The sequence below is a fragment of the Ruegeria sp. SAZD011 genome (genome assembly GCF_059612545.1).
The window spans coordinates 1-110,991 of record NZ_JBXWQU010000016.1 but is presented as its reverse complement, the minus strand read 5'-3'; the positions used below and the strand labels follow the sequence as shown (position 1 = coordinate 110,991).

Sequence of the window (110,991 nt, the reverse complement as noted above, 5' to 3'; positions counted from 1 at the left end):
ACATCCGGCGAGACGCGCATCTGCGCCAGACCCGCGCTGCCCGCGCTGCGGAACAGGCGATAGCCCAGCCACAGAAGATAGGCGGCGCCGACCCACTTGAGCACCGAAAACAGCGTGGCCGAGGCCAGCACCAATGCGCCAAGCCCGGCGAGAGAGGCGCTCATCGCGATGAGATCTCCCAGAGCCACTCCCGTCGCCGACGCCACGGCCACACCACGCCCCTTGGACAGGGCATAGCTCAAGACCAGCAGCACTGTGGGGCCGGGGATCAGCAGAAGGGCAGTCGAAGCGGCAACAAAGGCAAGCCAGAGATCGAGGGGCATTGGGGTCTCCGCGGGGGAAGGGCAGGCGGCAGTCAGCCTGCTTATCCGTTCACGGTCAAGCGTTCGTTTGTGCTCACAACACCCGGCCCGCGACAGCGTCGAGTTTTGCCAGCAGGGCCGGATCACGCACCTCGGGTGCGGTCAGGATGGCATGCTCCAGTGCCCGGTCGCAGCCATGCGGACAGGGCGCGCGCTCGGCGCCCAGGAGAGCGGGCAGGCCCTTGACCATGGCGCGCGCCTTGTCGGCATTGCCCATTAGGGTGGCGATGATCTGGGTCACGTCCACCTCGCCATGATCGGGGTGCCAGCTGTCATAATCGGTGACCATTGCGACGGAGGCATAACAAAGCTCGGCCTCTCGGGCGAGCTTCGCCTCGGGCATGTTGGTCATGCCGATCACATCGGCCCCCCAGTGCTCGCGGTACATCTTCGATTCCGCGAGAGTCGAGAATTGCGGCCCCTCCATCGCCAGATAGGTGCCGCCGCGATGCACGGTGACGCCGGCGGCACGGGCAGAGGTCTCGCATGCATCCGACAGGCGCGGGCAGGTGGGGTGGGCAACGCTGACATGGGCGACGCAGCCGGTGCCAAAGAAGCTCTTCTCGCGCGCAAAAGTGCGGTCGATGAACTGGTCGACAATCACGAAATGCCCCGGCGCCATCGCCTCGCGGAACGATCCGCAGGCGGAAACCGAGATCACATCGGTGACACCCAGCCGTTTCAGCGCATCGATGTTGGCGCGATAGGGAACCTCGGTCGGGGAATGCACATGGCCACGCCCGTGCCGGGGCAGAAAGGCCATGTCGACGCCACCCAGCCGCCCGGTCAGGATCTGGTCCGAAGGCGCCCCCCATGGGGTGTCGACAGTGACCCATTCCGCCGCGTCCAGCCCGTCGATGTCATAGATGCCCGAGCCGCCGATCACGGCGATCTTGGTGTTGCGCATGTTGATGGCCTTTTCCTGTTGCGGGCGTTTCGCGTCCGAGTTGTGCGGATTCCGGCGCGCATTTCAAGGGCGTGGCTCATTCTTGCCTCGGGCTTCTGCCGCCGATAAGTCCGCGCGTCCCCGACTGTACCAGAAAATCCTGCCAGGCTGCCTCGAACTGGCCAAGCGGCCAGTCGCGGTCCTGCGCCCGTCCGTGGCGATCTCGGAAAGTGAAGCGAAAGCGGTTTCCCTGCCGCATCGCAGTAATCAATGTCTCTGCGCCGTTGTCCGAGAAGTTACACCCCAGCCCGGTCAGGCAGCCGGGCCAATTGCTGTGCCAGATCCGCCCCTGTTCACCCTCGATCCGAAGGCCGCCGGGGGCGAAAAGCGAGCCGGGCTCGATTCCGATCTCGACCGCAAAGCCCTCGACCTCAGGCGTGACAAAGAGATATTGCGCGGCAAATTCGGGATGTGGCGAGAACACGTCCACATGCCGCAGATAGCAGCGTTTCACCAATTGCCCTTGCTCGAACCGCTCGTCGCACATGGAATCCCAGATACCGATCAACTTGTGATGGGTAACCCGCCAGTTGCCGGCGGTATCGTTGCCCTGCATGTCCTGGGCATGGGCGGGCTGGGCGATCAGGGCGGAAAGCAGCAAGGGGATCAAGAAGCGCATGCAAGACAGGTGAGCAGCGGTCGGGCCGCGTGCAAGTCACGTTGCCGCGAGCGAAAGTCATGCATGCGACGCATAGCCGCTACCCTTGCTGCGCCATGGCCGGATGGGTCCCGATTCGTTAGAAAGCCCGGAACGCGAACTCCCCATCAGGACCTGACCCATGCCCCGTGCCTTCCTGGCAAGTGTTGCCAATCGTCTCGCCATTCCCGACCTGCGCTGGATGCCGGACGAGCCACTGACTGTCTCGCGGCTCAGGATCGAGCTGTTGTCGGGACTGACCGTGGCGCTGGCGCTGGTGCCCGAGGCGGTGGCCTTTGCCTTTGTCGCCGGGGTGCACCCGTTGGTGGGGCTTTATGCCGCCTTTCTGGTCGGGCTGATCACCGCGCTGATCGGCGGGCGGCCGGGCATGATCTCGGGCGCGACCGGGGCGCTGGCGGTGGTGATGGTGGCGCTGGTGGCGCAGCATGGGGTGGAATACCTGTTTGCGACCGTGGTGCTGATGGGGCTGTTACAGCTGGTTGCCGGGGTCATGCAATGGGGCAAGTTCATCCGGCTGGTGCCGCATCCGGTCATGCTGGGCTTTGTCAACGGGCTGGCCATTGTGATCTTTTTGGCCCAGATGGGTCAGTTCAAGGTGCCGGGCAGCATGGAAAACACCGGTCACGGGCTTGGCGGCGGCGAATGGCTGTCCGGCGGTCCGCTGATGTTGATGCTGGCGCTGGTGGCGCTGACCATGGTGGTGATCTGGATCATGCCGCGGGTGACGCGGGTTATCCCTGCGCCGCTGGCGGGCATCGCCGTGGTCGCGGCGCTGGTGATCGGCGCCGGGCTGGACGTGCCGCGCGTCGGCGACATGGCCTCGATCGAGGGCGGGTTGCCGCAGTTCCACATCCCGATGGTGCCGCTGAATTGGGAAACGCTGGAAATCATCCTGCCCTATTCCGTCATCCTCGCGGCGATCGGGTTGATCGAGTCACTGCTGACCCTGAACCTGGTGGGCGACATCACCGGCAAGCGCGGTGGGGCCAGCCAGGAATGCATCGCCCAGGGCGCGGCCAATGTGGTGACCGGCTTCTTTGGCGGCATGGGCGGCTGCGCGATGATCGGCCAGTCGATGATCAACGTGAAATCCGGCGGCCGGACCCGGGTGGCGGGTATCGCGGCGGCGCTGTTCCTGTTGCTCTTCATCCTGGTGGGCGCGCCGCTGATCGAGCAGATCCCGCTGGCCGCGCTCGTCGGCGTGATGTTCATGGTGGTGATCGGGACCTTTGCCTGGAACTCGCTGATGATCCTGCGCAAGGTGCCGCTGACCGATGCCTTTGTAACCGTTCTGGTCACCGTGGTGACCGTGATGGAGGACCTCGCGGTTGCCGTTGTGGTGGGGGTCATCGTCTCGGCGCTGGCCTATGCCTGGAACAACGCCAAGCGCATCCATGCGGTGACGCGCGAGTCGCATACCGCAAAGGGCGCCAAGGTCTATGAGATTCAGGGGCCGCTGTTCTTTGGTTCGACCGACGGGTTCGTGGAACTGTTCGAGGTCGAACAGGACCCCGACACCGTGATCGTCGATTTCAAGGAGAGCCGGGTTGTCGATCAGTCGGCGTTGCAGGCGATCGAGGCGGTGGCGTTGAAATACGAGGCGGCGGGCAAGCAGGTGATGCTGCGGCATCTGAGCCGCGACTGCCACCAGTTGTTGAACAAGGCCGGGCATCTGATGGTCGACAGCGACGATGACCCCGATTACGGGCTGGCGGTGGATTACTCGGTCCGGACCGGCATCCTGGGTGGTCACTGACCCTTTGCCAAGCGGGGCGCGCCTGAAGGCGCGCGCTTTCTTGTTGCCGCACCTTTCGGTGCGGGATGCGAGGCGCTGCCTCGCGCTCCGGGATATTTGGGGCAAGAGGAAAGAGGGATCAGGGGGCGAGGGCGGCGAGAGCGGCAAGATCGCCTGAGAGCAGCGCCGGTTCGGCGCGGGCGATGAGATCGGGCGGCCAGTCCCACCAGGCGAGAGATTGCAGCCGGGCAATGGTGTCGGGATCAAAACGGAAGCGGATCACCTGGCCGGGATTGCCGGTCACCACCGCGTAAGCGGGCACCGTGCCACGCACCACCGCGCCGGCGCCGATGATAGCGCCGTTGCCGATCCGCGCGCCGGGCAGGATCATCGCCCCATATCCGATCCAGACATCGTGGCCGACCACCGTATCGCGGCGGTCCGGCTGGTAGGAGGCCATTTGCGCCGGGTCGAAGACCGGGAAGGGAAAGCAGGTGATCCCGTTCTGGGCGTGATTGGACGAGGCGGTGATGAAGCGGACCCCGTGAGCGATCTGGCAGAAGCGGCCTAGTGTCAGCGTTTCGGCCGAAGTGGGAAACAGATAGGGTGCCAGCCGCGCCGCCCAATCCTTCGGCGGATCGAAGTCCGAGGCATAGCTGTGGTCCCCGGCCCGAAACCGGGGGTTCTCGATCACCCGGTTCAGAAACACCGTACCGGCATGATCCGTCCCGTCCGGCAAGGTGACCGGATAGCGGCGGCTTGCATCGGGCAGCGGCATCAGTCGTCGGGCCGGGCGAGTGAAAAGAGGTCGCGCACCACCGAATAGTCGCGGTAGCCAAGCCGGGCGAGCGGCTGATAGGTGGTAATGTCGAAAATACCGTCCTTCAGGCAATCGTCTCGCAGATGGATGCCGGTCACCTCGCCAAAGACCACCCGGTTTGAGACGCCGGGAAGGGTGACGATCCGGGTCAGCTTGCATTCCAGAGCTGCGGGGGCGCCAGCGACGCGGGCGCAGGCGATGGTATCGCATTCGACGGGTGTCAGCCCGGCATGGGCGAATTCATCCACATCGCGCGGGAGACTCGCCGATGTCGCGTTCATCGCGTCGCGCATCGCGTATTCGACGATGTTGACGCAGAAGACACCCGTCGCCTCGATATTGGCGACGGTGTCCTTGGTGTTGTCCTGGTCGGGCTTGCTGCCCGTGGTCGAGAACATCACCTGAGGCGGGACATAGGCGGCACCATTGAAGAAGCTGTAGGGGGCAAGGTTGTTGGTGCCATCCGCAGCACGGGTGGATATCCAACCGATGGGGCGCGGCGTGATGATGGCGTTGAACGGGTTGTGCGGCAGGCCGTGCCCGTCTTCAGGTCGATAGAACATGTGTCTTTGATCTCCAATCATTTGCCCTAGGGGTAACGAAGTGATAGGGCGATTTCCACCCGAAGGGAGAGGCAGGAAGACAGGTGATCGAGGTCAAACCGGAAACACCGGACGATTGGTGGGAGGTCGAGGCGCTTTATGACCTGTGTTTTGCACCGGGCCGAACGGCGCTGTCCTCGTACCGGCTGCGCGATGATGTACCGCCAGTGGCCGGCCTGTCACTGGTTGCGCGCGACAGCGATGGCACACTGGCCGGGGCGATCAGGTTCTGGCCGGTGCATGTGGGCGATTGCGACGCGCTGCTCTTGGGCCCCGTGGCCGTCCACCCCACCCACCAGGGCGAGGGACTGGGTGGGTTCCTGATCCAGGAAGGGCTGGAGGCCGGCCGTGAAAGCGGTTGGGCGCGGGTGATGCTGGTGGGAGATGCACCCTATTACAGCCGCTTCGGATTTGCCCGGCTGGATGGGGTCGAGATGCCGCCGCCCACCAACCCCGACCGGGTGCTGGGGTTGGATCTGGTGCCCGGCGCTTGGGCCGGAGTTTCAGGCCGGGTCACCCGCTGGACCCGTTGAAATCGCACGATGCGATGCCGATCTTTGACTAACAGAGGAGGCATGCGCCATGCAGGATATCGTGATCGTTGCCCCGGTGGATGCCGAGGCCGAGCTGGAGGCGCTGGCGAGACGCTATCGTGCGGCGGGCGGCACCGGGATCCGGTTGCTGAACGCGCTGGGCGGGCAGGCAGAAGGGCTGCTTGACCGGCTGCCGCATCAGGTGCGCACCGGTCTGACCGAGGCGACCGAGCGCGCGCTGGTGCTGGCGATGCGTGCCGCACAAGGCTCGCGCGTGGCGGTGCCGGGACAGAGCGCGCGAACCAACATGATCTGGACCACAGCCATGGGCGCCGCCGGTGGCATGGGCGGTTTGCCGTCGGCGCTGGTCGAATTGCCCGCGACCACCACGGTTCTGTTGCGCGCGATACAGGATGTGGCCGCCGAACACGGGTTCGATCCCGCCGCCGAGAACGTGCAGTTCGACTGTATCCGGGTCTTTGCCGCCGCAGGCCCGTTGTCGACGGATGACGGCGCCGATCTGGGTTTTGTCTCGCTGCGGCTGACGCTGACCGGTGGAGCCTTGCACAAGATGATCTCGGCCGTGGCACCGCGACTTGCGACAGCATTGGGGCAAAAGTTGGCGGCGCAATCGGTGCCGGTGCTGGGTGCGGTTGCCGGGGCATCGGTGAACTATATCTATACCCGCTATTACCAGCAGATCGCGCATGTGCATTTCGGGCTCAGGCGGTTGGCGGTGGATGCGGATATTCCCCATGCCGAACTGGTTGCGCGCCTGTCGGACAAGATGGCGCTGGGCGACCGGATGTAACCGCAGTTTCACAATTCCGCCGTTAATTGGTTTCAACCCGCGCGACCACGCGGACAGGACGGAGCGCGATGAACGCAAAGCTCGACAAGGCGGTGACGATGCAAAGGGCGCAGGCGCTGACCCGGCTGCAATATGGCGCGCTCTGCTACCGGTTCGACGGGGACACGCCTCTGGTGCTGCTGATCACCTCGCGTGGGACGGGGCGCTGGATTCTGCCCAAGGGCTGGCCGATACCCGGCCTGGACGGAGCCGCCACCGCCGCACGCGAGGCGTGGGAGGAGGCGGGCGTCGTGGGGCGTGTCTCTCCGGTCCCGCTGGGGGCTTACCACTATGTCAAGCTGCTCGATAAACGGCGCGAGGTTCCCTGCAAGGTCGAGGTATATCCGCTCTGCGTTGCGCGTCTGGAAGATGAATACCCCGAAACGGGCCAGCGGCAGCGGGTCTGGTTTACCGCGACCGAGGCAGCCCGGAAGGTTGATGAACCGGAGCTGAAACAGCTGCTCGGGACACTCGATCCCATGGCGCTGCGGCGGTTGTGCCCGACGGCCACAGGGCCGCACTCCACTTGATCTTGCGGGATATGTGGATATCTACTGGGCGGACCGCAACGGAATGGCCAGATGATTCAGTATTCTCTGAAATGCAGCGCCGGGCACAGCTTTGACAGCTGGTTCCAATCGGCTGCCGCCTTTGAAAAACTGGCGGCGACCGGAATGGTCGCCTGCTCGGTCTGTGGCGGGACAGAGGTCGAAAAGGCGATCATGAGCCCCCGTGTCACCTCGGTCCGGTCCAACAAGGACGCCCGCCCGCTGACCGCGCCTGCAACACCCGCCGAACAGGCACTGGCCGAGATCCGGCGCAAGATCGAGGCGAATTCCGACTATGTGGGCAGGGATTTCGCAACCGAGGCGCGCCGCATGCATCTGGGTGAGGCGCCGGAACGGGCGATCTATGGCGAGGCCAAGATGGAAGAGGCCAAGGCCCTGCTTGAGGACGGTATTCCCGTCGCGCCGCTGCCATTCCTGCCGAACCGAAAGGCGAATTGACATGCATGTACTGATCACCGGCGGCAACCGCGGGATCGGGCGGGAGCTGGCCGCACAGTATCGCAAGGCGGGCCATGGCGTCACCGCCACCGCGCGCGATGACAGCTGCGATATCGCGCTTGATGTGACCGACCCGGTCCAGCACCGCGCCATGGCCGAGGTGCTGGCGGGGCGCCCCATTGATCTGTTGATCTGCAATGCAGGCGTCTATCTGGACAAGGGGCTGTCGCTGGAGGGCTACACCGCGCAGGTCTGGACCGACAGCTTTGCCGCCAATGTCACCGGCGTCTTTCTGACCGTTCAGGCCCTGCTCCCCAATATCAGGGCCGCCGGCGGCAAGATTGCAATCATCTCTTCGCAGATGGCCTCGCACACGCGCGCGCCGGGCGGCAGCTATGCCTATCGCGCGTCCAAGGCGGCTGTGCTGAACCTGGGCCGCAACCTGGCTGCCGATCTGGCACCCGAGGGCATCGCCGTGGGCGTCTATCATCCGGGCTGGGTGCGTACCGACATGGGCGGTCAGGGCGGCGATATCGACGTTACCGAGGCGGCGGGCGGCCTGATCGAGCGCTTTGCCACGCTATCGCCCGAGACGACGGGATGTTTCGAAACCTGGGACGGGCGCGCGCACCCTTATTGAGACGCGACCGCGGCCGCCGGCAGTTCGAATACCTCGCCTGGTGCAATGAAAATCCGCAGCGTATCGCCGGAGGTTTCCGAACTGACGGGAGAGGGCGAGCTGCTGGAAACCGGTTTGCCATCCTCGAAATAGATGTTGCGCACCGTCCCGCCGGGCAGGATGACAGCCAATGTGGCGGTACCATCCTCCTTGCGGCGCAGCTCTGCCGGGCAATCGGAAAGGGCCTGACCACCCGTCGCGCAGGGGACCGTTCCCAACGCGTTTTGTCCGTCGGTTCCGGATACGGTGGCGGCAAACGCCACAGGCGAAGACAGGATAAGGCTGACAGCGAGAATGGTGGCGCGCATGGTCGTTCCTTGCTGGCTAAAGGCTATGCAACGCTCGCATTCCGGCCCGAATCTGTAAAGCCCGTAGGCCGCCTTGCGGCCCTGCGTCAAATCGGTGCGGCCCCATTGCCCTCTTGCTCTTGTACCCCCCCTCGCATAAGAGGCTCGGGACATTTTTCCACAGGCGCGGAGACCTAGCCCCCATGCCAACGCTCGTGATGAAATTCGGCGGCACTTCGGTCGCCAATCTCGACCGTATCCGCCGCGCGGCCAAGCGCGTGGGCGTCGAAGTGGCCAAGGGCTATGACGTGATCGTCATCGTCTCGGCCATGGCCGGCAAGACCAATGAACTGGTGGGCTGGGTCAACGAGACCTCGCCGCTGTTCGATGCGCGGGAATATGATGCGGTCGTTTCCTCGGGCGAGAATATCACCGCCGGCCTGATGGCGCTGACGCTGCAAGAAATGGATATCCCCGCGCGCAGCTGGCAGGGCTGGCAGGTGCCGCTGATGACCAACAGCGCCCACAGCCAGGCCCGGATCGAAGATATCCCACCGCACAATATCAACCAGAAATTCGCCGAAGGCATGAAGGTCGCGGTGGTCGCCGGGTTCCAGGGCGTCAGCCCCGAGGGCCGCATCACCACGCTGGGCCGGGGCGGGTCGGACACCACCGCCGTTGCCTTTGCCGCCGCCTTCGAGGCCGAGCGCTGCGACATCTATACCGATGTGGACGGTGTCTATACCACCGATCCGCGCATCTGCACCAAGGCGCGCAAGCTGGAAAGGATCTCGTTCGAGGAAATGCTCGAACTGGCCTCGCTGGGGGCCAAGGTGCTGCAAACCCGCTCGGTCGAACTGGCCATGCGGTACAAGGTCAAACTGCGTGTCCTCTCCAGTTTCGAGGAACAATCCGACACCGCCGGTACGCTGGTTGTCGATGAGGAGGAAATCATGGAATCCAATGTAGTCTCCGGCGTCGCCTATTCCCGCGACGAGGCCAAGATGACCGTTGTCTCGGTCCAGGACCGTCCCGGCGTTGCGGCCACCATCTTCAATGCGCTCAGCGAGGGCGGCGTGAACGTGGACATGATCGTGCAGAACGTGTCCGAGGAAGGCATCACCGACATGACCTTCTCGTGCCCGACCGACCAGGTGGCGCGCGCCGAAAAGGCGATGAACGCGGTCAAGGACGCGGGCGAGCTGGAATTCGAGGACCTGCTGGTCGATTATGACGTCTGCAAGGTGTCGGTCGTCGGCATCGGCATGCGCAGCCAGTCTGGCGTGGCCGCCAAGATGTTCAAGATACTCTCGGATGAGGGGATCAACATCAAGGTAATTACAACCTCTGAGATCAAGATTTCCGTGCTGATCGACCGGAAATACATGGAACTTGCCGTGCAGGCGCTGCATGATGCGTTTGAACTGGACAAGGCGGCCTGATCCAAACGGGGCCGGGCGCGCCTGATCCTGCAACGGCGCGAGGGCCCATGGCGGACGGAACCGAAAGCGAATCCCGCAAGCTGCTGGGGCGGCTGCGCGAGGCGATGGCGACGGACGAGGCCGGTCAGGCCCGTCTGGACCGGATCACGCATCTGATCGCCGACAGCATGGGGACCGAGGTCTGCTCGATCTACCTGTTCCGAGATGTCGACACGCTGGAACTGTGCGCCACCGAGGGGTTGAAGCCCGAGTCGGTGCACCAGACCCGGATGCGGCTGGGCGAGGGGCTGGTTGGCCGCGTCGCCAAGTCCGGCAAGGTGGTCAACACGCCCGATGCGCCCTCGGCCAAGGGGTTCCGCTACATGCCCGAGACAGGGGAGGAACGCTATTCCTCCTTCCTGGGCATCCCCGTGCAGCGGCTTGGCGAAAAGCTGGGCGTTCTGGTGGTGCAGTCGCGCGACGCGCGCGAGTTTTCCGCCGACGAGGTCTATGCGCTGGAAGTGGTGGCCATGGTGCTGGCCGAGATGGCCGAACTGGGCGCCTTTGTCGGCGAGGGCGCCGCGCTGTCGCCGCTGCATCAGAAATCGGCCATGTTCCGGGGCGGCACCGGGCAGGAAGGCGCGGCCGAGGGCCATGTCTGGCTGCACGAGCCACGCGTGGTGATCACCAACCCGATCGCCGACGATCCCCATCGCGAGATGGAGCGCCTGAACGAGGCTGTGGACGAGTTGCGCGTCGGCGTCGACAAGATGCTGGAGATGTCGCAGAACGGCGACAAGGAACAGTTGCAGGTTCTCGAGGCCTACAGGATGTTCGCCAATTCCAAGGGCTGGATGCGCCGGATGGAAGAGGATATCTCCCGGGGCCTCAGCGCCGAGGCGGCGGTGGAAAAGGAACAGTCTCTGGCCCGCGCCCGCATGGGGCAGGTACAGGATTCCTATCTGCGCGAGCGTCTGGCCGACCTCGATGACCTGTCGAACCGCCTGCTGCGCATCCTGACCGGCCAGGGCAAGCAGACGGGCGCCGAACTGCCGCCCGATCCGATCCTGGTGGCACGCAATATCGGGCCGGGCGACCTGCTGGAATATGGCCGCTCGCTCAAGGGGATCGTGCTGGAGGAAGGTTCGGTCGGCAGTCATGCGGCCATCGTAGCCCGGGCACTGGCGATACCGCTGGTCGTGCATGCCGAGCGGATCACGACCGAGGCACTGAACGGCGACCAGATCCTGGTCGATGGCGATCAGGGGGTGGTGCATCTGCGCCCCGAGGAGAGTGTGGTCAGTGCCTTTCGCGACAAGATCGCGATGCAGGCGGATGCACAGGCGCGCTATGCCTCGATCCGGGAAACCCCCGCCATCACGAAGGACGGCCAGCGTATCAATCTGGTGATGAATGCGGGCCTGATGGCGGACCTGCCCTCGCTCGAAAGTTCGGGTGCCGAAGGGGTGGGGTTGTTTCGGACCGAGCTGCAATTCTTGGTACGCAACCAGATGCCGAAACGATCGGAACTGGTGGCGCTCTACTCGCGCGTTCTGGACGCGGCTAAGGGCAAGCGGGTCGTGTTCCGCACCCTCGATATCGGGTCGGACAAGGTGCTGCCCTATATGAAGCCCACGGACGAGCCGAACCCGGCGCTGGGCTGGCGCGCGATCCGGGTGGGGCTGGACAAGCCCGGGGTGATGCGGATGCAGTTGCAGGCGCTGATCCGGGCCGCCAACGGACGCGCGCTGACCATCATGTTCCCCTTTGTCGCCCAGGCCGAGGAATATCACGCCGCTCGCGCCGAGGTGGACAAGACCATCGCCCGCGAAAAGGTTCTGGGCCATCCGCTGCCCGAGACGCTGGAAATCGGCGCCATGCTCGAGACACCGTCGCTGGCCTTTGCGCCGCAGAAGTTCTTTGACGATGTCGGATTTCTCTCGATCGGTGGCAACGATCTGAAACAGTTCTTCTTTGCCGCCGACCGCGAGAACGAACGCGTGCGCCGGCGTTATGACACGCTCAACAGCAGTTTTCTCAGCCTGATCGAGCGGATTGTCGAACGGTGCGGCATCTCTGGGACGCCGCTCAGCTTTTGCGGTGAGGATGCCGGACGACCGATCGAGGCGATCTGTCTGGCGGCCATGGGTATCCGCACCCTGTCGATGCGCCCTGCTTCAATTGGGCCCGTCAAGAGCTTGCTTTTGCGCACGGATCTGGGTGAGCTGCGCAAGATCATCACGGATGCCCGCCACCGTGGTGTTCAATCCGTGCGTCCTGCGGTGATGGACTGGCTTAGCCAGAATCCTTGATCTTCCCCGATACCGGATCTGTGGCAGGGCCGGTACGGGCCCGGTGCCATTTGTCTGTTGTTTTCAGCAAATCTTTGCTGGCCCTGGGCCGGATAGAGTAGCGGTTTGGGTCAACTGAGAGCGAGCACTGTGGATAAATTTACCAGCGTTTCGCCGTAATTAATTGATGTTTCTTGATCGGTTTTATCTTATATCGTGAAGATATTGCCGCAGAATATGCTATTTTTGATGCTAGGCGTATTGTTCGTCATTTTCATCCACAACTGCTGTTGCAGACAGGAAATCCGCTGTACGACATGCTCTGACGTACCTCCGCAGGTCGTTTTCTGGCAGCAAGCCCGGTTCACCTCACTTTTGGTGGCGCGGGTATCGGGTGCAATGCGATTTTTCCATTGTATCCGAGCGTAGTGGTCTCAAATACTGACCCACTACATAAGTATTCATGTCTAACTATCGATAATAAAGTTGATTTTCGGTATCACCCACAGAGTTCTCCACAGCCGGAAGCAGAAGTTTAATGGGCCTGAAAAGCCTGTTTTCATAGAGGTTATTTCGTCTGATGGTGAGCAATCGTGTCACAGATATCCACAATCGCTTCTCGTCGTGCTCGTCGCCGCTTGCTGAGGGTGGGCTGGATCAGGGCCGCTACAGAAAACTGTTTTATGTCAGGATGGGCTTGATATTTTGCAGGGTATCCGTAAAGAGGACGGCAAATTGTTAGCGTTAACATTTGTGATGTCCCGGCCCGGAGCCCGGCGTGGATACGCAAAAGAGCCGTTGCAAAGGAGACAGCATGGTATCCCGTGTCATTCCGGTCAGTGCCTTCGATCTGGTTCTGTTCGGGGCTACCGGCGATCTTGCCCGCCGCAAGATCTTGCCAGCGCTCTTTCATCGCTACGAAGTGGGACAGATGCCCGAGGAGGCGCGGATCATCGGTTCGGCCCGCACCGAGCTGACGACCGAGGCCTTTCGCGCCGAGGTGCGTCAGGCGATCGAGGAATTTACCCCGGACACCCCGACCCGAACCGAGGTGCTCGGACGGTTCCTGCAAAAGCTCGACTATGTGGCGGTGGATGCGCTCGGCGAGGATGGCTGGCCGGCGCTTGCAGCCATGCTGCGCGCGGATGCGGTGCGGGCCTTCTACCTTTCGGTCGCGCCGTCCCTGTTTGCCGGCATAGCGCGGCAACTTGAGAGCCATGGCATGGCAACACCCGAGGCGCGGATCGTGGTCGAAAAGCCCTTTGGCCGCGATCTCGAAACCGCGCGCGCCCTGAATGCCGGTCTGAGGGTCTGTTTCGAGGAACACCAGATCTATCGGATCGACCACTATCTGGGCAAGGAAACGGTGCAGAACCTGATGGCGCTGCGCTTTGCCAACTCGCTGTTCGAACCCCTCTGGAACGCGACCCATATCGACCATGTGCAGATCACGGTGGCCGAAAGCATCGGCGTCGAGGGGCGAGAGGCCTATTACGACCAGTCCGGCGCCATGCGGGACATGGTTCAGAACCATCTGGTGCAGCTCCTTTGTCTGACCGCGATGGAGCCGCCGTCGAAATTCACCCCGAACGCGGTGCGGGACGAAAAGGTCAAGGTGATCGAGGCGCTTGACCCGGTTCCGCCCGGCGATATCGCCCGGGGGCAATACCGCGCCGACGAGGGCGGCGATGGCTATCTCGACCATGTGGGCGATCCCCAGAGCCGCACCGAGAGTTTCATTGCTCTCAGGGTTCATGTGGCCAACTGGCGTTGGGCCGGGGTGCCGTTCTATCTGCGCACCGGCAAGAAGCTGCGGGCGCGGGTGTCGGAAATCGTGGTGCAGTTCCGCGATCCGCCACATTCGATCTTTCCCAATGTGGGGCCGATCCACGGCAACAAGCTGATCATCCGGTTGCAACCGGATGAGGGCATCACTCTGCGCACCACGATCAAGGATCCGGGGCCGGGCGGCTTCCGGCTGGCCGAGGTGCCGCTGGACATGAGCTTTGCCGAGGCGCTGGGCGGCGATACGCGGCCACAGGACGCCTATGAGCGTTTGGTGATGGACGTGATCCGGGGTGACCAGACCCTGTTCATGCGGGGCGACGAGGCCGAGGCCGCCTGGGCCTGGGTGGATCCCATCATCGCCGAATGGGAAAGAAACCGCGACCGGCCCTATCCTTATGATCAGGGCAGTTCGGGTCCGGAAGAGGCGCTGATGCTGCTGCATCGAGACGGCCGCCGCTGGCGGCAGATCGGAGGATGACCATGGTACATGCGACCATAGCCGAGGTGACGGCCCGGATCGTGGCGCGCAGCGCCGCAACGCGCGGGCCCTATCTGGCCCGGATCGACGCGGCCCGCGACCAGGGCCCGGCGCGGGCGCATCTCAGCTGTTCGGGACAGGCGCATGCTTATGCCGGGGCGGGGGAGGATCAACAGGCGTTGGCCACCGGCTCGGCCGGGCATCTGGGCATCGTCACCAGCTATAACGACATGCTGTCGGCGCATCAGCCGTTCGAGCGCTATCCGGATGTGCTGCGCCAGGCCGCCCGCTCTGTCGGCGGCACTGCGCAGGTGGCAGGCGGGGTTCCGGCCATGTGCGACGGTGTCACCCAGGGCGCACCGGGAATGGAACTGTCGCTGTTCTCGCGAGACGTGATCGCCATGGCGGCGGGTGTTGCGCTTAGCCACAACACCTTTGACGCGGCGGTGTTTCTGGGCGTCTGCGACAAGATCGTGCCGGGGCTGGTGATCGCGGCGCAGAGCTTTGGCCACCTGCCGGCGGTCTTCGTGCCTGCGGGGCCGATGACCAGCGGTCTGCCCAATGATGAAAAGGCCAAGGTGCGGCAGCGCTTTGCAAAGGGTGAGGTGGGCCATGCCGAGCTGATGGCGGCCGAGATGGCGGCCTATCACGGGCCGGGCACCTGCACCTTTTACGGCACCGCCAACACCAACCAGATGCTGATGGAGTTCATGGGGTTGCACCTGCCGGGCGCCAGTTTCGTGCCGCCAAGCACCGGCCTGCGCGAGGCGCTGACCGCCGAGGCGGCGCGGCGGTCACTCAGCCTTTCGGCGTTGGGCAACACCTATACCCCGGTAGGGCATGTCTTGGATGAACGCGCCTATGTGAACGGCATTGTCGGGCTGATGGCGACCGGTGGCTCGACCAACCTGCTCATTCATCTGGTTGCCATGGCGCGGGCGGGGGGCATCCTGCTCGACTGGCAGGACTTTGCCGAGATCTCGGCCGTGGTGCCGCTGGTCGCGCGGGTCTATCCCAACGGGTTGGCCGACGTGAACCATTTCCACGCGGCGGGCGGGCTGGGCTATACCATCCGCACTCTGCTGGAGGCGGGGTTCCTGCATCCTGACACGCTGACCGTGGCGGGCCGGGGGCTCGAGCGCTATACACAAGAGCCCAAGCTGCGAGATGGGGTTCTGAGCTGGGAGGCCGGAACGCAAACGAGCCTGAACGACAAGATCCTGCGCCCGGCCTCGGACCCGTTTCAGGCGACCGGTGGGCTGTCGCGCCTTTCGGGATCGCTGGGCACGGCGGTGATGAAGGTCTCGGCCGTGGCGCCGGAACATCGGGTGGTCGAGGCGCCGGTGCGCGTCTTTCACGACCAGGACGAGGTCAAGGCCGCCTTCAAGGCCGGTCAGCTGACCGGCGACATGGTGGTGGTGGTCCGCTTTCAGGGGCCCAAGGCCAACGGCATGCCCGAGTTGCACTCGCTGACCCCGATCCTGTCGATCCTGCAAGGGCGCGGGCAAAAGGTGGCGCTGGTCACCGATGGGCGCATGTCGGGCGCTTCGGGCAAGGTTCCGGCCGCAATCCACGTGGTGCCCGAAGCGCTGGAGGGTGGTCCCATCGCGCGGCTGCGCGACGGCGACTTGTTGCGGGTCGATGCCGAGGCGGGCGTGCTCGATATCCTGACCGAGGCTGTACTGGCACGCGACCCGGTCACAGCGGACCTGTCCGGCAACCAGTTCGGCACCGGGCGCGACCTGTTTGCCGCCTTCCGTGCGGCGGTCGGTTCGGCAGATACTGGCGCCAGCGTATTTGGAGGATAGCGCATGACATCCCGAGAGACCCGCGCCATCTGCGAGATGGCGCCCATCGTGCCGGTTCTGGTGATCGACGATGCCGCCCATGCGCGCCCGCTCGCCGAGGCGTTGGTCGCCGGAGGTCTGCCCGCACTGGAAGTGACGCTGCGCACTCCGGCGGCGCTCGAGGCGATCCGCATCATGTCCCAGGTGCCCGGCGGTGTGGTCGGCGCCGGCACGCTGATTACCCCGGAAGACGTGCGCGCGGCCAAGGCCGCGGGCGCCCGGTTCGGCGTATCGCCCGGCGCGACCGACAGCCTGCTGGCCGCCTGCGAGGCGGAGGGCTTGCCGCTCTTGCCGGGTGCCGCCACCGCCAGCGAGGCGATGCGGCTGTTGGAACGGGGCTATGACATGCTCAAGTTCTTTCCGGCCGAGGCCTCGGGCGGGGCACCCGCGCTCAAGGCGATCGGGGCGCCCCTGCCGCAGATCGGGTTCTGCCCCACTGGCGGCGTGTCGCCGCAGAATGCCGGGAGCTATCTGAGCCTGCCCAACGTGGTCTGTGCCGGTGGCAGTTGGGTAGCACCCAAGGACCTCGTGGCGGCGGGTGACTGGGCCGGGATCGAGGCCCTGGCCCGCGCGGCGGCAGCGCTGCGCCGGGGATAGATGGGGCCGGGATTTTCCAGGGTCAGGTGATTTGCTTCAGGACGGCGGCAACGATCGCTTCGGGGCAATCCTCTTGAACCAGATGACCGGCATCGGGGATGGGAGTGCAGGCATCCCTTGAGATCAAAGCCGCCAGTTCCATGCCTTTGTCGCAGGGGATCCATGCGTCGCGCGCGCCCCACAGGACGGTGACAGGGCAATCCATCAGACGGTACAGCCCTTGAACCTCGTCGGTGTATTTCTGATCCATCTGGGCGATCTGGCGATAGAAGGCCGGTTGCCCGACCGGGCCGGTCCAGGGCGCTGCATAGATATCCATCGCCTCTGGCGACAGCGGCCTGTACGCGGCGGTCTGCAAATAGGCGCGCAGCAGCGCCTGATGCATATAGTCGGGCATTCCGGCAAAAGCGACCTGGTGCTGACGCACGTGCTGCACGAAGGGCGACCCCCAGGGGGCAAGTGCAACAGCGTCGAAGATCGTCAGCGACTTGAAGCGCAGACCATCGAGGAAGTAGCCACGCAATGCCGTTGCGCCGCCAAAATCGTGGGCCAGAACATCGGGGCGGTCCAGGTCCCATTCCCGGAACAGGCCGGCCAGGACCCTGTTTTGAACCGCCAGCGATACATCCTGCCCTTCACGCATCTCGGACTGACCATAACCGGCCAGATCAAAACAATAGACCGTCCTATGGTCCGTCAGGTAAGGCACGATCCTGCGCCAGACTTGCGAGGAAAACGGCGTGCCGTGGATGGCAACCAACGGAGGGCCGTTCCCGGTCTTTCCCCACCGAATAGCGGCACCTTCGATGATCGACATATGGGGAAGATCCAGCATGACCATATCTCACATTTACATTTAGCTAACTGACTATATGATTGGAAGCCATGGACAGGTCAATTCAAATCAAGGCCATGGCCAGCGGGCCGCGACTGAAGGTTTTGCAACTGCTGGCGGAACCGCAGCGGCATTTTGCGGATCAATGGTCGGCGGATCCGGCAGAGTTCGGGGTGTGTATGACGATGATCGCCAAGGCGCTCAACGTTGCGCAGCCAACGGCCAGCAGGCATCTGGACCTGCTGAAACAGGCAGGTTTCATAACGGTGCGGAGGCACCTGAAATGGTCCTATTGCAAGCGGGATGAGGCGGCGATCCGGGACTATCTGGATTGGCTCGCCGCAGAACTCGCACCAAGGCGCTAGAGCGGTGAGGACGTAAGTCGGGGGCTCTGTCCCCGTCGCGCGGGCGCGACTCCCCCGAGGTATTTTCGAACAGAAGAAATGCGAAGCGCGCAATCAGCCCAGAATGCGGGACATGAGGCGACGGTACCAGCCGGAGGTGCGCTGCGTCTCGTCGGTGCTGGGCCGTTGCTGGGCGGCGGCGCCGATCGGGTCCACCAACTCCTTGCCGCCCTCGAATTGCAGACGATAGAGATCGGCATAGATGCCGCCGCGCGCCAACAGGTCTTCGTGACTGCCCTCGTCCACAACTTCGCCACGCTCCATCACCACGATCTTGTCGGCATTGCGGATGGTAGAGAGACGGTGTGCGATAACGAGCGTGGTGCGCCCGCCCGAGAGCTTATCCAGCGCCGCCTGCACCACTTTCTCCGATTGCGCATCGAGCGCCGAGGTCGCCTCGTCCAGCAGCAGGATCGGCGTGTCGCGCAGCAGGGCGCGGGCGATCACCACCCGTTGCCGCTGCCCGCCGGACAAGGCCGAGCCGCGTGGCCCCACCAGCGTGTCGAGCCCGTGTTCCAGCTTGGGCAGGAAGTCCGAGACATGGGCGGCATCCAGCACCTCTTGCAGGCGCGCCTCGCTGACATCGGTGCGTCCCAGCAGGATGTTCTCGCGCAGGGTTTCGTCGAACAAGAGCGCCTCTTGCGTGACCACCGAAAAGAGGCCGCGCAGTTTTTCCAGCGACATGTCGCCAACCGCCACATCGCCCACGGTGACCCTGCCGGATTGCGGATCGACCAGCCGGGTGAGCAGGTTGAAGATGGTCGATTTGCCTGCCCCCGAGGCGCCCACCAATGCGGTGGTCTTGCCCGCTTCGGCGCTGAGTGACAGGTTGCGCAGCACCTGCGCATCACCATAGGAGAGCGACACATCCTGAAGCTGGATCGCGGGCAATCCCGAGGGCGGGGCCACCGGTTCTGGAGGCGACAGCAGCAGGATCGGCGTGTCGAGCAGGTCCTTGATCCGCTCCAGCGCCGCCGCCGCTGCCTGCCAGGTGCCCGAGATCGAAGCCAGCCGCCGCATCGGGTCAAAGCTGAGGCCGATGGCGGTGAAGAAGCTCATGAACTGGCCGACGCTCTTTTCGCCGGCGATGATCTCGGCCCCGCCATAAAGCAGCACGCCCATGAAACCCAGGCCCGCCATTACATCCACCAACCCGGTGATCGAGGCGGTGCCGAAAGACGCGCGCACCTCGGAGCGGACATAGGTCTTCATGTGGCCATCGAACCGGTCGAGCTGATAGCGCTCCAGCGCGTTCAGCTTGATCGGCACGATGCCGTGGAAAATCTCGTCCAGCCGGGTTGCCAGCGTCGCGCCCTGATCGCGGGCCAGCGCGGCCTTTTTGCGGACATAGCGCTGTGCCATGGCAATGGGCAGAAAGGCGATCGGAACGCCCACCAGCATGACCAGCGTCCAGATCAGATCGACATTGACCGCCACCCCGATCAGAACCACCAGCGAGACCAGATCCTTGCCTGCGCCGGTGATGATCACCTGCCAGACCTGGTTGACCGAACCCACATCCACCTGCACCCGCTGGATCAGGAAGCCGGGCGGATGGGTCTGGTGAAAAGCGGTATCCTGTTTGATCAGCCGTTTGAGCAGGTCGAACCGCAGATGTGCGGCAGTTTCCTGGGAAATACGCGCCAGCAGCACCTTTTGCCCGACGCTGGCCATGCCTCGTACCGAAAAGATCACCAGAAAGGCGAGGCTGACCCAGACCAGCGCATCTGCATTTCCGTTGACGAAAATCTCGTCGAACATCGGCTGCATCATGTAGCTGATGGCGCCGACCATCGAGCCTTCGAGCAGCATGAACAGAAAGGCGAGGCCCAGAAGGCCCATCCGGCTTTTCAGATAGTTCTGCCAGAGCCAGCCCACCAGCTCGCGCGACGACATCGGTTTTGCGCTCATGGTTGGGCCTTTGGTCGGGGGAGGGGGGACAGATCGCGTGTCATGGTCGGCCCATTTAAGCAGGAGACCGCCGTGGCGCAAGCATTGCGCCGCTTGACCCGGCGGCGCATCCGGGCAGGGTGTTGGTCAAAGAGGTTGATCCGGGAAAGGACTAAGGATGGTGGAGACAGGGTTCCAACCGGTTTCGGGATTCGATTTGCCAAGGTTCGCGGGTATCGCCAGTTTCATGCGTTTGCCGATGATCGGTCTGGACGATCCGCGCCTGCCACAGGTCGATATTGGCCTGATCGGCCTGCCCTGGGATGCCGGAACCACCAACCGCCCCGGCCCGCGCCACGGACCACGGCAGGTGCGTGACATGTCCACCATGATCCGCGCGCAACACGGGGTCAGCGGTGTGCGTCCGTTCGAAACGGTCAACTGTGCTGATCTGGGCGACGTGCCGCCCAACCCGGCTGACCTGTCGGATGCTATGGACCGGATTACCAAGGCGGTGACGCGCGTGCACAAGGCGGGTATCCTGCCTGTCTGTGTCGGCGGAGACCACCTGTGCACCCTGCCGGTCTTGCGGGCACTGGCGGCTGATGCCCCTCTGGGGCTGATCCATTTCGACAGCCACACTGACCTCTTTCATTCCTATTTCGGCGGCTCGATGTACACCCATGGCACACCGTTCCGCCGCGCTGTCGAAGAGGGGCTGCTGGACCCGGCCCGGATGATCCAGATCGGCATTCGCGGCACCGCCTACGATTCGGAGGATCGCGCGTTTGCCGCCGAGCAAGGCATACGAATCGTCACCATCGAGGAGCTTTTCGATCGCGGTCTCAAGGATGTGATGGCCGAGGCGCGGCAGATCGCCGGCACCGGTCCGACCTATGTCAGTTATGATATCGATTTCGTCGACCCGGCCTATGCCCCTGGGACCGGCACGCCAGAGGTTGGCGGGCCAAACGCCTTTCAGGCTTTGCAGGTTGTACGGGAACTCGCGGGTGTGAACATCGCGGGTGCCGATCTGGTCGAGGTGTCGCCGCCCTTTGATGGCAGCGGCGGAACCGCCTTCCTGGCGGCGTCGATCCTGTTCGAGATGCTCTGCGTAATCGCCCCGGCGCTGGCTGCGTCGCGCCGGGTGGATTGACGCCAAGCAACCGCTGGCTAGGGTGTGCCCAACGCAGATAAGAGGCATGGACATGACCGGCAATATCTCTCTTGCGCAGGGGCGCGAGTATCTGGCGATACCGGGGCCCTCGGTGATGCCCGATGCTGTGCTGCGCGCCATGCATCGCGCCGCGCCCAATATCTATGCCGGCGAGCTGGTCGAGATGATGCCGGGGCTGATGGCCGATCTGCGCCGGGTGGTGCGGACCGAACATCACGCGGCAATATACATCTGCAACGGCCATGGCGCGTGGGAGGCGGCTCTGTCCAACGTGATCGCGCCGGGCGAGGTGGTGCTGGTTCCTGCTTCGGGACGGTTTTCTCATGGCTGGGCCGAGATGGCCGAGGGGCTGGGCGCCGAATGCCAGATCATCGACTTTGGCAAATCCGGGCCTTGGGATCTGGGCCGGATCGCCGAGGCGCTGAAGGCCGATACCGCGCACCGGATCACGGCGGTGCTGGCGGTACACGTGGATACCTCGAGTTCGATCCGCAATGACATCGCCGGGCTGCGGGCGGTTCTGGACGAGGTGGGGCATCCGGCGCTTCTGATGGCCGATTGCATCGCGTCGCTGGGTTGCGACGTGTTCGAAATGGATGGCTGGGGTGTTGATGTGACCGTGACCGCCAGCCAGAAGGGTCTGATGGTGCCGCCGGGGCTTGGTTTTGTTTTCTTTGGCGAAAGGGCGGCCGAGAAACGGGCATCCATGCCGCGTGTATCGCGCTATTGGGACTGGGTGCCGCGCGCCAACCCAGCCGAATTCTACCAGCATTTTGGTGGTACTGCGCCGACCCATCACCTGTATGGGTTGCGCACGGCGCTCGACATGATCCACGCCGAGGGGATCGAACAGGTCTGGGCCCGTCATGCAGTGCTGGCGCGGGCTGTCTGGGCTGCCTGCACGGTTTGGGCTGAGGGCGGCGATCTGGTGATGAATGTTGCCGACCCGGCTTATCGCAGTCATGCGGTGACTGCCTTGAGACTGGACAGCGGCAAGGGCGCGGCGCTGCGGGAATGGACAGAGGTCAATCTTGGCCTGACGCTGGGCATCGGGTTGGGCATGGCCGCGCCGGGTGATCCGGGTTATGGCAAGTTCTTTCGCCTCGGCCATATGGGGCATTTGAACGGGCAGATGGTCATGGGGCTGTTGGGCGGGATCGAGGCCGGATTGCAGGCGTTGGACGTTCCGCGCGGCGCCGGAGCGCTGGAGGCGGCGGCTCAGGTCCTTGCCGGGGGCTAAGCGCGGTTCAGCGCATCCGTACGGCCAACCGTGTGATGCCATGGTGAACGAGCGCCGCCAGCAGCAATGCAGCGCCAAAGCCCCAGAGCGCCCAGACCAGTATCAGGATCCAGGTCAGGTTCACCCCGAGCATGACCAGGGCAGGGATTGTGTAGTCGGGCGCACGCCCGATGCCGCGTTCATCCATGATCCGCAGTTTAGGGCAAATTGCCTGAATGTCAGGTAAATCCGTTGCGATCAGCAGCGTGCCGCCGCCAAGGCGGCGGGCAGGGCGGAGGCAAACGCGTCCAGATCGGCCTTGGGTCCGCAACTGACCCGGATGCAGCGATTCTGCGGTTCGGCAAAGGGCATCCGCACAAATATGCCGGACGCGACCAGGTTATCCAGCACGCGTTTTGCAAAGATGCCATCTCTGCCGCAGTCGATGGTCACGAAATTGGTGGCCGACGGCAGCGGTATCAGTCCGTTTTCGCGCGCGATTTCACCAAGGCGCGTGCGGGCTGTCGCGATCTCTGCCTGTACATGCGCAAGCCATTCACCATCGGCCAGCGCCGCCAGCGCCCCGGCCTGGGCCGCGCGGTTCATGCCGAAATGGTTGCGCACCTTGTTGAAGGCGGCGATCAGCTCTGGCGCCCCCAGCGCATAGCCCACCCGCGCACCCGCCATGCCATAGGCCTTGGAGAATGTGCGCATGCGGATCAGGCGCGGATCATCGGCATCCACCTGAACGGCGGTGCCGCCGGGGGCGCATTCCACATAGGCCTCGTCCAGCACCAACAGCGTATCCCCGGGCAGCGCCTGCATCGCGGCCACGATATCGGCGCCCTTCAGCCAACTGCCCATCGGATTGTCGGGATTGGCGAGATAGACCAGCTTGGCCCCCACCTCGGCTGCCTTGGCAAAAAGCGCCTGCGGATCCTCGTGATCGCCCGCATAGGGCACCTTGTGCAGCACCCCGCCAAAGCCCGCCACGTGATAGTTGAAGGTGGGATAGGCGCCCTCGGACGTGACCACCGGATCGCCCGGACCCACCATCAGGCGCACCAGGTAGCCCAAAAGGCCGTCGATGCCTTCGCCCACCACGATATTGTCGGGCCGAACCCCGTGATGCACCGCAAGCGCCGCGCGCAGGTCGTGGTTTTCCGGGTCGCCATACATCCAGATCTCAGACGCTGCCCGCTGCATGGCTGCGATGGCGCGTGGGGAGGGGCCAAAGATATTCTCGTTCGCGCCCAGCCGGGAGGCAAAGGGCGCGCCGCGCTGACGCTCCTGCGTTTCGGGGCCGACAAAGGGCACCGTGGCGGGCAGCGATTGGGCAAGCGGGGTATAGCGTGGTCCGGTCATGCGCGCCACATAAGCGCAAGCCGTGGCGCCGGGCAAGACTTGCCTTTGCTGGTCCCGCCTCGCATGGTGCGCCCAAGTGCAAAGAGGTGCCCATGCGTTACGTTCTGATCCTGTTGCTTGCCGGTCTCGGCTATCTGCTGTTCTGGCCGGTCCCGGTGGCGCCAGTGGCTTATAACCCGCCGGAGAACCCCGGATTTACCGGTGATTTCGCCGAGAACCGGGTTCTGGACAAGGCCGAATTCGTGCCGCTCCCCGACGGTGAAATCGGGCCCGAGGATCTGGCCGTGATGCCGGACGGCACGGTCTACACGACCTCGCTTGCTGGCAATCTCTATCGCATCGACGGCGCGGTGCCGGAACTGGTCGACCGGCTGGGCGGGCGGCCGCTGGGCCTCAAGGCGGGACCCGATGGCGCGCTTTACATCGCGGACAGTTTCCGGGGCGTCCTGCGCTGGACAGCACCCGGCAAGGTCGAGACCGTGGTGGACCGGATCGACGGTGCACCGGTGATCTATGCCAACCAGCTGGATCTGGGTCGCGACGGAACCCTCTATTTCTCGAACTCCACCGACCGGTTCGATCCCAAGACCCTGGGCGGCACCAAGCCCACCTCGGTCATGACCGTCTGGGAACAGTCCGATACCGGCTATGTCGCCCGGCGCACGCCCGATGGCAGGGTCGAGAAGATCGCGACCGGTTTCGTCTATACCAATGGTGTCGCCCTTTCGCCGGACGAGGATTTCCTGCTGATCAACGAGACCGGGCGGGCGCGGGTGCACCGGCTGTGGCTCAAGGGCGAGAAGGCGGGCCAGACAGAGGTGTTCCTGGAAAACCTGCCGGGCTATCCCGACAATCTCGAGGCACAGGGCGACGGCACCTATTGGCTGGCCTTTGCCAGCCCGCGCGTGCCTGCCGAGGCGCTGATGCCTTACCCCCTCCTGCGCAAGGTGGTCTGGCGATTGGGGCCCAAGGTACGACCCGCGCCGATCCATCGCGGCATGCTGATCCAGTTCGACGGAGAGGGGCGCATCCTGCGTACGGTGCAGGACCCCGATGGCCGGTTGGGCATCACCACAGGAGGCAAGCAGGTGGGCGAGATGTTCTATGTCATGACGCTGGACAGCCCCGGTTATGCGCGCATGAAGGCCGCCGACCTGCCCTGATCTGCCCCGACGTCCCGCTGGCGCTTGGACACAAGAGCGGGCAGTCTGGCTCCAAACAGGAATGGAGGCCCCGATGGCGCGCGTATCTGTCGAATACAAGGACCATATCGCATTTGTCACCCTGACCCGCGGCGACAAGATGAATGCGCTGGATCAGGCGATGTTTCAGGCGATCATCGCGGCAGGGCAGGAGGTTGCGGCCTCGGACGCACGGGCGGTGGTGCTGTCGGGCGAAGGTAAAAGCTTCTGCGCGGGGCTTGATGTGGCGAATTTCGCGGCCTTTGCCGGACAAGACCCGGTCGAGATGCTGATGCCGCGCAGCCATGGCGACACCAATGCGTTCCAGGAGGTCGCGATGGTCTGGCGCCGGGTGCCGGTGCCGGTGATCGCGGCGCTGCATGGGGCGGTCTATGGCGGCGGGTTACAGATCGCGCTGGGGGCGGACATCCGCATTGCGGCACCGGATACGAAACTGTCCGTGCTGGAAATGAAATGGGGCCTGATCCCGGATATGGGCGGCATGGTTCTGTTGCCGCAACTGGTGCGCTCGGATGTGCTGCGTCTGCTGACATATACCGCGCGGCCCATCGGGGCCGCCAAAGCGGCCGAATGGGGGCTGGTGACAGAACTGGCCGATGATCCGGTGGCCGAGGCCACCGCGCTGGCGCAAGAGATCGCGGGCAAGAGCCCGTCAGCGATACGGTCCGCCAAGCGTCTGATCGAGCTTGCTGAATCGGAACAGCGAACCGATGTCTTGCTTGCGGAATCGCACGAACAGGCGCAGCTGATCGGCAAGCCGGATCAGATGGAAGTGATCGCGGCCCAGATGCAAGGGCGCGCACCAGTCTTCAAGTAGCGGGTTCAGACTTTCGCGAAAGTCTGAAGACAAATCCTTGTCGAGGATTTGTGCCAATTCCTTTCAGGAATTGACCTGCGTCTCGGCGTGCTTTCCATTTCTGCCTGCTGCACTCCCAAGAGGGGTCTCATCAGGTGCGACAAGACGAGGGCATCCGCCAATCTTCCCTCTCAACTTTCGACAATCTCTGCCAGAAAGGCCGAGAATTCCGAAAGGAACAAGTCCAGTGCGGGTGAGCCATCAATGAGGGCATGGTTGTTTCCCGGCAGGGTAACAAAGCGCGCGCCGGGGATCAGCGCCGCCATCCTGCGCCCCTCGGCCACAGGCACGCGTCGGTCGCCCTCGGAATGCAGAACCAGTGTTGGAGCCTGGATTCGGGATGCATAGTCTGAAACCTCGACCGAGGCGTTCATCGTATTGATCCGGGCCGCCACATCCGGCGAGCATGAGACCCGCTGCAACTCGTCAAAGCTGGATTTCTGCGCTTCGGTGGAATCCGGCATCATGCTTTCGGTGAACAGGTGCCGATACGCCGGGTTGGGCGATCCCCAGCCTTCGCGGATGAGAACGTTTGTCGCCTCGGACAGGGCCGATTGTTCGGGTGAATTGCGCATGAGCGCGCCTCGGAGATAGCCCGCGACCAGCACCAGGCCAGAGACTTTTTCCGGATTTTCAGCGGCATAGCGCACAGAGAATGCGCAGCCCTGCGAGATACCGAAGAGCACGAACCGGTTCAGGCCCGCCGCCTCGACGATGCTGCCGATGTCCGAGATCATCGCGTCCTCGGAAATCTCGGCCGGGTCCCGATCGGAAAGCCCGTTGCCGCGTTGGTCGAAGCGGACAAGATCGCATCTGTGCGACATCTGCTCCAGGAACGGCCCCCAGAGCGGGCTGCGCCATTCATAGTCAAGATGGTTGAGCCAGTTTGGCGCCTTGAGAACGCTTGGGCCCTTGCCGACCCGGGCCCAGGCGAGTTGCGTTCCATCCCCTGCGATGCAGAACGACACATGCTGGGCCTGTGAGTGGGCGGCATCGGGGCTCTCGTCCCGGCTGCGGTCCGGCACCCATTGCCAGACACGGATCGGGCGCGTGATGTTCTTGACCTTTTGCAGGCCGAGATCGGTGAAAGGCTCCGTTACCCGATCCTGCGTAATCTGGTGTACGATGTCCGAGATACATATCCCGCCAGGTTCCGAAATCGCCTCCAGCCGGGCCGCGACATTCACCCCGTCACCGAAGATGTCCCCGTCTTCCAGAAGGATATCGCCGATATTGATTCCGATGCGGTACTGGATGCGCTCCTTGCGCGGGGTGTCGGCCTCACGCTGCTGCATGGCCTGCTGGATCTCCAGCGCACAGCGCACGGCGGCCTGTGCGGTGTCAAAGCGCGTCAGCATGCCATCGCCCGTCGTCTTGACGATCTGGCCCCCCGCCTGCGCGATGGCGGGGTCGATCAACTCGCGACGATAGAGTTTCTGACGCCCCAGAACATCGCTTTCGTTGCGCTCCATCAGACGCGTGTAGCCTGCCATATCGGCGGCCAAAATGGCGCAAAGCCGGCGTTCCATGACCGGGTCCCCCGTCGCAATTCCTTCACCCGTCCCAGCGATGATACATGGAAAATGCGAAATCGCGCCCTGCTATTTCAGGAAGGCGCGCCGCGCGTCCCGGGCCATGCTGTAGCGCATTTCTAGGTCGGCGATCCTTGCCATGGCGGCCTTGCGGGCGTCCGGATCGGTCAACCCGGAATAGGCCGCCCGCGCTTCATCCAGTTGTTTTTTGATAACAAACTCCTCGGGCAGGACGCCCGCCTGCGCCATGATCCGGAACCCGGCGGCAACCGCCGGGTCGCCCGTCGCCTCGTGGGAGCGGTCGGGCAGGGGTTTGCCCTCGCCTTCGAGACCCGAGAGCTTGCCCTCGGCGCGGGCTTTGAGGATCTGGCGTTCGATCAGGGTACGCAGGCTGTTCAGCATGAGCGGAGCCTAGCAAAAACCCCCGCCGGTTGCGACATCGGCGGGGGCGTTTTCATGAGTATTTGGAGCGAAGTGAAAGGCTCAACCCAGTTCCGCCAGACGCGCCAACGCCTCGTCGATCCGGGCTTCTTCCTCTTCGCGGGCGGCGAGGTTCTCGCGGGCCTCTTCAACCACTTCGTCTGGCGCGGATGCCACGAATTTGGGGTTGTTCAGGCGCCCGCGCAGGCCGCCCAACTCCTTGGCGAGCTTGCCCTTGGCCTTTTCCAGACGCTCCTTCTCGGCGCTGATGTCGATGATCTCGGCGAGCGGCAGGCCAAAGGCCGCGCCAGGGGCCGCGATCGAGATGCAGCCCTTGGGCATCACATCCGCCTTGGTCAGGCTGTCGATGCGGGCCAGACGTTTGATCAGCGCTTCGTTCCGGTCCCAGGCGGCCTGACCGTGATCGTCGATTTCCGTCACTATCATGGGCACATAGAGGCCGGCAGGCACGCGCATCTGGGCGCGGGCGGACCGCGTGTTCTCGATCACCGAGATCACCCAGTTCATCTCGCGGTCAGCGGCGTTATCGACCAGATCCGCGGCCTTGTAGGTGGGCCAGTCGGCATGCACCAGCATCTTTGCCCGTTCGGCGGTCAGCCCCCAAAGCTCTTCGGTGATGAAGGGCATGATCGGGTGCAGCAGCACCAGGCACTGGTCCATCACCCAGCGCATGGTGGCGCGGGTCTCGGCCTGGGCCTCGGTATCCGCGCCCTGCAACAGGGGTTTGGAGAGTTCGACGTACCAGTCACAGACCTTGCCCCAGACAAAGGCATAAAGCGCGTTGGCCGCGTCGTTGAAGCGGTAGCTGTCCAGCGCCGCGTCCACCTCTTCGCGCACACGGGCGGTTTCGCCGATGATCCAGCGGTTGACGGCGGCCTTCGGCGCCAGCTCGGCGGCGTTCAGTTGCGGCACGGCGTCGGTAAAGACCTCGTTCATTTCGGCAAAGCGGATGGCGTTCCACAGCTTGGTGGTGAAGTTGCGATAGCCTGTGATCCGCTCTTTCGACAGTTTCAGGACCCCGCCGATGGCCGCCATCGACGCATTGGTGAACCGCAGCGCGTCGGCGCCGAATTCGTCGACGATCTCCAGCGGGTCGATGACGTTGCCGGTGGTCTTGGACATCTTCTTGCCCTTCTCGTCGCGGACGAGCTGGTGCAGATAGACGGTGTGGAACGGCACCTCGTTCACGACCGCAAGCTGCATCATCATCATCCGGGCGACCCAGAAGAACAGAATGTCGAACCCGGTGATCAGGACCGAGGTCGGGAAATACCGGCGCATCTCGTCGGTATCCTCGGGCCAGCCCAGCGTGCCGATGGGCCAGAGGCCGGAGGAGAACCAGGTGTCGAGCACGTCGGGGTCGCGCCAGACCGGATAGACCAATTTGGTCGGGTCCTGCGACATCTCGTATTCGGCCAGTCCAGCCGCCAGCGCATGCACGGCAGCGGCACGGTCTTCGACCTCGATCACGCGGGCATGGTTAAGCGGCGTGGGCAGCGGCGCCTCGGCATCGGCCACCTGCCGGATGACTGCCTCGAAATCGGGCGCGCAGAAATGATGCTCATCGCCCAGCAGCAGTTTCTGTTCCGACAGCAGGCGGCCCATCTCGACCAGGTCGAGCGCTCCATCATTCTCATCATCGGCGAAGCTTTCGCGGGACAGGTCGAAGCCATACCAGACCGGAATCTGATGCCCCCACCACAGCTGGCGCGAGATGCACCAGGGTTCGATGTTTTCCAGCCAGTGGTAATAGGTCTTTTCGCCGCTTTCCGGGATGATCTTGACCGTGCCGTCGCGCACCGCGTCCAGCGCGGGGCCGACGACCTTTTCGGCGTCGACGAACCACTGGTCGGTCAGCATCGGCTCGATCACCACCTTGGAGCGGTCGCCGAAGGGCTGCATTATGGGCTTGGCCTCGACCAGCGGCACGATGGTATCCGCCCCCTCGGCACCCGGTTTCAGCGCGGCGGTGCCCAGGCGCGGGTCCGATGCCACGGTCATCACGGCGAGACCCTCGGTGGTGATCTCTTCGACCACTTTCGCCCGCGCTTCGAACCGGTCGAGGCCGCGCAGGTGGTCGGGAACCAGGTTGATCACGTCGATCTCGTTCTCGGTGAATGCTCGCCCGCGCGCATAGTCCTGCGCCTTGCCCGCCTCTTCGGCGTAAGGCGCACCGTCGGCGCGCATCTGGCCGCGCGTGTCCATCAGGCGATAGAGCGGGATGCTGCCGCGCTTGGCCACCGCATAGTCGTTGAAATCATGCGCGCCGGTGATCTTGACCGCGCCCGAGCCGAAATCCTTGTCCGGGTACTCATCGGTGATGATCGGGATCTGGCGGCGATGCTCTTTGGGGCCGACCGGGATTTCGCAGAGCTTGCCCACGATGGGGGCATAGCGTTCGTCCGAAGGGTGCACGGCCACCGCGCCGTCGCCCAGCATGGTCTCGGGCCGGGTGGTGGCGATGGAGATATAGTCGCGCTCTTCCTCAAGCACGATGTTGCCGTCTTCGTCCTTCTCGACATAGGTATAGGTGGCGCCACCCGCGAGCGGGTATTTGAAGTGCCACATATGGCCCGCGACCTCGATATTCTCGACCTCGAGGTCCGAGATCGCGGTCTCGAAATGCGGATCCCAGTTGACCAGCCGCTTGCCACGATAGATCAGGCCCTTGTTGTACATGTCGACAAAGACCTTGATCACCGCATCATGAAAATTCGGCGAATTTTCGTGGCCGGTGCGCGGGTCGCCGGCGGCGCCCGCCATGGTGAAGGCATTGCGCGACCAGTCGCAGGAGGCGCCGAGGCGTTTCAACTGCTCGACGATGGTGCCGCCGTACTGGCCCTTCCACTCCCAGACCTTCTTGAGGAATTCCTCGCGGCCCAGTTCGCGGCGCGAGGGCTGCTGGGTGGCGGCCAGCATCTTTTCCACCTGCATCTGGGTGGCGATGCCCGCATGGTCCTGACCGGGTTGCCAGAGCGTGTCGAAACCGCGCATCCGGTGCCAGCGGGTCAGGATGTCCTGGAGCGTGTTGTTGAAGGCATGGCCCACATGCAGCGCGCCCGTCACGTTGGGCGGCGGGATCATGATGGTGAAGCTTTCGTCACGCGAACGGTTCGCGCCCGCCTTGAAGGCGCCGGCCTCTTCCCAGGCCTTGGTGATGCGGGCCTCGGCCTCGGCCGCGTCGAATGTCTTTTCCATCGCCATCGTGGGGATCCCTTCGGTCAATCGAGGGATCAATTACCCAAAGGCGAGGCGAAGGAAAAGGCGGCAGGCCATGTTTTCTTGTTGCTTCGGGCCGGATCGCGGGTGGAGGGGGCGGAAATGAGTATTTTTGACCAGAAAGAAGCGGCAAGTCTTTGTTAACCAGAATCGCCGCAGGCTGGGGATGCGGTACAGGCTGGAGAGCCGATGACCGTACCAGGAAGAAGCCGCCCCTGTCCCGCGGCAGGATTATCCCCTTGCGGACGGACGGCCACCGGATCGGGGCGCTTCGTTTCTGCTTCTTTCCGGTTTCAAATACGCATGACGCTACCGGAGGGGCCGCGATACGGGTGAAAAATATGTGGCGCGTACCGGTTTGCCCAAGCTGCGGCAACTGGGGCAATCGTTGCTGGACCATCCGGTGGCAGGACGCATTCAGCAGTCAAGCCTGTCGCGGAAATATGCCTCGACCCGTCGATAGGCCGGTTCGTGGAAATGCAGGGTCAGCAGGGAATGCTTGCTGCCAGGATATTCGATCGTATCAAGCCCCTCGCCAAATGCAGTCTCGAGGCTGCGCATCAGCCTTGCGGGGGCCATCTTGTCGTCGCGATAGCGCATGGCCAGGGCTGGCCCCCTGGCGGCCATGCCCGCGCGGGCACCGGAAATGTCGGCCTCGCTCATCGGCAGGGCGTCGCCCCCGAAAACGGGCAGGGCCGGCTGGCTGGCCACGGCACCCAGAACGGCGTCATCGGCCATCAGAGCCAGGGCGAAACTGCCGGTCAGGCACATGCCGATCACGCCGATGCCCGGCACGCCCTGCCGGTCGCGGATATGGCGGGCAAGGGCGCGCATCCACGTGGCAACCGGGCTTTGTCGGCCCCTGAGAAACATGTTGAACTCGCGACGGACACAGAACAGGCGCGCGGCGTTGGTTACAAGCGTGGTCTTGCCGAAGGTTCCGAAGAAATGTGGCAGGTAGACGGTGAACCCCGCCGCGATCAGGCGATCGGCCAGCGCCAGTGTCTCGGGGCCGATACCGGGCAGTTCCTGCAACAGCAGGATGGGCGGACCGGAGCCTTTGACCTGCACGCTGTGTCGGGCCTCGCGCCCGCTGTCCAACGGGGCGGCGAAGGTGAAACACTCATCCGGGTTCCAGCTGCACATGCACGCTTATAAGCCTTTTGCGTGCACAAATCCACGCGCTTGAGCGTGGTGCCACTGGTGTATGGCTCAGAGGCGCACTCTGCGGTATCGCCGGGCGACTGGACAAGCCGTGGGCACAGGCTAGTCTCGGATGAGGCAGATTGCGGGCGAAGGGGAAAGCAATGGAAAAATTCGGCAAAAGCCAGCCGGTTACGCGGATCGAGGACCAACGCTTTCTGACCGGCCAGGGCCGGTATGTCGACGACCTGGTTCCGGGTGATGCGCTGGTGGCGATGTTCTTTCGCTCGCCGGTGGCACATGGTGAAATCCTCGATCTGGACCTGGGCGCGTCGCGCGAGATGCCGGGCGTGCATCTGGTGCTGACACTGGACGATCTCGAAGCGGCAGGGGTAAAGGTGGGGCTGAGCGGCACCACCATGGCCAATCGCGATGGTAGTCAGGGGGCAGCGCCGGAACGGCCGATGCTGGCGCGCGACCATGTGCGCTTTGTGGGCGAGGCGGTGGCGATGGTGGTGGCCGAAACCGCTGATCAGGCCCGCGACGCGATCGAAGCGATGGGCATGGATATCCGCGACCTTCCGGTGATAACCGACGTGGGCCCGGGCGGCCCGGCGATCCACGCGGAGGCTCCCGAGAATCGTGCGTTTGATTGGGGGCTGGGCGATGAGGCCGCAACCGAGGCGGCCTTTGCCAGCGCCGCACATGTGGTCGGGTTGCAGGTCGACGACAACCGGGTCATCACCAACTCGATGGAGCCACGCGGCTGTTACGCCGAGATGGTCGAGGGGCGACTGCATTTCGCCTATGGCGGCCAGGGCGTTTGGGGGATGAAGGCGCAACTGGCAGAGAAACTGGGGATCGACCCCGAGGCGCTACGCGTCACTACCCCGGATGTGGGGGGCGGGTTCGGCATGAAGGCGATGCCATACCCCGAATATTTCACCGTCGCCCATGCGGCACGGTTGCTGAACCGACCGGTGCGCTGGATGTCGGACCGGACCGAGGCGATGCTGAGTGACAATCATGGTCGCGACCTGACCTCGCTGGCGGAACTGGCCTTTGACGCCGATCTGCGCATCACCGCCTACCGGGTGCGCACCCGCTGCAATCTGGGCGCCTATAACAGCCATTTCGGGCAGGCTATCCAGACCCAGCTGTTCTCGCGCGTTTTGACCGGGGTCTATGACATCCAGACCGCCTGGTTGCAGGTCGAGGGGTACTATACCAACACGACCCAGGTCGATGCCTATCGCGGGGCGGGCCGGCCCGAGGCGATCTATGTGCTGGAGCGGGTCATGGACCGGGCCGCGCGCGAGTTGGGGGTCACCCCCTGGGAGATCCGGCGCCGCAACTTCATCCGGCCTGAGGCGTTCCCCTACAAGACCGCGACGGGCGAAACCTATGACGTGGGCGATTTCGACCGCCTGCTGCGGCTCGCCGAGGCCGAGGCGCAGGACTTCAGCGTGCGCCGGGATAACGATGCTGTGCGCGGCCTGCTGCGCGGGATCGGAGTGTGTTACTATATCGAAAGCATTCTGGGCGATCCTTCCGAAGGGGCGGAGATCGCTTTCAACGAGGATGACACCGTGGACCTGATGGTCGGCACACAATCGAACGGACAGGGGCATGAAACCGTCTATGCCCGGTTTCTGGCCGACCAGACCGGCCTGCCGATGGACCGGATCCGGGTGGTGCAGGGTGACAGTGACCGCATTGCACAGGGCGGCGGCACGGGCGGATCGCGTTCGGTCACGGTTCAAACCAACGCGACCCTGGCAACGGTCGACACAATGGTGGCGGCCTTTACCCCCTATCTGGCCGACAAGATGGGGGTCGAAGAGAGCGCGGTGATATTTGACGATGAAACCTTTCGGGCGCCCGGCTCGAACCTGACGCCCTCGCTGCTGGAGGCCGCTGCCATGGCGCGGGCCGACGGGCGCAATGACCTTCTGCGCCATGCCGCGCGGGCCAAGCTGCCGGGTCGGTCCTATCCCAACGGCGCGCATCTTGCCGAGATCGTGATCGACCCCGAAACCGGCCACGCCCAAGTGGACCGCTACCGGGTCTGGGATGATTTTGGAAACCTGATCAATCCCTTGCTTGCCGAGGGACAGGTTCATGGCGGGGTGGCGCAGGGGATCGGCCAGGCGCTCTGCGAGCACGTGGTGCATGACGACGAGGGGCAGCTGCTCACGGCAACGTTCATGGACTATGCCTTGCCACGCGCAAGCGAGGTTCCCATCATCGGGTTTACCTCGGTGCCGGTGCCGTCGACAGCCAACCCGATGGGGATGAAAGGCTGTGGCGAGGCCGGTACGGTCGGCGCATTGGCCGCGATTGCGAACGCGGTGCAGGATGCGATCTGGGATCGGGGGGTGAGGCAGGCGGATATGCCCTTTACCCCTCTCAGGCTTTGGGAATTACTGAATGCTGAACCTGTCGCGGCTGAGTAGAAAGCTACTGGGATGGCTGGGGCGGCCGCTCAGCGCCGCCCATTCTGGCGAGGTGCGCCAGCGGGGACCGCAGACCCATGTGATCATCCTCGACGGGACCATGTCGACGCTGGAGCCGGGGCGCGAGACCCATGCGGGACAGACCTATCGGCTGATGTGCGAGATGGGGGCGCAGGTTTCGGTGTTTTACGAGGCCGGGGTGCAGTGGACCAGTTGGCGCACGACGCCCGACGTGATGATGGGCCGGGGGCTGAACCGCCAGATCCGGCGGGCCTATGGCTATCTCGCCTCGCGCTATCGACCGGGCGACCGGATCTTTCTGCTGGGATATTCACGCGGCGCCTATGCGGTGCGCAGCCTGGCCGGGGTGATCGACATGGTAGGGCTGTTGAAGGCCGAACATGCCACCGTCCGCAATATCCGGCAGGCCTATCGCCATTATGAATGCGACGTGCAGGGACCGCATGCGCAGGTGTTTCGCGGCCTCTACTGTCACCGGGACGTGATGATCGAAATGGTCGGGGTCTGGGACACGGTCAAGGCGCTGGGCCTGCGGCTGCCACTGCTGTGGCGCCTGTCGGAACAGCGGCACGCCTTTCACAGCCACCATCTGGGCCGCAGCGTGCGCCATGGCTATCACGCGCTGGCGCTGAACGAGACACGCGACGTGTTCGAGCCGATCCTGTGGGACTGCAAGCCCGAATTCCGTGGCCATGTGGAGCAGGTCTGGTTCCGTGGCACGCATGGCGATGTGGGCGGGCAGTTGGGCGGGGATGAGCGCGCCCGGCCGCTGGCCAATCTCTCGTTGGTCTGGATGCTGGAGCGGGCCGAGAACCTGGGCCTGCCGCTGCCCGAGGGCTGGCGCGCGCGCTTTCCCACCGATCCCAACGCGCCTTCGGTGGGCACCTGGAACGGCTGGGGCAAGATCTTTTTGCTGCGCTCGGCCCGCACCGTCGGCAAGGACCCCAGCGAGCGGTTGCATGAAAGCGTGACCGGCGACGCGCTGCCCACCGGTCTGCCGGCCCCCTACCTGCGCTCACGCAGCTACGGCTGAGCGGGCCGCTGCCAGATTGCGCGCCTGCGCCGCAAGACGATTTCTCGGCGGCGTGCCGCCGCCTCGGGCGGGTGATCGTTGTGAGGCCGCGCAATGCGTGCCGGTCGGCAACGGGTTGAGAGGTAGGATGCCTCCGGCGGGAGTATTTTCGGCGAAATGAATCGGCGGGGGTGCCGCTTCTTTCTGGTCACAAATGCTCGAATTCAACCGCGTGGGATATTCAGGACGATGCAGGTGGTCGAGCCAGTGGCATAGAGGCGGTCGTCCTCGACGCCCCTGATCTCGCCATGGGCGACGCCGGTGGAGCGGCCGACGTGATCGGCGATGCCTACGCATTCGACCTCGGTCCCGGTCGGGATCGAGCGGATGATGTTGATCTTGTATTCCAGCGTTGTATAGGCGGCGCCCTGCGGCACCATCGTCTGCACCGCGCAGGCCATGGCGCTGTCGAGCAGGGTGCCGTACCAGCCGCCATGCACGGCGCCAAGCGGGTTGCAGACATCGAAGGTCGGCGTGCCGCGAAAGGCGACGCGGCCTTCGGCGACCGCGTGCAGGTGATAGCCCATTGTGCGCGCGATGGGCGGGGCGGGCAGGCGGCCATCGAGGATGCCCTGCATGAAGTCGAGCCCGGAGATATTGGCCATGTCGGCCGGTCCCAGCAGCTCTTCGGGTCCGTTGGCGAAAGTCATGGCGCGTTCCTCCGGGTCAGGGTTGAAGGAACGCTAGCAGGGGCCGCGGGATGCTCAACCGTTACGCGACGTTCTGGAGCGACACCTTGGGGGTGACGCCAAGCGCGTGGCAGACATCGCGGGTCAGTTCGGGGCGGTTCAGCGTGTAGAAATGCAGCTTGTCGACGCCGCCCTCGATCAGCTCCGAGCAGAGCTCGGTGCAGATGGCGGTGGCCAGCAGATCCTCGCGCCCGTCGCGGGTGGCCTTGTCAAAGGCGTCCTCGACCCAGGCCGGGATATGAGTGCCGCAGCGGCGGGCGAAGTTGCGCGCGCCTTTCCAGTTCTCGATCGGCAGGATGCCCGGCGTGATCTGCTTGTCGATGCCGGCCTTGGCGCAGGCGTCGCGGAAGCGGAAGAAGGTGTCCGCCTCGAAGAAGAACTGGGTCAGCGCCTCATTCGCCCCTGCGTCCAGCTTGGCCTTCAACCAGTCAATGTCGGCCTGGGCGCTGGCGGCTTCGGGGTGGATGTCCGGGTAGGCGCCGACCCTGATGGCGAATTTGCCGGTTTCGGCCAGGGCCTGGATCAACTCCACCGAATTGGCAAAACCGCCGGGATGCGGGGTGAAGCGGCCCGCGCCCTGCGGCGGGTCGCCACGGAGGGCGACGATGTCGGTGACACCGGCCCGGGCAAAACTGTCGGCAATGGCCAGCGTTTCCTCGCGGCTTGCCTGCACGCAGGTCAGGTGGGCCGCCACGTTGAGGCCCGAGGATTTGTGCAGCGTGGCCACCGCGTCGCGGGTCAGCTCGCGGGTGGTGCCGCCGGCGCCATAGGTGACCGAGACGAAACGGGGGGCCAGCGGCGCCAGCACCTGCACCGTGTCCCAGAGCCGGAACGAGGCTTCGAGGTTTTTCGGCGGGAAGAATTCGAAGGAGATCTGGGGGGCGGTCATTTGGGCGGTCATCCTGCGCAAGGGGCGGTGTTTCGCCTCTTGTCGCACCTGCAGCATTGTGAGACAACTTCATAATACTCAAGAACAACATGAGCGACACTATAAGATGCATATCGAATTCCGGCATTTGCGGACCATCAAGGCGATCCATGAATGTGGCGGGCTGGCCCGTGCCGCCGATCAGCTGAACATCACCCAATCGGCGTTGAGCCATCAGATCAAGGGGCTGGAGGATCAGGCCGGGGTCGAGCTGTTCGTGCGGCGGTCGAAGCCGATGAAACTGTCGGCGGCGGGGATGCGCCTGCTGCGGCTGGCCGAGCAGATCCTGCCGCAGGTCGAGGCGATGCAGGCCGAGTTCTCGTCCTTGCGCGACGGGCGATCGGGGCGGATGCATATCGCCATCGAATGTCACGCCTGTTTCGAATGGCTGTTCCCGGTGCTGGAGGCGTTTCGCAAGAGCTGGCCGGACGTGGATGTGGATATCCGGCCCGGTCTGGCGTTTGATGCGCTGCCCGCGCTGCAAAAGGAAGAGGTCGATCTGGTCGTGTCCTCGGACCCCGAGGACATCCCCGGCGTCGAGTTCGTGGAACTCTTCGATTACAACGCGGTATTTGTCGCCGCCTCGACCCATCCGCTGGCGGAAAAGCCGTGGATCGAGGCCGAGGATTTCCGGGGAGAGACCTTGATCACCTATCCGGTGGAACGGTCGCGGCTGGATGTGTTCAGCCAGCTTTTGATCCCGGCCAAGGTGGAACCGGCGCAAGTGCGTCAGGCCGAATTGACGGCGGTGATCTTGCTGTTGGTGGCGTCGAACCGGGGGGTATCGGTGCTGCCCGATTGGGTGGTGCGCGAGGTGAAATACAGCTCGGACTACGTGACGCGGCCCTTGACCAAGACGGGGATCACCCGTCGGCTCTACGCGGCGGTTCGTAGCGAAGATCTGGAAAAACCGTTTGTACGTGAACTGGTCGGGCTCGCCCGGACCGAGGCGCGCAAATTGCAAAACCACTAGAGGGGCCTTGTCCAGGACAAGGCCCCGGTTGACGCGTTCAGTTCAGCACTTGCCAAAGCACTGATGCACGATCTGCATGCCCAGGGCCGAGATCGTGACGCAGACACCGGTCGGGATGCCGATGGTCGTGCAGATCTTCAGGCAGGCCTTTGCCGCGGTACCGTTCGGCACCGAAACCGGGATCGGAAAGCAGATCTTCTTGTCGATGATCGGCAGGTGCAGACAGACCTTGTGGTCTTCGACCGTGACCGAGATGCAGGTTTCGCCCAGCACCAGCGGCGAGGCGTGCAGCATGGCATCGGACGGTCCCATCGCCTTGAGGTTGATTGTGTCGTGATGGGCTTTGCCGGCGTCGATCAGGCCCTGAATATCTTCCTGGGAAAACTCGTGATAGGTGGTCATGTTCTTCCTCCTGTTCCGGGCGGAAAACGCAGGCGCCGCCGCCCTAATATGATTGAGCGTTAGACTTTCAAACTCGCTCAAATCTCGATGCGAGCAGGATCAGGCTGACAGGAAAAAGAGTTCGGGTATGTGATCGGCGTCACATCTTATGGTAGAGAATCGTTAGAATTTGCAATTTATGGATGCTGCGCTTCACAACTTTCGAACCGAAGAGCAAAGCGCAGCCAGGTCCAGATCAGATCAGCTTGACGATCTGCTTGCCTGTATTGCCGCCTCTGAGCATGGACATGAAGGCGGCAGGCGCGTTTTCCAGCCCTTCTGCCACGTCCTCGAGATAGCGGATCTCGCCGTTGGCCAGTTTTGGGGCTACCTCGGACAGGAAGGCCGGGTAGCGGTCGAAATGGTTCGAGATGATGAAGCCGTTCACGGAAAGGAACTTGACCAGGATAGAGCGCCAGATTGCCGGACCGGTCAGTCCGGGGTCCGTCGCGCCCGCACCCAGGCCCCCGGCATTGTACCAGCTGATCATGCCGCAGATCGGGATACGGCCAAAGTTGTTCATCAGCGGCAGCACCGCCTCCAGCACCTTGCCGCCGACATTCTCGAAATAGATGTCGACCCCGTCCGGGCATTCTGCGGCCAGCGCCCGGCGCAGGTCCGCCGCCGTCTCAAAGGCGCGGTGATCCAGGCAGGCGTCAAAGCCAAAGGTCTCGGTTGCGATGCGGCACTTGTCGGCTCCACCCGCGACGCCCACCGTGCGCAGCCCGGCCAGGCGCGCGACCTGACCCACCATCGAGCCCACCGGCCCGGTGGCCGCGGCCACCACCAGCGTTTCACCGGCCTTGGGTCGACCATGCTCCATCAACCCGAACCAGCCGGTAAACCCCGGCATGCCCAGCACGCCCAGCGCGGTGGTGATCGGCATCACCTTGGGGTCGATCTTGCGCAGCATCTTCGCGGGCTGCACGCCGTGTGTCGCCCAGCCGAACATGCCGAAGGCGAAATCGCCCGGCGCAAACCCCGGATCGTTCGAGGCGATCACCTCGCCCACGCCGCCGGCCTCCATCGTGCCACCGATGGGCACTGGCGCGGCATAGGATTTGGCATCGTCCATACGGCCCCGCATATAAGGGTCGAGCGACATGTAATGGACGCGTACCAGCACCTCGCCGGGGCCGGGGGTGGGAACGGGCGCTTCTTCATACGAGAAATTGGCGGCCTCGGGCGCGCCGGTCGGGCGGCTGGCGAGGGCGATGCGGTACATGCGGTCGGTCATGGGAGGGCTCCTTTGCTCGGAAACAGTCTAGAGTGCCGCTCGGGGGCTGCAAACCGTGCCGAGCCGATGACGCGGCGCTATGCACCGGTATGGCAACCGCCTTGCACAGAGAGCCCCTTGGCAAGTCGCGCCCGCGCGAGTATACGCGCGGCTTGACCGAACAGGAGCTCCCCGATGATTGGCAGTGCGAACCTCAACATCATGATCAAGGCCGCCCGCAAGGCAGGCCGGTCGCTGGTGAAGGATTTCCGCGAGGTCGAGAACCTGCAAGTGTCGATGAAGGGCGCGGGCGATTTTGTGTCCAAGGCCGATATAGCCGCCGAGGCGATCCTCAAGGAAGAGCTGCGCAATGCCCGCCCGACCTATGGCTGGGTGGCCGAAGAGGGCGGCTCGGAAGAGGGCGAGGACCCCACGCGCCGCTGGATCGTCGATCCGCTGGACGGCACTACCAACTTCCTGCACGGGCTGCCGCATTGGGCGATCTCCATCGCGCTCGAGCACAAGGGCAAGGTTGTCGCCGGTGTCATCTATGACGCCGCCAAGGACGAGATGTTCTTTGCCGAAAAGGGCGAAGGCGCCTGGATGAACGATCAGCGTATCCGGGTGTCGGGCCGCCACCGGATGATCGAGTCGATCTTTGCCACCGGCCTGCCCTTTGGCGGGCGCGCCGACCTGCCGCTGACGCTTCAGGATCTGGCGCGGCTGATGCCGGTCTGCGCCGGCGTACGGCGCTGGGGCTCGGCTGCGCTCGACATGGCTTATGTGGCGGCGGGCCGCTACGAAGGGTTCTGGGAGCGGCGCCTGAATGCCTGGGACATGGCTGCCGGGATCATCATCGTCAAGGAAGCGGGCGGCCTGGTCGAGGCGCTCGATCCCGAAAACTCGATCCTCGACAGCGGCGAGGTGATATGCGCCAACGGCGACATATTCGACCCGTTTGCCAAGGTGATCCGCGGCTAAGCCGCGACCTAGATTTTTCGTCGAAAAATCTTGAACCCGGCCAATGGCCGGGTTTTTGCGTTCGTGGCGCTCACCTGCGCGGTATCTTGGGGATCCGGCTGGGAGTCAGGCGGTATTTTTGCTCGGGATGCGGCGGATGCCCCGCGGTCCGGCGCCAGAAAGCCCGCCCGCCACGCCGGAGCCAGAGAGGCAGCGTCAGCACCAACCCCACTGCGAAACCGCCCGTATGCGCCCAATAGGCAACGCCACCGGTATCCGGGTCCGAACTGAACCCGCCCAGGAACTGGAACCCCAACCAGGCCCCCAGCATCACGAAGGCGGGGATCGTGAAAATGCGGAAATAGACGAACAGGATCAGCAGGATATCGACGCGCGCACGCGGAAACAGCAGCAGATAGCCCCCCATCACCCCGGCAATCGCGCCCGAGGCACCGATGGTTGGAACCAGAGACTCAGGGCCGCTCAGAACATGGATCAGCCCGGCCCCAATCCCTGCGGCAAGGTAGAACAAGGCAAAGCCCAGATGCCCCATCTCGTCTTCGAGGTTGTCGCCGAAGATCCACAGAAACAGCATGTTGCCACCCAGATGCATCCAGCCGCCATGCAGAAAGACCGAAGTGACCAGTGACGGCCACCCGTCCCCGTCCGAGATGCGGGCCGGGATGATCGCATAGTCATAGTAAAAGCGGCCGATCAGCCGGGGATCCTCCATGATGCCCAGAGTGGCGAGGAAAATCCCGATATTGGCCGCCAGCAGCAGGTAGACGACATAGGGCGTTCGGCCCGAGGGGTTGTGATCGCGGATCGGAAACATCCCGCGACGCTGCGGGCAAACGCGGCAGAGGTCAAGAGGCGCCGGGCGCGCCGCGTTAGCGGCGCCCCCGGCCCAACTGCCGCGGATCGCAAGATCCGGCGGCAGGCGGGAGCGCTCCCTGCCTTAGCCCATGCCACCCAGCAGCGCGGCATTGCCGCCCGCGGCGGTGGTGTCGACGCAGACATGGCGCTCGGCCAGTACACGTGCCCGGTCGGGCTGGCCGGGGATCAGCGGCAGGATCGGGCCGGGCCGGCGCGACAGGGCCAGTTCATAGGCGCGCGCCGTCTCCTCATCGCCCCACCACATCACGCCTGAAATCCCCTCAACCGTTTCCAGAGCTTCCGCCGCCAGTGAACCGGTGGCGCGGATCGCGGTGCCGCCCAACGCCTCGACCGCCTGTGCCTGTGCCGCAACCGCCGCTGCCGTCGGCCCAAGGCAGAGGAGCGGCGGGCGCGCCATCTCGCTCAACCGGTTCGACTCGCCGGTCGGGCCGGGCAGGCTTTGCGTTCGTACCGGCGCGGGCGTGCCGGTCGCGCGGGGCAGGGTGGCCATCGGCGTGGCCCAGTCTGCCGCCGCCTGCTGCCGGTCCGGCGCACAGAAGCGCGCCATGTAGTTCGGTCCGCCCGCCTTGGGTCCGGTGCCCGACAGGCCCTCGCCGCCAAAGGGCTGGCTGCCGACAATGGCGCCGATCTGGTTGCGGTTGACATAGATATTGCCCGCATGCACCGCCTCGGTCACATGCTGCACCCGGTCGTCGATCCGGGTTTGCAGGCCAAAGGTCAGACCATAGCCGGTGGCGTTGATCGCGCCGATCACCGCGTCCAGCTCATCCGAGCGGAAGGTGGCCACATGCAGCACCGGGCCGAATATCTCGCGCTCCAGCGCCTCGATGCCTGCGACCTTGATCAGGGTGGGGGCCACGAACGTGCCCTCGGGTGGCAGGGCCAGTTCCTTCAATACCCGTCCCTCGGCCCGCGCACGCGCCACATGGTCGGCGATGGTCTGGCGTGCGGCCTCGTCGATCACCGGGCCGCTGTCGGTGGACAGCGCCCAGGGGTTGCCCAGGCTCAGCGCATCCATCGCGTCCTTGAGCATGGTCAGCACGTCCTCGGCGATATCCTCTTGCAGGTAGAGACAGCGCAGCGCCGAACAGCGCTGGCCCGCCGATTGGAACGCGCTTTCGATCACCGCCTGCACCGCCTGTTCCGGCAGCGCGGTGGAATCGACGATCATCGCATTGAGCCCGCCGGTCTCCGCGATCAGCGGCGTGCCCGGGCGCATATGTGCGGCCATGGCGGCGCGGATCTTCTGCGCCGTCGCGGTCGAGCCTGTAAAGGCAACGCCTGAAACACGCGCATCCGAGGTCAGCGCCGCCCCCACCGCCGGGCCGCCCGGCAAGAGTTGCAGCGCGTCGCGCGGCACCCCGGCCTCGTGCAGCAACTGCACCGCGCGATGGGCGATCAGCGGCGTCTGCGGCGCGGGCTTGGCCAGCACCGCGTTGCCGGTGGCCAGCGCCGCCGCGATCTGGCCCGAGAAGATGGCCAGCGGAAAGTTCCACGGGCTGATGCAGGTGAAAATGCCCGCAGGCGCCGCATCGGGGATATTGGCGGCATAATAGCGCAGGAAATCCACCGCCTCGCGCAGCTCGGCCACCGCGTCCATCAGGGTCTTGCCCGCTTCGCGATGCAGCAGCGCAAACAGCTCGCCATAATGCGCCTCGTAAAGGTCGGCGGCGCGGTTCAGCGTGGCGGCGCGCTCGGCCGCCGGGGCCTGCCACGGCTGGGCGCTGGCCAATGCCAGTTCGACATCCGCCGCGCTGGCGGCGGCCACGCTGCCCGGAATATCATGCGGATCGGCGGGGTTGACCACGGCCTCCTCGGCCTCGGGCGAGGCCTCTTCGGTCAGCAGCGGCCCTGCCTGCCAGCGATGGGTGCGGAAGGGATCGCGCGCGGCGTCGATCGCATCCAGCGACGGCTGATGCCCCAGATCGAACCCTTTCGAGTTGGGGCGCTCGGGCGCGAACAACTCGGGCCCGTGCTTCAGCGGCTTGGCCGGTTTTTGCGCGGTCTCGAACGGGTCGGCTGCCACCACTTCGGGCGGGACGTTCTCGTCCACGATCTGGTTGACGAAAGAGCTGTTGGCGCCGTTCTCCAACAGGCGCCGCACCAGATAGGCCAAGAGATCGCGATGCGCCCCCACCGGCGCATAGATGCGGCAGCGGGTCTTGTTGGCGGTCAGCACAAGGTTATGCAGCGTCTCGCCCATGCCGTGCAGGCGCTGGAATTCATAGGGCTGGCCATCCCGCGCCATATGCAGGATCGCGGCGACCGTATGGGCGTTATGGGTGGCGAATTGCGGATAGATCCGGTCGGTCATGCCCAAGAGCTTGCGCGCATTGGCGATGTAAGAGACATCGGTCACCGCCTTTTGCGTAAAGACGGGGAAGCCATCGACCCCCGTAACCTGGGCGCGCTTCACCTCGGTGTCCCAATAGGCGCCCTTGACCAGCCGCACCATCAGCTTGCGGTCATGGCGCTGCGCCATTTCGTAGAGCGTGTCGATCACCAGCCCGGCGCGCGGCCCATAGGCCTGTACCACGATGCCGAACCCGTCCCAGCCCTTCAGCGCCGGTTCCGCCATCACCGCCTCGATCACCTGCAACGACAGCGCCAGCCGGTTGGCCTCTTCGGCGTCCACGTTCAGCCCCATGCCGGCAGCCTTGGCCAAAAGCGCCAGCGCCCGCAGGCGCGGCACCAACTCGTCCATCACGCGGGCCTCCTGCGCCAGCTCATAGCGCGGATGCAGGGCCGACAGCTTGACCGAGATGCCCGGATTGGCACGGATGTCACCATGGGTGCAGGCCTCGGCAATGGCGGCAATGGCGCGCGAATAGCTCAGGTGATAGCGCGCGGCGTCGGCCTCGGTGCGGGCGGCCTCGCCCAGCATGTCATAGGAATAGGTATAGCCCTTTGCCTCCATCCCCTGCGCTCGCTTCATCGCCGCCTGGATGTTCTCGCCCAGCACGAACTGGCGGCCCATCTCCTTCATCGCGCGGGAGACGGCGGTGCGGATCACCGGCTCGCCCAGCCGCTTGATGGCGCCACGCAGCGCGCCCACGGGGCTTGCCTTGCGCTCGTCCAGCACCTTGCCGGTCAGCATCAGCGCCCAGGTCGAGGCATTGACCAGCGAGGAGGAGGAATGCCCCAGATGCTTGCCCCAGTCCGACGGCGCGATCTTGTCCTCGATCAGCGCGTCGATCGTGTCGGCATCAGGCACGCGCAACAGCGCCTCGGCCAGACACATCAGCGCGATACCTTCGTCAGTGGACAGGCCATATTCGGCCAGGAACACCTCCATCATGCCGGGCGCGGTGCTGGAGCGGATATCGCGCACCAGCCCGGCGGCGGCGGCGCTGATTGCGGCGCGGTCGGCGGTGGATAGGGCGGCCTGCGCGACAAGTTGATCGAGCAAGGCGGATTGATCGGCATAGGTCTGGCTGTCGATATGGGTACGCAGGGCGTTGGTCATGGTGCCTCCGGTTCAGTTGGCGTATATTACTGGGAAACAACGGGTGCTTTCGCCTTATCATCGCCAAGCCGCAGGCAGATCGACCAAAAAAAGGGGATCTTATAGTGCAAATGAACCTTCCGGACCTGGATCGTTATGATCGGGCGATTCTGAACCATCTGGCGGCGGATGGGCGCATCTCGATTGCCGATCTCGCGCGGCGAATCGGCTTGTCGAAGACGCCCACCCAGGCGCGGCTGAAACGGCTCGAGACGACAGGGATCATCACCGGTTACCGGGCGCTGGTCGATCCCATCCGGCTGGGCCTCGATCACGTGGCCTTTGTCGAGGTGCGGCTCAGCGATACCCGCGAAAAGGCGCTGGCCGAGTTCAACGCCGCCGTGCGCCGCATCGGCGAGGTCGAGCAGGCTCATATGATCGCGTCGAATTTCGACTATCTGCTCAAGGTGCGGACCCATTCGATGACCGAATACCGCACCGTTCTGGCCGAGCGCATCTCGTCCCTGCCGCATGTCTCCAGCACCTCGACCTTTGTCGCGATGGAGGCGGTGAAGGAACCCGGAATGCTGGGCGCGCTCGAAAGCGTTACTTGACGCGAGGCCCGTTTGCGTCAGCATTGGCATATGAGACATATCGCCCTTGCCTGTTTCCTGCTCGTCCCCGGAGCCGCACTGGCGTCGGAATGCCCCGCCGCACCAGACAACTCCGAGCAAATCGCGCATCTGATCGAAGACATCCGCGTTGCGCCCAACGAAATGCATGCGCGCACCATCTCGAACCGGATGTGGGAGCTATGGGCCGACGCGCCGGACGAGGCCGCCCAAGCGATCCTCGACAACGGCATGTCGCGGCGCAGGGCCTGGGACCTGCTGGGGGCGCTGAACGAGTTCGATCGGCTGGTCGACTACTGCCCCGACTATGCCGAGGGCTATAATCAGCGTGCCTTTGTCCAATACCTGCGCCAGAACTATGCCGCCGCGCTGCCCGATCTCGACAAGGCGCTGGCGCTGTCTCCGAACCACGTGGCCGCGATGAGCGGCCGGGCGTTGACGCTGATGGGCCTGGGGCGCCTGGACGAGGCGCGCATGGCCCTGGCCGAAGCGCTCGAACTCAACCCATGGCTGCCAGAGCGTGGTCTTGTTGCACCCGGTGGCCCGCTGGAACCCAAGGGTCAGGACATCTGAGCACCGCGAATCTCCACTTTTTTCGCCAGTCGTGATCTGCGTCACATTGAGATTGCCCCGCTATCTGATTAGAGGAAGGAGGATCCGGTTGGGGCCGGTGGTTGATTTGAGTTCGTTACGAGTTGCAGGGCCTCGGCCTTGCTGTTTTTCCAGAGTTTGTTATCGAGTTCCACCTGGACCTGACGGCCGGCAGCAATGCCGGCCTCCCCTTCCGGATTCACGAGCTGCGGGCGTGGTGGAATGGTAGACACATGGCACTTAAAATGCCTGGGCCGTATAGGCCGTGCCGGTTCAAATCCGGCCGCCCGTACCATCAAATCATCTTCCCTCGCGGGGCAGGAATGGCGCACAATCCGGGCCTTGACGCCACCGGATGCATGTCATAGCTATCCCCTTGCTGAGCGGGCGTCGTATACTGGCTATTACCTCAGCCTTCCAAGCTGATGAAGCGGGTTCGATTCCCGCCGCCCGCTCCAATCCATCAGCCCCGACATAGCCGTCCGATTGCGTCATTTGGACCTTTTTACAGGGTCCGGGCGCGCAGATTGCTTGACCCTGCCGGGTCGCGCCGCCATGAAGCTGAACCTAGCCCGGGTTTCCGGGCGCATCCGGATCAATGGCAGGATATCGCAACGCATGGCTCGCAGACCCACCGCCCCCGTCGCCAGCGAAGAGCGCGCAGGTTCGAAGAAGGTTGGCGTTCTGTCCGCGCTCTGGCCGTTCATGAAGCCCTACAAGGTGCTGATGGCGGGCGCGCTGATGGCGCTGGTGCTGACGGCCAGCATGTCGCTGGCCCTGCCGCTGGCGGTGCGCCGGGTGGTCGATAATTTCCGCATCGAGAATGGCGACCTGCTGGATGTCTATTTCCTGGCCGCGCTGGGCATTGCCGGGGTGCTGGCGCTGGGCACCGGCATCCGTTACGCGCTGGTCACGCGGCTGGGCGAGCGCGTGGTGGCCGATATCCGCAAGGCGGTGTTCGACCGGGTGATCGGCATGAGCCCGGAATTCTTCGAACGCATCATGACCGGCGAGGTGCTTAGCCGGATCACCACCGACACCACCCTGATCCAGTCGGTGCTGGGCTCCTCGGCCTCAATCGCGCTGCGCAACATGCTGTTGTTCGCGGGCGGCCTGGTGCTGATGCTGCTGACCTCGGCCAAGCTGACGGGGCTGGTACTGCTGCTGGTGCCGGCGGTGCTGGTGCCGATCCTGGTGCTGGGCCGTCGCCTGCGCGCCATCAGCCGCGAGAACCAGGACTGGATCGCCGCCAGTTCCGGCAATGCGGGCGAGGCGCTGGGCGCGGTGCAGACGGTGCAATCCTATACCAACGAGACCGCAAGCCGCGCCGCGTTCGCCGAGGTGACCGAGACCGCCTATGATGTCTCGCGTCGCCGGATCGCGACACGGGCGGTGCTGACAGTGATCGTGATCTTTCTGGTGTTCTCGGGCATCGTGGGCGTTCTGTGGATGGGCGCCAACGACGTGCGTGCCGGTGTGATGACCGAGGGCACGCTGATTCAGTTCGTGATCTATTCGGTGATCATGGCCGGTGCGGTGGCTGCGCTCTCAGAGATCTGGAGCGAGTTGCAACGCGCCGCCGGTGCCACCGAGCGTCTGGTCGAGCTGCTGAACGCCGAAGATACGGTGAATGATCCTGTGGCTCCAGCGACGCTGAACACGCCGGTACGGGGCGAAATCACCTTTGACAACGTGACCTTCCGTTATCCGGCGCGGCCCGATCAGGTGGCGCTTGACGGCATGAGCCTGACCGTGCAGCCGGGTGAAACGGTGGCCTTTGTCGGCCCCTCGGGCGCCGGCAAGACCACGGTGATCCAGTTGATCCAGCGGTTCTATGACCCGCAATCGGGCCGGGTACTTCTGGACGGGCAGGACCTGACGACACTGGCGCGGCCCGCATTCCGCCGCCATATGGCGCTGGTGCCGCAGGATCCGATGATCTTTGCCGCCTCGGCGCGCGAGAACATCCGTTTTGGTCGCCCCTCCGCCAGCGATGCCGAGGTCGAGGACGCCGCCCGCGCAGCCGCCGCGCATGAGTTCATCGCTGCCCTGCCCGAAGGCTATGACAGTTTTGTGGGCGAACGCGGCGTGATGCTGTCGGGCGGCCAGAAACAGCGCATCGCCATCGCCCGCGCCATCCTGCGCGACGCGCCTGTGCTGCTCCTGGACGAGGCGACCTCGGCGCTGGATGCCGAAAGCGAGCGCGCGGTGCAGCAGGCGGTGGAACGGCTGAGCGCCGACCGCACCACGCTGATCGTGGCCCACCGGCTGGCCACCGTCAAAAAGGCCGATCGCATCGTGGTGCTGGAAGAAGGCCGCATCGTCGCCCAGGGCACTCATGACGAACTGGTGACTGGCGACGGGCTCTATGCCCGGTTGGCACGGCTTCAGTTCACCGATGGTTTGGCGGCGGAATAGTTCCGCTTGTCCCAACCTCTGCGCGGGCGCATCCTCGGGTCCAGATGGAACCGAATGAGAGCAGGCATGGGTTTGCGGCGGTTTGTTAAGGGCAGCGGCAAGAAGCTCTGAGGCAGCGGCGCGGAAGAACCGCAGGTCGCGGCGCTGCAAACGGAGATCGCGGAGCTGGGACTGGACGCCAGCGGTGTCGAGAGCTTCGAGACCAACCGTCCGATGCGCAGCCACCCCGACAGGATCTATCCGGGCGAGATGCTGCGTAGTCCGCAGGCCTGACATCAGAAGGCGACTTGTGAAACGAGGCGTCACGGTGCGTCGCCCCCATGGTTCCACCGTTCAAAGCGCCGGGGGCGCAACGTCACCTTTATTTCGCCGTTGCGTCACGGGCGCTTTCGCGGCGCCATCCGGTTAAGCGCCAGCTTGCGCCGGGATGCGTTTCTTCGCATCTTGGGATCAAGGATGGAATGGCTCGGGAAACGGGCCCTTGGGGAGGATTGCTCATGCCGTTTGCCGGGCTCGAAGACCGCGCACGTGTCGAAAACGAAATGCCGTGGGAGGCGCGGGACGTTCCCGCCACGCTGCACCAACTGCTGACGCGGACCGCGACACGGTTCCCGAACCACAACGCCATGAGCTATCAGCTGTTGTCGGGGCCGACCGACAAGGCCGAAACCCTGACCTGGTCGCAGCTTCTGTCCAAGGTCAACCAGGCCGCCAACCTGTTTCGCAGCCTTGGCATCGGCGAAAACGATGTGGTGGCCTATGTGCTGCCCAACACCAACGAGACGCTGATCACCATGCTGGCCGGTGCGGTGGCGGGCATCGTCAACCCGATCAACCCGCTGTTGGAGCCCGAGCAGATCGCGGCGATCCTGCGCGAAACCAACGCCAAGGTGGTGGTCACGCTGAAGCCTTTCCCCAAGACCGACATCGCGCAAAAGGTGGCCGAGGCGGTGCGCCACGCCCCGCATGTGACCACCGTGCTCGAGGTCGATCTGAACCGCTACCTGACACCGCCCAAATCCTGGATCGTGCCGCTGGTGCGGCCCAAGATGGCGGACAAGGAACATCTGGCCCACGCCGATTACCTCAGCTTCAACCGCGAAATGCGCAAGCATCCGACCGAGCTAACATTCGCGGATTCCGCTGGCGACCGGGTGGCCTGCTATTTCCACACCGGCGGCACCACCGGCATGCCCAAGGTGGCGCAGCACAAATATTCCGGCATGATCTATAACGGCTGGCTGGGGCATACGCTTCTCTTTACCGAAGAGGACACCATCATGTGTCCGCTGCCGTTGTTTCACGTTTTTGCCTGCCATGTCATCGTGATGGCGGCGGTGGCCTCGGGCGCGCATGTGGTGTTCCCGACCCCGGCCGGTTATCGCGGCGACGGCGTGTTCGACAATTTCTGGAAGCTGATCGAACGCTGGAAGGTCTCGTTCATCATCACCGTGCCGACAGCAATCTCGGCCAAGATGCAGCGCCCGGTCGATGCGGATATCTCCAGCGTCAAGACCGCGTTTTCCGGCTCGGCGCCGCTGCCGGTCGAACTGTTCCGCCGCTTCGAAGAAGCGACCGGAGTCACCATCATCGAAGGCTACGGCCTGACCGAGGCCACCTGTCTGGTGTCCTGTAACCCGGTGGATGGCGAGAAAAAGATCGGCTCGATCGGTATTCCCTTCCCCTACACGGACGTCAAGATCATCAAGGGCACGCCAGATGGTCCCGTCGAATGCGCGGTGGACGAGATCGGCGAGATCTGCATCTCGAACCCCGGCGTCTATGCGGGTCACACCTATACCGAAGAGGACAAGAACAAGGACCTCTACTATTTCGGCACCCATCTGCGCACCGGCGATCTGGGCCGTTTCGACAGCGATGGATATCTGTGGATTACCGGGCGGGCCAAGGATCTGATCATCCGTGGCGGTCACAATATCGACCCCGCCGAGATCGAAGAGGCGCTCTTGGGTCACCCGGCGGTGGCCTTTGCCGGGGCCATCGGCCAGCCCGACGCCCATGCCGGCGAGGTACCTTGCGCCTTTGTCGAACTGGTCGAGGGCGGCAAGGTGACCGAGGCCGAGTTGATGGAATATTGCAAGGTGCATGTGCATGAACGCGCCGCCCATCCAAAGCATATGACCATCCTGCCGGAACTGCCCAAGACCGCCGTGGGCAAGGTGTTCAAGCCCGATCTGCGCAAGAACGCGATCACGCGTGTCTATAACGGTGCCTTGACCGAGGCGGGTTCGGCCGCGCGGGTGGTGTCGGTGATCGATGACAAGAAACGCGGGCTGGTGGCGCAGCTTGCGGCACATGGCGCGACCGAGGGCGAGGTGGCCAAGGTGCTGGGCGCCTATACCCGGCCGTGGGAATGGGCAGAGTGAGTGGCGAGGGACAGCCGGTAGATTATGACCGGCTGCTCGATGCCGAAACGTGGGCCTTTGTCCAGCGTACGGCTGAGAGCTACCCCGAGGATGCGGTCTCGCTGAGCATCGAGGGTCAGCGTCAGGTCTATGACGCCATGTGCCGCGCCTTTCATGCGGGTCGTCCCGAGGGCGTGCAGGCCGAGGATCGTAATGCCAACGGCGTTCCGGTGCGGCTCTACTGGGCGGGACAGCCCACGCGCACCGTGGTCTATGCTCATGGAGGTGGCTTTGTGCTGGGCGGGCTCGACAGTCACGACGATGTCTGCGCCGAGATTTGCGCCCGCACCGGCTATCGCGTCGTGGCGGTCGATTACCGGCTCTGCCCCGAGCATCGCCACCCGGCGCAGCTGATGGACTGCCTGGCGGCGGTGGGATGGGCCGAGACCCAGTTCGGCGACCCGATCGTGCTGGCGGGCGACAGTGCCGGTGGCAACCTGATGGCCGCCGTTGCGCACCAGATACGTGGCCAGCGCCGCGAGATTTGGGGTCAGGTGCTGATTTACCCGCTGCTGTCGGCCCGGCCCGAGGCGCCCTCGTACCGCGAACATGCCGAGGCGCCGATGCTGAGCACGGCGGATGTGGCTTACTATCAGTCGGTGCGGTTCGACGGGCCGGTACCCGCGGGCGATCCCGGCTGGGCGCCGCTGTCGGACAGCGATTTCGCAGGCCTGCCACCCACTGTGGCGGTGACCGCCGGTTGCGATCCGCTGCGCGACGATGGCCGCGACTATTGCGCCGCCATCGCCGCCGCCGGAGGCCGCGCCGCCTGGATCAACGAAGAGGGGCTGGTGCATGGCTATCTGCGGGCGCGCTCCAGTGTCACCCGTGCCGCCGACAGTTTCGAGCGGATCACCCTGGCGATCGAGGCACTGGGGCAGGGGCTCTGGCCCTACGATTAAGGCGAACTAGGCCGCGTTTTGGCGCCCGAACCCTGTCTTGGTCATCAAGTTTGTGTGCGAGGGCAGATCTTTCGCCCCGCTGCACTGTGCCCATCGGATCAGGGCTGATACCTCCGGCGTATCTGCGCAAGGAGGATGAAATGACGCGAGAATACATTGTCGATGTCGCCGGTGTGCCTGAATCGCCCTCGCCGATCAGCAATGCGGTTGTTGTCGGAAACACGTGCTGGATCAGCGGTCAGCTGTCGGTTGGACCAACGGGTTACATTCCCGGAACCGCGCGTGAGGAGGCAGAGATCGCATTTGGTCACGTCTTTCGCATCGCAGAAGCCGCAGGGTTTTCCCCAACGGACATCGTCTATGTCGATCTGGCATTCGCCGACCTTGATGATCTTCCACAGGTGAACGCCCTTTACGCGACGCTGTTTGCCCCGGGCCATCGGCCAGCGCGGACGGTCTATCAGGCTGCAAGGTTGCCCTTTGGCGGCAAGGTCAAGGTGCAGGCAATCGCCGCCAGAGAGTAGCCCGGTAGGGGGCCAAACCGCCTGTTTGCCGGCGCGGGTGACCGGGTTTCAGGCCCGGCCACAAGCAACGGATCATTTCAGAAAGCGTGCGGCTTTCATCGTCTCGGCAATCGGCGCGCCCAAACGATCGAGGATGGTGGGCGCCAGTTGCAGCTGATCGATCACGGTATCGGCGTCGGGCCCTTCGGCATCGCCAAAGTAGTAGAGCGCGGTTTCCTGCTGCAACGGGTGGCGACCGCCGTGATGGCCACGCTCGTCCTGGCCATGATCGGCGGTGACGATCACGTCATAGCCCAGCTGCCGCCAGCGCAGGATGAAGGGGGCCAACATCTCGTCCATCACGAAACAGGCGTGATCCATCTCGGTACAGTCGTGAAAGAACCGGTGTCCCATGCTGTCCAGCGTGCAGGTGTGCAGGACGCCATAGTTCAGCCCGAAACGCAGGCACAGATTGGTGAGGGTCGCGAACAGGTCCACATCCGAGGGCGTCATCTGGTTGTCATGACCGTAACCGGTCATCGTATGGAACCGGCCATGGTTGATCGTGGCGCTGTCGGGCTCGTCATATTCGATGTCACGCACATAATCGAACGGGTGGCGGTTGAAGAATTGCGACCAGAAACTGTGGGTGACCGCGCCGGTCACACCGCCGCCCGCGCGGACCTGGCTGAAGATATCCTTGTGTTCCAGCCGGAACACGTTGCCGTTGCCGGTGCAGCCGTGTTCCTGCGGGCTGACCCCGGTATGGATAGAGGCATAGCAACTGGCCGAGATCGAGGGCAGCACGGCGCGCAGCTTCCACATCCGTGCCTCGCCACTGTCCACCCAGCCTTCGAGATTGCCGAACAACCGCCGGAAGTTCCGATAAGGGACACCATCGAGGATGATGAGAAGAAGCTTGCGGTCCATGTGCGATTCCCTTTCTGCGCTCCGGCCGTATCCAATGCTATCCCTCGCCCCGGATCCAGCCCTGTCTGGCCGCGACCGGAAACGGTGCATCGGCGTCACACTTGCGGGTTGTTTCCGGACGGATGGACATATCCGTTAGCTTGGTAACAAGTGCGTGATATCCGAACTTTGGGGTCTGTATTTTCTGTTGTGTTCTAAATGGGGGGCCAAGTGCCTGTCAGACATGCCGCGGCGATTTCAGCCGTTTGTTTCTCAATGGTTTTTTCCACAGCTTCCGGTCACGCGCAGAGTTGGGATGGTCGCCATGACATCGTGCCGGGGGCAGTGTCCACCGATGCGGATTATTCCGCACGGATGTTCGACCGTCAGGACGATGTGACCAACAAGACGGTGCTGGCGCTGCGCGCCCGGCAAAGCGGCGCGTTGCAGGATTACCGCCTGTATCTGGGCGGCCGTTTCCTGGGCAGCGTCATCCATGAAAGCACCAATACAGCGGGCAAGTTCCCGATCCTGTCGCGCCTGCCGCCCACCCATACGCTGGGCACCTCGGACACATATGGCGTGGTGAACGAGGCCTCGCTGAACGCGACGTTGGCCCTGCCCTGGGTCACCGCCTTTGTGCAGGGCGAGTATACCGAGGTCGAATATCCCGGACAGGACGCGACGCAGCTGCGCAAGTACTGGATCGCGCTGGGCGACCTGAACCAGAGCCCGTTCTATCTGGCAGTTGGGCGCAAGACGGTGAATTTCGGAAATTTCGCCAGCTATGCGCCGTTTACCCATACCCACAGCAGCCACTATTTCTGGGCGCAGAGCGACGATCCCCTGATCGAGCTGGGATATGTCACCGAGCGCACCGAACTGGCGCTGTCGCTGCTGCCGGCCCATCGCGGGTTGCGGGTGGTCAGCAGCCCCAAGAACAACGGCGACTACGAGAATTTCGCGGTCAATGCCTCGCACCGCGTCGATCTGGGCGGAGACATGTCGCTGAAACTGGGTGCGGGGTACCTGCGTGGCACGATCTATGACAGCACCATCGCGCATCACCCGCCCGGCACCGGCATCAACCGGAGCTGGAACGGCGCCTATAACGTGAATGCCACGCTGAGCGGCAGCAATTTCGACCTGATGGCGGAATTCACCCAGACCGAAGAGGTCTGGCCTGCCACAGGTCACAGTGTCAACGCCACCACGGTGCAGGGGCGCTATCGGGCGAGCCTGCTGGGCAAGCCGGTGACCTATTCCCTGGCCGCCAGTCGTGGCATCCAGGGCGCTAAGGGCACTGCCTGGCGGAAGATGGATCAGGTGATCCTGGGGATGGAGATGGTGTTGAACCCGCATATGTCGATCGGCGCGGAATACCTGTTCAACGACGGGTTCGTGCCGCTGATCATGCCCACCGTCACCGCGGTGAACGGGGTGCGCTCGCACACGGTCATCGGCGGGATCAAGCTGACCTTCTGAACCGCGCGTTCCCTCTCCGCCGCATGGGCGGAGAGGGAGAGGGTATCAGTTGCCGGCGCTTTCCATCTTGCGATGGGCGACCACTTCTTCCAGCCAGCCGAGGCGCATCTCGGGCACCGAGCTGAGCAAGAGGTCGGTATAGTCGTCGAACGGCGGGCTCAGCACCTGGCTCTTGGGTCCGTAGCGGACCACCCGGCCCTGATACATCACCGCGATGGAATCCGAGATCGCCCGCACCGTCGCCAGATCGTGGGTGATGAACAGATAGGCCACGTCCTCGATCTTTTGCAGGTCAAGCAGCAGTTTCAGGATGCCGTCGGCCACCAGCGGGTCGAGCGCGCTGGTCACCTCGTCACAGATGATCATTCTGGGCTTGGCCGCCAGCGAGCGGGCGATGCACACGCGCTGTTTCTGACCACCCGACAGCTCGGCCGGATAGCGGTCGATGAACTTCTCGCCCATCTCGATTTCGTCCAGCAGTTCGATGATGCGCTTGCGCTTTTCGGCGCCGCGCAGACCGAAGTAGAACTCCAGCGGCCGTCCGATGATGGTGCCCACGGTCTGGCGCGGGTTCATCGCGGTGTCGGCCATCTGATAGATCATCTGCAACTCGCGCAGGTCCTCGCGCGAACGCCCGGCCAGATCGCGGCTGAGCTTGCGTCCGGCGAAATTGATCTCGCCCTCGCGCGGGGGCAACAGGCCGGTGATCACCCGCGCAAGCGTCGACTTGCCCGAGCCGCTTTCCCCCACCACGGCCAGGGTCTGGCCCGGATGCAGGTCGACGGTGACGTCATGCAGCACGTCAAAGGCCAGCCCTTTGTAGCGGGCCGAGATACCCTTGACCGACAGCACCGGCTCGGGCGTCGGCTGTTTCTCCTCATGCTCGATCGAGCGGACCGACACCAGCGCCTGAGTATACTCTTGCTGCGGGCGGTTGATGATCTGGTCGGTCTCGCCGTACTCAACCATGTCGCCCATCCGCAGCACCATGATGTCGTCGCTGACCTGCGCCACCACCGCCAGATCGTGGGTGATGTAGAGCGCGGCGACGCCGGTATCCTGGATCGCCTCCTTGATCGCCATCAGCACGTCGATCTGGGTGGTGACGTCCAGCGCCGTGGTGGGCTCGTCGAACACCACCAGATCGGGCTCGGGGCACAATGCCAGCGCCGTCATGCAGCGCTGCAACTGCCCGCCCGAGACCTGGTGCGGATAGCGCTCGCCGATATTGTCGGGATCGGGCAGACCCAGTTTGGCGAACAGGGCGCGCGCCCGCGCCTCTGCCTCTTTCTTGGTGAACTTCTTCTGTTCCACCGCCGCCTCGATCACCTGTTCCATGATCTTCTTGGCCGGGTTGAACGAGGCCGCCGCCGACTGGCTGACATAGGTGACCTCGCCGCCGCGCAGGCCGCGCACATCCTTCATCGAAGTCTTGAGAATGTCGCGCCCGTTGACCCAGACCTCGCCGCCGGTGATTTTCACACCGCCGCGGCCATAGGCCATCGAGGCCAGACCGATGGTCGATTTACCAGCCCCGGATTCCCCGATCAGCCCCAGCACCTTGCCGCGCTCGAGGTCGAAATCGACCCCGTGCACGATTTCGATGTCATGCGGCTTTTCGCCCGGCGGATAGACGGTTGCGCCGATCTTGAGGCCACGGACCTTGAGAAGCGGTTCGCTCATCCCCGGCCTCCTTTCAGCGATGTGGTGCGGTTCAGCACCCAGTCGGCCACCAGGTTGACCGAGATGGCCAGGGTAGCGATGGCCACGGCCGGGTAAAGCGCCGCGCCGATGCCATAGACGATGCCATCCTTGTTTTCCTTCACGATGCCGCCCCAATCGGCCAGTGGCGGTTGCACGCCCAGACCCAGGAACGACAGGGTCGAGATGAAGAGCACCATGAAGATGAAGCGCAGGCCAAGCTCGGCCACCAGCGGTGACAGGGCGTTGGGCAGGATCTCGCGAAAGATGACCCAGACGCGGCCCTCGCCGCGCAGCTTGGCGGCCTCGACATAGTCCATCACGTTGATATCGACCGCCACGGCGCGGGCCAGGCGATAGACACGTGTGGCGTCGAGAAAGCCCATAACCAGGATCAGCACGGGAATGGTCACCGGCACCATGGCCAGCACCACCAGCGCGGTGATCAGCGAGGGGATCGACATGATCAGGTCCACCGTGCGCGACATCACCTGATCGGCCCAGCCGCCCAGCACGGCGGCCAGAAAGCCCAAGATCGACCCGGTGGTGAAGCTGAGGATGGTGGCCATGGTGGCGACAAAGATGGTGGTGCGCCCGCCATAGATCATCCGGCTCAGCAGGTCGCGCCCGATATTGTCGGTGCCCAGCAGGTATTCGCTGCTCGACGGCTCCCACACATCACCAACGACTTCGGCCATGCCATAGGGGGCCAGCAGCGGCGCAAAGATGGCCGCGATGAAATACATTGCCGTCAGGACCAGGCCGATGGCAGCGGAAATTGGAATGTTCTTCATTTCGGATGCCTCAGTCTGGGGTTGGCCAGAATGGCAACGATATCGGCGACCATGTTCAGCCCGATATAGATCGCGGCAAAGATGACCCCGCAGGCCAGCACCACCGGCACGTCACGCTTGGTCACGTGATCGACCAGATACTGCCCCATGCCGGGATAGACGAACACCACCTCGACCACCACGACGCCCACCACAAGATAGGCAAGGTTCAGCATCACCACGTTGACGATCGGCGCGATCGCGTTGGGAAAGGCGTGGCGATAGATGATCTTGAAGTTGGTCAGCCCCTTCAGCTCGGCCGTTTCGATATAGGCCGATTGCATCACGTTCAGGATCGCGGCGCGGGTCATCCGCATCATATGGGCCAGCACCACCATGGTCAGCACGATCACCGGCAGGGCGATGGCGTTCAGCTTCTGCCCCAGGCTCATGCTGTCATTGATCATCGCGAGCGGCGAGAACATGCCCAGTTTCACCGCGACGAAATAGACCAAAACGTAACCGATCAGGAATTCGGGGATGGAAATGGTGGTCAGCGTCACCGCCGAGATCACCTTGTCGGGCCAGCGGTTGCGATAGCGCACGGCCAGCAGACCCAGGAAAATCGCCAGCGGCACCGACACGATGGCGGCCCAGAAGGCGAGGAAAAGCGTATTGCCCAGACGACCGCCGACCGATTCAGCGATGTCGAGCTTGTTGGTCAGCGATTTGCCCAGATCGCCTTGCAGAATGCCGCCCAGCCATTCGAAGTAGCGCGTCAGCGCAGGACGGTCGAGGCCCATTTCCTCGCGCAGGTTCGCCAGGGACTCGGGGGTTGCGGACTGTCCCAGGACGGCTTGCGCGGCGTCTCCGGGAAGCGCTTCGGTCAGGCCGAATATCAGGGCTGAAGCGCCGAAGAGGAGCATGAGTCCCAGCGCGAGGCGCTGGGACACAAGTTTCACGATCGGGTGCATGCTGCCGGACCCGGATCAGGCGAACCACATTTTGCGGGTGACCTGACCGCTCATCAACTCGCCGTTGGGGTCGGTTTCCCAACCGGCCAGCGTGTTGCTGGTCGCGTCCACGAAGTCGTTGAACATCGGGCAGATCAGGCCGCCTTCGTCGCGCAGCATCATACCCATCTTGGAGTAGATCTCCTTGCGCTTGGCCGGATCCAGTTCGGCGCGGGCCTGCAGCAGCATCGCATCGAAATCGGCGTTCTTGAACTTGGTGTCGTTCCAGTCTGCCGTGGACAGGTACGCGGTCGAGTACATCTGATCCTGCACCGGACGCCCGCCCCAATACGAGGCGCAGAAGGGCTGAACGTTCCAGACCTCGGACCAGTAGCCATCGCCGGGCTCGCGCTTGATCTCCAGCGGGATACCAGCGGCGGCCGCGGTCTGCTGGAACAGCGCGGCGGCGTCGACGGCGCCGGGGAAGGCCACATCCGACACACGAAGTTCGATGGGCGAGCCGTCGTGACCGGATGCCTTGTAGTGCTCGGCCGCCTTCGCCAGGTCGAACTCACGCTGCGGGATCGAGCTGTCGAACAGCGGATAGGCCGCGTTGATCGGCATGTCGTTGCCCACAGAGCCATAGCCGCGCAGGATCTTTTCCACCATCTCTTCGCGGTTGATGGCATATTTCAGCGCCAGGCGCAGATCCTTGTTGTCGAACGGCGCCTTGTCCACGTGCATGATGAACACGTAGTGGCCACGGCCCGGGGTCGAATGCACGGTCAGGTTTGGCGCACGGCTCAAGAGGCCGGCGACTTTCGGTTCAACGCGGTTGATGATATGCACCTGGCCCGACTGAAGTGCTGCAGTCCGGGCGGTGGCATCGTTGATGACCAGGATTTCCACACCGTCGAAATAGCCGTCATCGCCCCAGTAGTTGGCGAATTTCGAATAGACGTGGCGCACGCCCGGTTCGTTGACTTCCATCTTGTAGGCGCCGGTCCCGATGCCCGCGCCCGGATCGTCCATGCCGCCATCGGGCTGGATAATCAGGTGATAGTCCGCCATCAGATAGGGAAGGTCGGCGTTGGCATCGCCCAGGGTAACCGAGAAATACTCGCCATCGGCCTTCATCGACTCGATGCCTTTCATGATGCCGAGGGCACCCGATTTCGAATCCTCGTTGGAATGGCGCTGCATGGTCTTCAGCACGTCTTCTGAGGTCAATGTCTTGCCGTTGTGGAATTCGACGCCTTGGCGGATCTTGAAGGTCCAGGTCTTGGCGTCTGCACTGGCCTCGACGCTTTCGGCCAGGCGGTTCTCGATGGTGCCGTCGGCGGCCACGTTCACCAGCGTGTCGCCGAACTGGTTGCCGTTGTGATAGGGAACCTGGCTGGCGTAGGTTGCCGGGTCGAGCGAGTTGGTCGACTCACCGCCGACCGAGCCAAGCTTGACCACGCCACCGCGCTTGGGCTCCGAGGCCCGTGCCGCCTGTGCAAAGATCGAGCTGGCCACGGCGGCCGACACGCCCAATGCGGCGGCCTTGCCCATGAACTCGCGGCGGGTCATCTTGCCGGCGGTGACCCGTCCGGCCATATGTTCGAGTTGTTCGTTCATCTAAATCTCCCCTGTTGAGTGGTCGCGCGTTTTTACAGCGCGGTTTTTGTTGACTGACGAATCAAGGTTTGCGTATTTCGCCCCTTCGGGCAAGCGGGAATGTCTGGCGGTGGTCTCTCCGACGGTCAGAGCATGTGGCGCGGGATGCGGCTGGTCCTGACGTTTTCGTGTATCTTCATGTCGTTTTCATAGGCCTCGACCGAGGCTTTGAGGTGGAAAAACCCTGCGTCGGCCCACATTTCGCACCGTGTTTCGGTGCGCAAAGAAAGATCGCCGCGCCCGGTTTCCGCCGTCCAGTGGCAGCTGCCCCGTGCCGAAAGCGGATCGTCGGGGTGAATCACCCAGTCCTCGCGCGCGATGGTGCCAGAGCGCGCGCCATGTTCCATGTCCTCGACCAACCCGGCGTCGTCGATAATGCTCAGCCGAACATGGCCGGTGGCCTTGTCGATCTCGGTGCGTCGAATGTTCGATTCCTCGCGGAGGGTGCGGATCTTCCGGGGCGGGTCTGCATCTTCGGGCGGAAAGGCCCATTCGTCCGTCTCGCCTGCCGGCCGCTGCGGCAGGTCGATGGCAGCCTCGTGCAGAGTCAGGCAGGTGCGCTCTGGCGAGGGCCAGATCATCGGCCAGTATGACGACGAGATTGCCACCCGGAGCCGGTGCCCGGCGGGCACGCGATATCCGATATGATCCAGGTCGAAGGCGATGTCATAGATCCGCCCCGGCTCCAATGCCTGCGGCGTCGCATGGCTGTCGCGATGGGTCAGGTTCAGCACGCCCCAGGTGATCCGGGCCGAGTTGCCATCGGGCAGCACATGGTTCAGCCGCACCGCGATCTGCGCCTGCGGCTTGTCGGCGCTCAGCCGCAGCCGGAGGCGAGGGGCGCCGACGATATCCATCTGCTGGGGCAGGGGGGCGCTGTCAAACGTGACCGACAGCGCATCGTCCAGCCGCTGGTCGCCCGGCAATTCCGGCCCGGCCCAGAACGACCCGTATTCGCCGCAATCCATGCCCGCGTGCAAAGGCGTGCTGACCTGCGCGGTCAGCGGTCCTTTGGGTCCCAGCCCGTCATCACTCAGATGCAGGGTTTCCATCGGGAGGTGGCGGGTCGAGCCCGTCTGTTCCGCGATCCAGCGACCGGGACGGAACAGGCTCTTGGTCTCGGGCGCGATGCCGTCCATCACATAGGCGCGATAATCAGGCTCATCCTCGACGCCGTTCTCTATGCCCTTCAGCCAGCGATCCCACCAGCGCAGCGCCTCTTGCAAGAACCCGATCCGGGGTCCGGGAATGGCGAAATGCGGGTATTTGTGAATCCATGGCCCGTTGATGCCCTTGACCACCGTTTGCAGGTTGTCGACCAGATGAGGCACCGTGTTCATGTAACTGTCGCCCCAGCCGCTGATGGCCAGCGTGGGCGTTTTGACCGCGCCGAAATCCTCGCAGATCGAGCCATGTTGCCAATACTCGTCGCGTGTCTGGTGCCGCAACCAGGTCTCGGGCAGGAAGGGTTGCGCCCGCAGGCGCTCCAGCCACATCTCGCGCCAGGCCTCGCCCACCAGCGCCGGATCGGGCGGGCGGGACGAGAAACACCACATCGTGGCCCCCCAGCCCAGGTTCTCGTTGAGCAGGCACCCGCCCTTGTAATGTATGTCGTCCGCATAGCGGTCGACGGTGGAACAGAGCGTGATGATCGCCTTCAACGGCTCGGGTTGCATCGCCGCCACCTGGAGCGAGTTGAACCCGCCCCAGCTGATCCCCATCATCCCAACGGCGCCGCTGCACCAAGGCTGCGCGGCCAGCCAGTGGATCACCTCGACGGCATCGTCCAGTTCCTGTTGGGTGTATTCATCCTCCATCAGCCCCTGGCTGTCGCCGTTACCGCGAATGTCGACGCGGATGCAGGCATAGCCGCGCTTGGCCATCCACGGATGGGTCAGCGCGTCGCGGGCGCAGGTGCCATCGCGCTTGCGATAGGGCAGGTATTCCAGGATCGCGGGCACCGGATCGTCACCCACATCGACCGGGCGCCAGACCCGGGCCGACAGACGGATGCCGTCGGACAGGGTGATGCCCATATCGGCCAGTTCTTCGATCTCGCGCAGGGTGTTCTTTTGCGTCATGCGCAACTCTCTCAGGCGGTCGCCCGAAGGCGGGGTTGGATTGCGACGTTTCAGGTGCGAAGCGCGACCAGAAGGTCCATTACATTTGTACCGGTGGGTCCGGTGACCAACAGCGCCCCGACCCGTTCCAGCCAGTTGCCGCTATCGGCTGCGGTGAGCGCCTCGGCAGCGCCCTTGCCCCAGGTTTGGCCGGTGACGATGGCGCCCGCCGCATCGGTGGGACCATCGGTGCCATCCGTGCCGCCGACCACCACCACCAGTCCGGGGTCACCCGCGATCTCTCGGGCCAGGGCCAGCGCCAGCGCCTGATTGCGACCACCCCGACCCGGATTCGGCGGCAGGACCACGGTCGGCTCTCCGCCAAGCATCAGCACACCCCGCGGCATCGCCCGCAGCCGCGCCCCGATGCGGGGCACCAGCGCCGCCAGATCGTCATGCAGGGTTTCCGCGTCGCCCAATACGTTCAGACCAAGCGCGCGCGCATGATCGCAGGCCGCCGCCCGTGCTACCGAATTCGAGGCGACGATGCGTGTGCTGGCGGCAAAACCGTACGCATCAGGCAGCGCCCCGATGCCCGAGCCGATCACCATCATGTCGTCGCCCGGCACATCCGAGATCGCCAGCACATCGGCGCGCTTGCCCTTGAAACCGGCCAGCAGTCCGCCGCCCTTGATCCGGGAAATCTGCCGCCTGCGGGCATTCATCGCGGTGATGTCCAGCCCTTCGGCCAGCATCGCGCGGTTGAGCGCCGCCAGATCGTCCAGCGTCTTGCCCGTCACCAGGTCCTCGGCCAGGGACGAGGCCCCGCCCGAGACCAGCAACAGCAGGTGACTGCCCTCGGTCATCGCCCCGACCGCCTGCAGCAAAGCGCGGCCCGCCATCAGGCTGCGGGCGTCGGGCACCGGATGCGCGGCCTCGATCAACTGGACAGAGGCGGTCAGTTCGGCGCCATGGCCGTCCTTGGTGATCACGAGACAGGGCAACGGTCCGAAGTGGTCAAGTGCGGCGCGCGCCATGCTGGCGGCGGCCTTGCCCACCGCAAGGATCCGGTCGGGGCGGGGCAGGTCGTCCAGCGCGGCGCGGGTGGCGGCATAGCCGCCAACCGCATCGACCCCGGCATGCCATATCGCCAATGCCTGCTCGCAGGCCCGTGTCATATGTCCATCCAGATGGTGACCGGCCCGTCATTCAGCAGTTCGACCTTCATGTCGGCGCCGAACCGGCCGGTTTCGACCGGCACCCCCTGCGCGGCCAGTTGCGCGGCAAAATACTCATAAAGCCGCTCGCCCTCGGCAGGAGGGGCGGCGCTGGAGAAACCCGGACGGTTGCCGCTGCGGGTATCGGCGGCCAGGGTGAACTGGCTGACCACCAGCGCCCCACCGCCGATATCCAGGACCGAGCGATTCATCTTGTCCGCCGCATCCTTGAAGATGCGGAGCTTGGCGATCTTGGCGGCCAGCTGGTCGGCTTGCGCCTCGCCATCGCCCGCCATGGCGCAGATCAGCACCAGCAGGCCGGGCCCGGTCTGACCAACCACCGCACCGTCGACAGTGACCGAGGCATGAGAGACTCTCTGGATCAGGGCACGCATCGCGGCCCCTTATCCGCGCCAGTCGACGATTTCGTCGACTGCGGCGCGTTCGGTGCGAAAGCTGTTGGCCGGATGTTCGGTATCGGCATAGCCAAAGGAGATGGCGCAGAGGATCAGCCGGTCCTCGGGGATGTCGAAGTAGCGATGCAGGAACGGCGCATAAGAGGCCACGGCGGCTTGCGGGATGGTCGCCACCCCCAGCGCTTGCGCGGCAAGGGTAAAGGCCGCGACAAAACCGCCACAATCCATCGCGCCATAGCCACCCAGCTCGGCCGGGCTGGAGATGATGGCGCAATGGGGTGCGTCAAACAGTGAGAAGTTCTTCATCATCTGTTCCGCCGACCCGGCCCGATCCCCTTTTTCGACGCCCACCGCCTCATAAAGTGCCCAGCCACAGGTGCGGCGGCGATCCTGATAGACGCCGGAATAACCGGAGGGAAAGGCAAGGTCGGGTCCGGGTGTGCCGGTCATGGCCTCGTTCAACAGCGCGGCACGAAAGGCATCGGTCTCGGTCCCGCTGGTCAGCGTCACCTGCCAGGGCTGCGCATTGCACCAGCTGGGTACACGGCAGGCGGCAGCGACGATCCGCTCGATATCGGCGCGCGGCACCGGATCGGCGCGAAAGGCACGGCAGGAGTGGCGCGCGCTGAGCAGCGCTTCAAGCTCGGTCAGGGTCATCGGACAGGTCTCCTCATGCCGGCACAATGGCCGGGAGCATTGGCGGACGCAAGCTGATCGGCGGGCAATTTGCGCCGGATCAAGGAGGCGCGACGGCGGCTGTGTCAGAATTGGGCCAAACCATCAAAGGAGGACCGACAATGGTTGAAAAATCAGATCACGCTGGCCTCTGGCCGTCGCTTTACGATCCATTCCGCAATTTCGGTGCGCGGCTGGCGGATTGGCTCAGCCCCGCGACAGAGGCCTCGGGCAATGACAATGCCTATGACATCGCCATGGAACTGCCGGGCGTGTCCGAGGACGATATCGAACTGTCTGTGGAGAACGGTGTCGTGACCATCCGGGGCGAGAAGCGCACCCATGAAGAGAAGAAGGGCGACACCTGGTATTTCTCGGAGCGGCAATACGGTGCGTTCCGACGCTCGTTCCGCCTTCCCGAGGATGCCGAAGGTGGCAAGGCCGAGGCAACGATGAAGGACGGGGTGCTGCATGTCCGCGTGCCCAAACGGGCCAAGGAGGCCCCGGCCGTGGCGCAGAAGATCGCGATCTCACGCGGTTGACCCTGTGGGTCCGGTCCGCGCGGTGCGCGCGGGCCGGACCTTGCGGTGCCGAAGATTTTTCGTCGAAAAATCTTCGGCCTCCTGCGGGGATGTTTTCGGTAAGTGGAATGAGGGGCGTTACTGGTTGAGAGCCATCACGTAGCCGACCGCCACCGCGATCAGAAGACCGAGCGTCACGGCAATGACGATCTTGATCGCCGACCAGGGGCGTTCGCCCTGCACACGCCCGGTGCGCCCGTTGACCACGAACCGATAGGTGGCGCCGCGGTACTTGTAGGCGGCGAGCCATACCGGCAGCAGGATATGCTTGAAAGTCACGTCCGACACCGTGGTGTCGATGGCATGGACGCGTTGCTGGTCGCCGCCGATATCGAAACGCACGTCGCGTTCGATGACGCGGGCCATATGCGCGCGCGCCTCTCCATGCGCCTCGGCGAGATCGACGGTATAGCCCTCGGCCCGGAACCCGGCCAGATATTCGGGTCGGTAGGGTTCGAGCGCGGCCAGATCCCAGGGTTCCAGCGCATCGGTGTGCGATTTCGGCAGCGAGCGCGAGGCGAGCACCAGTACATCGTCGAAAAACCGCGCCACCCGGCCCGATTTCGGTGACCAGCGGATCTTGGGCACCTGTTCGGTCACGGTCTTGCCGTCGCGCACCATGGTGCGGGTCTCGTAATAGACCGTGCCGCGCTCGCCCCGGTAGCTGGATTTGGTATCGGCGTCGAAGGTCCAGTAAGGCACATAGATGCCCTGCATCCGGCGCCCCTTGCGGGCATAGTCGCGCAACCCGTTCGGTGCGAACCAGAGACGGCCCAGCCAGTCGGTCATGGCTTGGTGGGCGCTGCGTTCATCCAGAGAGAAGGGCAGTACGCCGCGCGGTTTGATATGGCGATGGATGCCGGTATCGGTCACCACCGGTGTGGCGCAGAATGGGCATTCGGCGGCATGGGTGTCGGGATCGAACTCCACCTGCGCCGCGCAATTGGGGCAGGAGAGGACGCGGGTCTCCTCGATCTCGGCCTCGGGCAGGGCCTTTGCCATGGCGGCGTCGAAATCCAGCTCGCGCAGGCTGGCGCCCTTCCACGGGTTGCCGCGCATGGGTTCGGTATGGCCGCAATGGTCGCAGACCAGCGTACCCGCGCCCGGATTGAACCGGTAGTCGGCGCCACATTGTGCGCAGGGAAAGCGGTGTTCCTGCACCGGTGCCGGGGCGGCACCGGGCGGTAGCGGGGGGAGATCGGTCATGCCTCAGCCCTGTGGTCTGGTGATCCGGGTCAAGCTTCCGTCCTTTTTGACATATTGATGCCAGATCGCAACCAACGCATGTGCCAGCGCCACCAGCATCAGGGCGCTTCCCACCGCCTCGTGCAGCTCGCCCACGGTTTCGGAATGGGCGTTCCAGGCCACCGCGCCCAAGGCCGGCGTCAGCACCATCAGCAGATAGAGCAGGCGATGGCCCCAGGTGGCGGCCATCTCCATCAATGGCGTCGCGCCGGGCAGCGGGCCGGGGGCGCACTGCACGCGGCGTACCACGATACGGATCAGCACGAAGACAAAGACCGTGATGCCCAGCCAGACATGCGGCGTGTTGCCCTCGAACCCGGTGGCGCCAGACTTGATCCGGCTTTCCAGGGCGCGACCCATGTTCTCATGCGTGAGCCAGGCGGCAAGGATCAGGATCGCGATGACCCAGTGCAGCGCGATCTGAAGACGGGAATAGGCGGCGCGTGAGGTCATTTCAGAAGCTCCTCTGACAAGTCATGACCGGATGCAACGGACCAGCCGGTGCTTTCCGTCGCTTCACGCTCCGGGCGGTGGTGGCGGCGGCGGCAGAACAGTGAAAAGCTGAGCCAGTTCGCGTACATCCTCGGCCCGTTTCCATCCGTCCTGACCGGGTGTCCAGACATAGGTTTCACGGGTCAGAGTGCCTTCGGTTGCCATTCGGCCCATCTTGGCCTTGGAAAACGGGCCCGAGGTCTGTCCATCGACCGCGATGTGCCAGACATGTTCGACAGGCGGCGGCGGGGGGGCAGCGGGCGCGGCCGCAGCGGGGGCAGCGCCCCAGGGGCCGGGCTGGGCCATCTGCTGGGCCATGGCCATGCCCATGCCGGCGCCAAGGCCGGCGGCCATCCCACCACCGGCAGGGTTGGAGGCGGCGGCCGTCATCGCCTCGGCCGCCGAATACTGGGTGAACTTGCCCAGGTCGCCCGCCAGACCCATCGAGGTGCGCTTGTCGAGCGCGGCCTCGACCGCGGGTGGCAGGCTGATGTTCTCGATATAGAATTCGGGCATCTCCAGCCCGTATTCGGTCAGCGGCAGCGCCACCTGCGCCGCGATCAGCTTGCCCAGATCGGCGGTATTGGCGGCCATGTCCAGGACCGGAATGCCCGAAGCCGCGATCACCCGCGAAAACTCCTGGACGATGATGTTGCGGATCTGGAAGCTGATCTCGTCCATGGTGAATTCGCCGTCGGTGCCGACGATCTCGGAGAGGAAGCGCGCCGGGTCGGTGACCCGAGCCGAATAGGTGCCAAAGGCGCGAATACGGGTCGGTCCGAACTCCGGGTCGCGCAGCATGATCGGGTTCTTGGTACCCCATTTGAGGTCGTTGAACCGGGTCGTGTTGACGAAATAGATCTCGGATTTGAACGGCGATTTGAACCCGTGATCCCAATGGTTCAGCGTGGTCAGGATCGGCATGTTGTTGGTTTCGAGCATGTAGAGCCCGGGCGTGAACACATCCGCCAACTGCCCCTCGTGGACAAACACCGCCGCTTGCCCCTCGCGCACGGTCAACTTGGCGCCGTACTTGATCTCGTGGCCCTCGCGTTCGAACCGCCAGACCATCGTGTCGCGGGTGTCGTCGGTCCAGTGGATGACGTCGATGAACTGGCCGGACAGGAAATCGAATATACCCATGTCGAGTGGTCCTTTCTCAAGTGGGGGTCAGAGCGACAGCCCCAGTTTCTCTCGCGCGATGATGCGGATCACCGGGCGGGCTTCTTCGGCGCTCATGCCCGGCGTCAGGCGCGGATCATAGAGCATGGACAAGAGTTTCTCGTCCTGATCGGTGAGCAGGGCAAATTCGTCATCGTCGTTGAAGATCGACGGGCGTGCCGCCGGGCTGTCATTGGCCAGCCCCAGACCCTGGGCCATCTCCTCGTGCACGCAGCTGAGCCGCACCAGGTCGGGATGTTCGGCCCGGATCAGCGCCACCGCCCGCATATAGCCATAGGGCCGGTCGGGATCGGCGGCGGCAAAGACGAAACAATAGATGTCGCGCGGCAGGTTCACGAACAGGTCAAGCTGTTGGTCGCGAATGCCTGGCACCAGGTGCCGCAAGCGTTCCTGTACAAAGGGGCCGTCATCCAGCCCTGCCACGAAGACGTGGAAATTAGCGCCGCGCGTCACCGCCGAGACCGGGTGCCCGGTCAGACGACCCAGCCGGGCGGCGTAGTTCTCGACCGCGCCCTTGTCCTTGGCGCGCTGGTCGAGCGGTACCGAGGGGCCGAACTCGACCCCCACCTTCACCGGGCCGGGCCATCGGCTGAGAAAGCCTTGCGATCGGCCGCCGGTGGGCAGACCTGCGCCGCTGTCATATTCGTTGAAGAAGGCGATGTTGATGAAGTTGCGCTCCAGATCCTCGACATCATAGGGCGTGTCGGGGCCGCCCCCGTCGGTGCGCAACAGGCCGCGCGTCAGCAGGTCGTTCTGGACCGCCAAATAATAGCGGACCAGATCGGCGCTGGCGGCAGAGCGCGGCGTGACCTCGTCGCCCGCCGGAGCCAGCCCGGCGGGACGCGACGGCGGCACCGGCGAGCTTTTGGGCGGCATGTCGCAGCCTGCCAGCAGGGCGAGCGCCGCAAGAACGGCGGCGCAGGTTCTGGCTATCTGTCGGCGTCCTGTCACCCGTTCAACCCGGAACCGCGGTGCCGGCATTGTCGCCGGTGCCATCGGCACGGGCGCGGGCGGCGGCCAGCGTGTCGCGCAATTCGGCCTCCATCTTCTTGAGCTCTTCCTCGGCGGCGGCGCGCTTGGCCTTGCCCTCGTCTGCGATCTGAAGGCTTTCCTGAATGGTGCCTATCAGGTCGGCATTGGCCTTTTTCACGGCTTCGATGTCGAAAACACCGCGCTCCATCTCTTGCCGTATCAGCTTGTTGCTTTCGCGCAGGTTGGCGGCGTTCGAGGTCAGAAGCTCGTTGGTCAGGTCGTTGGCGTCGCGCACCGCGGCAGCGGCCTCGGCGCTGCGCTGGATGGTGACCGCCTGCGCCAGCTGAGTTTCCCAGAGCGGCACGGTATTGACCAGGGTCGAGTTGATCTTGGTCACCAGCGATTTGTCGTTTTCCTGCACCAGCCGGATCGAGGGCAGCGATTGCATCGTCACCTGGCGGGTCAGTTTCAGGTCATGCACCCGGCGTTCCAGATCGTCGCGGGCGGCGCGCAGGTCGCGCAGCTCCTGCGCCTTCATCACCTGTTCGCCTTCGGGGGCTGCATCGACAGCGGCGGCCAGAACCGGGATGTCCTGGCTGTCCAGTTCGGTCAGCTTTTCCTCGCCCGCCGCGATATAGAGCGCCAGTTCGTCGTAAAACCGCAGCGTCTTTTCATAGAGCAGGTCGAGCGACTTGATATCCTTCAGCAGCGTGTGTTCGTGGCCCAGCAGGTTGTCGGTGATCTTGTCGATCTGGGCCTGGACCTCTTCGAACCGGGCAGTGAACTTGGCAAAGGGGGCGGCACGGCCGATCAGCCTTTCCCACCAGCTGCGTTCGCGGCGCACGTCCAACTCGCTGACGGAAAATCCGCGAATGGTGGTGACGATGCTGCGCAGGCTGTCACCTGCCGGTCCCACATCCTTGTTGCGGACATCGGCCAGCATGGCCTGGCTGATCTCCTGCAACTCGGCCTGCGCGCCGGATCCGAAACGCACGATCGAATTGGTGTCGCCCATGTCGATCTCGCCCATGCGGCGCCGGATCTCGGTTCCGACCGGTTCGTCGGCTTCGGCCAGCGGTACAACTTCGGCGCGGGGTTCGGGCAGGGTGACGGCGGTCACTTCCTCGACCAGGCCAACCGCCTCGGCCGCTTTCTTCTGAATGCTGTCGGACATCGGGGTTCCTTTCGGGTTGGTCCGGTCAGTCGAGCCGGACGCCTTCGCGCTGCAAGCGGTCGCGCAGCACGTCGATTTCTACGGTCAGATCGCTGCGGTCATCCAGCAGCATCTTGCGGGTTCGGGCGGCAAAGTTCTGCTCCAGATCATCGAGCAGGGCCAGATAGTCGGCGCGCGCGCCGGCATCGCGGGTGCGGGCGTGGATATCGGCGAATTTCACCGTCGCGTCGCGGGCACCGCGCAGATAGACGGTCAGGTATTTGCGGGCGCCGGTCAGATCGCGCGGTTCCTCTTCGACGGTGCGAAAAAGTTCGCGTGCGGTGGCCTGAAACCTCTCGACCCGTGCGTCCAGTTGCCGATCACCGGCGCGACGGATCGCGTCGGACATCTCGTCCAGCACCCGCTCGGCCTCGCCCACGGCACGCGCGACCCGGTCCTGCTGAAAGGTGTCGACCCCCTCGATCCCCTTGTCGCGCATCGGATCGGCGCCAAAGGCCAGAAGATGCAACGCCGAGGTCGCGACCCCGAACAGCACACCTGCCAGGATCGACGCTTCGCCCGCCATCATCCCGGATTTATAGACAGCAAGTGCGGTGCCGAGACCGGTTAGCGCGGTGGCGAACAGCTTGCGCGGGATCGCCGGGCGGCGTGCGACCCGGCGCGCGTGATAGGCGGCCTCGGCCCTCAGACCTTCGCGCAAGAGCAGCGCCGCCCCGGTCCATAGACCGGCGGCGCCGAGCCCCAGAACCAGCCCGATGGCGCCATCGTTGAGCGAGGTAAAGACCAGCGGGATCGCCGGCACGAACAGGGCGTTGGCGCGGGCACCCGCCGGATCGACCCGGGCGCCGTCGAACTGGCCGCGCGGGGCCGGTTCGCTCGGTTGCTCTGCCTCGGGGCTGAATTTGCCGCCGTACCGTCGTGCCATCGGGTCAGAGCCCTCCCAGCCAGCCGGTACTCACCCCGAAGAGCAGCACCAACAGCGCGGCATAGGCCAGTTTCTGCACACCGGTCTGCGACAATGGTTTCCCCTCCGAGCGGCTATCGACGCGAATCTAGGCGATGCGGCGCGGGCTTGCTAGGGGGAAGGTTACGAACTGCGGCTCAGGAACGCGGTTTGCCGCCGCCCGGGCGCCGGGGCGGTTTGCCGCCCGGTTTTGCAGCAGGCCGGGCGCCGGGGCCCGCATTGCGCCGTCCTGTGCCGGGTTTGGCCGCCCCGGTCGCGCGCGGTTTGCCTGTCCCCTCGCCGCGGGGTTTGGGGAGGCCACTCGCGCGACCCTTTGCCGAAGAGCCTCCGCGAGAAGGCGCTTGCGTAGACGCTCCCGGCTTGCGCTGGCGTTGAGGTCGGGCCGGGCGTTCATCGGTTGGCTTGTCCTCGGCTTCCAGCCCCAACTGGTCGCGCAGCACCCGGCGGCGCACTTCCTCGACCTTGCCGGGCGCAAGGGTGCCCAGTTGGAACGGACCATAGGAGATCCGGATCAGCCGGTTCACCACAAGGCCGATATCCTCCATCGCGCGGCGGATCTCGCGGTTCTTGCCCTCGCGCAGGCCCACGGTCAGCCAGGCGTTGGCGCCCTGCTGGCGGTCCAGCGTCACGATCATCGGCTGGAACCGCTCGCCCTCGATCACCAGCCCCTGGCGCAGCGGCGCGAAATCCTCGTCCTTGGGCGTGCCCTTGATCCGCACCCGGTACTTGCGCAGCCAGCCGGTCGAGGGCAGTTCCAGCTGCCGCTTGATCGCGCCGTCATTGGTCAGCAGCAACAGCCCCTCGGAGTTGAGGTCGAGGCGGCCCACGCTCATCACTCTTGGCATCTCTTCGGGCAGGTCGTCGAAGATGGTCTTGCGGCCCTTTTCGTCGCGCGCCGTGGTCACCAGGCCGCTGGGTTTGTGATAGAGCCACAGCTGCGCCGGTTCGGCGGCGGCCAGCGGCGCGCCGTCGACCGTCACCCTGTCACGGTCGGTCACGTTCAGCGCCGGGCTGTCGATCACCTTGCCATTGACCGCGACGCGGCCGGCCTCGATCATGCGTTCGGCCTCGCGGCGCGAGGCGACGCCCGCGCGCGACAGGATCTTGGCGATGCGCTCGCCGGGGGGAGGGGTGTTGCTCATGCCCGCGCAATAGACCATTTGCCGCGCTTGCGGAAGATGGATGATCGGGGCAGGGTCGGGCATGGTTTTCAGATCGCATATGGATCAGGCGCTGGAGGAGGCGCGCGCGGCGGGCGCGCGTGGCGAGGTGCCAGTGGGCGCGGTGATCGTGGCCCCCGACGGGCGCGTGGTGGCCGCTGCGGGCAACCGCACGCGCGAGACCTGCGATCCCACCGCGCATGCCGAGATCGTGGCATTGCGCGCGGCCTGCGCCGCCGCCCGGTCCGAGCGGTTGGTGGGGCATGACCTCTATGTGACGCTGGAGCCGTGTGCCATGTGCGCGGCGGCGCTGGCTGCGGCGCGCATCCGGCGAGTGTATTATGGCGCGGCGGATCCGAAATCGGGCGGGGTGGCGCATGGGGCGCGGGTGTTCTCGCACCCCCAGGCCCATCACGCGCCCGAGGTCTATGACGGTATCGGCGGCGAGGCGGCGGCGGAACTGTTGCGCGGGTTTTTTGCTGAGCGGCGGGACAAGGGAGTGGAGTGAAATGGAATTCAGGTTTCGCGAGGGCGAAGAGGTGGTGGACCTGCCCGAGGGCACCGACGCGGGCGTCTATTTCATCGGTCGCATCCGCACCCCCTGGAGTGACCGCAAGGACTGTCCCCGGCAAGGGCGCGAGGACGGGCCAGAATGCCGGATCGAGCTGGATGCGCGCTGGGCGCCTGCGCTGCGCGGGATCGACGTGTATGAACGCCTCGACGTGCTCTACTGGCTGGACAAGAGCCGCCGCGACCTGGTCACCCAGAACCCCAAGAGCGATGGCAAGCTGTTCGGCACCTTCGCCCTGCGCTCGCCGCAGCGACCCAACCCGATCGGCCTGTCGCGGGTGCGGCTGGAACGGGTGGAGGGTACGACGCTGGTGGTGCTCGGCCTCGATTGCCTGGACGGCACGCCGCTGATCGACATCAAGCCCAACCGCTGTGAGTTCACGCCCAAGGCGGCGCCGAAAGAAACCGTACAGGGCTGAGCGCGCCGTCGTCAGCACATCTGTGGGCATCAAAGCTTGGTGAAATCCACATCTGACGCTAATCAAGATCAGGGCATGCGAAAGGCGACACGATGCGCAGAAGAGATATCCTGCGGGCAGGGGGCGCGTTTGGGTTGATGGGGATGGCGGGACAGGCAGGGGCGGCGGGGGCCGGGTTTCATGTGCCCCCCGAAGAGGCGCGGCATGACCGGACCTTCATGCAATGGCCGGTCAATCGCCGGGTGCATCCCGATCCGGTCTTTCTGGACATGGCGCAGCAGACCATTGCCGATATCGCCAATGCGATTGTGGCGTTCGAACCGGTCGTGATGCTGGCCGCCGCCGAGGATCACGCGGGCGCCCGCAGAAAGCTGTCGGGCAAGGTCGCGCTCTGGGACATCCCGACCGAGGATCTGTGGTGCCGGGATGCCGGGCCGCTGTTTGCGCTGGACGGGCGGGGCGGGCTGGCGGTCAGCCATATCCAGTTCAACGGCTGGGGCCGCAAGCAGGTGCATCGCCGCGACGCGCGTATCGCCGAGCAGGTGGCGCAACGCCTTGGCCTGCCGCTGCTGCCCGCCGGATTGCGGGGCGAGGCGGGCGGGGTCGAGCAGGACGGCCATGGTCTTCTCCTGGCGCATGAAAGCTCGTGGGTGAACGACAACCGCAATCCCGGCCTGTCGCGGGCCGAGATCGAGGCGCGGCTGTTGCGCGCCTATGGGGCGCAACGGATGATCTGGGCGCCGGGCGTCTTGGGCGAGGATATCACCGATTACCATATCGACAGCCTGGCCCGGTTCACCGGGCCGGGGCGGGTGCTGATCAACCTGCCCGACGATCCCGACATGGACGACCCGTTCCACCGGGCGGCGCTCGATACCCATGACGCGCTGGTGGCGGCAGGCCTGAAGGTCGAGGTCATTCCCGAACCTCACCGGCGGCGGGTCAAGAGCATCGACTTTGTCGCCTCTTACGCCAATTACTATGTCTGCAACGGCGCCGTGATCGCGGCCCAGTTCGGCGATGCCGAGACGGACCGCATCGCCGCACGGGCGCTGGCGCGGCACTATCCCGGGCGCGAGGTCGTCACGCTGAACGTCGATCCGCTGGGCGAGATGGGCGGCGGCATCCATTGCGCTACCCAGCAGATGCCTGCCACATGAGCTGGCTTTCGCGACATGCGGCCTCGATCGAGGCACTGGCGGCCATGGCCACCGCCGCACTGGCGTTGGCGGCGCTGATCGGGGTCAAGATCCAGCTTGACGAGGCCGACCGCCTGCAACGCCAGCAATCCGCGCGCGAGGCGTTCCGTGCCCATCTGGCACTGGCCGCGACGCTGCCCGATTTTGCTGCGCCCGCAGACGAGTGCGCGCTGCTCCATTCGGATCGGGGTGGCGCCTATTCCGCCTTTGTCGACCACCTTCTGTATTCTGCCGAACAGATGCTGAGCGTCAGTGAGGGCTGGGAGACGTCGTTCCTGGACCTCTTCGAACCACACCGGACCTATCTCTGCTCTGACGAGTCGCAGGGGGGCGAAACCGAGGAAACCGCCGCCCTGCTGGCACGGTTCCGGGCCTCGGCCTGCGCCGAAATACCTGCCTGCAATTGAGCCGGGTCAGCCCCTTACCACGATCCCGCGCGGGATATCGGCCAGAACCTGCCCGCCCTCGGGCGTGATCACGAAACTTTCCGTGATCGCCACGCCCCAGTCCGGGGTCCAGAGGCCGGGCATCAGGTGAAAGGTCATGTTCTCGGCCAGCGGCGTGGTATCGCCGGGCCGCAGGCTCATGGTGCGCTCGCCCCAGTCGGGCGGATAGGAAAGGCCGATGGGATAGCCGGTGCGGTTGCCTTTGACGTATCCCGCCCGCGCAAAGCTGTCGTAGACACAGGCCGCCACCTCCTCGCAGGTCACGCCGGGGCGGGCACGGGTCATGGTGTCGTCGATGGCGGTCAGGATCGCCTCTTCGGCGCGGCGGATATCGGCGGGCACCTCGCCCAGGTACAGCGTGCGGCTGGCCGGGCAGTGATAGCGATGATAGCAGCCCGAGATCTCGAAATAGGTGGCCTCGCCCCGTGTAAGTGGCCGATCGTTCCAGGTGATGTGCGAGGCCGAGGCCTCCAGCCCCGAAGGGGCGATGGGGGCAATCGCGGGATAGTCGCCTGCCAGCCCATCGGGGCCTGCGACGCCCGCCGCCTGTACCTCGGCCACCAGCTCGTGTTTCGGGCGGCCCTCGCGGAACCCGTCGCGCAGGATCGAATGCATATGCGCGGTCAGCACACCTGCCTTGCGCATCAGGTCCAGTTCGGCGGGGCTCTTGACCGCACGTTGCCAGTTCACCAGCCCGGTAGCATCCGACAGCGCATCGCGGCCAAAGGCGGCTTCGAGCACCGCGTGGGACTTGGCCGAGTAATAGTAATTGTCCATCTCGACCCCCAGCGCCCGGGTCCAGCCGCGCTCGCGCAGCAGGGTCACCAAGGCATCGACAGGATGGTGGTCGGGATGCTGAACATGTTCCTCGGGCCAGTCGAACAGGTCCTCGGGTGTCAGCCATGTGGTCTGCGCCGCCCCCGGCTTGTCCTGCGTCCGCCCCCACCAGAGAGGGCTGCCGCTGGCATGCAGGATGACCAGCTGCGGCACGTAAAAGCTCCAGCCGTCATACCCGGTAAGCCAGGCCATGTTCGACGGGTCGGCGACCAGAAGGGTCTCGACCCCAGCCGCCGCCATTGCGGCGCGGGTGCGGGACAGGCGGTCGGCGTATTCAGTGGTGGAAAAGTCGCTGGCTGGCATTGGCAGGGTCCTTCCTACAGAGGTTCCGGGCGCCCGGTCAGGCGATAGAGGACATGATCGCCCTCGAGCCCCTTGAGCGGGGTAGCGATGGAATCGGAATAGTCGAAATCATGCTGCGACCCGACCATGTTGCGGGTTGCGTCAGACAACAGGATGTCTCCCGCTCCGGCAAAAGAGGCGATGCGGGCGGCCTTGTTCACCACGGTGCCAAAGAAATCGCCTCGGTTTTCGACCACTTCGCCGGTATGCAGGCCGATGCGTAGGGCAAGGCGCGAGCCTTGCGTCCCGGCCCGAATGGCCGAGGCGGCGCGGACTGCGCCGGTGGCGGATTGAAAGGATGACATTGTGCCGTCGCCCAGCGATTTGACCAACGTCCCGCCATGCTCGGTCACGATTGCCTCGACCCGGCGGAAATGAGCGTCGATCAGGCGCACCCATTCCGCATCGCCCATGGCTGCGGCCAGGGCCGAACTGTCGACGATATCGGTGAACATGATGGTGGCAAGCCCGCCGGTGCCGAACCGGTGCGATCCGGCCTGGGCCGCCGCGATCAGGCGCTGAAAGGCGGTGTGTTCGATCCCCAGCTTGTCGCGGTTCGAGTCGGCCTGCGAGATATGGTGCTGCACCATCTTCCAGCTGCCGCGTTCCAGCACAAAGACAAAGGTCACCCGATGCGTGCCCCGGCTGCCGGTGCTGGAAAAGGTGTAGTTGCTCTGATAACTGGCCCAGCCGGTTTCGCCATGCTCATAGGCTTCGATCTCGATGTCCTCTTCGATGAAATCGGGGACCTCGGCCAGATGGTCCGCGATGCCGTCGCGCACCAGCTGCCCGCGCCAGAGCTCGCCAGCGGCGCTGCCGATATAGACCAGCGCGTCGGATTGCGACAGGTAATGTGGCAGGTCGGCCACCTTGTGGCTGCGGATCAGGGTGGTCCAGCGGCGGACGATGGCCTCGATCTCGGGCGAGCGCTGGATCATGTTCGCCACTCCAGCCGGTGGACCCGGTGCAGGCCGTCGAAACCTTTGAGCGGGATGTCTGTCGGCGGGTGAATGACCACGCCCTTCACCGCGCCGGTCAAGTCGCGGGTATCGCCGGAAATCACGATCTCGCCCGGCGCCGCGGCGGCGGCGATGCGGGCGGCCTTGTTGACCACGGTGCCAAAGAAATCCTCGCGGGTCTGGATCACCTCGCCGGTATGAATGCCGATCCGCAGGGCGATGGCGGGGCCGTCCGAGGCCTCGGTCGCGCGCAATATTGCCTGCGCGGCGCGCAACCCCTGTTCGGGTGAGGGAAAGCTCGACATGGTGCCATCGCCCAGCGATTTGACGAACTGTCCGCCCCGCGCCTCGATGATCTCGCGCAGCGTCTTGAAATGACGGGCCACCTCGGATGACCACAGCCGGTCGCCCATGGCCGAGGCCAGGCGCGAGGAATTGACGATGTCGGTGAACATGACCGAGGCGAAGCCCTCGCGCTGATCCAGCGAGAACCCCTGTTTCGCGGCGGCGACCAGATCGGCGATGGCCGTCTGTGCGGCACCGGTGAAATCCATGTTCGGGATTGGGACCGATCCATGGCGATGCACGATCTTCCACGCGCCGTCCTCGAGCGTGAAGATCAGGGTTGAACGGATCTGGAACACCCGGTCGGGCTGGGGGGCAAAAACCAGTTCATGACACATGCAAGCCCAGCCGGTTCCGTTGTGTTCGTAAGCTTCGGCAAAGGTCTCGTCATGTCTGATCAGATCGGGAATGTCCCCGAAGAAATCTCCGATCCCCTCGCGTACCGATGGGCCGGCCCAGTTCTCGTTCTCTCCGGTTCCGACAAAGCGCAGGTATTCGCGTTCGGTCAGCAGGTTGCGCAGATCGTTTGGCCGCCTGTTGGGAATCGCGTCGATCCAGCGCCGGGCAATGGCCAGCAGTTCGGGAGAGGCGACCACGCCACTCATCCGCGCCACTCCAGCCGGTGGATAACATGTTCGCCGTCAAGCCCGCGCAGCCCCACGGTTGCGGGATCGGCAAAGGCAAATCCGCCACTATCGCCGACCATCAGACGGGTGGCATCCGAGACCCGGATTTCCCCCGGCCCGGCAAGGGCGGCGATGCGGGCAGCCTTGTTGACCACGGTGCCGAAAACGTCGCTGTCGCCGGCGATCAGGTCTCCGGTATGCAGGCCGATGCGGATACGCAGCCGGGGTTCGCTCTCGGCCGCGTCCATTGCCGTTTGGGCGGCTGTGGCGGCCGACAGCGCGGCGCGGGCCGAGGGAAAGCTGGACATGGTGCCGTCGCCAAGCGACTTGATCAATGTCCCGCCCAGACCCTCGACCAGCTGCCTCATCTTGCCGATATGGGCCTTGACCGCTTTCGACCACGGCGCGTCGCCCAGGGCGACCGCGATGGCAGTGCTGTCGGCGATATCGGTGAACATGATCGTTGCCAGCCCGGTTCGGTCCGGTGTCTCGGTCCCGGACAGGGCGGCGTCCAACAGGTCGTCGAAGCGCGCAAGCTCTCGCCCCAGACCTTCGGTATTGGTTCGTGGGATCGAGTTATGGACATGCGCGATGCGCCACTGGCCCTGTTGCAGGTGAAAGATCAGGGTTGTGCGCACCTCGGCGGCGGTCCCATCGGGTGCCTCGGCCTCGTGCACCGTGATCGACCAGCCCGCCGGACCACAGGCAAAACCGTCGATCGAAGTGAAGCGCAGGCGCATCGGGGGATGCGCCTCGACGAACCGGCCAAAGGCATGCCGGAACTCTGGCCCCCGGCCGATTTCTTCGGGGGCGGTGCCGACGTAATACAACAGCGCGTCATCCGTCAGCAGGTTAACCATCGTGGCGCTATCACCGCCGGCATAGGCTTCGTGCCAGCGCCGTGCGATGGCGGCAATCTCGGGACTGGGCTGGATCGACACGCTCACTCCCGCCACTCCAGCCTGTGGGTCACATGCCGTCCGTCCAGTCCCTTCAGGGCGACTTCGACAGGCGGCGAGAACCGGAACCTCCGGGCGCCACCGACCATGATGCGGGTGGCGTCCGACAGACAGATTTCTCCGGGTGCGGTCAGTGCGGCGACCCGTGCGGCCTTGTTGACGACGGTTCCGAACATGTCGCCGTCCTGTTCGACCAGATCGCCCGTGTGCAGGCCGACCCGGATGCGCAACTGCGGCTCGTCCTCGCTGGCGGAGATGGTCCGTTGCAGCTCTGCGGCCGCCGTCAGCGCGCCCGAGGCCGAGGCGAAGGCCGACATGGTGCCGTCACCCAGCGTCTTGACCAGTGTGCCACCATGATCTGTCACGATGACTTCGACCTGTTTCAGGTGCCTGCTGACCGCGACCGACCAACTGGTGTCGCCCAGGGTTTCGGCCAGCACCGAACTGTCCGCGATGTCGGTGAACATGATCGTTGCAAGGCCTGTGCGCGTGAACTCGGCGGGGGTGGCAAGTGCGGCTTCAAGCAGGTCCTCGAAGCCGCGCGATTCGTATCCCAGCGCCTCCATGTTCGAGACCGGGTTCGAGTTGTGCACATGCACGATCCGCCAGACGCCCTGTTCCAGGTGCAGCACAAAGGTGGAGCGAAAGGTGATCTCCTTGCCGGTATCCAGCGAGACCCTTTCACCGAACCATTCGACCCAGCCCAGTTCACCGCATTCAAAACCGCGAAACTCGTCCCGGTCCCAGGCAAAGCTGGGGATGTCCTGCATATAGCGTGCCATGCCCCGGCGCAGCGTGTCGCCGCGCCAGATCTCCCCATGGGACGAACCAATGTAGCCCAGCGCCGGATCGTCCGAGAACAGGTTGGTCACGGTCACGTTGTCCCCCGACGCATAGGACCGCAGCCACCGGCGGACGATGGCGCCAAGCTCGGGCGAGGGGGTGATGGCGGCCATGGTGTCAGACGTCGATGGGTTGCATCACCTGTGGCTCGATTACGTCGACACCGGGCAGACCGTCGATCAGGGCCTGGGCCGACTGTTCCAGGATCGGGAAGGTGCGGTAGTGGCAGGGGATCACCGTCTTGAAGTCGAAATAGCGCTTGGCGGCATATGCCGCGCCCTGCATGTCCATGGTGAAATGGCCCCCGGCACTGAGAATGCCGATACCGGGTTTGTAATAATCCCCCATCCAGTCCATGTCGGCCATGATGCCGGTATCGCCCGACAGATAGACCACATGCCCCTCGGCGGCGATCATGTAGCCCACCTCGGACCCGCCGCTGCGCAGCCCCTCCGGCGTGGTGAAGGTCGAGCTGTGCGAGGCCGGCACCATCGATACCCGCACCCCGTTCAGGGTCACCGTGCCACCCTTGTTGAATCCCACGGTCTCGATCTCTTCGGCCTCGCTCCAATAGCCCATCAGATCGTATTGCCCCACCACCGGCACCTTGAGCAGACGTGCCAGCGGCAGCACATCGACCACATGGTCGAAATGGGTATGGGTCAGCAGGATATGGGTGGCGCCCATGACGGCGGCGTCATGCTGATCCTCGGACAGGGAGGGGTTGCCATTGAGCCAGGGATCGACCAGCAGCACGGCGTCGCCGCTCTCGATCCGGAAACTGCCATGTCCCAGCCAGATGATCTTCATGTGTCTTTCTCCCTGATATGTCTTGGTTTCACCCTAGCATCCGCTAAATGAAAATCCATGGATTGGTTGCGCGAAATCGACGGCTATTGCGAAAGGCTGGGGCCGGGATACTGGGCCGAGCCGGTGAACGCTGTGACCAACCTTGCCTTTGTGCTGGCGGCCGTACTGATGTGGTGGCGCACGCGGGGCGCGCGTGACCGGATCGAGGCGGCACTGATCGCTGTACTGGCGCTGATCGGGCTGGGCAGTTTCCTGTTCCACACTTATGCGCAGGTCTGGGCCGCACTGGCCGATACGCTGCCCATCGTGGCCTATGTGCTGATCTATATCTATGCGATCAACCGCGCCGGATGGGGCCTGCGCATGCCGCAGGCGCTGCTGCTGACGGGGGGCTTCTTTCCGTATGCCGCTGCCACGGTGCCGCTGTTCGGGTTGTTTCCGGGCCTCGGCGGGTCGGCGGCCTATGCGCCGATCCCGTTTCTGATCCTGGTCTATGCCGCCCTGTTGCACCGCCGGGCGCCCGCGCTGGCCCGCGGTCTGGCGCTGGGCGCGGGGATTCTTGTTCTTTCGATCACGTTTCGGGCGCTGGACGATCCGCTGTGTGGGGGCTGGCCTCTGGGTACCCATTTCCTCTGGCATCTGTTGAACGCGCTCATGCTGGGCTGGATGATCGAGGTCTATCATCGTCATCGGCGCGGGATCCGAGCCTGAGTTTCCGGGATTGACGGAACCGGTTTGGACCGCCGATATGGGCCGCTGAAACGGGGAGAGGCGGATATGGGCGATCTGACGGCAGATGTTCTGGTGGTCGGCGGCGGCACCGCGGGCTTTGGTGCGGCGGTGACAGCGGGACGGCTGGGGCTCGATGTGGTGCTGCTCGAGGCCGGGACCAAGGTGGGCGGGGTCATGGCGTTCTGTCCCGGCATGCCCTGGGGCGCGGCCTATCCGCAGGATGAGAGCATCGGCGGGCTGATGCAGGAACTGACCGACCGACTGATGGCGATGGACCCGCCGATGGCCGAGAAGCGGCCCTGCACGCTGGAAAACTTCGGCCCCGAGATCCAGTACGATCACGACGCCGCCACCACGATGATGTTCGAGATGCTGGAAGAGGCGGGCGTGCGGGTGTTCCTGGGCGCGGTGGCCATTGCACCAGTGATGGAGGGGGACCGCATCGCCGCGGTCGAGTTCTTTGACCGGCGCGGACCACAGCGGATTGCGGCGCGGATCGTGATCGACTGTTCCGGCGATGGCGACATCTCGGCCAAGGCGGGGGTGCCCTTCACGCTGGGCGACGGGCAGGGCAACATGATGGCGGTGACCCTGTCATTTTTCATGGAGGGCGCCGATTGGGACCGGGTATTTGCCGAGAACGATCCATATTTCCGCCGCTACGCCGCCAAGGGGATTGCCGAGGGGCGGCTGCATCCACATCTGGCGCAGCTCTACCTGATGAAGGGGTTCCATCGCGGCACGGTCTTCTGCAACTCGGTCGCCATTCGCGGGGTGGATGGCACCAACCCCGCCGATGTGACCCGCGCGACGCAAGAGGGGCGGCGGCGTTGCCTGCAACTGGCCCAGTTCCTGCGTTCGGATGTGCCGGGCTTCGAGGCCGCGCATATGTCGCAGCTGGGTCCGACCGTGGGTGTGCGCGAGACCCGCAAGCTGGAAGGGGTGTACAAGGTCACCGGCGCCGATCTGGCGGCGGGCACCAAGTTTGCCGACGGGATCGTCGCCTGTGACAATCCGATCGACGATGTGATGCGCACCTCGGATCAGATGACCCATGACGCCATGGTCGAGCGCGGCGACTATTACACCATCCCTTTCCGGTCGCTGTTGCCGAAAGCGGTTGTGAACCTGATGTTCGCGGGGCGCATCCTGTCGGCCGATCTGGTGGCCTTTGCCTCGGTCCGGGGGATGCCGCAATGCATGGCGATGGGACAGGCCACCGGAACGGCGGCGCATCTGGCGATCCGCGATGGCATTCCGGTTCAGCAGGTGGATCGTGCCGAGCTGGTGGTAATGCTGATCCGGCAAGGGGTTTCGCGCCTTGGGTGACCGCGCTGATATCAATAAGTGTTCATAAGCATTCTGAAATCTGTATTTTCCATCTTTGATTGGTCATAATGCTTTGCCATTCGTTCAATTGTTTGAACGATCAGTCATGGTGATTGAACGGGTGAACATTCACGCCGGGCGCGTTGTGATGCAGTTTCCTGACACACCCGCCAGTCAACTGGCCGGGCGATATCAGCCAACTGAAAGGAAACCAAACGATGCCTCGCATGATCACCTTCACCGCCGCCGCCCTGTCGGCCCTGCTCGCCTTTGGCCCGGCCATGGCCGCCGATGAAATCAACGTGGTGCCCGGCCTGACCGCCGCTGGCGCGCCGCTGGGCCTGCATGGTTCGGACCCGGTCGCACTGCTCGACAAGGGCAAGAACCGCGAAGGCAAGGCCGCGCATACCGCCGTGCATGACGGCGTGGCCTATTATTTTGCCTCCGAGAAGAACCTCAAGGCGTTCCAGGCCAACCCCGATCACTACTCCGTGCAGAACGGCGGCTTCTGCACCTTTGGCGTCTCGGTGGGCAAGAAATTCGACGGCGACCCGAACTATGCCGCCGTGGTCGACGGCAAGCTCTATGTCTTTCTGAACGAGGAAATCTACAAGATGTTCGAGCAGGACAAGGCTGGCACCATCGCCAAGGCGGCGGCCAACTGGACCAAGATCGAGCACAAGGCGGCCAAGGATCTCTGATCCCGCCCGCACCCCGGACCGGCCCGCGCGACCTCTCGCGCGGGCCGTTTCGTGTTCGGTCGCTTGACCTTTGCTGTGCGCGCCGGTCATCTGCGCGGACGCATTGGGAGTGAGTGATGACGGCGGCGGTTATGACCGACAAGGCGCGGCGCGCCGGGATCGCGGGCGCGATAGCCTGCACCACCATCTTTGCGCTGACCGTTGGCCTCAGCTTTCCGCTCTTGTCGCTGGTGCTGGAGGATCAGGGCACCAGCGAGGCCGCCATCGGGGTCAACGCGGCGATGACGCCGCTGGGGATCATGATCGCCTCGCCCTTTTACCCGCGCCTGATCGAGCGATTCGGAAGCTGGCAGGTGGCCGTCGGCTCGCTGCTGCTGTCGGCGCTCTTGATCGTGGCGCTGGGGCTGACCCGGTCCTTTGGCGCCTTTCTGGTGCTGCGGCTGGCGCTGGGCATGGCCGACGTAGGCATCTTCATCGTATCGGAGACCTGGATCAACCAGCTCGCCCGCCCCGAGACGCGCGGCCGGGTGGTGGGCATCTATGCCACCGCTCTGTCTGTGGGCTTTGGTGCGGGGCCGTTCACGCTGGCGCTGATCGGGTTCCAGGGGTTTGCGCCCTTTGCCGTCGGCGCGGCGTGCTGTGTCTTGGCCATCGGTGTGGTGCTGGCGGTGCGCGCCCATGCGCCGGATGTCTCGGACGAGGCGCCGGTGTCGCCGCTGGGGTTTCTGCGCCGGGCGCCGACCCTGCTGGCGGCGATCTGCGTCTATGCCTTCTGGGAGGGCGCGATGCTGTCGCTGTTCCCGGTCTTTGGCCTGGCGGCGGGGCTGACGGTGGCGGTAGCAACCTCAGCCCTGTCGGTGGCGTTCCTGGGCAACACGGTGTTGCAGATCCCCATCGGATGGCTGTCGGACCGGACCTCGCGTCGGCAGGTGATGGTGCTGTGTGCCGTTTTGACCGCGCTGGGCGCATTGCTGTTGCCCGGCCTGCCTGACCGGTTGCCGTTGTTTCTGGGCGTGCTCTTTGTCTTTGGCGCCACGGCTGGGGGCCTGTACACGATGGCGATGTCGGAACTGGGTGACCGGTTCAGTGGCAGCGACCTGGTGGCGGGAAATGCCGTCTTTGCCATCGCCTTTGGTATGGGTGGCATGATCGGCGGGCCGATCACCGGTGCGGCAATGCAACTGACCGGCAATGGCGGTTTTGCCGGGGTTCTGGCGCTGATTTTCGCGGCAATGGCGGCGCTGGCCTATCTGCGCAGGCGGCGCGGCTGACCATCGCCTTTCCGTTGCCCTTGCGACCGCGCCCATGGGGCGGTAAATGCGGGCCTGACGCAGATGAGGGAAACCGATGTCGATTGACCAAAGCACCGCCGCCAAAGTGGCCAAGCTGGCCCGGATCAAGGTGGACGAAGACGCGCTGCCGGCGCTCGCCGCCGAATTCAACACCATCCTCGGTTTCATCGAGCAACTGAACGAGGTGGATGTCGAGGGCGTCGAGCCGATGGTCTCGGTGACGCCGATGCGGCTGAAGCGCCGTGCCGACGGGGTGACCGATGGCAATCAGCAGGCCAAGGTCCTGTCCAACGCGCCCGACGCGCGCGAGGGGTTTTTCGCGGTTCCCAAGGTGGTGGAGTAAGACATGAGCGATCTGAACACGCTGACGCTGGCCCAGGCGCGCGATGCGCTGCGCAAGGGCGAGACCACCTCGTTCGCGCTGACCGAAGCCTGCCTTGCCGCCATCGAAGGGGCAGGGGCGCTGAACGCCTTTGTCCACAAGACCCCCGAGATCGCGCTGGAGCGTGCAATAGCCGCCGATGTGCGGTTGCAATCGGGCGATGCACCCAAGATGTGCGGCCTGCCGATCGGCATCAAGGACCTGTTCTGCACCAGGGGCGTGCCGTCTCAGGCGGCCAGCCGTATCCTTGAAGGGTTCAAGCCGGAATACGAATCCACCGTCAGCCAGCAACTGGCCGATGCGGGCGCCGTCATGCTGGGCAAGCTCAACATGGACGAGTTCGCCATGGGCTCGTCCAACGAGACCTCGTGCTATGGCAATGCGGTCAACCCCTGGCGGCGCGGCAATGACGACGCGGCGCTGACGCCGGGCGGCTCCTCCGGTGGCTCCGCCGCCGCCGTGGCCGCCGATCTGTGCCTGGCTGCGACCGGCACCGATACCGGCGGCTCGATCCGCCAGCCTGCCGCCTTTGTCGGCATCACCGGCATCAAGCCGACCTATGGGCGCTGCTCGCGCTGGGGCATCGTGGCCTTTGCCAGCTCGCTGGATCAGGCCGGGCCGATGACCAAGGACGTGCGCGACGCCGCCATCATGCTCGAGGCGATGTGCGGCCACGACCCCAAGGATTCGACCAGCGCCGATCTGGCGGTGCCCGATTTCGAGGCGATGCTGACCGGCGATATCCGCGGCAAGGTGATCGGCATCCCGCGCGAATACCGCATGGACGGCATGCCCGAAGAGATCGAGGCGCTGTGGCAGCAAGGCACCGAGATGCTGCGCGCCGCCGGGGCCGAGATCCGCGACATCTCGCTGCCGCATACCAAATACGCGCTGCCCACCTATTACGTGATCGCGCCTGCCGAGGCGTCGTCGAACCTCGCCCGCTATGACGGGGTCCGCTATGGCCACCGGGCCAAGCTGGCGCAGGGCGACGGCATCACCGAGATGTACGAGAAAACCCGCGCCGAAGGGTTCGGACACGAGGTGCAGCGCCGGGTCATGGTCGGCACCTATGTGCTGTCGGCGGGCTTTTACGACGCCTATTACAACCGCGCCCGCAAGGTGCGCAGCCTGATCAAGAAGGACTTCGAGGATGTGTTCGCTGCCGGGGTCGATGCGATCCTGACTCCCGCCACCCCTTCGGCGGCCTTTGGCCTGGGCGAGATGGCGGATGCCGATCCGGTGCAGATGTATCTCAACGACGTGTTCACCGTCACCGTGAACCTCGCTGGCCTGCCCGGCGTGTCGGTACCTGCCGGGCTTGACAAGCAGGGGCTGCCCTTGGGCCTGCAACTGATCGGCCGCCCGTGGGAGGAAGGCGATCTGCTGAATACGGCCTATGCGCTGGAACAGGCGGCGGGCTTTGTGGCCAAGCCCGCAAAATGGTGGTAAACCTGTCGGCAAAGCAAAAGAGCAGGACGGCAACAATGCGCGTATTCTATCTTGTCCCCGTGATCGGGGTGCTTGCGGCCTGTGATCCGGCAGTGCCGGATTCGGCGGCCGGGGTCGGTTTCAACACACCCGAATACCAGGCCCAGCGCGACGCGGTGCTTCAGGGTCAGACGGTGACCGGCGATCCGCTGATCCCGCCCTCGGCGGTGTCCAGCGAAGGTTTGCCGCCCGCCGGATCCCCGACGGTCGACCCAGCCACCGCGGTCCCGGTTCAGACCACCGCCCAGACCGCAGCCTATGTACCGCAATCTGGTGACACAGCGGACGATATCGCCCGTGAAACCGCGGCGGCGCTGGCCGCCGCCAATGGCAATTCCGGCGTCGCCCCGGTCGAGGCCAGCCCCTCGAACCCGGCGCCCGCACTCGTCAGCAATCCCGGTATCTCCGACGAGCAGGATTTCCAGGCCGTTGCCAGCCGCGAGTCGATTCAAAGCGATGCCGAACGCATCGCCCAGAATCGCGCCTCCTATCAGGTGGTCGCTCCCACGGCGCTGCCTCAGCGCGACGCGGATGGCACCCCAAATGTGGTGCAATACGCGCTGTCGACCAGCCACCCCAAAGGCACCCAGGTCTATAGCCGCGCCGGGTTCAACCTCGCCGCCAAGGCCGAGCGCAATTGCGCCGCCTTCCCCTCACCTGACCAGGCCCAGATCGAGTTCCTGTCCAACGGTGGCCCGCAGCGCGACCGCAAGGGGCTGGACCCGGATGGCGATGGTTATGCCTGTGGTTGGGATCCGGCGCCGTTCCGCCGCGCAGTACAGAACTAGGGCGGCGTGACTCCGCACTGGCACCCCTCTCCCAATTTCGGACCCCGCCGCGACGCGCTGACCCCGTCGCTGGTGGTGCTGCATTATACCGCCATGGACAGCGCCGAGGCGGCGCTTGAGCGGCTCTGCGACCCGGTGGCCGAGGTTTCGGCCCATTACCTGATCGGTGCCGATGGAAGGCTTTGGCAGATGGTGAACGAGGCCGACCGCGCCTGGCATGCAGGCGTAGGGGAATGGCAGGGGCTGGATGACATCAATTCACGCTCCATCGGGATCGAGCTCGACAACCGCGGCGATCACCCGTTCTCGGCGCCACAGATGGCCACGCTGGATGGCCTGCTGACGGATATCTTGCGCCGCTGGTCTATCCCACCCACAGGCGTGATCGGTCATTCCGACATGGCGCCCGGGCGCAAATGCGATCCCGGCCCGCGATTCGACTGGGCCCGCCTCGCCCGGCTTGGTCTCGCCGAGAGGTCGGGAAGCGAGACATGCGCAGACGACCCCACACCCGAGCACCTGCGCGCCGCTGCCTGTGCGGTAGGTTTCACCGCGCCTGCCGATGACGAGACGCTGCTGGCGGCCCTGCGGCTGCGCTACCGCCCCTGGGGCCGCGGCCCGCTCTGCGCCGCGGATCTGGCCGCCTTGCCCCTTCATTCCGCTGAAAATACTCCGGGGTGAATTGGCCGCAGGCCAAGAGGGGCAGCGCCCCTTTTCCGCCCGCCTCTTGACCTCTCCTCCGCCAGCGCCTAACTGCGATCTCGCGCGGAGGGCCGGATGGCCGCGTGGGGGGCGACTCCCGCGAGGAAAGTCCGGACTCCATGAAGCAGCGGTGCCGGGTAACGCCCGGGCGGGGAAACCCGACGGAAAGCGCCACAGAGAACAGTCCGCCGCGCAGGTCGCGGCAAGGGTGAAACGGTGGGGTAAGAGCCCACCGCGCCCCTGGCAACAGGGGCGGCACGGCAAGCCCCACCGGGAGCAATGCCAAATAGGACCCCCGCGCGGGACGCGTCGGTTTCGGCCGATACCTCCGCTAGGCCGCTTCAGCCGAGAGGGGTCGGGTTGGCAGCTAGAGGCGCCTGGCAACAGGCGCACCAGAGGAATGGTCATCGAAGGGGGCAACCCCGGAACAGAATCCGGCTTACAGGCCCTCCGCGCGCATTTTCTCGGGCTCGCCCTATTGACTCGGCCCACACGCCGGGTAAAAGCGCAGCCTCAGGACAGAATTCAACCGAAAGGCCCCTGCCTTTTCGGACGCAGGAGATAACCATGGCGAAGCCGACGACCATCAAGATCCGTCTGAACTCGACCGCGGGCACGGGCCACTTCTACGTGACCAAGAAGAACGCGCGTACGATGACCGAAAAAATGACCGTGCGTAAGTACGATCCGGTTGTGCGCAAGCATGTCGAGTACAAGGAAGGCAAGATCAAGTAATCTTGTTCTTTCTGAACGTTTGACGGGGCCGCTCCTTTCGGGGCGGCCCTGTTCGTTTTGACCGACGCATGGCGCACGGGCCGCTTGCCTTTGCGGGTCCGGCGGGGCTAGGCTTGCAGCGTCTGCCACCAACCCCATGACGGTCATGAAGAAAATCCTGCTGCCCGCCCTTGCCCTGATGTCCCTGTCCGCCTGCGCCAGCCTGTGGCACCGCGAGGGGGTCGGGTTTACCGGCATCGACGGCGAGCCCAAGACCTTTACCGCTGAAAAGGGCTCGGCCGATTACGTGGCCCGCCGCCTCAGCGTACCGGCGGAACTGGCTGGCAAGCCGGTTCAGCGCCTGCGCAGCGAGCAGGGCGATATCGCCAGCCTGGCAGGTGTCGCCATTGCCGCCGGAGGGCGCAGCCCAAAGACCGCCGTCGAGGTTGGAAGCGGAACGCTCGACCTGTTTCTCAGCACGGTCGAAGTGAACAATGTGCTCTTTGCGGTTCTGCGCACGCCTGAGGACGGGATCGACCGCCTGCCCGAGGGCGCGGATGCCGCCTTTGCCCAGTCGGTCCCGCGCCTGACGGGGTGTCTGGCCGGTGTGCAGGTCTATCAGGCCGGTTCCTCCAGGCGGACCACCGGGCTGGCAGTGCCGCTCGACTGCCGCTGAGCGCAACCGCGGGGCGCAACGAAAAAGGGCGGGGAAATCCCCGCCCTTCGCAGTTCCGGATGTTGCCTGCTTATTCGCGGTTGCCCAGCAGTTGCAGCAGGAACATGAACATGTTGATGAAGTCCAGATAGAGGCTCAGCGCGCCCATGATGGCGGCCTTGCCCAGCCATTCCTGATCGCCCGAATGGGCCATTTGCAGGTAGGTGGTCTTGATGTTCTGCGTGTCATAGGCGGTGAGGCCGGCAAAGATCAGCACGCCGATCACCGAGATCGCAAAGGTCATGGCCGAGGAGGCCACGAAGATGTTGATCACCGATGCCACGACCAGCCCGATCACCCCCATCAGCAGGAAGGTTCCCATGGCGCTGAGGTCCTTCTTGGTCGTGTAGCCGTAAAGCGACAGACCGGCAAAGGCGATGGCCGTGACCAGGAACACCTGAATGATCGACTGGCCGGTGAAGATCAGGAAGATCGAGCTGATCGACAGACCCATCACCAGGGCGAAGACGTAGAAGATGAGCTGTGCGGCGGCAGCCGACAACCGGTTCACGGCTGCGCCGAAGCCAAAGACAAAAGCCAGCGGGGCAAACATGATCACCCATTTCAGCGGCGAGGCGTAAAGCGAATAGCCGATCTGGGTCAGGTATTTATCGGCGCTCAGCTGGGCCACGGCCGCGCTGGGATCGGTGGTCACCGCCAGACCCGAAATCGCCCAGGCCGCGGCAAAGGTGATCAGCATGCCCACGGACATGGTGCCGTAGACTTTGTTCATATGGGCGCGCAGGCCCTCGTCGATCTGGGCAGCGCGCGAACCGGCAGTAGTGGACCGGATCGTGTCGAATTGAGCCATTTGAGTCTCCCTGAAATCAAACTCGGGCCGCAAGGGCTACCCTGCGGCATTCCCGTCAAATATCGGAGAGCGGACCCGTGAATTCAAGTATTTCCGAGTCGGATTTACGCTCAATCCACCCGAAAAAATGACCCGCGCGGGGCGGGCCAAGGCAGGGGAAGAGTTGAAACTGCTGTTCGGGCCTATTTCAGCCAGTGATGCGGGGCATCCCAGAACGGTCTCGCGGCCTCGGTCCGGGCCTCGGCGCGGGTGATCCCCATGTCTTCGAGCGCCCGGTCGTCGAGGTGCCGCAACTCCTGACGTTGGCGGCGCAGCGCCAGAAGGTCGTAGAATACGGCAAGCCGGGATCGGGGTGCGGGCCGGCAGGGGTGCGAGGCGGTGACAAAGGCCATGACGTGTCCTTTCTGATTTCGTGATGTGAGTTCGGGTGACAATCAATTTCCTTGATAGATATGGTGGGATATGCTTCATTATAGAAACGAATGTTTTTGAACTCACCCATCAAGGTTTGGAATGATACGCAACCTCGACATCACAACCCTGCGCAGTTTCGTGGCCGTGGCCGACAGTGGCGGCGTCACCCGGGCCGCAGGGTTCCTGCACCTGACGCAGTCGGCGGTCTCCATGCAGATAAAGCGGCTGGAGGAACTCTTGGATCTGCAACTTCTGGACCGCAGTGGGCGCGGCATTGCGCTGACCGCCTCGGGTGAGCAACTGCTGGCCTATGCCCGCCGTATGGTGGCGATGAATGACGAGGTGATCGCACGGCTGACCGATCAGGCATTCGAGGGCGAGGTGGTGCTGGGCGTGCCGCACGATATTGTCTATCCGGCGATCCCGCGCGTGCTCCAGCAGTTCAACGCCGCTTATCCGCGGGTGCGGGTGCAACTCTTGTCCTGCTATACCTCCTGGCTGAAAGAGCAGTACGAACGTGGCGAATGCGACGTGATCCTGACCACTGAACCGGGGGGTGGCGATCATTGCGAGACGATTGCGGAACTGCCCCTGCGCTGGATCGGCGCGGCGGGGGGCTCGGCCTGGCGGCAACGGCCGCTGAAACTGGCGCTGGGAAGGCGCTGTCTGTTCCGTGCCAGCGTGATCGCGGCGCTGGATGCGGCGAATATCCCCTGGGAACTGTCGGTCGAGACCGAGAACGACCGCACCATCGAGGCGACCGTGTCGGCCGATCTCGCGGTGCATGCGATGCTGGAAGGCACTGCCGCGCCGCATCTGGCGCAGATCGAGTCCGATGCGCTGCCGGTGCTGCCCTCGCACAAGATCAATCTTTACGGCGGCAAGGACGGCAAGGGACAGATCGTCGATGCCCTGGTGGACCTGGTTCGCCAGAACTTTGCCAAGATGGGCAATGGCCATCTGCGCGCGGTGAGTTGAACGAGCGCTGCCAAGCGGTGCGCCTGCGGCGCAAGACGATATCTCGTCGTCGTGCCTCCTCCTCGGCGCGTGTCGCGCCGCGACATGCCACCTCCAAGACAGTGTATGTGGCGGCGGTGGCGCCTCCGGCGGGAGTATTTGCGACCAGAAAGAAGCGACCGTCAGGGGGTGATGACGACCTTGCCGGTGGCGGTTCGGCTGCGCAGAAGCTCCAGCCCTTCGGCGGCGCGTTCGAGGGGCAGGACATGGCTGACATGCGGGTGCAGGCGCCCCTGCTGGTACCAGTCGAGCAGGGTCTGGAAACTGTCCCGGATCACCTCGGGGCGGAACTTCAGATAACCGCCGATGTAGAACCCGATCACGGTGAGATTCTTGACCAGCAGGTGATTGGCGGGGATTTGCGGCACCTCGCCGCCGGCAAAGCCGATGGGCAGCAGACGCGCCTCGGGATTGGCGGCGCGGAAAGCGGCTTTGAAAACATCGCCCCCGATCGCGTCATAGACGACATCGACGCCGCCCAGGTCCAGCAGGCGGGCGCGCAGATCCTCATCGGCGTCGATCAGGATATCGGCCCCGGCCTGGCGGGCGATCTCGAGCTTGTCTGCGCCACGGGCCTGCGCGATCACCCGCGCACCCATGAGTTTGCCGATCTCGACCGCAGTCAGGCCAACGCCGCCGGCGGCACCGGTGACCAGCAGCGTCTCGCCCGGTTGCAGGCGGGCGCGGTGATCGAGCGCCATATGGCTGGTGCCATAGGCGATCTGGAAGGCGGCGGCGTGTTCGAAACTCATGGCGTCAGGCAGGGGCAGGGCACGCTCCGCGTCGAAAACCCCGTGCTCGGCCAGTCCGCCCTGGCCTGCGTAAACCGCGATTCGGTCACCGATATTCAGGTGTGAAACACCGGCTCCGAGCGCGCTGATCGTGCCTGCAACCTCCATTCCCAGGGTGAATGGCGCGGGCGGGGTATCCTGATAGGTGCCCTTTTGCATCAGCAGATCCGCGAAATTCAGACCACAGGCGCGAATATCGATCCGGACCTGGCCCAGCCCCGGTTCGGGTACCGGTTGGTCGATCAGTTGCGCAGGGGTGCCGGCGCTTTGCACGGTGAATGAGCGCATTACCGCTTCCTCTTGATTTTCGGACATAAAGACTGACCGGGGCGCCGGTGTCAAACTGCGGTGGGACAGGCGAGGGCTTGGGCGTCGCATCGCGGTTCTGCGGGTTCCCTTGCGTTACCTTTCAGGAGTTGTATCGGTGGTTTTTCGCCACAACCTAGGGTGCAGGAGGGCGCCCTGCGTTCAACCAACTTGAATTTAGTTGCGAATTTCGGCATATTCCTAGCCGGTGCGGTTCGGGTCGCTCAACGATATTAGGGAAAAATTAAATGGCCGTGTCAGATGGTTGCGACAGGCCGTACCCTTTGTGCCGATGCCCGGGCGGTTGTCAGTGTAACAGAGGAGAAATCGAATGACCCATCCTGTCGACGTTCACGTGGGCAAGCGCGTGCGACACCGCCGCTGGCTGATCGGCATGACCCAGCAACAGCTGGCCGAGCAGGTCGGCATCAAGTTTCAGCAAATTCAGAAATACGAAACCGGTGCCAATCGCGTCAGCGCGTCCCGCCTGTGGGATATTGCCGAAGCGCTGGACGTTCCGGTCAGCTTCTTCTTCGAAGGCCTGGAGGAGGCCGACAAGGAGGTCGCCGAAAAGCCGAGCGTGCCCGCGGACCTGATGGGGGACAAAGAGGCGCTGGACCTTGTGCGCTCCTATTATGCCATCCCTGAAAACCAGCGTCGGCGCCTGTTCGAACTGGCCCGTGTGTTGAGCGACGTGGCCTGAGCCGCGCCAGCATATTGCAAATCGGAGCGGCGGGTGGCAATGCATCGTCATGAAACCTGCTGACTTCTCCGATCTAGAAATCGCCGAAAAACTGGCTGATGCCGCTCGTGCGGCGATCCTTCCCTATTTTCGTCGGGTTGACCTTGGCGCCGAAAACAAGCTGGATACCGGATTCGATCCGGTGACCGAGGCGGATCGTGCCGCAGAATTGGCAATGCGCGATATCCTTGCCCAGCTGCGTCCCGACGACGGTATCCATGGTGAGGAGTTCGATGCGGTCGAGGGACGATCGGGCCGCGTCTGGGTTCTGGACCCGATTGATGGCACGCGTGGCTTCATCTCGGGCACGCCGACCTGGGGGGTCTTGATCGCCCTGTCGGATGCGCGCGGCCCGTTTCTCGGCATCGTGGACCAGCCCTATATCCGCGAACGCTTTGTCGGAACGCCCGATGGCGCCTATGTGACCGGACCGCTGGGGCGGCAGGCATTGGCCACGCGGCAAAGCACCGATCTGTCCGACGCGGTCCTGTTCACCACCTTTCCCGAACTTGGCAGCACCGAAGAAGAGGCGGCGTTCCGTGCCGTGTCGAGCCGGGTCAAGCTGACCCGCTACGGCATGGATTGCTATGCCTATGCTTTGCTGGCGGCGGGACTGGTTGATCTGGTCATTGAGGCGGGGCTGAAGGCGGTGGATATCCAGGCGCCCATCGCCTTGATCGAGGCCGCAGGCGGCATCGTCACCGATTGGCGGGGTGGTCCCGCACATGCGGGCGGGCGGGCCCTTGCAGCAGCCAATCCGCAGCTGCACAGCGCCGCGCTGGAGTTCCTGAGCGGGGTCTGAGGGTCTTGCAACCGACCAGCGCCGGGCCTAGCATTCCTCCAGCCGGTTCTTTAGCCCGTTTTCCGCCGGCCTGACACACTTCCTATGAAGCGGGCCCGACAGGGGAAGTGTGCACCATGACCGAACATCTGATTCGAAATGCCGATACCATTCTGACAATGGATGCGGGCCGCCGTGAGCTGGTCGGCGAGGATATCCTGATCCGCGACGGGGTCGTGGCCGCGATCGGGCCGAACCTCGCCACGGTTGGCGAGGTGCACGAAGCACGCGGTTGCGTGGTGACACCCGGTCTGGTGAACACGCATCACCATCTGTACCAGAGCCTCACGCGTGCGGTGCCGGGCGGGCAGGACGCGCTGCTGTTTGGCTGGCTCAAGACGCTCTATCCGATCTGGGCGCGCTTCGGCCCCGAAGAAATGTTTGTCTCGGCCCAGATCGGGCTGGCCGAGCTGGCGCTGTCGGGCTGCACGCTCAGTTCCGATCACCTCTACCTTTACCCCAATGGCGCGCGGCTGGACGATACCATCGCCGCCGCGGCCGAGCTGGGCCTGCGCTTTCACCCCACAAGGGGTGCCATGAGCATCGGCGAAAGCGCAGGCGGCCTGCCGCCCGATACGTTGGTCGAGGGCGAGGCCGCGATCCTGGACGACATGATCCGGGTGGTCGATACCTTTCACGACGCGGGCGAGGGCAGCATGTGCCGCGTGGGCCTTGCCCCCTGTTCGCCCTTTTCGGTCAGCCGCGACCTGATGCGCGACGCCGCCCTGCTGGCGCGCGACAAGGGCGTGATGCTGCACACCCATCTGGCTGAAAATGACGAGGATATCGCCTATAGTCTGGCGCAGTTCGGCTGCCGTCCCGGTCAATATGCCGAGGATCTGGGCTGGACTGGACCGGATGTCTGGCACGCCCATTGCGTCAAGCTGGACGGGGCCGAGATCGACCTTTTCGCCCGCACGCGCACCGGCATCGCCCATTGCCCCTGTTCCAACTGCCGTCTTGGCAGCGGCATCGCCCCGGTCCGGGGAATGCGCGACGCGGGCGTGCCGGTGGGGCTGGGGGTCGATGGTTCGGCCAGCAACGATAGCGGCAACCTGATGGCAGAGGCGCGCCAGGCGATGCTGCTGCAACGGGTTGCGCGGGGCGCTGATGCCATGTCTGCCCGCGAGGCGCTCGAGATCGCCACCCGCGGCGGCGCCGATGTGCTGGGCCGCCCCGATTGCGGCCGGCTGGAGCTGGGCAAACGCGCCGATATCGCGATCTGGGATGTCTCGGGCATCGACTGTGCCGGCAGCTGGGACCCCGCCGCGCTGCTGCTGGCCGGACCTACCCGGGTCAGACACCTGTTTGTCGAAGGCCGCCAGATCGTGCGCGACGGCCAGATCACCACTATCGACCTGCCGCGCATGATCGAACGGCAAAACCGCCTTGCCCGCGCGCTGATGGGCTGAACCTCTTCATTTCGCAAAAAATACTCCCGCCGGAGGCAAAGATTTTTCGACGAAAAATCTTTCGCCCGCCGAGAGGGCGGTCAGACTCGTCTGCCGCCGATCCAGACCTCGGCGATAGCGCGGTCATCGCCCATCATGATGGTCGGGAACAGCGCTTCCCACAGGTCGTCCGCCACGGCGCTGCGCTGGGCGATGGCGGGGGTCGAGGCGAGGTCTAGCACCACCAGATCGGCCTCCATCCCGGCCGCGATATTGCCGATCTGGTGATCCATCCGCAGCGCCCGGGCCGAGCCTTGGGTGGCCAGCCAGATCAGTTGCGCAGCATGGAGCGGCACGCCGCGCAACTGGCCGATCTCATAGGCCGCCGCCATGGTGCGCAGCATCGAAAAGCTGGACCCGCCACCGGTATCGGTGGCCAGCCCGATCCGCTGCCCCTCAGCCATCAGCCCGGCCATGTCGAAAAGGCCCGAGCCGATGAAGGTGTTGGAGGTCGGGCAATGGATCAGCCCGGCGCCATGTTCGCGCAGCCGGTCACGCTCGCGCTTCTCCAGGTGGATGGCATGGCCATAGAGCCCGCGCCCGCCCAAGAGCCCGTGCTGCTCGTACGTGTCCAGATAGTCGCGCGCCTCGGGGTAGAGGCCCTTGACCCATTCTATTTCGTCGGTCTGCTCGCTCAGATGGGTCTGCATCAGGCAGTCGGGATGCTCGGCCCAGAGTTCACCCATCGCGTCGAGCTGTTCCGGTGTGGAAGTGGGCGAAAACCGGGGCGTGATCGCGTAGGAGATCCGATCGACCCCGTGCCACTTCTGCAAAAGTGCCCTGGACTGGTCATAGGCGCTCTGCGCCGTGTCGCGCAGGAATTCGGGCGCGTTGCGGTCCATGCAGGTCTTGCCAGCCACCACCCGCTGCCCGCGCGCCTGCGCCTCGGTAAAGAAGGCCTCCACGCTCTCGGGATGGATGGTGCAGAAACTGCACATGGTGGTGGTGCCATGCGCCGCCGTCAGGTCCAGATAGCGCGCGGCGATCTCGGAGGCATAGGCCGGATCGGCGAACTTGCGCTCCTCGGGAAAGGTATAGGTGTTGAGCCAGTCGATCAGGCGCTTGCCCCAACTCGCGATCATCGCGGTCTGGGGATAATGCACATGCGCATCCACGAATCCGGCCAGGACGACACGCGACCCGTGGTCGATCTCACTCGCCCCCGGTGCCGCTCTGCGCATCGCCTCCAGCGTGCCGACGGACGCGATATGCGAGCCGTCGATCAGAACCGCCTCGTCAACCCGCACCGCATCCGTGGGCGCGTCTTCGAACGGGGAGCGGGCAAAGGACAGGACTTGTCCCCTGAGGATCGTCTTGCCGGTCATGGTCCGCATCTCCTTCGCTCGGTACAAAACGGACGCTACCCTAGAACATTCGCGCCGCGGCGGTAAATTGTGGCATTGTCATTGTTTTCTGATAGCTGCTTCTTCAAATTTGCTGCCAATTGGCATAGGGCGTAGCCATGACACCAGGTATCGACACACCCGATCTTGAAAAGCCCCGTGAAGAGGATGCTTATGAGATCGACCTCGATCTCGTGGCCGAGATTCTCGATGCGGTCGAAGAAGAAAATCGAGATCGCCTGATCGAGTTGATGGAGCCGCTGCATGCGGCCGACATCGCCGACCTGCTCGAGCAGATCAATAGCTTCGACCGGGCTCAGCTGATCCGGCTCTACGACCGCGAATTCGATGGCGAGATCCTTTCGGAACTCGACGAGGGCATCCGCGAAGAAGTGGTTCGCCTGCTCAACCCCGACGTTCTGGCCGAGGCAGTGCGTGAGCTTGACAGCGACGATGTGGTCGACCTGCTCGAAGACCTCGAAGAAAGCGACCATGAAACCATCCTCGACGCGCTCGAGGATGCCGACCGGGTCGCGGTTGAACAGGCGCTGGCCTATCCCGAGGGCTCTGCCGGGCGTCTGATGCAGCGCGAGGTGGTGATGGCCCCCGAACATTGGTCGGTGGGCGAGGTCATCGACTTCATGCGGGGGTCGGACGACTTGCCAGACCAGTTCTATCACGTGGTCCTGGTCGACCCGCGCCTGCACCCGGTGGGCAATGTGACGCTGGGCCGGATCATGTCGGCCCGGCGCGAGGTGCCGCTGAGCACGTTGGCCGAAGAGACCTTCCAGATCATCCCCGCCGATCAGGACGAAGAGGATGTGGCCTATGCCTTCAACCAGTATCACCTGATCTCGGCCCCGGTGGTGGATGCCGAGGGGCGGTTGGTGGGTGTGATTACCATCGACGACGCCATGATCGTGCTGGACGAAGAGCACGAAGAGGACATCCTGCGTCTGGCCGGTGTCGGTGAAAGCAGCCTGTCGGATACCGTGCTGGAAACCACCAGACAGCGCCTGCCCTGGCTGGCGGTGAACCTGGCGACAGCCATCCTGGCCTCGCTGGTGATCTCGATCTTCGAAAGCACGATCGCCAACGTGGTGGCGCTGGCCGTGCTGATGCCGATCGTCGCTTCGATGGGCGGCAATGCCGGCACCCAGAGCCTGACGGTAGCGGTGCGCGCGCTGGCCACCCGCGACCTGACCGGGTCCAACCTGGGCCGGGTGCTGCGGCGCGAGGTTTTGGTGGGGCTGGTCAATGGCGCGGTCTTTGCGGTGGTCATGGGGATCGTGGGCCATGTCTGGTTTGGCCTGCCACTGCTGGGCCCGGTGATCGCTGCCGCAATGGTGGTCAATCTGGTCGTGGCCGGGCTTGCCGGGGCCGGGATTCCGGTGCTTCTTGAAAAGGTCGGGATCGACCCGGCGCTGGCCTCGGGCACCTTCGTGACCACGGTGACGGATGTTGTCGGGTTCTTTGCCTTTCTGGGGCTGGCTTCCGTCTTTCTGCTCTAGGAGGGGTCATGGACGACCTGACCGCGATCAAGGCCGCAGCGCGCAAGGCCGCCTTTGCCCGCCGCAAGGCGGCATTCGATAGCCGCCCGGCCGGGGCGGCGGGACGGCTTTCAGAGGTGCTGGCCGGCTATCGCGGCGTGCCGCTGTCGGGCTATATGCCGATCCGGACCGAGATCGACCCGCTGCCCGCCATGGCCGAGGCGGCGGCCCACGGTCCCGTGGGCGTTCCTGTCATTCAGGGCGCGGGCCTGCCCCTGCGCTTCTCCCGCTGGGATCCGGACGGTCTGCTGCGCGAGGGCCCGTTTGGCGCCATGGTGCCCGAGACCGACGACTGGATGGAGCCCGAAATCCTGATCGTGCCACTGGTCGCCTTTGACGGTCGGGGCGGGCGGCTGGGTTACGGCGGCGGCTTTTATGATCGTACGCTTCAGGGGCTGCGCGCCAAACGCGCCACGCTCGCCATCGGCTTCGCCTTCGACGCGCAAGAGGCCGAGGCGCTGCCGCTGGAACCCACCGACCAGCCGCTCGACATGGTGGTCACCGAAAGTCGTGTGCTGAGCTTCTGATTTTTTTGCGAGGCTCTGCCTCGCGCTCCGGAGTATTTCGGACCAGAAAGAAGCCCGGTCCGCGCCGCTCTTCATTTCGCTGCAAATACTCCGGGGGAGACGCCGCAGGCGTCGGGGGCAGCGCCCCCAGCATTTTCCGGCTTGCCCTGAACCGCACCGCCTCATAGGACCGGGGACATGAAGATACTTTTTCTTGGCGATGTGATGGGCCGCGCGGGCCGCAAGGCCGTATGCGAACACCTGCCGCGATTGCGGGCAGAGTGGAAGCTGGATTTCGTGGTGGTCAATGGCGAGAACGCCTCGAATGGCATGGGCTTGTCGGGCGAGCATGCCAAGGCGCTGCTCGATGCGGGCGCCGATTGCCTGACGCTGGGCGATCATGCCTTCGACCAGAAGGACATGCTGCAATATATCGAGACCGAACCGCGCATCATCCGACCGATCAACTATGCCAAGGGCGCGCCGGGGCGCGGTCATCGGCTGTTCACCGCGCCGGGCGGGCGCAAGGTGCTGGTGGCGCAGGTGCTGGGCCAGGTGTTCATGAAACGCCCCTATGACGATCCTTTCTCGGCCATCGAGCCGGTGCTGAAATCGCATCCGCGCGGCGGTCTGGCCGATGCGGTGATCGTCGACATGCATTGCGAGGCGACCTCGGAAAAGATGGCGATGGGCCATTACTGCGACGGGCGCGCCAGTCTGGTGGTGGGCACCCACACCCATGTGCCGACGGCTGATGCGATGGTGATGCCCGGTGGCACCGCCTATTTGAGCGATGCGGGCATGTGCGGCGACTATCATTCGGTGATCGGCATGGACAAGGCCGAACCTATGCGCCGGTTCATCACCGGTATGGCGAAGTCTCGGTTCACCCCGGCGCTGGGCGAGGCGACGGTCTCGGGCGTCTATGTCGAGACCGCACCGCAAGGGGGTGCCGCTACCCGCATCGCCATGGTGCGGGTTGGCGGGCAGTTGCAGCAATCGGGCCCGTGATCGTCCATCCCCGGGGGTGTACGCGCGGGCTTGCCCAAGGCTTGCCGATACGGGAAGATGCCAGCCGGCACTGTCGCCGGGCGCATTCGGGCAAGACTGACAAGAGATGCAATTCCTCCACCTGACCGATACCGCCGGCGCGCTGGTCACGCTGGCCATCGTGCTGACGATGTTCCTGCTGTTCCTGCGCGAGAGCTATCCGACCGAGGTCGTGGCCATTCTGGGGGTCTCGGCGATGCTGGTCACCGGCGTTCTGCCCTATGACGCGGCGCTGCCGGTGCTGGCCAACCCGGCCCCATGGACCATCGCGGCCATGTTCATCATCATGGGGGCGCTGGTCAGGACCGGCGCGTTGGATGCCTTTACCTCGATCGCACAGCGGCAGGCGCAGACCAATGCGCGCTTTGCCATCGGCATGTTGATGGCATTCGTGGTGATCGCCTCGGCCGTCGTGTCGAACACGCCGGTTGTGGTGGTGATGATCCCGGTCTTTGTGCAGATCGCGCGCACGCTGAATGTGGCGGCGTCGAAACTGCTCATTCCGCTCAGCTATGCGGCGATCCTGGGGGGGACGCTGACGCTGATCGGAACCTCGACCAACCTGCTGGTCGACGGGGTCGCGCGCGCCCAGGGCATGGCGGCGTTCAGCATCTTCGAAGTGACACCGCTGGGCATCGCGGTGGTGGCCTGGGGCATGATCTATCTGCGTTTCGTCGCCCCCCGCCTGCTGCCCGAACGTGACAGCATGGCGACCCTGCTCAGCGACCGGTCGAAGATGAAGTTCTTTACCGAGGCGGTGATTCCGCCTGAAAGCAACCTGATCGGGCGTGAGGTGACCGGAGTGCAGCTGTTCAAGCGGCCCGGCGTGCGGCTCATTGACGTGATCCGGGGCGACCTGTCGCTGCGCCGCAACCTCAAGGGGGTCGAGTTGCAGGTGGGCGACCGGGTTGTGTTGCGCACCCAGATGACCGAACTTCTGAGCCTGCAACGCAACAAGGAGCTGAAGCGGGTCGATCAGGTTTCGGCGGTCGAGACATCAACGGTCGAGGTGCTGATCACCCCCGGCTGCCGCATGGTCGGCCGTTCACTGGGCGATCTGCGCTTGCGGCGGCGATACGGGGTCTATGTGCTTGCCGTACACCGGCGCAACCAGAATATCGGCCGCCAATTGGATCAGCTGGTGGTGAAGGTGGGCGATACGCTGCTTTTGGAGGGGGCACCCGCCGATATTCAGCGGCTGGCCGCCGATATGGAGATGGTCGATGTCTCGCACCCGTCGGTGCGGGCCTATCGGCGCGGCCATGCGCCCATTGCCGTTGCGGCGCTGGTGGGGATCGTGGCGCTGGCCGGTTTCGGGGTGGCACCGATTCTCATGTTGTCGGTGCTGGCGGTGGCTCTGGTGCTGGGCAGTCGTTGCATCGATGCGGATGAGGCGTTCTCTTTTGTCGACGGGCGACTTTTGGCGTTGATCTTTGCCATGCTGGCCATTGGTGCCGCCTTGGAAAGCTCGGGCGCGGTGCGGCTGATTGTCGAGGCGATTGCGCCTGGGTTGAGCAGCCTGCCGCCGTTTCTGGTGATCTGGGCGATCTATCTGTTGACCTCGGTGCTGACAGAGCTGGTGTCGAACAATGCGGTGGCGGTGGTGGTGACCCCGATCGCCATCGGCCTTGCCCAGGCGATGGGGATCGACCCGCGCCCGTTGGTGGTGGCGGTTATGATCGCGGCCTCGGCCTCGTTTGCGACGCCCATTGGCTATCAGACCAACATGCTGGTCTATGGGCCGGGGGGCTACCGGTTCACCGATTTCATGCGGGTGGGCATTCCGCTGAACCTGAGCATGGGGATCCTGGTATCGGCGTTGATCCCGCTGATCTGGCCATTGTGAGGGTCGCGGTGGCGGACCGGGGCGCTGCCCCGGACCCCGAGGTATTTTCAAACAGAAGAAGCAGCGGGTTGACAGTGGCCTTTGTGGCCTGTTGCCTTGGTGGAAACGTATCTTTCTTTCATAAAAGGGGCCTGTCATGAGGATTGTACCGGGAATTGCGGCACTTTGTCTGGCCTGGGCAGCCGAGGCGGGCACCGTTTCGGGCAGCGCCGCATATCGGGAGCGGATCGCGCTGCCGCCAGATGCGGTGTTGCAGGTGGAACTGCGCGATATTTCGCGCCAGGACGTGGCGGCGCCGCTCTTGTCGGCGCGGCGCTATGCGATGACCCGGGTGCCGATGGATTTCAGCCTTGAGTATGACGATGCATTGATCGATCCGGCGAGGCGCTATGCGGTAACGGCGCGGATATTGCAGGATGAGAGGCTGCTCTTTGTCACCGATACGGTGGTTCCGGTCCTTACCGGAGAGGCGGGAAACACGGTTGATCTGATGATGGTTCGGGTCTCTGATGCGGCTTCGGTGCTGGTGGGCCGCGACTGGGCGTTGCGCGAGATCGAAGGCGTTGCGACCGAGGGGCCGGGCGCGCCATCGATCGCGTTTGAACACGGCGGGCGGTTCTCGGGCCGGGGCGGGTGCAACAGGTTCCAGGGCCAGGCAGAGATCGGGGCCACGAACATGCGGTTTCCCGACAATATCGGCCTGACCATGATGGCCTGTTCCCAAGAGGCCGAGGCGCTGGACCGGAGCTATCTGGCGGCATTGGCCAAAGTCGTCGCCTATGCGGTCGAGGGGGATGCACTGACCTTGGCCGGTGTGGATGGGCGCGTTGTGTTGCGCTTTGTTGCCGCGCGGTGACCGTTTGGCCGTGGTTTGGTGCTGCGGGTCAGGTGGCGCCATAAGGGAGGCCGTATGACAAGGCAGGATATTCGTGTCGCGCTGACGATTGTCGCGCTGGTGCTTGGGCTTGGCTGGGCGATCGGGTACGGGGTCGGCCTGATGACGCGCCCGGTCTCGGTGGTGCCTGACAATCCGCCGTCCGAGGCCCTCAAGTCCCCGGCGCGCAAGGCGCCGCGTGCCGCGAGCACGGAGGGGAACATCCGGTATCCCGACTACGAGGATGTCTATGTCAACGACTATGCCGACCTGCTGGACCCCGCCGCCGAGGAGCGGGTGCGCGACAGGCTGATCGCGCTTTATGACCACAGCGGCGTCGAGATGACGGTGCTGACCATCGACAATATGGGCCTGTACGGTCACGGCGGCCCCATCGAACCGTTTGCCACCGGCCTGTTCAACAGCTGGGGCATCGGTAACGCCGAGCGCAACGATGGCGTCCTGGTGCTGGTCGCGCGGTATGACCGCAAGATGCGGATCGAGATCGGTGCCGGCTATGACCGCTCCTGGGATAGCCGGATGCAACGGGTGATCGACGTTGGTTTTCTGCCCTATTTCCGCCGCGACGCGTATCAGCAGGGGATCGAAGCCGGAGTGGATGAGACCATTCGCGAGTTGACCGGCGCCTATCCCGGTGACTGGGACATGGGCACCGCGCAACGCGGCTGGAGCTGGCTGGCTCGCGCGGTGGACCGGGTGGGAGAATGGGTATTGTCGCTCTTGCTGGTGCCGCTGGGCGGCGTCGCGCTGTGGGTCAGGCGCTATCTGCGCAACCGGGACAGGCCCTGCGTCCAATGCCGCACGCCGATGCTGCGGGCGGGCGAAGAGGCGGATGACGAACATCTCGATGGCGGTCAGCGGCTGGAGGAATATCTGAAATCGGTCGATTACGATGTCTGGCACTGCCCGGATTGCGGCCATATCGACATCCACCGCTACAAGAGCTGGTTTTCCGGCTATGGCGCCTGCCCGCAATGCAACTATCGCACGCTTTCGACCACCTCGACCGTGCTGAGTGCTGCGACCAAGACCCGCGCGGGGCGTAAGCGGGTGGAATATGATTGTGCCCATTGCGGCCATCACGACAGCGAGATCCGCACCATTCCCAAGATCAGCGACAGCAATAGCGGCGGCTCGGGGCGGTCATCCTTTGGCGGCGGCTCGTCCTCGGGCGGGGGCGCCTCGGGCAGCTGGTAGGCGCTCTGGTCTCGCTCCGGTGGCTCTGCTAACAGGGGCAGGAGTTTCAGCGTTGCAGAGGGCAGACCCATGGGGATCACACGCATTCATACCGGCGAGCGGATGAGCAAGATCGTCAAGCATAACGGCGTCGCCTATCTGTGCGGTCAGGTCGGCAGCGGCGACAGCGTGGCCGAGCAGACCCGCGATTGTCTGGCGCGCGTCGATGCGCTGCTGGCCGAGGCCGGGTCGGACAACACCCGCATCCTTCAGGCCATCGTCTGGCTGGCCGACATGGCCGATTTCGCCGAGATGAACGCGGTTTGGGATGCCTGGGTGCCTGCGGGTCACGCGCCTGCGCGCGCCTGCGGCGAGGCGCGTCTGGCGCGCGATACGCTCAAGGTCGAGATCATCGTGACCGCCGCCTGCGACTGAGGCGCTCAGATCAGATAGCGCTGTTTGCGGGTCTGGCTGGGCCCTTCGCCGAACCGGGCGGCATATTGGGCCGAGAACCGGCCCAGATGGCTGAACCCGGCGGCCCCCGCGATCGAGGCGATGGTGACCTGCGGCGGGCTTTCGCACAGCAGATAGCGGGCATAGTTCAGCCGCAGCACCCTCAGATAGGCCAGCGGCGTCATCTCGAGCAGCTGGCTGAACCCCAGTTGCAGATTGCGCGGCGAGGTGCCGGCGGCGGTGGCGATCTGGCTCAGGGTCAGCGGCTCGGCCAGATGTGCCTGCATGAAATCGCGTGCCCGGCGCACATGCGGGGACAGCGGCCCGGTTTCGGGCCGCTCCAGCAGCGGCGCGATGGACGAGGGCTGCGCCCTTAGGAACCCCGCGATCAATTCGTCCTCGACCAGGGCGCGGCTGAGCGCCTGTTCGGGATCAAGCAATGCGCCATGATCCACCGCCGACACCGCCCGCCGGAACAGCGCAAGCCAGCGCTGCATCTCGGGGCGGGCGCGGTCGATCTGCGGGTCGAACCGGACGGGGGATTGCAAGGCGGTGCCGGTCAGGGTTTCCGCGACGGCGGTCAGCCGGTTGCGGTCGATCTGTAGCAGCACCTGTTCGCAGCCGCCCAGCCAGCGCATCCGCGTATGGCGGTCGGGATTGAGAACCGAGGCGATGGCGCTGCCGGTCTCGACCTCGGTCCTGCCGTTACGGATCAGGGCCTGTCCCCGGATCGGCACCTGGATCAGGTAAAAGGATCCCAGCTCTCCGGGTTCGATTTCCACATCGGCGCCATAGCGGATGTAGTTGTAGAAGAGCCCGTTGCCACCCGCCCGATGCTGGCAGGCGTCAAAGGCATCCTCGCGCGCCTGCCGCTCCAGCCGGTGACCGCAGAAATTGCGTGCGACCAGCGCCCGTGCCTCGTCCAGATCCGGTGTCCGGAACTGGCGGAACCGCGACAGGGGGGTGGTATCGGGCTTGTTCTGCATGGGGTCAGCATGCGGCCCCGCGCCCTGATCACAAAGCAATTCCTGCATCCGGACCGCAAAGATGAGGCGAAAATTTCGCTTTTCGGATATTCGCGCCGCCCGCGCCTTCCTAGGCTTGCGGGATAATTACCCAACAGGAGGAGGAACGAAATGCAGATGGACGCGGGAATCACCGCCACCGATGCCGGTCTCGAGGGGCTGGCCTGGAACGTGGTCGGGCAGGTCTATACCCCGAAACTGCATAGCGACAACGTGTTCATGTGGCATGCCGAGGTGCCGGCGGACACCTTTGTGCCGCCGCATGTGCACCCGACCCAGGATGAATGGATCCTGGTGCTGAGTGGCAATCTCGAGGTGGATTTCGGGTTCGAGACCGGTAACGTGACCGCCAACAAGGCGGGGCCAGGCGATGTGGTCCGGATGCCCAAGGGGGTGGCGCATGCGGTGTTCAACCGCTCGGGCGCGGGTGCGACCTGTGTCTTTGGGGTGGCGCCCTCGCGCAAGCTCTTCGATCTGTTCAAGGCGCTCGATGGCGTGACCGACCCGGCCGAGCTGGTGCGTATCTCGGCCCTGCACGAGGTCGATTTCCTGCCGCCCCCGGACGCCCAGTAAGGCGGGGGACATATCATGGTAAAACGCAAGAACGTCGCCGTCATCGGTGGCGGGGTGTCGGGTCTTGCCGCGGCAAAGGCCTTTGACGAGCGCGGGCACCGGGTCACCGGGTTCGAACGCAGCCACGATTTCGGCGGCGTGTGGGAGTTGTCGCGCTCGTACCCCGACGTACAGACGCAAAGCCCCAAGGATCTGTATTGCTATACCGATCTGCCGATGCCCGACGATTACCCCGAATGGCCCAAGGGGCCGCAGGTGCATGCCTATCTGCATTCCTATGCCAACAAGCACAATCTGCCTCGGCTCTTTCAGCTCAACACCAATATCCTGTCGATGGACCGGCGCGCCGATGGGCAACCCGGCTGGACCCTGACGATCGAGGCGGCAGGCCGGGTGCGCAAGGAGGATTTCGACTTTGTGGCCATCTGCACCGGCCAGTTTTCCGACAAGAACATCCTGACCCATCCCGGGCAGGAGGGGTTTGTCGCCGGCGGCGGCAGGGTGATCCACTCGTCGGAATATACCGACAGCGAAATGGCGCGCGGCAAACATGTGGTGGTGCTGGGCGGCTCGAAATCGGCCACCGACATCGTGGTGAACGCGGCGCGCAACGGCGCGAAATCGGTCACCATGGTCTATCGCGAGAATGTCTGGCGGGTGCCCTATTTCGTTGGCGGCATCAATTTCAAGCGGCTGCTCTACATGCGCGCGCAGGAACAGCAGTTCAACCAATGGGGCAAATCCCCCCTGCAACGGGTGATCGCCGCGCTGCTGAAACCGCTGGTCTGGGCCAATTTCCGCGGGCTGGAAACCCTGCTCAAGGCGCAACTGGGCCTGAAGAAATGGAACATGATGCCCGACACCCCGATCGAAAAGGAGGCCTCGTGCTCTCTGCCGATCGTGACGCCAGGCCTGTTCGAAAGCTTCCGGGACGGGACCGTCAAGCCGATCCAGGGCACCTATGACCGTTACGAGGACGGCCATGTGGTGCTGACTACTGGCGACCGGGTGCCCTGTGACCTGTCGGTGCTGGCGGTGGGTTGGAAACTGGGCATTCCCTATTTGGCGCAGGAATACCGCGACAAGCTGATCGAGGCGGATGGCCAGTACCGCGTCTATCGCCTGGCGGTGAATCCGGACCTGCCCGATATGGGCTTTGTCGGCTTCAACTCGTCCTTCTGCACCATCTTGTCGGCCGAGATGATCGCCAATTGGCTGGTCCGCTTTGCCGATGGTCAACTGGCCCATCAGCCGAGCGCGAAGGAGATGAACGCCAATATCGAGATGATGCTGAACTGGAGACGCAAGGAACGCCCCGCCGCCCAGGTCTATGGCGGGCTGTGCTCTGCGCCGTTCCACTTCAAGCATTTCGACGAATTGCTGGCCGATATGGGGGCAGGGGTGCGCAAGCGCGCCAACCCGCTGGCCGAGCAATTCTCTTATCCCGATGCGCGGGCCTATGGTCGCTTCCTGGCCTCGACCCCGCAGTATCAGGCGGGCTGAAAGCCTTGCGCGGGCGGTGAGAGGCCGCCCGCGGAAAATCGTGTCTTACACTTTCCGAAACACGCATGTTAGCCTGCGCGAAACGAAACAGGAGACACGCAAGATGGTTTTGACGGTCAAGGACATGATGGCGGCGGCAAATGCGGCGGTGCCGCGTATCGACGGCGCCCGCGCCCAGCAACTGGTGGCCGAGGGCGCGCTGCTGCTCGACCTGCGCGACACGCCCGAGCTGGAACGCGCCGGCCGTGCCAGCGGAGCCCATCACATCCCGCGCGGCATGCTGGAATTCCGCGCTGATCCGGACACGCCGTTTCACGACCCGGAACTGCGCAAGGATCGGGTGATCGTGTTGCATTGCGCTTCGGGCGGGCGCGCGGCGCTGGCGGGTAAACTGCTCAAGGACATGGGTTATGACGAGGTCTACAATCTCGGTGGTCTTGCGGACTGGACCGGCGAGCGGATCGAACCGGTCGATCCCGGCATGTGATCCAGGTCAAAGTCAAACACATTCCGATAATTTAATATTATGGTCGGACGCGCAGCCATATCAGGAGGTCCGGCCATGATGCGCCTTGCTTCGATTCTTTACAGTCTGATCTCGACCGCGCTGGCGGGCACTGCGGTGATTGCGGTGCTCACGGCGGGCTTGGTTTCACTCAAGGCTATTCTGGCGGCGGCGGTGACAGGTTTTATCGTCGCGGCGCCAGTCAGTTGGATTTTGGCGCGGCGGCTCTACGACGAAGAAGCCTAGAGGCCTACCGGAGTATTTTCGGCGAAATGAAGAAGACCGGGGCTTCTTTCTGGTCTGAAATACTCCCGCCGGAGGCGTCCCGGACGCACGGCAGGTGCAGAGTCAGAGGCTCAGGCATTCAGAAAGACACGCACCGCCGCTTCGAATTCGCGGGGTTTGTCGGCGTGTAACCAATGACCCGCGCCCGGTATCTTGGCAAAACGGGCGGCGGGGAACAGATCTCGGATCAGCGGGCGATGCTCGGCGCGCACATAATCCGATATGCTGCCGGTCAGGAACAGAGTCGGTCCGTCCCAATGTGCTGATATGTCGGGGAAGGACATGATCGCGGGCATGTTCGCTGCCAATCCGTCGAGATTCAACCGCCACCGCTTGCCGGGCAGATCAAGCGACTGGGTAAAGAAGCTTTGCAACGCTTTCTCGACCCCTTGCGCCGCCAGCATTTCTTCGGCATCCGAGCGGCGCTCGACCCGGCTCAGGTCGATGCCGCGCATCGCTGCGATGAAGGGCATCTGGCTGTGGGTATAAGTCACCGGGGCGATATCCGCGACCACCAGGCGGCGCAGCAGGTGCCCGTGGGTGAGCGCCAGCATCATCGCCGCCTTGCCCCCCATCGAATGGCCCAGCAAGTCGGCGCGACCGCCATGGGCTTCGATCACTTCGGCCAGATCGGCGGCCATCGCGGGATAGTCGTGTGGCTCGGCCCAGGGGCTGTGCCCGTGGTTGCGCATGTCGACGGCGATCACCTGCCGTTCATCGGCAAGTCGCCGGGCGATCACCCCCCAGTTGCGGCCAGAGCCATAGAGCCCATGGGCGATGACAAGGGGTGGGGTGTCGGTCGGGGTGCCATGCAGGATCGTGGTCAGCATGCCGTCCTGATAACCTGACGCGATCGCCCCCGCCAGCCCCATTGAGCCTGCCCGGACCGCGCGATATGGTGCCCGCCGGGGGTATGACAGCCATGACCGATAGCGACCGGATCGAAGACCAGATTGCCGTGACCGTCGCGTTGCTGCGGACGCGGCTTGGGGTGCATGGAAAATCGCTCCGCCTCGCGCTCAGACGGGCCAAGCACCGACTGCCGCGTCGTATCTATCGCCGTGCGATGGAACTGGCCCGGGTCGAGCCGATGATGGCGCATCCGCGATTGCGGATGACGTTGAACGCCCCTTCGTTGAGTGCCGCTGCACGCGAGGTGCAGGCGCATCTGCGCGGCATCGACCTGGCCGACCGGCGCAAGGGCTGGTGGCTGGGCATGTTGGGCGGGCTGGTCTTCAACCTGCTGGTCTTTGCCGCGTTGTTGCTGGCATTTCTGGCCTGGCGCCGGCTTATCTGACGCGGGAGCGTCCCTTTGCCCGAGCGGCCTTCGTGCTGTCACGCGGCGCCGGTGTCACGGTGACGGTGCGCGCAGGATTGGTCCTGTCTCGATCAGTCACAGGAAGGACGTGAGGAGGCTGTCGGCAGCGACATCCCATTCCGGTGGTGGCCGGAGCGGCAACCTGCCACCGGAGTGTCCGGTGGCAGGTGCGGTGTCAACTCAAAACGCTTTGATTTATCAAAGGTTTGGATAGATCGGGAATTTGGCGCAGAGGTCTGCGACCTGGGCCTTGACCTTGTCCTCGACGGCGCCGTTGGCGTCTTCGCCATTGGCGGCCAGGCCATCGACCACCTCGATGATCCAGTCGGCGATCTGGCGGAATTCGGCCTCGCCGAAGCCGCGCGTGGTGCCCGCCGGGCTGCCCAGGCGGATGCCGCTGGTCACCGTCGGCTTTTCCGGATCAAACGGCACGCCGTTCTTGTTGCAGGTGATATGCGCGCGGCCCAGAGCCTTTTCGGTGGCGTTGCCCTTGACCCCCTTGGGCCGCAGGTCGACCAGCACCACATGGGTGTCGGTGCCATGGGTCACCGTGTCCAGACCGCCCTTGATCAGCTGTTCGCTCAGGGCTTGGGCATTGGCGATAACCTGTTGAATATACGACTTGAATTCAGGCCGCAACGCCTCGCCAAAAGCCACCGCCTTGGCCGCGATCACATGCATCAGCGGGCCGCCCTGGATGCCGGGGAAGATCGCCGAATTCACTTTCTTAGCAATATCTTCATCATTGGTGAGGATCATACCGCCACGGGGCCCGCGCAGGGTCTTGTGCGTGGTCGTGGTGGCCACATGCGCGTGCGGGAAGGGGCTGGGATGCTCGCCCGCCGCAACCAGACCGGCGAAATGCGCCATATCGACATGGAGGTAGGCCCCGACCATATCCGCAATTTCCCGCATCCGGGCAAAATCGATCTGGCGCGGTATGGCCGAGCCGCCGGCGATGATCAGCTTGGGCCGGTGTTCCTTGGCCAGCGCCTCGACCTGGTCGTAATCCAGCAG

General features: G+C 64.4%; 108 protein-coding genes, 2 tRNA genes and 1 other RNA gene (1 of these 111 only partly in view). 62 read left to right on the top strand and 49 right to left on the bottom strand.

What is annotated here, in order from left to right:
• The 3 genes from AC2FLM_RS05865 to AC2FLM_RS05855 form a co-directional block, all read right to left on the bottom strand.
• Positions 1–323, bottom strand: partial view of a LysE family translocator gene (locus AC2FLM_RS05865; protein ID WP_234218290.1) — the 5' portion only. 307 nt of this gene lie to the left of the window's left edge; the window shows 323 of its 630 coding nt (coding positions 1–323); its start codon is at positions 321–323; its stop codon lies off the left edge, out of view.
• Between the two features lie 73 nt (positions 324–396).
• Positions 397–1,269: an S-methyl-5'-thioadenosine phosphorylase gene (locus AC2FLM_RS05860; RefSeq protein ID WP_496856489.1), complete on the bottom strand. Its 873-nt coding sequence runs from the start codon at positions 1,267–1,269 to the stop codon at positions 397–399.
• 76 nt (positions 1,270–1,345) lie between these two features.
• Positions 1,346–1,927, bottom strand: coding sequence for a hypothetical protein (locus tag AC2FLM_RS05855; RefSeq protein ID WP_496856487.1), 582 nt, complete (start codon positions 1,925–1,927; stop codon positions 1,346–1,348).
• 160 nt (positions 1,928–2,087) lie between these two features.
• Here AC2FLM_RS05855 and AC2FLM_RS05850 point away from each other — a divergent pair, with 160 nt between their 5' ends.
• The gene (locus tag AC2FLM_RS05850; RefSeq protein WP_496856485.1) at positions 2,088–3,722 is read left to right on the top strand and encodes a SulP family inorganic anion transporter; all 1,635 of its coding nucleotides are present in this window, start codon (positions 2,088–2,090) and stop codon (positions 3,720–3,722) included.
• 118 nt (positions 3,723–3,840) lie between these two features.
• On the opposite strand, the gene AC2FLM_RS05845 is transcribed toward AC2FLM_RS05850, so the two are convergent.
• Entirely contained in the window at positions 3,841–4,479 is a 639-nt protein-coding gene (locus AC2FLM_RS05845; RefSeq protein WP_496856483.1) for a CatB-related O-acetyltransferase, read from the bottom strand.
• Positions 4,479–5,084: a flavin reductase family protein gene (locus tag AC2FLM_RS05840; RefSeq protein WP_496856481.1), complete on the bottom strand. Its 606-nt coding sequence runs from the start codon at positions 5,082–5,084 to the stop codon at positions 4,479–4,481. The genes AC2FLM_RS05845 and AC2FLM_RS05840 overlap by 1 nt, the downstream gene beginning before the upstream one ends.
• Before the next feature lie 83 nt (positions 5,085–5,167).
• Between AC2FLM_RS05840 and AC2FLM_RS05835 the strand changes: the two genes are divergently transcribed.
• The 5 genes from AC2FLM_RS05835 to AC2FLM_RS05815 all read left to right on the top strand — a co-directional run bounded on the left by AC2FLM_RS05835 (position 5,168) and on the right by AC2FLM_RS05815 (position 8,153).
• Positions 5,168–5,656, top strand: coding sequence for a GNAT family N-acetyltransferase (locus tag AC2FLM_RS05835; protein ID WP_234139642.1), 489 nt, complete (start codon positions 5,168–5,170; stop codon positions 5,654–5,656).
• A 49-nt stretch (positions 5,657–5,705) separates the two neighbouring features.
• Complete coding sequence (locus AC2FLM_RS05830) at positions 5,706–6,467, top strand: EcsC family protein (RefSeq protein ID WP_496856479.1); 762 nt, start codon at positions 5,706–5,708, stop codon at positions 6,465–6,467.
• A gap of 68 nt (positions 6,468–6,535) precedes the next feature.
• A complete protein-coding gene (locus AC2FLM_RS05825) occupies positions 6,536–7,036 on the top strand; it encodes an NUDIX hydrolase (protein ID WP_496856477.1) in 501 nt (166 codons plus the stop codon).
• Positions 7,037–7,087: 51 nt separating this feature from the next.
• On the top strand, positions 7,088–7,513 hold the full coding sequence (locus AC2FLM_RS05820; protein WP_234139645.1) for a DUF1178 family protein: 426 nt from the start codon (positions 7,088–7,090) through the stop codon (positions 7,511–7,513).
• 1 nt (position 7,514) lies between these two features.
• Positions 7,515–8,153, top strand: a complete 639-nt coding sequence (locus AC2FLM_RS05815; RefSeq protein WP_234218299.1) for an SDR family NAD(P)-dependent oxidoreductase — start codon at positions 7,515–7,517, stop codon at positions 8,151–8,153.
• Here AC2FLM_RS05815 and AC2FLM_RS05810 read toward each other — a convergent pair.
• Positions 8,147–8,590, bottom strand: coding sequence for a hypothetical protein (locus AC2FLM_RS05810; RefSeq protein WP_496856474.1), 444 nt, complete (start codon positions 8,588–8,590; stop codon positions 8,147–8,149). The genes AC2FLM_RS05815 and AC2FLM_RS05810 overlap by 7 nt on opposite strands.
• A 92-nt stretch (positions 8,591–8,682) precedes the next feature.
• Here AC2FLM_RS05810 and AC2FLM_RS05805 point away from each other — a divergent pair, with 92 nt between their 5' ends.
• The 6 genes from AC2FLM_RS05805 (at position 8,683) to eda (ending at position 16,901) form a co-directional block, all read left to right on the top strand.
• Complete coding sequence (locus AC2FLM_RS05805) at positions 8,683–9,921, top strand: aspartate kinase (RefSeq protein WP_496856472.1); 1,239 nt, start codon at positions 8,683–8,685, stop codon at positions 9,919–9,921.
• 47 nt (positions 9,922–9,968) lie between these two features.
• Positions 9,969–12,212, top strand: a complete 2,244-nt coding sequence (gene ptsP, locus AC2FLM_RS05800; protein ID WP_496856470.1) for a phosphoenolpyruvate--protein phosphotransferase — start codon at positions 9,969–9,971, stop codon at positions 12,210–12,212.
• Between the two features lie 173 nt (positions 12,213–12,385).
• Positions 12,386–12,517, top strand: coding sequence for a hypothetical protein (locus tag AC2FLM_RS05795; protein WP_496856468.1), 132 nt, complete (start codon positions 12,386–12,388; stop codon positions 12,515–12,517).
• Between the two features lie 488 nt (positions 12,518–13,005).
• Entirely contained in the window at positions 13,006–14,457 is a 1,452-nt protein-coding gene (zwf, locus tag AC2FLM_RS05790; protein WP_496856466.1) for a glucose-6-phosphate dehydrogenase, read from the top strand.
• 2 nt (positions 14,458–14,459) lie between these two features.
• A complete protein-coding gene (gene edd / locus AC2FLM_RS05785) occupies positions 14,460–16,265 on the top strand; it encodes a phosphogluconate dehydratase (RefSeq protein ID WP_496856464.1) in 1,806 nt (601 codons plus the stop codon).
• 3 nt (positions 16,266–16,268) lie between these two features.
• Complete coding sequence (eda, locus tag AC2FLM_RS05780; RefSeq protein WP_496856462.1) at positions 16,269–16,901, top strand: bifunctional 4-hydroxy-2-oxoglutarate aldolase/2-dehydro-3-deoxy-phosphogluconate aldolase; 633 nt, start codon at positions 16,269–16,271, stop codon at positions 16,899–16,901.
• 22 nt (positions 16,902–16,923) lie between these two features.
• On the opposite strand, the gene AC2FLM_RS05775 is transcribed toward eda, so the two are convergent.
• A complete protein-coding gene (locus AC2FLM_RS05775) occupies positions 16,924–17,736 on the bottom strand; it encodes an alpha/beta fold hydrolase (RefSeq protein ID WP_496856460.1) in 813 nt (270 codons plus the stop codon).
• 50 nt (positions 17,737–17,786) lie between these two features.
• On the opposite strand from AC2FLM_RS05775, the gene AC2FLM_RS05770 reads away from it, so the two are divergent.
• On the top strand, positions 17,787–18,101 hold the full coding sequence (locus AC2FLM_RS05770) for an ArsR/SmtB family transcription factor (protein ID WP_496856534.1): 315 nt from the start codon (positions 17,787–17,789) through the stop codon (positions 18,099–18,101).
• Positions 18,102–18,194: 93 nt separating this feature from the next.
• On the opposite strand, the gene AC2FLM_RS05765 is transcribed toward AC2FLM_RS05770, so the two are convergent.
• On the bottom strand, positions 18,195–20,051 hold the full coding sequence (locus AC2FLM_RS05765; protein ID WP_496856458.1) for an ABC transporter ATP-binding protein: 1,857 nt from the start codon (positions 20,049–20,051) through the stop codon (positions 18,195–18,197).
• A gap of 157 nt (positions 20,052–20,208) precedes the next feature.
• Between AC2FLM_RS05765 and speB the strand changes: the two genes are divergently transcribed.
• Positions 20,209–21,186 carry an agmatinase gene (gene speB / locus AC2FLM_RS05760; RefSeq protein ID WP_496856457.1) on the top strand — a complete coding sequence of 326 codons (978 nt, stop codon included), beginning with the start codon at positions 20,209–20,211 and terminating at the stop codon, positions 21,184–21,186.
• A gap of 52 nt (positions 21,187–21,238) precedes the next feature.
• On the top strand, positions 21,239–22,447 hold the full coding sequence (locus AC2FLM_RS05755) for a pyridoxal-phosphate-dependent aminotransferase family protein (protein ID WP_496856455.1): 1,209 nt from the start codon (positions 21,239–21,241) through the stop codon (positions 22,445–22,447).
• A gap of 7 nt (positions 22,448–22,454) precedes the next feature.
• Here the strand turns inward: AC2FLM_RS05755 and AC2FLM_RS05750 are convergent, their stop codons facing one another.
• Both AC2FLM_RS05750 and AC2FLM_RS05745 read right to left on the bottom strand, forming a co-directional pair.
• Positions 22,455–22,634, bottom strand: coding sequence for a hypothetical protein (locus AC2FLM_RS05750; protein ID WP_234139658.1), 180 nt, complete (start codon positions 22,632–22,634; stop codon positions 22,455–22,457).
• 50 nt (positions 22,635–22,684) lie between these two features.
• Positions 22,685–23,791 (bottom strand): pyridoxal phosphate-dependent aminotransferase, encoded by a 1,107-nt coding sequence (locus AC2FLM_RS05745; RefSeq protein ID WP_496856452.1) that lies wholly within the window; start codon positions 23,789–23,791, stop codon positions 22,685–22,687.
• 92 nt (positions 23,792–23,883) lie between these two features.
• Between AC2FLM_RS05745 and AC2FLM_RS05740 the strand changes: the two genes are divergently transcribed.
• Positions 23,884–24,954 (top strand): SMP-30/gluconolactonase/LRE family protein, encoded by a 1,071-nt coding sequence (locus AC2FLM_RS05740; RefSeq protein ID WP_496856450.1) that lies wholly within the window; start codon positions 23,884–23,886, stop codon positions 24,952–24,954.
• 73 nt (positions 24,955–25,027) lie between these two features.
• Positions 25,028–25,810: a crotonase/enoyl-CoA hydratase family protein gene (locus AC2FLM_RS05735; RefSeq protein ID WP_496856448.1), complete on the top strand. Its 783-nt coding sequence runs from the start codon at positions 25,028–25,030 to the stop codon at positions 25,808–25,810.
• A 170-nt stretch (positions 25,811–25,980) separates the two neighbouring features.
• Here the strand turns inward: AC2FLM_RS05735 and AC2FLM_RS05730 are convergent, their stop codons facing one another.
• From AC2FLM_RS05730 to AC2FLM_RS05715, 4 genes are all read right to left on the bottom strand, one after another.
• Entirely contained in the window at positions 25,981–27,378 is a 1,398-nt protein-coding gene (locus tag AC2FLM_RS05730) for an alpha/beta fold hydrolase (RefSeq protein ID WP_496856446.1), read from the bottom strand.
• Positions 27,379–27,450: 72 nt separating this feature from the next.
• Positions 27,451–27,783, bottom strand: coding sequence for a DnaJ family domain-containing protein (locus tag AC2FLM_RS05725; protein ID WP_234218310.1), 333 nt, complete (start codon positions 27,781–27,783; stop codon positions 27,451–27,453).
• Positions 27,784–27,864: 81 nt separating this feature from the next.
• Entirely contained in the window at positions 27,865–31,026 is a 3,162-nt protein-coding gene (locus tag AC2FLM_RS05720; protein WP_496856444.1) for a valine--tRNA ligase, read from the bottom strand.
• 432 nt (positions 31,027–31,458) lie between these two features.
• Positions 31,459–32,187, bottom strand: coding sequence for a dienelactone hydrolase family protein (locus tag AC2FLM_RS05715; RefSeq protein WP_496856442.1), 729 nt, complete (start codon positions 32,185–32,187; stop codon positions 31,459–31,461).
• A gap of 161 nt (positions 32,188–32,348) precedes the next feature.
• Here AC2FLM_RS05715 and AC2FLM_RS05710 point away from each other — a divergent pair, with 161 nt between their 5' ends.
• Complete coding sequence (locus AC2FLM_RS05710) at positions 32,349–34,640, top strand: xanthine dehydrogenase family protein molybdopterin-binding subunit (RefSeq protein ID WP_496856440.1); 2,292 nt, start codon at positions 32,349–32,351, stop codon at positions 34,638–34,640.
• The gene (locus AC2FLM_RS05705) at positions 34,615–35,694 is read left to right on the top strand and encodes a T6SS phospholipase effector Tle1-like catalytic domain-containing protein (RefSeq protein ID WP_430539490.1); all 1,080 of its coding nucleotides are present in this window, start codon (positions 34,615–34,617) and stop codon (positions 35,692–35,694) included. Before AC2FLM_RS05710 ends, AC2FLM_RS05705 begins: the two co-directional genes overlap by 26 nt.
• 203 nt (positions 35,695–35,897) lie before the next feature.
• Here the strand turns inward: AC2FLM_RS05705 and AC2FLM_RS05700 are convergent, their stop codons facing one another.
• The gene (locus AC2FLM_RS05700) at positions 35,898–36,383 is read right to left on the bottom strand and encodes a PaaI family thioesterase (RefSeq protein ID WP_234163416.1); all 486 of its coding nucleotides are present in this window, start codon (positions 36,381–36,383) and stop codon (positions 35,898–35,900) included.
• A gap of 61 nt (positions 36,384–36,444) precedes the next feature.
• Entirely contained in the window at positions 36,445–37,311 is an 867-nt protein-coding gene (gene metF, locus AC2FLM_RS05695; RefSeq protein WP_496856437.1) for a methylenetetrahydrofolate reductase [NAD(P)H], read from the bottom strand.
• A 106-nt stretch (positions 37,312–37,417) separates the two neighbouring features.
• On the opposite strand from metF, the gene AC2FLM_RS05690 reads away from it, so the two are divergent.
• Positions 37,418–38,323, top strand: a complete 906-nt coding sequence (locus AC2FLM_RS05690; protein WP_234144724.1) for a LysR family transcriptional regulator — start codon at positions 37,418–37,420, stop codon at positions 38,321–38,323.
• Positions 38,324–38,365: 42 nt separating this feature from the next.
• Here AC2FLM_RS05690 and AC2FLM_RS05685 read toward each other — a convergent pair whose 3' ends face one another.
• Together AC2FLM_RS05685 and AC2FLM_RS05680 are read right to left on the bottom strand one after the other, a co-directional pair.
• On the bottom strand, positions 38,366–38,725 hold the full coding sequence (locus AC2FLM_RS05685) for a hypothetical protein (protein ID WP_234144725.1): 360 nt from the start codon (positions 38,723–38,725) through the stop codon (positions 38,366–38,368).
• Between the two features lie 235 nt (positions 38,726–38,960).
• Positions 38,961–40,001 (bottom strand): MDR family NADP-dependent oxidoreductase, encoded by a 1,041-nt coding sequence (locus AC2FLM_RS05680; protein WP_234144726.1) that lies wholly within the window; start codon positions 39,999–40,001, stop codon positions 38,961–38,963.
• 174 nt (positions 40,002–40,175) lie between these two features.
• On the opposite strand from AC2FLM_RS05680, the gene AC2FLM_RS05675 reads away from it, so the two are divergent.
• Positions 40,176–40,961, top strand: a complete 786-nt coding sequence (locus tag AC2FLM_RS05675; protein ID WP_234177772.1) for an inositol monophosphatase family protein — start codon at positions 40,176–40,178, stop codon at positions 40,959–40,961.
• A gap of 70 nt (positions 40,962–41,031) precedes the next feature.
• On the opposite strand, the gene AC2FLM_RS05670 is transcribed toward AC2FLM_RS05675, so the two are convergent.
• Together AC2FLM_RS05670 and putA are read right to left on the bottom strand one after the other, a co-directional pair.
• Positions 41,032–41,775, bottom strand: a complete 744-nt coding sequence (locus tag AC2FLM_RS05670; RefSeq protein ID WP_496856433.1) for a rhomboid family intramembrane serine protease — start codon at positions 41,773–41,775, stop codon at positions 41,032–41,034.
• A 123-nt stretch (positions 41,776–41,898) separates the two neighbouring features.
• Positions 41,899–45,303, bottom strand: a complete 3,405-nt coding sequence (putA, locus tag AC2FLM_RS05665) for a bifunctional proline dehydrogenase/L-glutamate gamma-semialdehyde dehydrogenase PutA (protein WP_496856431.1) — start codon at positions 45,301–45,303, stop codon at positions 41,899–41,901.
• Between the two features lie 110 nt (positions 45,304–45,413).
• Between putA and AC2FLM_RS05660 the strand changes: the two genes are divergently transcribed.
• From AC2FLM_RS05660 to AC2FLM_RS05625, 8 genes are all read left to right on the top strand, one after another.
• A complete protein-coding gene (locus tag AC2FLM_RS05660) occupies positions 45,414–45,896 on the top strand; it encodes an Lrp/AsnC family transcriptional regulator (RefSeq protein WP_496856429.1) in 483 nt (160 codons plus the stop codon).
• A 30-nt stretch (positions 45,897–45,926) separates the two neighbouring features.
• Entirely contained in the window at positions 45,927–46,487 is a 561-nt protein-coding gene (locus AC2FLM_RS05655) for a tetratricopeptide repeat protein (protein WP_234184208.1), read from the top strand.
• A gap of 226 nt (positions 46,488–46,713) precedes the next feature.
• Positions 46,714–46,800 (top strand) — tRNA-Leu (locus AC2FLM_RS05650).
• Positions 46,801–46,888: 88 nt separating this feature from the next.
• Positions 46,889–46,963 (top strand) — tRNA-Gly (locus AC2FLM_RS05645).
• 160 nt (positions 46,964–47,123) lie between these two features.
• Complete coding sequence (locus AC2FLM_RS05640; protein ID WP_496856427.1) at positions 47,124–48,923, top strand: ABC transporter transmembrane domain-containing protein; 1,800 nt, start codon at positions 47,124–47,126, stop codon at positions 48,921–48,923.
• 497 nt (positions 48,924–49,420) lie between these two features.
• Positions 49,421–51,310, top strand: a complete 1,890-nt coding sequence (locus AC2FLM_RS05635; RefSeq protein WP_496856425.1) for an acyl-CoA synthetase — start codon at positions 49,421–49,423, stop codon at positions 51,308–51,310.
• The gene (locus AC2FLM_RS05630) at positions 51,298–52,251 is read left to right on the top strand and encodes an alpha/beta hydrolase (protein WP_496856423.1); all 954 of its coding nucleotides are present in this window, start codon (positions 51,298–51,300) and stop codon (positions 52,249–52,251) included. Before AC2FLM_RS05635 ends, AC2FLM_RS05630 begins: the two co-directional genes overlap by 13 nt.
• Positions 52,252–52,391: 140 nt before the next feature.
• A complete protein-coding gene (locus AC2FLM_RS05625; protein WP_234218323.1) occupies positions 52,392–52,775 on the top strand; it encodes a RidA family protein in 384 nt (127 codons plus the stop codon).
• Between the two features lie 72 nt (positions 52,776–52,847).
• Here the strand turns inward: AC2FLM_RS05625 and AC2FLM_RS05620 are convergent, their stop codons facing one another.
• The gene (locus AC2FLM_RS05620) at positions 52,848–53,684 is read right to left on the bottom strand and encodes an alkaline phosphatase family protein (RefSeq protein WP_496856420.1); all 837 of its coding nucleotides are present in this window, start codon (positions 53,682–53,684) and stop codon (positions 52,848–52,850) included.
• 255 nt (positions 53,685–53,939) lie between these two features.
• Here AC2FLM_RS05620 and AC2FLM_RS05615 point away from each other — a divergent pair, with 255 nt between their 5' ends.
• On the top strand, positions 53,940–55,148 hold the full coding sequence (locus AC2FLM_RS05615; RefSeq protein ID WP_496856418.1) for a hypothetical protein: 1,209 nt from the start codon (positions 53,940–53,942) through the stop codon (positions 55,146–55,148).
• A 45-nt stretch (positions 55,149–55,193) separates the two neighbouring features.
• Here the strand turns inward: AC2FLM_RS05615 and AC2FLM_RS05610 are convergent, their stop codons facing one another.
• From AC2FLM_RS05610 to AC2FLM_RS05575, 8 genes are all read right to left on the bottom strand, one after another.
• Positions 55,194–56,831, bottom strand: a complete 1,638-nt coding sequence (locus AC2FLM_RS05610; protein WP_496856416.1) for an ABC transporter ATP-binding protein — start codon at positions 56,829–56,831, stop codon at positions 55,194–55,196.
• Entirely contained in the window at positions 56,828–57,643 is an 816-nt protein-coding gene (locus tag AC2FLM_RS05605; protein ID WP_234139687.1) for an ABC transporter permease, read from the bottom strand. Before AC2FLM_RS05605 ends, AC2FLM_RS05610 begins: the two co-directional genes overlap by 4 nt.
• Positions 57,640–58,596, bottom strand: a complete 957-nt coding sequence (locus tag AC2FLM_RS05600; protein WP_164128392.1) for an ABC transporter permease — start codon at positions 58,594–58,596, stop codon at positions 57,640–57,642. The genes AC2FLM_RS05605 and AC2FLM_RS05600 overlap by 4 nt, the downstream gene beginning before the upstream one ends.
• 15 nt (positions 58,597–58,611) lie before the next feature.
• Positions 58,612–60,195 (bottom strand): ABC transporter substrate-binding protein, encoded by a 1,584-nt coding sequence (locus AC2FLM_RS05595; protein WP_234218327.1) that lies wholly within the window; start codon positions 60,193–60,195, stop codon positions 58,612–58,614.
• A 125-nt stretch (positions 60,196–60,320) separates the two neighbouring features.
• The gene (locus AC2FLM_RS05590; RefSeq protein WP_496856413.1) at positions 60,321–62,315 is read right to left on the bottom strand and encodes a CocE/NonD family hydrolase; all 1,995 of its coding nucleotides are present in this window, start codon (positions 62,313–62,315) and stop codon (positions 60,321–60,323) included.
• A gap of 50 nt (positions 62,316–62,365) precedes the next feature.
• Positions 62,366–63,472, bottom strand: coding sequence for a glycerate kinase type-2 family protein (locus AC2FLM_RS05585; protein ID WP_496856411.1), 1,107 nt, complete (start codon positions 63,470–63,472; stop codon positions 62,366–62,368).
• Positions 63,469–63,906: a D-aminoacyl-tRNA deacylase gene (gene dtd / locus AC2FLM_RS05580; protein WP_496856409.1), complete on the bottom strand. Its 438-nt coding sequence runs from the start codon at positions 63,904–63,906 to the stop codon at positions 63,469–63,471. Before dtd ends, AC2FLM_RS05585 begins: the two co-directional genes overlap by 4 nt.
• Positions 63,907–63,915: 9 nt before the next feature.
• Positions 63,916–64,584 (bottom strand): nitroreductase, encoded by a 669-nt coding sequence (locus AC2FLM_RS05575; protein WP_496856407.1) that lies wholly within the window; start codon positions 64,582–64,584, stop codon positions 63,916–63,918.
• A gap of 140 nt (positions 64,585–64,724) precedes the next feature.
• On the opposite strand from AC2FLM_RS05575, the gene AC2FLM_RS05570 reads away from it, so the two are divergent.
• Positions 64,725–65,144, top strand: a complete 420-nt coding sequence (locus AC2FLM_RS05570; RefSeq protein ID WP_234139694.1) for an Hsp20/alpha crystallin family protein — start codon at positions 64,725–64,727, stop codon at positions 65,142–65,144.
• 117 nt (positions 65,145–65,261) lie between these two features.
• Here the strand turns inward: AC2FLM_RS05570 and AC2FLM_RS05565 are convergent, their stop codons facing one another.
• The 7 genes from AC2FLM_RS05565 to AC2FLM_RS05535 form a co-directional block, all read right to left on the bottom strand.
• Positions 65,262–66,389 (bottom strand): TFIIB-type zinc finger domain-containing protein, encoded by a 1,128-nt coding sequence (locus tag AC2FLM_RS05565; RefSeq protein ID WP_496856405.1) that lies wholly within the window; start codon positions 66,387–66,389, stop codon positions 65,262–65,264.
• Between the two features lie 3 nt (positions 66,390–66,392).
• Entirely contained in the window at positions 66,393–66,881 is a 489-nt protein-coding gene (locus AC2FLM_RS05560; protein ID WP_496856403.1) for a cytochrome b, read from the bottom strand.
• Positions 66,882–66,944: 63 nt separating this feature from the next.
• Positions 66,945–68,063 carry an SPFH domain-containing protein gene (locus tag AC2FLM_RS05555; RefSeq protein ID WP_234218333.1) on the bottom strand — a complete coding sequence of 373 codons (1,119 nt, stop codon included), beginning with the start codon at positions 68,061–68,063 and terminating at the stop codon, positions 66,945–66,947.
• A 27-nt stretch (positions 68,064–68,090) separates the two neighbouring features.
• Positions 68,091–68,978: a DUF2927 domain-containing protein gene (locus AC2FLM_RS05550; RefSeq protein WP_496856400.1), complete on the bottom strand. Its 888-nt coding sequence runs from the start codon at positions 68,976–68,978 to the stop codon at positions 68,091–68,093.
• A gap of 79 nt (positions 68,979–69,057) precedes the next feature.
• Positions 69,058–70,248, bottom strand: a complete 1,191-nt coding sequence (locus AC2FLM_RS05545; RefSeq protein ID WP_234144745.1) for a toxic anion resistance protein — start codon at positions 70,246–70,248, stop codon at positions 69,058–69,060.
• 25 nt (positions 70,249–70,273) lie between these two features.
• Positions 70,274–71,173, bottom strand: coding sequence for a 5-bromo-4-chloroindolyl phosphate hydrolysis family protein (locus AC2FLM_RS05540; RefSeq protein ID WP_496856398.1), 900 nt, complete (start codon positions 71,171–71,173; stop codon positions 70,274–70,276).
• A 176-nt stretch (positions 71,174–71,349) separates the two neighbouring features.
• Positions 71,350–72,354: a pseudouridine synthase gene (locus tag AC2FLM_RS05535; RefSeq protein ID WP_496856532.1), complete on the bottom strand. Its 1,005-nt coding sequence runs from the start codon at positions 72,352–72,354 to the stop codon at positions 71,350–71,352.
• A 61-nt stretch (positions 72,355–72,415) separates the two neighbouring features.
• On the opposite strand from AC2FLM_RS05535, the gene AC2FLM_RS05530 reads away from it, so the two are divergent.
• The 4 genes from AC2FLM_RS05530 (at position 72,416) to AC2FLM_RS05515 (ending at position 74,967) form a co-directional block, all read left to right on the top strand.
• Positions 72,416–72,880, top strand: a complete 465-nt coding sequence (locus tag AC2FLM_RS05530) for a nucleoside deaminase (RefSeq protein WP_496856396.1) — start codon at positions 72,416–72,418, stop codon at positions 72,878–72,880.
• Position 72,881: 1 nt separating this feature from the next.
• Positions 72,882–73,361 carry a tRNA (N6-threonylcarbamoyladenosine(37)-N6)-methyltransferase TrmO gene (tsaA, locus tag AC2FLM_RS05525; protein WP_496856394.1) on the top strand — a complete coding sequence of 160 codons (480 nt, stop codon included), beginning with the start codon at positions 72,882–72,884 and terminating at the stop codon, positions 73,359–73,361.
• Between the two features lie 92 nt (positions 73,362–73,453).
• Positions 73,454–74,521, top strand: coding sequence for an agmatine deiminase family protein (locus AC2FLM_RS05520; protein WP_496856392.1), 1,068 nt, complete (start codon positions 73,454–73,456; stop codon positions 74,519–74,521).
• Entirely contained in the window at positions 74,518–74,967 is a 450-nt protein-coding gene (locus tag AC2FLM_RS05515) for a hypothetical protein (protein ID WP_496856390.1), read from the top strand. Before AC2FLM_RS05520 ends, AC2FLM_RS05515 begins: the two co-directional genes overlap by 4 nt.
• Positions 74,968–74,973: 6 nt before the next feature.
• Here AC2FLM_RS05515 and AC2FLM_RS05510 read toward each other — a convergent pair whose 3' ends face one another.
• The 6 genes from AC2FLM_RS05510 to AC2FLM_RS05485 are packed head-to-tail and all read right to left on the bottom strand — an operon-like array spanning position 74,974 to position 80,727.
• Positions 74,974–76,146, bottom strand: a complete 1,173-nt coding sequence (locus tag AC2FLM_RS05510) for a M24 family metallopeptidase (protein ID WP_496856388.1) — start codon at positions 76,144–76,146, stop codon at positions 74,974–74,976.
• Positions 76,147–76,160: 14 nt separating this feature from the next.
• A complete protein-coding gene (locus AC2FLM_RS05505; RefSeq protein ID WP_496856386.1) occupies positions 76,161–77,123 on the bottom strand; it encodes a nuclear transport factor 2 family protein in 963 nt (320 codons plus the stop codon).
• Complete coding sequence (locus AC2FLM_RS05500) at positions 77,120–78,094, bottom strand: adenylate/guanylate cyclase domain-containing protein (RefSeq protein WP_496856384.1); 975 nt, start codon at positions 78,092–78,094, stop codon at positions 77,120–77,122. The genes AC2FLM_RS05505 and AC2FLM_RS05500 overlap by 4 nt, the downstream gene beginning before the upstream one ends.
• Entirely contained in the window at positions 78,091–79,062 is a 972-nt protein-coding gene (locus tag AC2FLM_RS05495) for an adenylate/guanylate cyclase domain-containing protein (RefSeq protein ID WP_496856382.1), read from the bottom strand. Before AC2FLM_RS05495 ends, AC2FLM_RS05500 begins: the two co-directional genes overlap by 4 nt.
• Complete coding sequence (locus AC2FLM_RS05490) at positions 79,059–80,030, bottom strand: nuclear transport factor 2 family protein (protein WP_234139711.1); 972 nt, start codon at positions 80,028–80,030, stop codon at positions 79,059–79,061. The genes AC2FLM_RS05495 and AC2FLM_RS05490 overlap by 4 nt, the downstream gene beginning before the upstream one ends.
• Positions 80,031–80,034: 4 nt before the next feature.
• Complete coding sequence (locus AC2FLM_RS05485; RefSeq protein WP_496856380.1) at positions 80,035–80,727, bottom strand: metal-dependent hydrolase; 693 nt, start codon at positions 80,725–80,727, stop codon at positions 80,035–80,037.
• Positions 80,728–80,784: 57 nt separating this feature from the next.
• Here AC2FLM_RS05485 and AC2FLM_RS05480 point away from each other — a divergent pair, with 57 nt between their 5' ends.
• The 11 genes from AC2FLM_RS05480 (at position 80,785) to AC2FLM_RS05430 (ending at position 89,534) form a co-directional block, all read left to right on the top strand.
• Entirely contained in the window at positions 80,785–81,438 is a 654-nt protein-coding gene (locus tag AC2FLM_RS05480) for a ceramidase domain-containing protein (protein ID WP_234144754.1), read from the top strand.
• 66 nt (positions 81,439–81,504) lie between these two features.
• Positions 81,505–82,788 carry an FAD-dependent oxidoreductase gene (locus tag AC2FLM_RS05475; protein WP_496856377.1) on the top strand — a complete coding sequence of 428 codons (1,284 nt, stop codon included), beginning with the start codon at positions 81,505–81,507 and terminating at the stop codon, positions 82,786–82,788.
• A gap of 218 nt (positions 82,789–83,006) precedes the next feature.
• Positions 83,007–83,489, top strand: coding sequence for a YHS domain-containing (seleno)protein (locus AC2FLM_RS05470; protein WP_234144756.1), 483 nt, complete (start codon positions 83,007–83,009; stop codon positions 83,487–83,489).
• A gap of 116 nt (positions 83,490–83,605) precedes the next feature.
• The gene (locus tag AC2FLM_RS05465) at positions 83,606–84,760 is read left to right on the top strand and encodes an MFS transporter (protein ID WP_496856375.1); all 1,155 of its coding nucleotides are present in this window, start codon (positions 83,606–83,608) and stop codon (positions 84,758–84,760) included.
• A 76-nt stretch (positions 84,761–84,836) separates the two neighbouring features.
• On the top strand, positions 84,837–85,124 hold the full coding sequence (gene gatC / locus AC2FLM_RS05460; RefSeq protein WP_234139717.1) for an Asp-tRNA(Asn)/Glu-tRNA(Gln) amidotransferase subunit GatC: 288 nt from the start codon (positions 84,837–84,839) through the stop codon (positions 85,122–85,124).
• 3 nt (positions 85,125–85,127) lie between these two features.
• Entirely contained in the window at positions 85,128–86,615 is a 1,488-nt protein-coding gene (gene gatA / locus AC2FLM_RS05455) for an Asp-tRNA(Asn)/Glu-tRNA(Gln) amidotransferase subunit GatA (protein WP_496856372.1), read from the top strand.
• Between the two features lie 35 nt (positions 86,616–86,650).
• Positions 86,651–87,442, top strand: a complete 792-nt coding sequence (locus tag AC2FLM_RS05450; protein ID WP_496856370.1) for a hypothetical protein — start codon at positions 86,651–86,653, stop codon at positions 87,440–87,442.
• A 6-nt stretch (positions 87,443–87,448) separates the two neighbouring features.
• Complete coding sequence (locus tag AC2FLM_RS05445; RefSeq protein WP_496856368.1) at positions 87,449–88,123, top strand: N-acetylmuramoyl-L-alanine amidase; 675 nt, start codon at positions 87,449–87,451, stop codon at positions 88,121–88,123.
• An 84-nt stretch (positions 88,124–88,207) separates the two neighbouring features.
• Positions 88,208–88,602: RNase P RNA component class A (gene rnpB / locus AC2FLM_RS05440), an RNA gene on the top strand.
• Between the two features lie 109 nt (positions 88,603–88,711).
• On the top strand, positions 88,712–88,879 hold the full coding sequence (gene rpmG / locus AC2FLM_RS05435) for a 50S ribosomal protein L33 (protein WP_007799108.1): 168 nt from the start codon (positions 88,712–88,714) through the stop codon (positions 88,877–88,879).
• Positions 88,880–89,024: 145 nt separating this feature from the next.
• Positions 89,025–89,534, top strand: coding sequence for a hypothetical protein (locus AC2FLM_RS05430; RefSeq protein WP_496856366.1), 510 nt, complete (start codon positions 89,025–89,027; stop codon positions 89,532–89,534).
• Between the two features lie 70 nt (positions 89,535–89,604).
• Here the strand turns inward: AC2FLM_RS05430 and AC2FLM_RS05425 are convergent, their stop codons facing one another.
• Both AC2FLM_RS05425 and AC2FLM_RS05420 read right to left on the bottom strand, forming a co-directional pair.
• Positions 89,605–90,384 carry a Bax inhibitor-1/YccA family protein gene (locus AC2FLM_RS05425; RefSeq protein WP_496856364.1) on the bottom strand — a complete coding sequence of 260 codons (780 nt, stop codon included), beginning with the start codon at positions 90,382–90,384 and terminating at the stop codon, positions 89,605–89,607.
• A gap of 182 nt (positions 90,385–90,566) precedes the next feature.
• Positions 90,567–90,776: a DUF1127 domain-containing protein gene (locus tag AC2FLM_RS05420; protein WP_234139723.1), complete on the bottom strand. Its 210-nt coding sequence runs from the start codon at positions 90,774–90,776 to the stop codon at positions 90,567–90,569.
• Between the two features lie 121 nt (positions 90,777–90,897).
• Between AC2FLM_RS05420 and AC2FLM_RS05415 the strand changes: the two genes are divergently transcribed.
• Positions 90,898–91,776, top strand: coding sequence for a LysR family transcriptional regulator (locus tag AC2FLM_RS05415; protein WP_234139724.1), 879 nt, complete (start codon positions 90,898–90,900; stop codon positions 91,774–91,776).
• A gap of 161 nt (positions 91,777–91,937) precedes the next feature.
• On the opposite strand, the gene AC2FLM_RS05410 is transcribed toward AC2FLM_RS05415, so the two are convergent.
• Positions 91,938–92,894, bottom strand: a complete 957-nt coding sequence (locus tag AC2FLM_RS05410; RefSeq protein WP_496856362.1) for an NADPH:quinone oxidoreductase family protein — start codon at positions 92,892–92,894, stop codon at positions 91,938–91,940.
• Positions 92,895–93,243: 349 nt separating this feature from the next.
• Here AC2FLM_RS05410 and AC2FLM_RS05405 point away from each other — a divergent pair, with 349 nt between their 5' ends.
• From AC2FLM_RS05405 to AC2FLM_RS05395, 3 genes are all read left to right on the top strand, one after another.
• On the top strand, positions 93,244–93,615 hold the full coding sequence (locus tag AC2FLM_RS05405; RefSeq protein WP_234171405.1) for a helix-turn-helix domain-containing protein: 372 nt from the start codon (positions 93,244–93,246) through the stop codon (positions 93,613–93,615).
• Between the two features lie 49 nt (positions 93,616–93,664).
• Positions 93,665–94,456 carry a histidinol-phosphatase gene (gene hisN / locus AC2FLM_RS05400; RefSeq protein WP_496856360.1) on the top strand — a complete coding sequence of 264 codons (792 nt, stop codon included), beginning with the start codon at positions 93,665–93,667 and terminating at the stop codon, positions 94,454–94,456.
• Positions 94,457–94,572: 116 nt separating this feature from the next.
• Positions 94,573–95,907 carry an 8-oxoguanine deaminase gene (locus AC2FLM_RS05395; RefSeq protein ID WP_496856358.1) on the top strand — a complete coding sequence of 445 codons (1,335 nt, stop codon included), beginning with the start codon at positions 94,573–94,575 and terminating at the stop codon, positions 95,905–95,907.
• An 80-nt stretch (positions 95,908–95,987) separates the two neighbouring features.
• Here AC2FLM_RS05395 and guaD read toward each other — a convergent pair whose 3' ends face one another.
• A complete protein-coding gene (guaD, locus tag AC2FLM_RS05390; protein WP_496856356.1) occupies positions 95,988–97,271 on the bottom strand; it encodes a guanine deaminase in 1,284 nt (427 codons plus the stop codon).
• A 137-nt stretch (positions 97,272–97,408) separates the two neighbouring features.
• On the opposite strand from guaD, the gene mgtE reads away from it, so the two are divergent.
• The 7 genes from mgtE (at position 97,409) to AC2FLM_RS05355 (ending at position 104,747) form a co-directional block, all read left to right on the top strand.
• Positions 97,409–98,800: a magnesium transporter gene (mgtE, locus tag AC2FLM_RS05385; RefSeq protein ID WP_234139730.1), complete on the top strand. Its 1,392-nt coding sequence runs from the start codon at positions 97,409–97,411 to the stop codon at positions 98,798–98,800.
• Positions 98,801–98,808: 8 nt separating this feature from the next.
• Positions 98,809–99,366: a 5-formyltetrahydrofolate cyclo-ligase gene (locus tag AC2FLM_RS05380; protein WP_496856353.1), complete on the top strand. Its 558-nt coding sequence runs from the start codon at positions 98,809–98,811 to the stop codon at positions 99,364–99,366.
• A gap of 177 nt (positions 99,367–99,543) precedes the next feature.
• Positions 99,544–100,356: a TIGR00282 family metallophosphoesterase gene (locus tag AC2FLM_RS05375; RefSeq protein ID WP_234218360.1), complete on the top strand. Its 813-nt coding sequence runs from the start codon at positions 99,544–99,546 to the stop codon at positions 100,354–100,356.
• 106 nt (positions 100,357–100,462) lie between these two features.
• Positions 100,463–102,241: an SLC13 family permease gene (locus tag AC2FLM_RS05370; RefSeq protein WP_496856351.1), complete on the top strand. Its 1,779-nt coding sequence runs from the start codon at positions 100,463–100,465 to the stop codon at positions 102,239–102,241.
• A 136-nt stretch (positions 102,242–102,377) separates the two neighbouring features.
• Positions 102,378–103,097, top strand: coding sequence for a YbaY family lipoprotein (locus AC2FLM_RS05365; protein ID WP_496856349.1), 720 nt, complete (start codon positions 102,378–102,380; stop codon positions 103,095–103,097).
• A 54-nt stretch (positions 103,098–103,151) separates the two neighbouring features.
• Positions 103,152–104,333, top strand: coding sequence for a TPM domain-containing protein (locus AC2FLM_RS05360; RefSeq protein WP_496856347.1), 1,182 nt, complete (start codon positions 103,152–103,154; stop codon positions 104,331–104,333).
• Positions 104,334–104,402: 69 nt separating this feature from the next.
• Positions 104,403–104,747 carry a RidA family protein gene (locus AC2FLM_RS05355; RefSeq protein ID WP_234139736.1) on the top strand — a complete coding sequence of 115 codons (345 nt, stop codon included), beginning with the start codon at positions 104,403–104,405 and terminating at the stop codon, positions 104,745–104,747.
• Positions 104,748–104,752: 5 nt separating this feature from the next.
• On the opposite strand, the gene AC2FLM_RS05350 is transcribed toward AC2FLM_RS05355, so the two are convergent.
• On the bottom strand, positions 104,753–105,751 hold the full coding sequence (locus AC2FLM_RS05350) for an AraC-like ligand-binding domain-containing protein (protein ID WP_496856345.1): 999 nt from the start codon (positions 105,749–105,751) through the stop codon (positions 104,753–104,755).
• Positions 105,752–105,901: 150 nt separating this feature from the next.
• Here AC2FLM_RS05350 and AC2FLM_RS05345 point away from each other — a divergent pair, with 150 nt between their 5' ends.
• The 4 genes from AC2FLM_RS05345 (at position 105,902) to AC2FLM_RS05330 (ending at position 108,617) form a co-directional block, all read left to right on the top strand.
• Positions 105,902–106,363 carry a cupin domain-containing protein gene (locus AC2FLM_RS05345; RefSeq protein WP_234165980.1) on the top strand — a complete coding sequence of 154 codons (462 nt, stop codon included), beginning with the start codon at positions 105,902–105,904 and terminating at the stop codon, positions 106,361–106,363.
• Positions 106,364–106,378: 15 nt separating this feature from the next.
• The gene (locus AC2FLM_RS05340) at positions 106,379–107,866 is read left to right on the top strand and encodes a flavin-containing monooxygenase (RefSeq protein WP_496856342.1); all 1,488 of its coding nucleotides are present in this window, start codon (positions 106,379–106,381) and stop codon (positions 107,864–107,866) included.
• Positions 107,867–107,969: 103 nt separating this feature from the next.
• Positions 107,970–108,353 (top strand): rhodanese-like domain-containing protein, encoded by a 384-nt coding sequence (locus tag AC2FLM_RS05335; protein WP_234139740.1) that lies wholly within the window; start codon positions 107,970–107,972, stop codon positions 108,351–108,353.
• 75 nt (positions 108,354–108,428) lie between these two features.
• Entirely contained in the window at positions 108,429–108,617 is a 189-nt protein-coding gene (locus AC2FLM_RS05330; RefSeq protein ID WP_496828119.1) for a hypothetical protein, read from the top strand.
• A gap of 110 nt (positions 108,618–108,727) precedes the next feature.
• On the opposite strand, the gene AC2FLM_RS05325 is transcribed toward AC2FLM_RS05330, so the two are convergent.
• Positions 108,728–109,486 (bottom strand): alpha/beta fold hydrolase, encoded by a 759-nt coding sequence (locus AC2FLM_RS05325; RefSeq protein WP_496856340.1) that lies wholly within the window; start codon positions 109,484–109,486, stop codon positions 108,728–108,730.
• A gap of 92 nt (positions 109,487–109,578) precedes the next feature.
• Here AC2FLM_RS05325 and AC2FLM_RS05320 point away from each other — a divergent pair, with 92 nt between their 5' ends.
• Positions 109,579–109,953 carry a hypothetical protein gene (locus AC2FLM_RS05320; protein WP_496856338.1) on the top strand — a complete coding sequence of 125 codons (375 nt, stop codon included), beginning with the start codon at positions 109,579–109,581 and terminating at the stop codon, positions 109,951–109,953.
• 219 nt (positions 109,954–110,172) lie between these two features.
• Here AC2FLM_RS05320 and glyA read toward each other — a convergent pair.
• Positions 110,173–110,991, bottom strand: an 819-nt coding sequence (glyA, locus tag AC2FLM_RS05315; protein WP_496856336.1) for a serine hydroxymethyltransferase, incomplete at its 5' end; no start/stop codon positions are given.

Bases quoted from the DNA above. Each gene is read 5' to 3' on its own strand.
- AC2FLM_RS05860 (WP_496856489.1), bottom strand. From the start codon at position 1,269: ATGCGCAACACCAAGATCGCCGTGATCGGCGGCTCGGGCATCTATGAC.
- AC2FLM_RS05855 (WP_496856487.1), bottom strand. From the start codon at position 1,927: ATGCGCTTCTTGATCCCCTTGCTGCTTTCCGCCCTGATCGCCCAGCCC.
- AC2FLM_RS05850 (WP_496856485.1), top strand. From the start codon at position 2,088: ATGCCCCGTGCCTTCCTGGCAAGTGTTGCCAATCGTCTCGCCATTCCC.
- AC2FLM_RS05845 (WP_496856483.1), bottom strand. From the start codon at position 4,479: ATGCCGCTGCCCGATGCAAGCCGCCGCTATCCGGTCACCTTGCCGGAC.
- AC2FLM_RS05840 (WP_496856481.1), bottom strand. From the start codon at position 5,084: ATGTTCTATCGACCTGAAGACGGGCACGGCCTGCCGCACAACCCGTTC.
- AC2FLM_RS05830 (WP_496856479.1), top strand. From the start codon at position 5,706: ATGCAGGATATCGTGATCGTTGCCCCGGTGGATGCCGAGGCCGAGCTG.
- AC2FLM_RS05825 (WP_496856477.1), top strand. From the start codon at position 6,536: ATGAACGCAAAGCTCGACAAGGCGGTGACGATGCAAAGGGCGCAGGCG.
- AC2FLM_RS05820 (WP_234139645.1), top strand. From the start codon at position 7,088: ATGATTCAGTATTCTCTGAAATGCAGCGCCGGGCACAGCTTTGACAGC.
- AC2FLM_RS05815 (WP_234218299.1), top strand. From the start codon at position 7,515: ATGCATGTACTGATCACCGGCGGCAACCGCGGGATCGGGCGGGAGCTG.
- AC2FLM_RS05805 (WP_496856472.1), top strand. From the start codon at position 8,683: ATGCCAACGCTCGTGATGAAATTCGGCGGCACTTCGGTCGCCAATCTC.
- ptsP (WP_496856470.1), top strand. From the start codon at position 9,969: ATGGCGGACGGAACCGAAAGCGAATCCCGCAAGCTGCTGGGGCGGCTG.
- zwf (WP_496856466.1), top strand. From the start codon at position 13,006: ATGGTATCCCGTGTCATTCCGGTCAGTGCCTTCGATCTGGTTCTGTTC.
- edd (WP_496856464.1), top strand. From the start codon at position 14,460: ATGGTACATGCGACCATAGCCGAGGTGACGGCCCGGATCGTGGCGCGC.
- eda (WP_496856462.1), top strand. From the start codon at position 16,269: ATGACATCCCGAGAGACCCGCGCCATCTGCGAGATGGCGCCCATCGTG.
- AC2FLM_RS05775 (WP_496856460.1), bottom strand. From the start codon at position 17,736: ATGCTGGATCTTCCCCATATGTCGATCATCGAAGGTGCCGCTATTCGG.
- AC2FLM_RS05770 (WP_496856534.1), top strand. From the start codon at position 17,787: ATGGACAGGTCAATTCAAATCAAGGCCATGGCCAGCGGGCCGCGACTG.
- AC2FLM_RS05765 (WP_496856458.1), bottom strand. From the start codon at position 20,051: ATGAGCGCAAAACCGATGTCGTCGCGCGAGCTGGTGGGCTGGCTCTGG.
- speB (WP_496856457.1), top strand. From the start codon at position 20,209: ATGGTGGAGACAGGGTTCCAACCGGTTTCGGGATTCGATTTGCCAAGG.
- AC2FLM_RS05755 (WP_496856455.1), top strand. From the start codon at position 21,239: ATGACCGGCAATATCTCTCTTGCGCAGGGGCGCGAGTATCTGGCGATA.
- AC2FLM_RS05750 (WP_234139658.1), bottom strand. From the start codon at position 22,634: ATGGATGAACGCGGCATCGGGCGTGCGCCCGACTACACAATCCCTGCC.
- AC2FLM_RS05745 (WP_496856452.1), bottom strand. From the start codon at position 23,791: ATGACCGGACCACGCTATACCCCGCTTGCCCAATCGCTGCCCGCCACG.
- AC2FLM_RS05740 (WP_496856450.1), top strand. From the start codon at position 23,884: ATGCGTTACGTTCTGATCCTGTTGCTTGCCGGTCTCGGCTATCTGCTG.
- AC2FLM_RS05735 (WP_496856448.1), top strand. From the start codon at position 25,028: ATGGCGCGCGTATCTGTCGAATACAAGGACCATATCGCATTTGTCACC.
- AC2FLM_RS05730 (WP_496856446.1), bottom strand. From the start codon at position 27,378: ATGGAACGCCGGCTTTGCGCCATTTTGGCCGCCGATATGGCAGGCTAC.
- AC2FLM_RS05725 (WP_234218310.1), bottom strand. From the start codon at position 27,783: ATGCTGAACAGCCTGCGTACCCTGATCGAACGCCAGATCCTCAAAGCC.
- AC2FLM_RS05720 (WP_496856444.1), bottom strand. From the start codon at position 31,026: ATGGCGATGGAAAAGACATTCGACGCGGCCGAGGCCGAGGCCCGCATC.
- AC2FLM_RS05715 (WP_496856442.1), bottom strand. From the start codon at position 32,187: ATGTGCAGCTGGAACCCGGATGAGTGTTTCACCTTCGCCGCCCCGTTG.
- AC2FLM_RS05710 (WP_496856440.1), top strand. From the start codon at position 32,349: ATGGAAAAATTCGGCAAAAGCCAGCCGGTTACGCGGATCGAGGACCAA.
- AC2FLM_RS05705 (WP_430539490.1), top strand. From the start codon at position 34,615: ATGCTGAACCTGTCGCGGCTGAGTAGAAAGCTACTGGGATGGCTGGGG.
- AC2FLM_RS05700 (WP_234163416.1), bottom strand. From the start codon at position 36,383: ATGACTTTCGCCAACGGACCCGAAGAGCTGCTGGGACCGGCCGACATG.
- metF (WP_496856437.1), bottom strand. From the start codon at position 37,311: ATGACCGCCCCCCAGATCTCCTTCGAATTCTTCCCGCCGAAAAACCTC.
- AC2FLM_RS05690 (WP_234144724.1), top strand. From the start codon at position 37,418: ATGCATATCGAATTCCGGCATTTGCGGACCATCAAGGCGATCCATGAA.
- AC2FLM_RS05685 (WP_234144725.1), bottom strand. From the start codon at position 38,725: ATGACCACCTATCACGAGTTTTCCCAGGAAGATATTCAGGGCCTGATC.
- AC2FLM_RS05680 (WP_234144726.1), bottom strand. From the start codon at position 40,001: ATGACCGACCGCATGTACCGCATCGCCCTCGCCAGCCGCCCGACCGGC.
- AC2FLM_RS05675 (WP_234177772.1), top strand. From the start codon at position 40,176: ATGATTGGCAGTGCGAACCTCAACATCATGATCAAGGCCGCCCGCAAG.
- AC2FLM_RS05670 (WP_496856433.1), bottom strand. From the start codon at position 41,775: ATGTTTCCGATCCGCGATCACAACCCCTCGGGCCGAACGCCCTATGTC.
- putA (WP_496856431.1), bottom strand. From the start codon at position 45,303: ATGACCAACGCCCTGCGTACCCATATCGACAGCCAGACCTATGCCGAT.
- AC2FLM_RS05660 (WP_496856429.1), top strand. From the start codon at position 45,414: ATGAACCTTCCGGACCTGGATCGTTATGATCGGGCGATTCTGAACCAT.
- AC2FLM_RS05655 (WP_234184208.1), top strand. From the start codon at position 45,927: ATGAGACATATCGCCCTTGCCTGTTTCCTGCTCGTCCCCGGAGCCGCA.
- AC2FLM_RS05640 (WP_496856427.1), top strand. From the start codon at position 47,124: ATGGCTCGCAGACCCACCGCCCCCGTCGCCAGCGAAGAGCGCGCAGGT.
- AC2FLM_RS05635 (WP_496856425.1), top strand. From the start codon at position 49,421: ATGCCGTTTGCCGGGCTCGAAGACCGCGCACGTGTCGAAAACGAAATG.
- AC2FLM_RS05630 (WP_496856423.1), top strand. From the start codon at position 51,298: ATGGGCAGAGTGAGTGGCGAGGGACAGCCGGTAGATTATGACCGGCTG.
- AC2FLM_RS05625 (WP_234218323.1), top strand. From the start codon at position 52,392: ATGACGCGAGAATACATTGTCGATGTCGCCGGTGTGCCTGAATCGCCC.
- AC2FLM_RS05620 (WP_496856420.1), bottom strand. From the start codon at position 53,684: ATGGACCGCAAGCTTCTTCTCATCATCCTCGATGGTGTCCCTTATCGG.
- AC2FLM_RS05615 (WP_496856418.1), top strand. From the start codon at position 53,940: ATGGTTTTTTCCACAGCTTCCGGTCACGCGCAGAGTTGGGATGGTCGC.
- AC2FLM_RS05610 (WP_496856416.1), bottom strand. From the start codon at position 56,831: ATGAGCGAACCGCTTCTCAAGGTCCGTGGCCTCAAGATCGGCGCAACC.
- AC2FLM_RS05605 (WP_234139687.1), bottom strand. From the start codon at position 57,643: ATGAAGAACATTCCAATTTCCGCTGCCATCGGCCTGGTCCTGACGGCA.
- AC2FLM_RS05600 (WP_164128392.1), bottom strand. From the start codon at position 58,596: ATGCACCCGATCGTGAAACTTGTGTCCCAGCGCCTCGCGCTGGGACTC.
- AC2FLM_RS05595 (WP_234218327.1), bottom strand. From the start codon at position 60,195: ATGAACGAACAACTCGAACATATGGCCGGACGGGTCACCGCCGGCAAG.
- AC2FLM_RS05590 (WP_496856413.1), bottom strand. From the start codon at position 62,315: ATGACGCAAAAGAACACCCTGCGCGAGATCGAAGAACTGGCCGATATG.
- AC2FLM_RS05585 (WP_496856411.1), bottom strand. From the start codon at position 63,472: ATGACACGGGCCTGCGAGCAGGCATTGGCGATATGGCATGCCGGGGTC.
- dtd (WP_496856409.1), bottom strand. From the start codon at position 63,906: ATGCGTGCCCTGATCCAGAGAGTCTCTCATGCCTCGGTCACTGTCGAC.
- AC2FLM_RS05575 (WP_496856407.1), bottom strand. From the start codon at position 64,584: ATGACCCTGACCGAGCTTGAAGCGCTGCTCAGCGCGCGCCACTCCTGC.
- AC2FLM_RS05570 (WP_234139694.1), top strand. From the start codon at position 64,725: ATGGTTGAAAAATCAGATCACGCTGGCCTCTGGCCGTCGCTTTACGAT.
- AC2FLM_RS05565 (WP_496856405.1), bottom strand. From the start codon at position 66,389: ATGACCGATCTCCCCCCGCTACCGCCCGGTGCCGCCCCGGCACCGGTG.
- AC2FLM_RS05560 (WP_496856403.1), bottom strand. From the start codon at position 66,881: ATGACCTCACGCGCCGCCTATTCCCGTCTTCAGATCGCGCTGCACTGG.
- AC2FLM_RS05555 (WP_234218333.1), bottom strand. From the start codon at position 68,063: ATGGGTATATTCGATTTCCTGTCCGGCCAGTTCATCGACGTCATCCAC.
- AC2FLM_RS05550 (WP_496856400.1), bottom strand. From the start codon at position 68,978: ATGCCGCCCAAAAGCTCGCCGGTGCCGCCGTCGCGTCCCGCCGGGCTG.
- AC2FLM_RS05545 (WP_234144745.1), bottom strand. From the start codon at position 70,248: ATGTCCGACAGCATTCAGAAGAAAGCGGCCGAGGCGGTTGGCCTGGTC.
- AC2FLM_RS05540 (WP_496856398.1), bottom strand. From the start codon at position 71,173: ATGGCACGACGGTACGGCGGCAAATTCAGCCCCGAGGCAGAGCAACCG.
- AC2FLM_RS05535 (WP_496856532.1), bottom strand. From the start codon at position 72,354: ATGAGCAACACCCCTCCCCCCGGCGAGCGCATCGCCAAGATCCTGTCG.
- AC2FLM_RS05530 (WP_496856396.1), top strand. From the start codon at position 72,416: ATGGTTTTCAGATCGCATATGGATCAGGCGCTGGAGGAGGCGCGCGCG.
- tsaA (WP_496856394.1), top strand. From the start codon at position 72,882: ATGGAATTCAGGTTTCGCGAGGGCGAAGAGGTGGTGGACCTGCCCGAG.
- AC2FLM_RS05520 (WP_496856392.1), top strand. From the start codon at position 73,454: ATGCGCAGAAGAGATATCCTGCGGGCAGGGGGCGCGTTTGGGTTGATG.
- AC2FLM_RS05515 (WP_496856390.1), top strand. From the start codon at position 74,518: ATGAGCTGGCTTTCGCGACATGCGGCCTCGATCGAGGCACTGGCGGCC.
- AC2FLM_RS05510 (WP_496856388.1), bottom strand. From the start codon at position 76,146: ATGCCAGCCAGCGACTTTTCCACCACTGAATACGCCGACCGCCTGTCC.
- AC2FLM_RS05505 (WP_496856386.1), bottom strand. From the start codon at position 77,123: ATGATCCAGCGCTCGCCCGAGATCGAGGCCATCGTCCGCCGCTGGACC.
- AC2FLM_RS05500 (WP_496856384.1), bottom strand. From the start codon at position 78,094: ATGAGTGGCGTGGTCGCCTCTCCCGAACTGCTGGCCATTGCCCGGCGC.
- AC2FLM_RS05490 (WP_234139711.1), bottom strand. From the start codon at position 80,030: ATGGCCGCCATCACCCCCTCGCCCGAGCTTGGCGCCATCGTCCGCCGG.
- AC2FLM_RS05485 (WP_496856380.1), bottom strand. From the start codon at position 80,727: ATGAAGATCATCTGGCTGGGACATGGCAGTTTCCGGATCGAGAGCGGC.
- AC2FLM_RS05480 (WP_234144754.1), top strand. From the start codon at position 80,785: ATGGATTGGTTGCGCGAAATCGACGGCTATTGCGAAAGGCTGGGGCCG.
- AC2FLM_RS05475 (WP_496856377.1), top strand. From the start codon at position 81,505: ATGGGCGATCTGACGGCAGATGTTCTGGTGGTCGGCGGCGGCACCGCG.
- AC2FLM_RS05470 (WP_234144756.1), top strand. From the start codon at position 83,007: ATGCCTCGCATGATCACCTTCACCGCCGCCGCCCTGTCGGCCCTGCTC.
- AC2FLM_RS05465 (WP_496856375.1), top strand. From the start codon at position 83,606: ATGACGGCGGCGGTTATGACCGACAAGGCGCGGCGCGCCGGGATCGCG.
- gatC (WP_234139717.1), top strand. From the start codon at position 84,837: ATGTCGATTGACCAAAGCACCGCCGCCAAAGTGGCCAAGCTGGCCCGG.
- gatA (WP_496856372.1), top strand. From the start codon at position 85,128: ATGAGCGATCTGAACACGCTGACGCTGGCCCAGGCGCGCGATGCGCTG.
- AC2FLM_RS05450 (WP_496856370.1), top strand. From the start codon at position 86,651: ATGCGCGTATTCTATCTTGTCCCCGTGATCGGGGTGCTTGCGGCCTGT.
- rpmG (WP_007799108.1), top strand. From the start codon at position 88,712: ATGGCGAAGCCGACGACCATCAAGATCCGTCTGAACTCGACCGCGGGC.
- AC2FLM_RS05430 (WP_496856366.1), top strand. From the start codon at position 89,025: ATGAAGAAAATCCTGCTGCCCGCCCTTGCCCTGATGTCCCTGTCCGCC.
- AC2FLM_RS05425 (WP_496856364.1), bottom strand. From the start codon at position 90,384: ATGGCTCAATTCGACACGATCCGGTCCACTACTGCCGGTTCGCGCGCT.
- AC2FLM_RS05420 (WP_234139723.1), bottom strand. From the start codon at position 90,776: ATGGCCTTTGTCACCGCCTCGCACCCCTGCCGGCCCGCACCCCGATCC.
- AC2FLM_RS05415 (WP_234139724.1), top strand. From the start codon at position 90,898: ATGATACGCAACCTCGACATCACAACCCTGCGCAGTTTCGTGGCCGTG.
- AC2FLM_RS05410 (WP_496856362.1), bottom strand. From the start codon at position 92,894: ATGCGCTCATTCACCGTGCAAAGCGCCGGCACCCCTGCGCAACTGATC.
- AC2FLM_RS05405 (WP_234171405.1), top strand. From the start codon at position 93,244: ATGACCCATCCTGTCGACGTTCACGTGGGCAAGCGCGTGCGACACCGC.
- hisN (WP_496856360.1), top strand. From the start codon at position 93,665: ATGAAACCTGCTGACTTCTCCGATCTAGAAATCGCCGAAAAACTGGCT.
- AC2FLM_RS05395 (WP_496856358.1), top strand. From the start codon at position 94,573: ATGACCGAACATCTGATTCGAAATGCCGATACCATTCTGACAATGGAT.
- guaD (WP_496856356.1), bottom strand. From the start codon at position 97,271: ATGACCGGCAAGACGATCCTCAGGGGACAAGTCCTGTCCTTTGCCCGC.
- mgtE (WP_234139730.1), top strand. From the start codon at position 97,409: ATGACACCAGGTATCGACACACCCGATCTTGAAAAGCCCCGTGAAGAG.
- AC2FLM_RS05380 (WP_496856353.1), top strand. From the start codon at position 98,809: ATGGACGACCTGACCGCGATCAAGGCCGCAGCGCGCAAGGCCGCCTTT.
- AC2FLM_RS05375 (WP_234218360.1), top strand. From the start codon at position 99,544: ATGAAGATACTTTTTCTTGGCGATGTGATGGGCCGCGCGGGCCGCAAG.
- AC2FLM_RS05370 (WP_496856351.1), top strand. From the start codon at position 100,463: ATGCAATTCCTCCACCTGACCGATACCGCCGGCGCGCTGGTCACGCTG.
- AC2FLM_RS05365 (WP_496856349.1), top strand. From the start codon at position 102,378: ATGAGGATTGTACCGGGAATTGCGGCACTTTGTCTGGCCTGGGCAGCC.
- AC2FLM_RS05360 (WP_496856347.1), top strand. From the start codon at position 103,152: ATGACAAGGCAGGATATTCGTGTCGCGCTGACGATTGTCGCGCTGGTG.
- AC2FLM_RS05355 (WP_234139736.1), top strand. From the start codon at position 104,403: ATGGGGATCACACGCATTCATACCGGCGAGCGGATGAGCAAGATCGTC.
- AC2FLM_RS05350 (WP_496856345.1), bottom strand. From the start codon at position 105,751: ATGCAGAACAAGCCCGATACCACCCCCCTGTCGCGGTTCCGCCAGTTC.
- AC2FLM_RS05345 (WP_234165980.1), top strand. From the start codon at position 105,902: ATGCAGATGGACGCGGGAATCACCGCCACCGATGCCGGTCTCGAGGGG.
- AC2FLM_RS05340 (WP_496856342.1), top strand. From the start codon at position 106,379: ATGGTAAAACGCAAGAACGTCGCCGTCATCGGTGGCGGGGTGTCGGGT.
- AC2FLM_RS05335 (WP_234139740.1), top strand. From the start codon at position 107,970: ATGGTTTTGACGGTCAAGGACATGATGGCGGCGGCAAATGCGGCGGTG.
- AC2FLM_RS05330 (WP_496828119.1), top strand. From the start codon at position 108,429: ATGATGCGCCTTGCTTCGATTCTTTACAGTCTGATCTCGACCGCGCTG.
- AC2FLM_RS05325 (WP_496856340.1), bottom strand. From the start codon at position 109,486: ATGCTGACCACGATCCTGCATGGCACCCCGACCGACACCCCACCCCTT.
- AC2FLM_RS05320 (WP_496856338.1), top strand. From the start codon at position 109,579: ATGACCGATAGCGACCGGATCGAAGACCAGATTGCCGTGACCGTCGCG.